99 protein-coding genes, 6 tRNA genes, 2 pseudogenes and 1 riboswitch (1 of these 108 running past the window's edge) are annotated in these 115,046 nt (G+C 59.1%); of the genes and pseudogenes, 24 read left to right on the top strand and 83 right to left on the bottom strand.

Annotated features, from left to right (window positions below):
* The 32 genes and pseudogenes from rplN to BUE15_RS03190 form a co-directional block, all read right to left on the bottom strand.
* Positions 1-174: the start of a 50S ribosomal protein L14 gene (gene rplN / locus BUE15_RS03340; RefSeq protein ID WP_044003245.1), read on the bottom strand. Its footprint begins 195 nt before the window's first position; only the first 174 of its 369 coding nucleotides appear in the window; the start codon lies at positions 172-174; the stop codon falls past the left edge of the window.
* Between the two features lies 1 nt (position 175).
* Entirely contained in the window at positions 176-466 is a 291-nt protein-coding gene (gene rpsQ, locus BUE15_RS03335) for a 30S ribosomal protein S17 (RefSeq protein WP_073281288.1), read from the bottom strand.
* A gap of 2 nt (positions 467-468) precedes the next feature.
* Complete coding sequence (rpmC, locus tag BUE15_RS03330) at positions 469-681, bottom strand: 50S ribosomal protein L29 (RefSeq protein WP_073281287.1); 213 nt, start codon at positions 679-681, stop codon at positions 469-471.
* Position 682: 1 nt separating this feature from the next.
* Positions 683-1,108, bottom strand: coding sequence for a 50S ribosomal protein L16 (rplP, locus tag BUE15_RS03325; protein ID WP_073281286.1), 426 nt, complete (start codon positions 1,106-1,108; stop codon positions 683-685).
* Between the two features lie 37 nt (positions 1,109-1,145).
* Positions 1,146-2,021: a 30S ribosomal protein S3 gene (rpsC, locus tag BUE15_RS03320; protein WP_073281285.1), complete on the bottom strand. Its 876-nt coding sequence runs from the start codon at positions 2,019-2,021 to the stop codon at positions 1,146-1,148.
* A 125-nt stretch (positions 2,022-2,146) separates the two neighbouring features.
* Positions 2,147-2,509 (bottom strand): annotated as a pseudogene (rplV, locus tag BUE15_RS03315) (50S ribosomal protein L22); the annotation flags it as partial.
* A 2-nt stretch (positions 2,510-2,511) separates the two neighbouring features.
* Positions 2,512-2,790: a 30S ribosomal protein S19 gene (gene rpsS / locus BUE15_RS03310; RefSeq protein WP_073281283.1), complete on the bottom strand. Its 279-nt coding sequence runs from the start codon at positions 2,788-2,790 to the stop codon at positions 2,512-2,514.
* 3 nt (positions 2,791-2,793) lie between these two features.
* Positions 2,794-3,621, bottom strand: a complete 828-nt coding sequence (rplB, locus tag BUE15_RS03305) for a 50S ribosomal protein L2 (RefSeq protein ID WP_073281282.1) — start codon at positions 3,619-3,621, stop codon at positions 2,794-2,796.
* Positions 3,622-3,663: 42 nt separating this feature from the next.
* Positions 3,664-3,951, bottom strand: a complete 288-nt coding sequence (rplW, locus tag BUE15_RS03300; RefSeq protein WP_073281281.1) for a 50S ribosomal protein L23 — start codon at positions 3,949-3,951, stop codon at positions 3,664-3,666.
* Positions 3,951-4,589 (bottom strand): 50S ribosomal protein L4, encoded by a 639-nt coding sequence (rplD, locus tag BUE15_RS03295; RefSeq protein WP_073281486.1) that lies wholly within the window; start codon positions 4,587-4,589, stop codon positions 3,951-3,953. The genes rplW and rplD overlap by 1 nt, the downstream gene beginning before the upstream one ends.
* 8 nt (positions 4,590-4,597) lie before the next feature.
* The gene (gene rplC, locus BUE15_RS03290; protein WP_073281280.1) at positions 4,598-5,218 is read right to left on the bottom strand and encodes a 50S ribosomal protein L3; all 621 of its coding nucleotides are present in this window, start codon (positions 5,216-5,218) and stop codon (positions 4,598-4,600) included.
* 273 nt (positions 5,219-5,491) lie between these two features.
* Complete coding sequence (gene rpsJ, locus BUE15_RS03285) at positions 5,492-5,797, bottom strand: 30S ribosomal protein S10 (RefSeq protein ID WP_073281279.1); 306 nt, start codon at positions 5,795-5,797, stop codon at positions 5,492-5,494.
* Between the two features lie 21 nt (positions 5,798-5,818).
* The gene (gene fusA / locus BUE15_RS03280) at positions 5,819-7,963 is read right to left on the bottom strand and encodes an elongation factor G (RefSeq protein ID WP_073281278.1); all 2,145 of its coding nucleotides are present in this window, start codon (positions 7,961-7,963) and stop codon (positions 5,819-5,821) included.
* A 103-nt stretch (positions 7,964-8,066) separates the two neighbouring features.
* Positions 8,067-8,534 carry a 30S ribosomal protein S7 gene (gene rpsG, locus BUE15_RS03275; RefSeq protein WP_073281277.1) on the bottom strand — a complete coding sequence of 156 codons (468 nt, stop codon included), beginning with the start codon at positions 8,532-8,534 and terminating at the stop codon, positions 8,067-8,069.
* 86 nt (positions 8,535-8,620) lie between these two features.
* Entirely contained in the window at positions 8,621-9,046 is a 426-nt protein-coding gene (rpsL, locus tag BUE15_RS03270; RefSeq protein ID WP_073281276.1) for a 30S ribosomal protein S12, read from the bottom strand.
* 317 nt (positions 9,047-9,363) lie between these two features.
* On the bottom strand, positions 9,364-10,248 hold the full coding sequence (locus BUE15_RS03265) for a hypothetical protein (RefSeq protein ID WP_073281275.1): 885 nt from the start codon (positions 10,246-10,248) through the stop codon (positions 9,364-9,366).
* 150 nt (positions 10,249-10,398) lie between these two features.
* Positions 10,399-10,752, bottom strand: a complete 354-nt coding sequence (locus BUE15_RS03260; protein ID WP_073281274.1) for a DUF3467 domain-containing protein — start codon at positions 10,750-10,752, stop codon at positions 10,399-10,401.
* 114 nt (positions 10,753-10,866) lie between these two features.
* Positions 10,867-15,219 (bottom strand): DNA-directed RNA polymerase subunit beta', encoded by a 4,353-nt coding sequence (rpoC, locus tag BUE15_RS03255; RefSeq protein ID WP_073281273.1) that lies wholly within the window; start codon positions 15,217-15,219, stop codon positions 10,867-10,869.
* 250 nt (positions 15,220-15,469) lie between these two features.
* Positions 15,470-15,679 (bottom strand): hypothetical protein, encoded by a 210-nt coding sequence (locus BUE15_RS21445; RefSeq protein WP_139252108.1) that lies wholly within the window; start codon positions 15,677-15,679, stop codon positions 15,470-15,472.
* Positions 15,680-15,748: 69 nt separating this feature from the next.
* Positions 15,749-19,624: a DNA-directed RNA polymerase subunit beta gene (gene rpoB, locus BUE15_RS03250; protein WP_170865186.1), complete on the bottom strand. Its 3,876-nt coding sequence runs from the start codon at positions 19,622-19,624 to the stop codon at positions 15,749-15,751.
* A 288-nt stretch (positions 19,625-19,912) separates the two neighbouring features.
* Positions 19,913-20,290: a 50S ribosomal protein L7/L12 gene (gene rplL / locus BUE15_RS03245; protein WP_073281272.1), complete on the bottom strand. Its 378-nt coding sequence runs from the start codon at positions 20,288-20,290 to the stop codon at positions 19,913-19,915.
* Between the two features lie 63 nt (positions 20,291-20,353).
* The gene (rplJ, locus tag BUE15_RS03240; protein WP_073281271.1) at positions 20,354-20,908 is read right to left on the bottom strand and encodes a 50S ribosomal protein L10; all 555 of its coding nucleotides are present in this window, start codon (positions 20,906-20,908) and stop codon (positions 20,354-20,356) included.
* A 19-nt stretch (positions 20,909-20,927) separates the two neighbouring features.
* The gene (rplA, locus tag BUE15_RS03235) at positions 20,928-21,623 is read right to left on the bottom strand and encodes a 50S ribosomal protein L1 (protein WP_073281270.1); all 696 of its coding nucleotides are present in this window, start codon (positions 21,621-21,623) and stop codon (positions 20,928-20,930) included.
* A gap of 19 nt (positions 21,624-21,642) precedes the next feature.
* On the bottom strand, positions 21,643-22,086 hold the full coding sequence (rplK, locus tag BUE15_RS03230; RefSeq protein ID WP_073281269.1) for a 50S ribosomal protein L11: 444 nt from the start codon (positions 22,084-22,086) through the stop codon (positions 21,643-21,645).
* 187 nt (positions 22,087-22,273) lie between these two features.
* Positions 22,274-22,840: a transcription termination/antitermination protein NusG gene (nusG, locus tag BUE15_RS03225; RefSeq protein ID WP_073281268.1), complete on the bottom strand. Its 567-nt coding sequence runs from the start codon at positions 22,838-22,840 to the stop codon at positions 22,274-22,276.
* Between the two features lie 11 nt (positions 22,841-22,851).
* The gene (gene secE / locus BUE15_RS03220) at positions 22,852-23,079 is read right to left on the bottom strand and encodes a preprotein translocase subunit SecE (RefSeq protein WP_396276084.1); all 228 of its coding nucleotides are present in this window, start codon (positions 23,077-23,079) and stop codon (positions 22,852-22,854) included.
* 31 nt (positions 23,080-23,110) lie between these two features.
* A tRNA-Trp gene (locus tag BUE15_RS03215) sits at positions 23,111-23,181 on the bottom strand.
* 126 nt (positions 23,182-23,307) lie between these two features.
* Positions 23,308-24,495 carry an elongation factor Tu gene (tuf, locus tag BUE15_RS03210; protein ID WP_073281267.1) on the bottom strand — a complete coding sequence of 396 codons (1,188 nt, stop codon included), beginning with the start codon at positions 24,493-24,495 and terminating at the stop codon, positions 23,308-23,310.
* 161 nt (positions 24,496-24,656) lie between these two features.
* Positions 24,657-24,728 (bottom strand) — tRNA-Thr (locus BUE15_RS03205).
* A 64-nt stretch (positions 24,729-24,792) separates the two neighbouring features.
* Positions 24,793-24,865, bottom strand: a tRNA-Gly gene (locus BUE15_RS03200).
* A 53-nt stretch (positions 24,866-24,918) separates the two neighbouring features.
* Positions 24,919-24,998, bottom strand: a tRNA-Tyr gene (locus tag BUE15_RS03195).
* A 248-nt stretch (positions 24,999-25,246) separates the two neighbouring features.
* Positions 25,247-27,838 (bottom strand): M1 family metallopeptidase, encoded by a 2,592-nt coding sequence (locus BUE15_RS03190; protein WP_073281266.1) that lies wholly within the window; start codon positions 27,836-27,838, stop codon positions 25,247-25,249.
* A gap of 97 nt (positions 27,839-27,935) precedes the next feature.
* Here BUE15_RS03190 and BUE15_RS03185 point away from each other — a divergent pair, with 97 nt between their 5' ends.
* The 3 genes from BUE15_RS03185 (at position 27,936) to frr (ending at position 29,994) form a co-directional block, all read left to right on the top strand.
* Positions 27,936-28,439, top strand: coding sequence for an acyl-CoA carboxylase biotin carboxyl carrier protein subunit (locus BUE15_RS03185; RefSeq protein ID WP_073281265.1), 504 nt, complete (start codon positions 27,936-27,938; stop codon positions 28,437-28,439).
* Between the two features lie 143 nt (positions 28,440-28,582).
* Entirely contained in the window at positions 28,583-29,305 is a 723-nt protein-coding gene (pyrH, locus tag BUE15_RS03180) for a UMP kinase (RefSeq protein ID WP_073281264.1), read from the top strand.
* Positions 29,306-29,430: 125 nt separating this feature from the next.
* The gene (gene frr / locus BUE15_RS03175) at positions 29,431-29,994 is read left to right on the top strand and encodes a ribosome recycling factor (RefSeq protein WP_073281263.1); all 564 of its coding nucleotides are present in this window, start codon (positions 29,431-29,433) and stop codon (positions 29,992-29,994) included.
* Positions 29,995-30,060: 66 nt separating this feature from the next.
* On the opposite strand, the gene nadD is transcribed toward frr, so the two are convergent.
* The 7 genes from nadD to BUE15_RS03140 form a co-directional block, all read right to left on the bottom strand.
* The gene (gene nadD / locus BUE15_RS03170; protein ID WP_073281262.1) at positions 30,061-30,651 is read right to left on the bottom strand and encodes a nicotinate (nicotinamide) nucleotide adenylyltransferase; all 591 of its coding nucleotides are present in this window, start codon (positions 30,649-30,651) and stop codon (positions 30,061-30,063) included.
* The gene (gmk, locus tag BUE15_RS03165; protein ID WP_073281261.1) at positions 30,648-31,232 is read right to left on the bottom strand and encodes a guanylate kinase; all 585 of its coding nucleotides are present in this window, start codon (positions 31,230-31,232) and stop codon (positions 30,648-30,650) included. Before gmk ends, nadD begins: the two co-directional genes overlap by 4 nt.
* A gap of 9 nt (positions 31,233-31,241) precedes the next feature.
* A complete protein-coding gene (locus BUE15_RS03160; protein ID WP_073281260.1) occupies positions 31,242-31,535 on the bottom strand; it encodes a hypothetical protein in 294 nt (97 codons plus the stop codon).
* A 23-nt stretch (positions 31,536-31,558) separates the two neighbouring features.
* Positions 31,559-32,206 (bottom strand): sigma-70 family RNA polymerase sigma factor, encoded by a 648-nt coding sequence (locus BUE15_RS03155; RefSeq protein WP_073281259.1) that lies wholly within the window; start codon positions 32,204-32,206, stop codon positions 31,559-31,561.
* A 59-nt stretch (positions 32,207-32,265) separates the two neighbouring features.
* Positions 32,266-33,573: an O-antigen ligase family protein gene (locus BUE15_RS03150; RefSeq protein ID WP_073281258.1), complete on the bottom strand. Its 1,308-nt coding sequence runs from the start codon at positions 33,571-33,573 to the stop codon at positions 32,266-32,268.
* Between the two features lie 22 nt (positions 33,574-33,595).
* Positions 33,596-34,633 (bottom strand): glycosyltransferase family 9 protein, encoded by a 1,038-nt coding sequence (locus BUE15_RS03145; RefSeq protein ID WP_073281481.1) that lies wholly within the window; start codon positions 34,631-34,633, stop codon positions 33,596-33,598.
* A 71-nt stretch (positions 34,634-34,704) separates the two neighbouring features.
* A complete protein-coding gene (locus tag BUE15_RS03140; protein WP_073281257.1) occupies positions 34,705-35,475 on the bottom strand; it encodes a glycosyltransferase family 2 protein in 771 nt (256 codons plus the stop codon).
* A gap of 381 nt (positions 35,476-35,856) precedes the next feature.
* Between BUE15_RS03140 and BUE15_RS03135 the strand changes: the two genes are divergently transcribed.
* Both BUE15_RS03135 and BUE15_RS03130 read left to right on the top strand, forming a co-directional pair.
* Complete coding sequence (locus tag BUE15_RS03135) at positions 35,857-36,900, top strand: LLM class flavin-dependent oxidoreductase (protein WP_073281256.1); 1,044 nt, start codon at positions 35,857-35,859, stop codon at positions 36,898-36,900.
* A 438-nt stretch (positions 36,901-37,338) separates the two neighbouring features.
* Positions 37,339-38,235, top strand: a complete 897-nt coding sequence (locus BUE15_RS03130; protein ID WP_139252107.1) for a hypothetical protein — start codon at positions 37,339-37,341, stop codon at positions 38,233-38,235.
* Positions 38,236-38,291: 56 nt separating this feature from the next.
* Here the strand turns inward: BUE15_RS03130 and ahcY are convergent, their stop codons facing one another.
* Both ahcY and BUE15_RS03120 read right to left on the bottom strand, forming a co-directional pair.
* On the bottom strand, positions 38,292-39,611 hold the full coding sequence (gene ahcY, locus BUE15_RS03125) for an adenosylhomocysteinase (protein ID WP_073281479.1): 1,320 nt from the start codon (positions 39,609-39,611) through the stop codon (positions 38,292-38,294).
* A 117-nt stretch (positions 39,612-39,728) separates the two neighbouring features.
* The gene (locus BUE15_RS03120; protein ID WP_073281254.1) at positions 39,729-40,508 is read right to left on the bottom strand and encodes a DUF4397 domain-containing protein; all 780 of its coding nucleotides are present in this window, start codon (positions 40,506-40,508) and stop codon (positions 39,729-39,731) included.
* Between the two features lie 219 nt (positions 40,509-40,727).
* On the opposite strand from BUE15_RS03120, the gene BUE15_RS03115 reads away from it, so the two are divergent.
* Together BUE15_RS03115 and BUE15_RS03110 are read left to right on the top strand one after the other, a co-directional pair.
* Positions 40,728-41,261, top strand: a complete 534-nt coding sequence (locus BUE15_RS03115; RefSeq protein ID WP_073281253.1) for a hypothetical protein — start codon at positions 40,728-40,730, stop codon at positions 41,259-41,261.
* Positions 41,262-41,303: 42 nt separating this feature from the next.
* Positions 41,304-42,494 (top strand): THUMP-like domain-containing protein, encoded by a 1,191-nt coding sequence (locus tag BUE15_RS03110; protein WP_073281252.1) that lies wholly within the window; start codon positions 41,304-41,306, stop codon positions 42,492-42,494.
* A 128-nt stretch (positions 42,495-42,622) separates the two neighbouring features.
* On the opposite strand, the gene BUE15_RS03105 is transcribed toward BUE15_RS03110, so the two are convergent.
* Positions 42,623-43,228 (bottom strand): DNA-3-methyladenine glycosylase, encoded by a 606-nt coding sequence (locus BUE15_RS03105; RefSeq protein WP_073281251.1) that lies wholly within the window; start codon positions 43,226-43,228, stop codon positions 42,623-42,625.
* Positions 43,229-43,321: 93 nt separating this feature from the next.
* Positions 43,322-43,547: riboswitch (cobalamin riboswitch) on the top strand.
* Between the two features lie 149 nt (positions 43,548-43,696).
* Between BUE15_RS03105 and BUE15_RS03100 the strand changes: the two genes are divergently transcribed.
* Complete coding sequence (locus BUE15_RS03100; RefSeq protein WP_170865177.1) at positions 43,697-45,658, top strand: TonB-dependent receptor; 1,962 nt, start codon at positions 43,697-43,699, stop codon at positions 45,656-45,658.
* Between the two features lie 27 nt (positions 45,659-45,685).
* Complete coding sequence (locus BUE15_RS03095) at positions 45,686-46,789, top strand: YncE family protein (RefSeq protein WP_073281249.1); 1,104 nt, start codon at positions 45,686-45,688, stop codon at positions 46,787-46,789.
* A gap of 74 nt (positions 46,790-46,863) precedes the next feature.
* Here the strand turns inward: BUE15_RS03095 and BUE15_RS03090 are convergent, their stop codons facing one another.
* On the bottom strand, positions 46,864-47,121 hold the full coding sequence (locus tag BUE15_RS03090; RefSeq protein WP_073281248.1) for a hypothetical protein: 258 nt from the start codon (positions 47,119-47,121) through the stop codon (positions 46,864-46,866).
* A 146-nt stretch (positions 47,122-47,267) separates the two neighbouring features.
* On the opposite strand from BUE15_RS03090, the gene BUE15_RS03085 reads away from it, so the two are divergent.
* From BUE15_RS03085 to BUE15_RS03075, 3 genes are all read left to right on the top strand, one after another.
* Positions 47,268-47,621 (top strand): DUF502 domain-containing protein, encoded by a 354-nt coding sequence (locus tag BUE15_RS03085; RefSeq protein ID WP_073281247.1) that lies wholly within the window; start codon positions 47,268-47,270, stop codon positions 47,619-47,621.
* 44 nt (positions 47,622-47,665) lie between these two features.
* Complete coding sequence (locus tag BUE15_RS03080) at positions 47,666-48,190, top strand: helix-turn-helix domain-containing protein (RefSeq protein WP_170865176.1); 525 nt, start codon at positions 47,666-47,668, stop codon at positions 48,188-48,190.
* Between the two features lie 161 nt (positions 48,191-48,351).
* Positions 48,352-50,712 (top strand): B12-binding domain-containing radical SAM protein, encoded by a 2,361-nt coding sequence (locus BUE15_RS03075; RefSeq protein WP_073281245.1) that lies wholly within the window; start codon positions 48,352-48,354, stop codon positions 50,710-50,712.
* Between the two features lie 59 nt (positions 50,713-50,771).
* Here BUE15_RS03075 and BUE15_RS03070 read toward each other — a convergent pair whose 3' ends face one another.
* From BUE15_RS03070 to BUE15_RS03060, 3 genes are all read right to left on the bottom strand, one after another.
* Positions 50,772-51,860 carry a dienelactone hydrolase family protein gene (locus BUE15_RS03070; RefSeq protein WP_139252106.1) on the bottom strand — a complete coding sequence of 363 codons (1,089 nt, stop codon included), beginning with the start codon at positions 51,858-51,860 and terminating at the stop codon, positions 50,772-50,774.
* 74 nt (positions 51,861-51,934) lie between these two features.
* Positions 51,935-52,471 carry a GNAT family N-acetyltransferase gene (locus BUE15_RS03065; protein ID WP_073281243.1) on the bottom strand — a complete coding sequence of 179 codons (537 nt, stop codon included), beginning with the start codon at positions 52,469-52,471 and terminating at the stop codon, positions 51,935-51,937.
* Between the two features lie 90 nt (positions 52,472-52,561).
* Positions 52,562-52,804 (bottom strand): hypothetical protein, encoded by a 243-nt coding sequence (locus tag BUE15_RS03060; protein WP_139252105.1) that lies wholly within the window; start codon positions 52,802-52,804, stop codon positions 52,562-52,564.
* A gap of 188 nt (positions 52,805-52,992) precedes the next feature.
* On the opposite strand from BUE15_RS03060, the gene BUE15_RS03055 reads away from it, so the two are divergent.
* Positions 52,993-53,065: transfer RNA gene (locus BUE15_RS03055), tRNA-Gly, on the top strand.
* 99 nt (positions 53,066-53,164) lie between these two features.
* Here the strand turns inward: BUE15_RS03055 and BUE15_RS03050 are convergent.
* The 15 genes from BUE15_RS03050 to BUE15_RS02980 all read right to left on the bottom strand — a co-directional run bounded on the left by BUE15_RS03050 (position 53,165) and on the right by BUE15_RS02980 (position 78,741).
* Positions 53,165-54,730 (bottom strand): glycoside hydrolase family 32 protein, encoded by a 1,566-nt coding sequence (locus BUE15_RS03050; protein WP_073281241.1) that lies wholly within the window; start codon positions 54,728-54,730, stop codon positions 53,165-53,167.
* Between the two features lie 46 nt (positions 54,731-54,776).
* Positions 54,777-55,667 (bottom strand): carbohydrate kinase family protein, encoded by an 891-nt coding sequence (locus BUE15_RS03045; RefSeq protein ID WP_073281240.1) that lies wholly within the window; start codon positions 55,665-55,667, stop codon positions 54,777-54,779.
* A 98-nt stretch (positions 55,668-55,765) separates the two neighbouring features.
* Positions 55,766-57,103, bottom strand: coding sequence for a sugar porter family MFS transporter (locus BUE15_RS03040; protein WP_073281239.1), 1,338 nt, complete (start codon positions 57,101-57,103; stop codon positions 55,766-55,768).
* A 136-nt stretch (positions 57,104-57,239) separates the two neighbouring features.
* Positions 57,240-58,961, bottom strand: coding sequence for a RagB/SusD family nutrient uptake outer membrane protein (locus tag BUE15_RS03035; protein WP_073281238.1), 1,722 nt, complete (start codon positions 58,959-58,961; stop codon positions 57,240-57,242).
* 101 nt (positions 58,962-59,062) lie between these two features.
* Positions 59,063-62,215 carry a SusC/RagA family TonB-linked outer membrane protein gene (locus BUE15_RS03030; protein WP_073281237.1) on the bottom strand — a complete coding sequence of 1,051 codons (3,153 nt, stop codon included), beginning with the start codon at positions 62,213-62,215 and terminating at the stop codon, positions 59,063-59,065.
* Positions 62,216-62,514: 299 nt separating this feature from the next.
* Entirely contained in the window at positions 62,515-65,298 is a 2,784-nt protein-coding gene (locus BUE15_RS03025) for a substrate-binding domain-containing protein (protein ID WP_073281236.1), read from the bottom strand.
* A gap of 181 nt (positions 65,299-65,479) precedes the next feature.
* Positions 65,480-66,988 (bottom strand): efflux transporter outer membrane subunit, encoded by a 1,509-nt coding sequence (locus BUE15_RS03020; RefSeq protein ID WP_073281235.1) that lies wholly within the window; start codon positions 66,986-66,988, stop codon positions 65,480-65,482.
* Positions 66,989-66,990: 2 nt separating this feature from the next.
* Entirely contained in the window at positions 66,991-70,218 is a 3,228-nt protein-coding gene (locus BUE15_RS03015) for an efflux RND transporter permease subunit (protein WP_073281234.1), read from the bottom strand.
* A gap of 184 nt (positions 70,219-70,402) precedes the next feature.
* Entirely contained in the window at positions 70,403-71,566 is a 1,164-nt protein-coding gene (locus BUE15_RS03010; RefSeq protein WP_073281233.1) for an efflux RND transporter periplasmic adaptor subunit, read from the bottom strand.
* Positions 71,567-71,615: 49 nt separating this feature from the next.
* A complete protein-coding gene (locus BUE15_RS03005; protein ID WP_073281232.1) occupies positions 71,616-71,882 on the bottom strand; it encodes a hypothetical protein in 267 nt (88 codons plus the stop codon).
* Between the two features lie 131 nt (positions 71,883-72,013).
* Complete coding sequence (locus tag BUE15_RS03000; RefSeq protein ID WP_073281231.1) at positions 72,014-73,390, bottom strand: sensor histidine kinase; 1,377 nt, start codon at positions 73,388-73,390, stop codon at positions 72,014-72,016.
* Positions 73,390-74,067: a response regulator transcription factor gene (locus BUE15_RS02995; RefSeq protein WP_073281230.1), complete on the bottom strand. Its 678-nt coding sequence runs from the start codon at positions 74,065-74,067 to the stop codon at positions 73,390-73,392. The genes BUE15_RS03000 and BUE15_RS02995 overlap by 1 nt, the downstream gene beginning before the upstream one ends.
* A gap of 129 nt (positions 74,068-74,196) precedes the next feature.
* Positions 74,197-76,233: an excinuclease ABC subunit UvrB gene (gene uvrB / locus BUE15_RS02990; protein ID WP_073281229.1), complete on the bottom strand. Its 2,037-nt coding sequence runs from the start codon at positions 76,231-76,233 to the stop codon at positions 74,197-74,199.
* Positions 76,234-76,454: 221 nt separating this feature from the next.
* Positions 76,455-78,107: an outer membrane beta-barrel protein gene (locus BUE15_RS02985; RefSeq protein ID WP_073281228.1), complete on the bottom strand. Its 1,653-nt coding sequence runs from the start codon at positions 78,105-78,107 to the stop codon at positions 76,455-76,457.
* Positions 78,088-78,741 (bottom strand): RNA polymerase sigma factor, encoded by a 654-nt coding sequence (locus BUE15_RS02980; RefSeq protein ID WP_170865175.1) that lies wholly within the window; start codon positions 78,739-78,741, stop codon positions 78,088-78,090. Before BUE15_RS02980 ends, BUE15_RS02985 begins: the two co-directional genes overlap by 20 nt.
* Before the next feature lie 352 nt (positions 78,742-79,093).
* On the opposite strand from BUE15_RS02980, the gene wrbA reads away from it, so the two are divergent.
* Positions 79,094-79,708, top strand: coding sequence for an NAD(P)H:quinone oxidoreductase (gene wrbA / locus BUE15_RS02975; protein WP_073281227.1), 615 nt, complete (start codon positions 79,094-79,096; stop codon positions 79,706-79,708).
* Between the two features lie 326 nt (positions 79,709-80,034).
* Positions 80,035-82,611: a TonB-dependent receptor gene (locus tag BUE15_RS02970; protein ID WP_073281226.1), complete on the top strand. Its 2,577-nt coding sequence runs from the start codon at positions 80,035-80,037 to the stop codon at positions 82,609-82,611.
* Positions 82,612-82,638: 27 nt separating this feature from the next.
* On the opposite strand, the gene BUE15_RS02965 is transcribed toward BUE15_RS02970, so the two are convergent.
* The 10 genes from BUE15_RS02965 to BUE15_RS02920 all read right to left on the bottom strand — a co-directional run bounded on the left by BUE15_RS02965 (position 82,639) and on the right by BUE15_RS02920 (position 94,549).
* Entirely contained in the window at positions 82,639-83,388 is a 750-nt protein-coding gene (locus tag BUE15_RS02965; RefSeq protein ID WP_073281225.1) for a shikimate dehydrogenase family protein, read from the bottom strand.
* A 112-nt stretch (positions 83,389-83,500) separates the two neighbouring features.
* The gene (locus tag BUE15_RS02960) at positions 83,501-84,157 is read right to left on the bottom strand and encodes a DedA family protein (RefSeq protein ID WP_073281224.1); all 657 of its coding nucleotides are present in this window, start codon (positions 84,155-84,157) and stop codon (positions 83,501-83,503) included.
* Positions 84,158-84,277: 120 nt separating this feature from the next.
* Positions 84,278-84,934, bottom strand: coding sequence for a spermidine synthase (locus BUE15_RS02955; protein WP_073281223.1), 657 nt, complete (start codon positions 84,932-84,934; stop codon positions 84,278-84,280).
* Positions 84,935-84,994: 60 nt separating this feature from the next.
* Positions 84,995-86,362 carry a PQQ-dependent sugar dehydrogenase gene (locus BUE15_RS02950; RefSeq protein ID WP_073281222.1) on the bottom strand — a complete coding sequence of 456 codons (1,368 nt, stop codon included), beginning with the start codon at positions 86,360-86,362 and terminating at the stop codon, positions 84,995-84,997.
* 335 nt (positions 86,363-86,697) lie between these two features.
* Positions 86,698-87,531, bottom strand: coding sequence for a phosphosulfolactate synthase (locus tag BUE15_RS02945; protein WP_073281221.1), 834 nt, complete (start codon positions 87,529-87,531; stop codon positions 86,698-86,700).
* A gap of 147 nt (positions 87,532-87,678) precedes the next feature.
* Entirely contained in the window at positions 87,679-89,076 is a 1,398-nt protein-coding gene (locus BUE15_RS02940; RefSeq protein WP_073281220.1) for a tetratricopeptide repeat protein, read from the bottom strand.
* Between the two features lie 210 nt (positions 89,077-89,286).
* Positions 89,287-90,279: an NAD-dependent epimerase/dehydratase family protein gene (locus BUE15_RS02935; RefSeq protein WP_073281219.1), complete on the bottom strand. Its 993-nt coding sequence runs from the start codon at positions 90,277-90,279 to the stop codon at positions 89,287-89,289.
* Positions 90,280-90,339: 60 nt separating this feature from the next.
* Entirely contained in the window at positions 90,340-91,110 is a 771-nt protein-coding gene (locus tag BUE15_RS02930; protein WP_073281218.1) for a tyrosine-protein phosphatase, read from the bottom strand.
* A 20-nt stretch (positions 91,111-91,130) separates the two neighbouring features.
* Positions 91,131-93,608, bottom strand: coding sequence for a polysaccharide biosynthesis tyrosine autokinase (locus BUE15_RS02925; protein WP_073281217.1), 2,478 nt, complete (start codon positions 93,606-93,608; stop codon positions 91,131-91,133).
* Between the two features lie 53 nt (positions 93,609-93,661).
* Positions 93,662-94,549, bottom strand: coding sequence for a polysaccharide biosynthesis/export family protein (locus BUE15_RS02920; protein WP_211617575.1), 888 nt, complete (start codon positions 94,547-94,549; stop codon positions 93,662-93,664).
* Between the two features lie 278 nt (positions 94,550-94,827).
* Here BUE15_RS02920 and BUE15_RS02915 point away from each other — a divergent pair, with 278 nt between their 5' ends.
* The 4 genes from BUE15_RS02915 (at position 94,828) to hpf (ending at position 97,651) form a co-directional block, all read left to right on the top strand.
* Positions 94,828-95,967, top strand: coding sequence for an acyl-CoA dehydrogenase (locus tag BUE15_RS02915; RefSeq protein WP_073281215.1), 1,140 nt, complete (start codon positions 94,828-94,830; stop codon positions 95,965-95,967).
* A gap of 115 nt (positions 95,968-96,082) precedes the next feature.
* The gene (rpsU, locus tag BUE15_RS02910) at positions 96,083-96,280 is read left to right on the top strand and encodes a 30S ribosomal protein S21 (RefSeq protein WP_073281214.1); all 198 of its coding nucleotides are present in this window, start codon (positions 96,083-96,085) and stop codon (positions 96,278-96,280) included.
* 146 nt (positions 96,281-96,426) lie between these two features.
* The gene (locus tag BUE15_RS02905) at positions 96,427-97,314 is read left to right on the top strand and encodes a tyrosine-type recombinase/integrase (protein ID WP_073281213.1); all 888 of its coding nucleotides are present in this window, start codon (positions 96,427-96,429) and stop codon (positions 97,312-97,314) included.
* A gap of 37 nt (positions 97,315-97,351) precedes the next feature.
* Positions 97,352-97,651, top strand: coding sequence for a ribosome hibernation-promoting factor, HPF/YfiA family (gene hpf / locus BUE15_RS02900; protein WP_073281212.1), 300 nt, complete (start codon positions 97,352-97,354; stop codon positions 97,649-97,651).
* 85 nt (positions 97,652-97,736) lie between these two features.
* On the opposite strand, the gene metK is transcribed toward hpf, so the two are convergent.
* Positions 97,737-98,999, bottom strand: coding sequence for a methionine adenosyltransferase (gene metK / locus BUE15_RS02895; RefSeq protein WP_073281211.1), 1,263 nt, complete (start codon positions 98,997-98,999; stop codon positions 97,737-97,739).
* A gap of 206 nt (positions 99,000-99,205) precedes the next feature.
* On the opposite strand from metK, the gene BUE15_RS02890 reads away from it, so the two are divergent.
* Positions 99,206-100,042, top strand: coding sequence for a phosphatase PAP2 family protein (locus BUE15_RS02890; RefSeq protein ID WP_073281210.1), 837 nt, complete (start codon positions 99,206-99,208; stop codon positions 100,040-100,042).
* Positions 100,043-100,130: 88 nt separating this feature from the next.
* Here the strand turns inward: BUE15_RS02890 and BUE15_RS02885 are convergent, their stop codons facing one another.
* The 8 genes from BUE15_RS02885 to rpmH all read right to left on the bottom strand — a co-directional run bounded on the left by BUE15_RS02885 (position 100,131) and on the right by rpmH (position 108,700).
* Positions 100,131-102,614, bottom strand: a complete 2,484-nt coding sequence (locus BUE15_RS02885) for a prolyl oligopeptidase family serine peptidase (RefSeq protein ID WP_073281209.1) — start codon at positions 102,612-102,614, stop codon at positions 100,131-100,133.
* A 171-nt stretch (positions 102,615-102,785) separates the two neighbouring features.
* Positions 102,786-103,418, bottom strand: coding sequence for an HD domain-containing protein (locus BUE15_RS02880; RefSeq protein WP_073281208.1), 633 nt, complete (start codon positions 103,416-103,418; stop codon positions 102,786-102,788).
* Positions 103,419-103,449: 31 nt separating this feature from the next.
* Positions 103,450-104,751, bottom strand: a complete 1,302-nt coding sequence (locus tag BUE15_RS02875) for an APC family permease (protein WP_073281207.1) — start codon at positions 104,749-104,751, stop codon at positions 103,450-103,452.
* Between the two features lie 150 nt (positions 104,752-104,901).
* Positions 104,902-105,423 (bottom strand): DUF2480 family protein, encoded by a 522-nt coding sequence (locus tag BUE15_RS02870; protein ID WP_073281206.1) that lies wholly within the window; start codon positions 105,421-105,423, stop codon positions 104,902-104,904.
* A gap of 30 nt (positions 105,424-105,453) precedes the next feature.
* The gene (gene tsaB, locus BUE15_RS02865; RefSeq protein WP_073281205.1) at positions 105,454-106,152 is read right to left on the bottom strand and encodes a tRNA (adenosine(37)-N6)-threonylcarbamoyltransferase complex dimerization subunit type 1 TsaB; all 699 of its coding nucleotides are present in this window, start codon (positions 106,150-106,152) and stop codon (positions 105,454-105,456) included.
* Between the two features lie 209 nt (positions 106,153-106,361).
* Positions 106,362-108,053, bottom strand: coding sequence for a S41 family peptidase (locus BUE15_RS02860; protein WP_073281204.1), 1,692 nt, complete (start codon positions 108,051-108,053; stop codon positions 106,362-106,364).
* Between the two features lie 28 nt (positions 108,054-108,081).
* Complete coding sequence (locus BUE15_RS02855) at positions 108,082-108,492, bottom strand: ribonuclease P protein component (protein ID WP_244535859.1); 411 nt, start codon at positions 108,490-108,492, stop codon at positions 108,082-108,084.
* Between the two features lie 49 nt (positions 108,493-108,541).
* Positions 108,542-108,700, bottom strand: coding sequence for a 50S ribosomal protein L34 (gene rpmH, locus BUE15_RS02850; protein WP_073281202.1), 159 nt, complete (start codon positions 108,698-108,700; stop codon positions 108,542-108,544).
* 242 nt (positions 108,701-108,942) lie between these two features.
* On the opposite strand from rpmH, the gene BUE15_RS02845 reads away from it, so the two are divergent.
* Both BUE15_RS02845 and BUE15_RS02840 read left to right on the top strand, forming a co-directional pair.
* Positions 108,943-110,679 (top strand): M61 family metallopeptidase, encoded by a 1,737-nt coding sequence (locus BUE15_RS02845; protein ID WP_073281201.1) that lies wholly within the window; start codon positions 108,943-108,945, stop codon positions 110,677-110,679.
* Positions 110,680-110,754: 75 nt separating this feature from the next.
* Positions 110,755-111,519 carry a hypothetical protein gene (locus tag BUE15_RS02840; protein WP_139252104.1) on the top strand — a complete coding sequence of 255 codons (765 nt, stop codon included), beginning with the start codon at positions 110,755-110,757 and terminating at the stop codon, positions 111,517-111,519.
* A gap of 110 nt (positions 111,520-111,629) precedes the next feature.
* Here BUE15_RS02840 and BUE15_RS02835 read toward each other — a convergent pair whose 3' ends face one another.
* The 3 genes from BUE15_RS02835 to BUE15_RS02825 all read right to left on the bottom strand — a co-directional run bounded on the left by BUE15_RS02835 (position 111,630) and on the right by BUE15_RS02825 (position 113,205).
* Positions 111,630-111,872, bottom strand: coding sequence for a hypothetical protein (locus tag BUE15_RS02835; RefSeq protein ID WP_139252103.1), 243 nt, complete (start codon positions 111,870-111,872; stop codon positions 111,630-111,632).
* Positions 111,873-112,008: 136 nt separating this feature from the next.
* Positions 112,009-112,941 carry a PfkB family carbohydrate kinase gene (locus tag BUE15_RS02830; protein WP_073281198.1) on the bottom strand — a complete coding sequence of 311 codons (933 nt, stop codon included), beginning with the start codon at positions 112,939-112,941 and terminating at the stop codon, positions 112,009-112,011.
* 190 nt (positions 112,942-113,131) lie between these two features.
* Positions 113,132-113,205: transfer RNA gene (locus tag BUE15_RS02825), tRNA-His, on the bottom strand.
* Positions 113,206-113,347: 142 nt separating this feature from the next.
* Between BUE15_RS02825 and BUE15_RS02820 the strand changes: the two genes are divergently transcribed.
* Both BUE15_RS02820 and BUE15_RS22680 read left to right on the top strand, forming a co-directional pair.
* Complete coding sequence (locus BUE15_RS02820; protein ID WP_073281197.1) at positions 113,348-114,775, top strand: DEAD/DEAH box helicase; 1,428 nt, start codon at positions 113,348-113,350, stop codon at positions 114,773-114,775.
* 112 nt (positions 114,776-114,887) lie between these two features.
* Positions 114,888-115,046 (top strand): annotated as a pseudogene (locus tag BUE15_RS22680) (IS982 family transposase); the annotation flags it as partial.

Genomic DNA, 115,046 nt, shown 5'->3' with positions numbered 1-115,046 from the left:
CGATACAGTGCCTTTTTTAGCGTTGCCGGAAGGAATAGCCGATTTGATGGCTACTACAATCTTGTCGCCAACGCTGGCGTATTTCTTGCCCGTGCCACCGAGGACACGAATGCAGAGAACTTCTTTGGCGCCGCTGTTATCAGCGACGGTCAGACGGGATTCTTGCTGTATCATCTTACTTGGCGCGTTCTACGATTTCTACCAATCTCCACCGCTTGTTCTTGCTCAGCGGACGGGTCGACATAATGCGAACCGTATCGCCTTCGCCACATTCGTTGTTCTCGTCGTGGGCCATGAACTTGGTCGACTTGGTAACGAATTTGCCGTAGATCGGGTGTTTCATTTTGCTTTCCACAACCACCGTGATGGACTTGTCCATTTTGGAGGAGGAAACGCGCCCGATGATTTCTTTGCGCAGGTTCCGCTCAACGGCGGAAGTAGCCTGCTGTTCTTCGTTGCTTGCCATCGTTAGTTAGCAGTGTTATTAGCCTGCTCGTTCTCGCGACGGGTCAGCTCGGTCAACAGACGGGCGACGTTCTTGCGGCTTTGCTTCAGGCGAATCGGGTTTTCCAGAGGCGAGATGGCATGCGCGAAGCGCAGCGACTGGCCAGAGGCTTGTTCGGTCTTGATCTGGGTTTTCAGGTCCTCAATAGAGAGGGCACGGATATCGGCGTTCTTCATCTTACTTGCTTTCTACGTAGTCGCGACGAACAACAAACTGAGTACGAACCGGCAGCTTCTGAGCCGCCAGACGCAGCGACTCTTGAGCTACTTCCAGCGTTACGCCGTCCGACTCGAACATGATAGTGCCGGGTTTCACGCAGGCTACCCAATACTCGGGCGAGCCTTTACCTTTACCCATCCGCACCTCAGCAGGCTTCTTGGTGATTGGCTTGTCGGGGAAAATGCGGATCCAAACTTGCCCTTCGCGTTTCATGGCGCGGGTCATGGCGATACGAGCTGCCTCAATCTGGCGAGCCGTAATCCAAGCCACTTCCAACGACTTAATAGCGAAAGAACCGAAGTCAATGGAGCTGCCGCGGTAGGCAAGGCCTGTTACGCGACCCTTTTGCATCTTGCGATACTTGGTCCTTTTCGGTTGTAACATGAGTTATTGAAATTGAATTTCTGAAGAAAAGAAACGACTAGCGACGCGGAGCGCCACCGCCCTGGCCGCCACGGTTGGCACCACCTGGGCCACCACCGCTACGACGCTGGCCGCCGCCTTGGCCGCCACGGTTATCACCACCTCGGCCTTCGCCGCCACGGTCGTTCCGGTCACGACGCGGGCCACGGTCGCCGCCACGGTCACCACGCTCACCGCGCGGGCCACGGTCGCCACCACGGCTGTCGTTGCCTTGGTTAGCAGGAACCTGGTTAGGCGACAGGTCGGGCTTGCCGAACACTTCACCACGCATGATCCATACTTTGATGCCGATTTTGCCATACACCGTCTGAGCTTCCGACAAAGCGTAGTCGATATCAGCGCGCAGCGTGTGCAGCGGCGTACGACCTTCTTTGTACTGCTCGGAGCGGGCAATTTCAGCGCCGCCCAGACGGCCACCGCACTGAATCTTGATGCCTTCGGCACCAACGCGGATAGCAGCCTGGATAGACATCTTCATCGCACGGCGGAACGAGATACGAGCCTGCAGCTGCTGAGCAATGCTCTCACCTACCAGCTTGGCGTCGAGTTCCGGACGCTTGATTTCGAAGATGTTGATCTGAACGTCTTTGCTGGTGATCTGCTTCAGTTCGTCCTTGATCTTATCAACTTCAGCGCCACCCTTACCGATTACCACACCCGGACGAGCCGTGTTGATGGTAATGGTGATACGCTTCAGTGTACGCTCAATCACGATGCGGCTGATGCCACCTTTCGGGATACGAGCCATGATGTACTTGCGGATTTTTTCGTCCTCCACCAGTTTGTCGGCGAAGTCCTTGCCGCCGTACCAGTTCGAGTCCCATCCTTTAATGACGCCCAGACGGAAGCCAACCGGATTTACTTTCTGTCCCATAGTGCTTATGCGGTGGCTTCTGCCGTGGTTTCAGTGGATTTCTTAGCCGAGCTGCGACGGGCAGCTTTTGGCTTGGCTTCAACAGCAGCGTCGGTGGTTTTGGTTTCAGCAGCCTGCTTAGCAGCAGCTTTGCTGCCCAGCGGTTCTACTTTCGTATCAATCACCAGCGTCACGTGGTTGCTGCGCTTGCGGATGCGGTGGCCACGGCCCTGGGGGGCGGGGCGCAGACGCTTCAGCTGGCGGCCTTCATCCACGAAGATAGCCTTGATGTAGAGGTTAGCGTCTTCGATACGCTCTTCCTCGTTGTGCTGCTGCCAGTTGGCCAGAGCCGAGAGGAGAAGCTTTTCAACGCGTGCAGCACCCGAGTTAGCCTCGAATTTCAGCAGACCAAGCGCACGGGTCACTTTCTGACCACGGATCATGTCGGCCACCAGGCGCATCTTGCGCGGCGAGGTGGGGACGTTGCGGAGTTTAGCGGTTGCTTCCATGATTAGCGCTTGCCTTTATCTTTCTTGGCAATGTGGCCACGGAAGTTGCGGGTCGGGGCAAACTCACCGAGTTTGTGTCCTACCATGTTCTCCGTCACATATACCGGGATGAACTTATTGCCGTTGTGAACGGCGAAGGTGTGGCCAACGAAATCCGGAGAAATCATCGAGCGGCGCGACCAGGTCTTCACCACTGATTTCTTGCCGGCCTCATCCATTGCCGTTACTTTCTTCTCGAGCCGGAAGTCAATGTACGGCCCTTTTTTTAGTGAACGTGCCATTGCTTACTTCTTGCCTTTGCGGTTAACGATGAGCTGCTCCGAGTACTTATTCTTGTTGCGGGTCTTCTGACCTTTCGAGAAGATACCGTTACGGCTACGTGGGTGACCACCCGACGATTTGCCTTCGCCACCACCCATGGGGTGATCGACAGGGTTCATAGCAACACCACGAACGCGCGGACGACGACCCAACCAACGGTTACGACCGGCTTTGCCGAGACGTACGTTCATGTGGTCACCGTTCGAAACGGTGCCTACCGTAGCCATGCAGGTAACGAGTACCATGCGCATCTCACCGGAAGGCAGTTTCAGGGTGGCATATTTGTCTTCGCGCGCAACCAGTTGAGCGTACGTGCCAGCCGAACGAGCCATAGCGGCACCGTTACCGGGCATCAGCTCGATGTTGTGAACGATGGTACCGAGCGGAATCTCGCGCAGCGGCAGGGCGTTGCCTACTTCCGGGGCTACACCCGAACCTGACACGACCGTAGCACCTACCTCAACGCCAGCGGGGGCGATGATGTAACGCTTCTCGCCATCGGCGTACTGAAGCAGGGCGATACGGGCCGTACGGTTCGGATCGTACTCAATCGTCTTCACCGTGGCAGGCACCGAAGCCTTGTCACGCTTGAAGTCGATGATACGATACTTGGCTTTGTGGCCACCGCCGATGTAGCGGTTGGACATTTTGCCCGAGTTGTTGCGGCCACCGGAGTTTTTCATGGGTGCCAACAGCGACTTCTCCGGCGTCGACGTGGTAATCTCGTCGAAGGCCGGTGCAATGCGGAAGCGCTGACCCGGTGATGTTGGTCTTAGTTTTTTGAGTGCCATTACTCTTGCTTAGGAAATGCTCTTATGCAGAAAAGGCGCAGCTTAGATGCCGCTGTAGAAGTCGATAACCTCGCCTTCCTTCACGGTTACAATGGCTTTCTTGCCATGTGCGCGACGGCCCGATACCGAACCACCTTTCGTGAACTTGGACTTCACTTTGCCGTTGGTGCGGATCGTGCTGATGCCCGTAACCGTTACACCATAGAACTGCTCGATGTCCTTCTTGATCTGAACCTTGTTGGCGGTACGCTCTACTTCGAAAACGTACTGGCCTTTTTCGTTCAGGCCCGTGGCCTTCTCGGTCACGATGGGTTTTTTCAGCGTGCTCATTATTCAGCAGTGGTATAGAGTTGTTCCAATGCCGTCAGGCCCGCTTCCGACAGCAGCAGCGTGTCGGTGTTCAACAGGTCGTGCGTGTTCAGAGCAACGGGCGTAGCCACGGTGATTTTCTGAATGTTGCGCGCCGACAGCACCACGTTCTTGTCTACTTCGCCGGTTACCAGCAGGGTCTTTTTGCCGTTGTTCAGCTTCAGACCGTTCAGGATGTTGAGGAAGTCTTTGGTTTTGGGGGCCGACAGAGTGATGTTCTCTACCAGAGCCACCTTACCGTCTTTGGCCAGCGTCGAGAGAGCCGACAGACGAGCAAGACGCTTCGTTTTCTTGTTCAGCTTGAAGCCATAGTCGCGGGGCTCAGGACCGAAAATCCGGCCGCCACCTACGAACACACCCGATTTCATCGAGCCAGCACGAGCACCGCCCGTACCTTTTTGCTTCTTCAGCTTCTTGGTGGTGCCGTGCACTTCATTGCGCTGCTTCGACTTGTGCGTGCCCTGGCGCTGGTTGGCCAAGTACTGCTTCACGTCGAGATACATCACGTGCTCGTTCGGCTCCAGACCGAAGATGGCGTCAGACAGCGTAACCTTGCGGCCGGTGTCTTCGCCTTTGATGTTATATACTGACAGTTCCATCTTCAAGGTTATTTTTCCAGGACCACGAATGAATTCTTGGCACCGGGAATCGAGCCGCTCACCACGATGAGGTTCTTGTCGGCTACAATGCGCATAACCTTCAGGTTCTGCACTTTCACACGGTCATTGCCCATACGACCACCCATGCGCATTCCTTTGAATACGCGCGAAGGCCACGAGCAGGCACCAATAGAACCGGGGTGACGACCACGGTTGTGCTGGCCGTGCGTCTGCCCGCCTACACCGGCGAAGTTGTAGCGTTTCACAACGCCCTGGAAGCCTTTACCTTTTGAGGTGCCTACTACGTCAACGAATTCACCTTCCTCGAAGAGGGACGTGTTTACTTCGCTGCCGGCAGTAAAGCTGGCTGCCTCGTCGGTGCGGAACTCAACGAGTTTTCTTTTGGGAGTAGTTCCGGCTTTCGCGAAATGACCTGCCAATGCTTTGGTGGTATTTTTCGCCTTCTTCTCGCCGTAACCGAGCTGGATGGCCGTGTAGCCGTCCGTTTCGATAGTCTTAACCTGCGTCACTACACACGGGCCCGCTTCGATGAGCGTGCAAGGAATGTTCTTCCCGTCCGGAGTGAAGAGGCTTGTCATACCGATTTTTTTACCGATGATGCCAGGCATTCTGTTGGGGTTTAGTAAAAGACGCACACGAAAACGCCCGAGTGGCGTTTTCAGAATGGGAGTGCAAAGCTAGGAAATTGTTATGTTATATTCTAGCTGCCCTTTGAAATATTTTCAGTGTCACGACTTTAGCTCCGACCAGCCTCGGTTGCTGACCTTGCTTGAATGCAGCTAATTGAACTTTGCTTATTCTGCCAAGTAGCAAATGAAAACGCCCCACCAACTCCGCAGAGCCAGTGGGGCGTTTTGCTAGCTATTCGCTAAAACCGGTCCTCAGACTTTGATTTCAACGTCAACACCGCTGGGCAGTTCCAGCTTCATCAGCGCGTCTACCGTCTTCGACGAAGTAGAGTAGATATCTACGAGGCGCTTGTAGGTGCAGAGCTGGAATTGCTCACGCGACTTCTTGTTCACGTGGGGCGAACGGAGTACGGTGAATTTTTCCTTGACGGTCGGCAAGGGAATAGGACCGCTAACGATAGCGCCCGTAGCCTTCACCGCCTTCACAATCTTCTCCGACGATTTGTCCACCAAGTTGTGGTCGTAGGATTTGAGTTTGATGCGAATCTTCTGGTTCATGTCTGTTGAATGAAAGCGGTATTAGCGAATAGCGTTACCCTTTTGCTTGGCGATGATGGCCTCAGCAAGGTTGTTGGGCACCTGGTCGTAGTGCGAGAAGGTCAGCGAGGCTGATGCACGACCCGAAGAGATGGTACGCAGCGACGTTACGTAGCCGAACAGCTCCGACAGCGGAACGTCAGCTTTGATAACGTTGGCACCACCTTTCGTGTCCATGCCCTTCATGATACCACGACGACGGTTCAGGTCACCCGTTACCGAGCCGGTGTACTCGTCCGGTGAAACTACTTCTACAGCCATAATCGGCTCGAGCAGTTTCGGACCAGCTTGCTTGCCAGCTTCGCGGAAACCACCACGGGCCGCGAGTTCGAACGACAGGGCGTCCGAGTCAACGTCGTGGTAGGAACCGAAGAACAGGCGTACACGCATGCCTTCGATGGGGAAGCCCGCCAGCGGACCGTTCTTCATGGCTTCTTCGAAACCTTTCTGAACCGGCGCAATGAATTCGCGGGGGATAACACCACCCGTGATGTCGTTCACGAACTCCAAACCGGGTTTCTCTGGATCAACCAGTTTCGGACCGAGTTCGAATACGATGTCACCGAATTTACCGCGGCCACCCGTCTGCTTCTTGTAGGTCTCGCGGTGTTCAACCGTTTTGGTGAGAACCTCTTTGTAGGCAACCTGAGGAGCACCCTGGTTGATTTCCACTTTGAACTCACGACGCATCCGGTCGATGATGATTTCAAGGTGAAGCTCACCCATGCCTTTCAGTACGGTCTGGCCCGTCTCGGGGTCAGTCTGCACTACCAGCGTAGGATCTTCTTCCACGAGCTTGGCAATAGCCATACCCATCTTATCCACGTCGGCCTGAGTTTTGGGCTCAATAGCGTAGCCGATAACGGGCTCGGGGAACGACATCGACTCCAGGATGATGCGCGACTTCTCGTCGGTCAGCGTGTCACCGGTTTTGATGTCTTTGAAACCCACACCAGCGGCAATGTCACCAGCCTGGATTTTGTCGATGGGGTTCTGCTTGTTGGAGTGCATCTGCATCAGGCGCGAGATACGCTCCTTCTTGTTCGTGCGGTTGTTGTGCACGTACGAGCCAGCGTCCAGCACGCCGCTGTAGCAGCGGAAGAAGCACAGACGACCAACGAAGGGGTCGGTAGCAATTTTGAACGCCAGGGCCGTGAAGGGCTCCGCGTTGTCCGGGTGACGCTCGATTTCCTCGCCGGTGTCGGGGTTGGTACCGATGATGGCGGGCATGTCCAGCGGCGACGGCAGGTAGGCCATTACGCCGTCCAGCATCGACTGTACACCCTTGTTTTTGAAGGCCGAACCGCACATTACGGGCGAGAACTTCATGTCGATAACCGCTTTGCGGATTACCACCATCATTTCTTCGCGGGTGATGCTCTCCGGATCTTCGAAGAACTTCTCCATCAGCGTGTCGTCGTACTCGGCTACGCTTTCGATGAGTTTCTCGCGCCACTCAGCTACCGTTTCCACCAGATCCTCGGGAACCGGGATTTCGTGGTATGATTTGCCTTGCGTAGCGTCGTCCCATACGATGGCTTTGCCAGTCAGCAGGTCAACTACACCTTTGAAGGTATCTTCAGCGCCAATCGGGATTTGCAGCGGCACGGGGTTAGCGCCCAGCTTTTCCTTGATTTCGTTGACGGCTTTGAAGAAGTCAGCGCCGGCACGGTCCATCTTGTTGACGAAGCAGATGCGGGGCACTTTGTACTTGTCAGCCTGGCGCCATACGGTTTCCGATTGGGGCTCCACACCCGATACAGCGCAGAACAGCGCAACAGCACCATCGAGTACGCGCAGCGAACGTTCTACTTCCACCGTGAAGTCAACGTGGCCGGGAGTATCGATGAGGTTGATTTTGTACTGCTTGGTATCCGGGGTCGGGTCGCCTTGGGCGTCGGTGGGGTAGTTCCAGAACGTAGTGGTAGCAGCCGAAGTGATGGTGATACCCCGCTCCTGCTCCTGCTCCATCCAGTCCATCGTGGCAGCACCTTCGTGCACTTCCCCGATTTTGTGGGTCTTACCGGTATAATAGAGAATGCGCTCCGAAGTCGTGGTCTTACCGGCGTCGATGTGCGCCATAATCCCGATATTCCGGAGGTATTGCAGGTCTTTGTTAACAGCCATGTCTCTTTTGAATGAGTGAATGGGCGAATGATTGAATGAGTGCTAGTGGAGCTGTGGCAGTAACCAGAATGCTCCGTCACTCATTCACTCAGTCACTCATTTTTTAGAAGCGGAAGTGCGAGAAGGCCTTGTTGGCTTCAGCCATCCGGTGCGTGTCGTCTTTTTTCTTAACGGCAGCACCTTCACCTTTAGCAGCAGCAATGATTTCGCCAGCCAGCTTGTCTTTCATGGTTTTCTCACCACGACGACGAGCGTACTGAATCAGCCACTTCGAACCTACGGCAATACGACGGTCCGGACGAACTTCGATGGGAACCTGGAAGGTAGCACCACCTACGCGGCGGCTCTTCACTTCTACGGTCGGCATTACGTTGTTGAGGGCTTTGCGCCACATCTCCACGCCGCTCTCCTTGGTGCGCTGCTCAACAAGCTCGCAGGCATCGTAGAAAATGGTGTAAGCAAGGTTTTTCTTCCCGTCGTACATCATGTAGTTGACGAAACGGGTTACCAGCGTCTCCTTGTACTTGGGGTCGGGCAGGAGGATGCGCTTCTTTGGTTTTGACTTTCTCATGGGTGTAGAAATGAGCTGAGGTAGCGGGCAAGTGGGATAAGAACCATGTGCTATCCAGCACTTCGCACTACCTCACTCGGTTTCAATTACTTTTTCTTGCCGGGAGCGGGTTTGCCACCTTTGCCTGCAGGGGCCTGGCCTGGCTTCGGACGCTTGGCGCCGTACTTCGAGCGGCGCTGCAGACGGCCGTTTACACCGGCGGTGTCAAGAGCACCACGGATGATGTGGTAACGCACACCGGGAAGGTCTTTCACACGGCCACCACGGATCAGCACGATGCTGTGCTCCTGCAGGTTGTGGCCTTCACCCGGGATGTAGGCGTTAACTTCTTTGCCGTTGGTGAGGCGCACACGGGCCACTTTACGCATAGCCGAGTTTGGCTTCTTAGGCGTGGTGGTGTACACACGGGTGCAAACGCCACGGCGCTGCGGGCACGAGTCAAGAGCCGGCGACTTCGACTTCGTCGTCAGCTTCTCGCGGCCTTTTCGTACTAACTGGTTGATGGTAGGCATCTACGGTATGTTTTGTCAAGGAGGGTTCTCTCCCAAAAATTAGGCTTGCAAAGGTAGAAAAGTAGTGGTGAAATAGCAAACGAGTTGGAATAGTTTGTTTTAGGGAAACGCCTGGTGCTGTTTTCAGTGCCCTGAACGATTGAAAACGGCGCTTTGCGGAAGCCAAGTGACCTATTAGGCTCCCTGCAGTACAACCAAGCCATCATACGACCCCTAATTGCACCTAATGAAGTCAGGCCTTCTATAATCCCGGCAAAATCTCTTTCCCTTTTGGTACTACGCTAATAATTCAGCTTACTCTATTATACTGCCCTATATTATATGCCCATCTGTGGCATTTGCCATTGCTTACCCATAAGCTTACGCAGGGCCCGCTGCCAGCCGGCCAGACTATAGTATTCGAGCTTGCTCTGGGATGCAGCGGCGAAATCGAGGCGAGTCGTCAGGTTCGCCAGTTCCTTTGCGGGCCGGCCTTGGTATTTTGCGAAGAATGCTTCCAGCATCGGACGCACTTCGGCTTTGATATTCCAGTAGTGGACAACGTATGCCTCACCTTCCACCACGGTGCCCAGCTTGGGTAACTCCAGGCTGAACGCTAGCTGCTCCATTACGTGCTTAGGATAGTACCGATACAATGCCTCGGTCACTGCTATTATATCCGAAATTACCTGTGCGTCACGGCTCCGAAAGCCAGCCATGCCGGCGTTATACATCATCGTATCGGCCGGAACGGTGAACGACCGGCCGTTGGCGTTGAACTGCTGCCCCCGTAGACGACGATAGATTTTTCTGTTGAGCACGTTTCCGCCTCTCAGCGTGCCTTCGCTCACATGAAAAACGGGACGCCCTGCTTCAATCTGCGCAAAGAGCTGTGCCGAATCTTGGGTAAAGACAGTATCGGTATCCACGTACAACAAGTTACCGGGGTAATGGGCAGCGGCGTGCTCTAGCACCTTCAGTTTGGCCCGGTGCACAAAGTCGATGATTCCGCGCCACTCCTGCCACTGCGCTGCAGCAACTAGTTGATATAGTATAGGAGCATCTGGCCCCAAGACTTTCTCGATTGCCACAGGATTATCAGTATATACCAGAACCCGAATTTCATCGGTGCGGGGTGTAACCCGTAGCAAGGAAAGGATACTGAATAGGAGTTCAGTGAAGACTATAGGGCTACCGTAGGCTTGATAAATAATGTAGTTCATAAAGCGAAGGTAATAGAGCCATCCACTACATCGCCTCTAGAGCCGACTAAGCCACATCCTACTCCATAGAGTCCGCGCAGCTGTATCGGTGTTAGCAGGCAACAAGCCTAAAACGAAGCAGTGCCTGCAATATGCAGGCACTGCTTCGTTTTAGGCTTCTCCTATCTTCCCACCGAAACCCATCGGGTACAACGGGCCGTCGTTGGGTTGCTCTTTGATAGCACCGTTGGCTTGCTCAAACCGCTCGATGTTCTCGTTCAGAGCAGCTACCAGCCGCTTGGCATGTTCCGGCGTGAGAATGATGCGAGACTTGACCTTCGCCTTGGGTAAACCGGGCATCAACCGGATAAAGTCGATGACGAATTCGCTGTTGCTGTGCGCAATCATGGCCAAGTTGGCGTACTCACCTTCGGCAATGTCTTCCGACAGTTCGATGCTGATGGCGTTGGGGTCCTGAGGTTGTGGGGTAGTGGATTCTACTTCGGGTAGGTTTTGTTGGGCCATGAGGAAGATGCGAAATGAAGCGCCGCTCAGCAGCGCATAGAGTTGCGAGTACGAATAAAAGAAAAAGCCGGCCGGGTTTCCCCAGCCGGCTTCTCTTATTTATTCAACTTCGAATTACTCCGAAACAGACTCGCGGCGTGACGCACGAGCGGGACGCTTAGCGGGAGCCGTAGCTTCTTCAGTCTTGGCAGCCTGTTGGGCTTCCAGTTCCTCTTTCGAGCCCACGATCTGACGAGTGTACTCGCGCAGACCGGTACCGGCCGGAATAAGGTGACCTACGATTACGTTCTCCTTCAGGCCCAGCAGTTCGTCGGCCTTGCCACGGATGGCAGCTTCCGACAGCACCTTGGTCGTTTCCTGGAAGGATGCGGCCGAGATGAACGACTGAGTACCCAGCGAAGCCTGCGTGATACCCTGTAGCGTGGGACGGGATACGGACGGCTGTGCGTCGCGTACTTCCACCAGTTGCAGGTCGCGGCGGCGCAGGCTGCTGTTCTCGTCGCGCAGGCGACGAGCCGTTACAATCTGGCCAGGCTTCAGGTTCGTCGAGTCGCCGGCATTCGTTACCACCTTCATGTCGATGATGGTATCGTTTTCTTCCATAAACACGATTTTGTCGATAACCTGGTGCTCCAGGAAAGTCGTGTCGCCGGCGTCGAGGATGACCACTTTCTGCATCATCTGACGAACTACCACCTCGATGTGCTTATCGTTGATCTTCACACCCTGCAGGCGGTATACTTCCTGAATCTCGTTCACGAGGTATTCCTGCACGGCGCCGGGGCCCTGAATGCTCAGGATGTCGGACGGCGTGATGGCACCATCGGAAAGCGGCGAGCCAGCGCGGATGAAGTCGTTGTCCTGCACCAGAATGTGCTTGGACAGCGGCACCATGTATTTCTTCTTGACGCCGTCTTTCGACTCCACGAAGATTTCACGGTTACCACGCTTCACCGTACCGTAGGTTACCACACCGTCGATTTCCGACACAACAGCCGGGTTCGAGGGGTTACGGGCTTCGAAGAGCTCCGTAACGCGGGGCAGACCACCGGTGATGTCGCGGGTTTTGCCCACGGCACGCGGAATCTTGGCCAGAATCTGACCAGCCTTGATTTTCTCGCCGTTCTCGACGTTGATGTGCGAGCCTACCGGGATAGAGTAGCCTTTCGAACCTTCCATGTCGCCCTTTTTGCCGGGGCGCACGATGATGGCGGGGTTTTGGTCCTTCGCCTTCGATTCGATGATTACTTTCTCGCGGTGACCGGTCTGTTCGTCCGACTCCTCACGGTAGGTGATGCCTTCCGTAATAGCGTCGTACTGAATCGTACCGTCGAACTCGGCCAGAATAACGGCGTTGTAGGGGTCCCAGTTGTTCAGCTCCTCGCCCTTCTCTACTTCCTGACCTTCGTCAACGAGTAGGAACGAGCCATAAGGCACGTGGTTCGAGATAAACACTTTGCCAGTGCCTTTCTCCACGATGCGAATCTCGCCCGAACGACCCATTACTACTTTCACCGGCTCGCCATCGGCGTTGGCGGTTTCCACAGTACGGATGTCTTCGAACTCAATTACGCCAGCGAACTTGGCGCGCAGGCTGGCTTCTACGGCAATGTTCGAAGCCGTACCACCTACGTGGAACGTACGCAGTGTCAGCTGGGTGCCGGGCTCACCGATGGACTGAGCAGCAATTACGCCGACAGCCTCCCCTTTCTGCACCATGCGGCCCGACGACAGGTTACGGCCGTAGCACTTGCCGCAGATACCACGCTTCGATTCGCAGGTCAGTACCGAGCGGATTTCCACCGACTCGATGCTGGTGTTGTCGATACGACGGGTGATGTCCTCGGTGATTTCCTCGCCAGCGGCCAGGATTACCTCGTCCGTCAGCGGGTCCACTATGTCGTGCACCGCTACGCGGCCCAGGATACGCTCAGCCAGCGGCTCTACTACGTCCTCGTTGTCTTTCAACGCGAAGGTTTCGATGCCACGCAGGGTACCGCAGTCGACCTCGTTCACGATGACGTCCTGTGATACGTCTACCAGACGACGCGTCAGGTAGCCGGCGTCAGCCGTCTTCAGAGCGGTGTCAGCCAGACCTTTCCGGGCACCGTGGGTTGAGATAAAGTACTCGATTACATCGAGGCCTTCTTTGAAGTTCGACAGAATCGGGTTTTCGATAATCTCGCCTACCGAACCCTGCAGCGACTTCTGCGGCTTAGCCATCAGACCCCGCATACCGCCGAGCTGACGAATCTGCTCACGCGAGCCACGGGCACCGGAGTGCATCATCATGTAAATCGAGTTAAAGCCCTGGTTCTCCTTTTCGAGGCGACCCATGAGGGTTTCAGTGATTTGGTTGTTGATGCGGGTCCAGATGTCGATAACCTGGTTGTAACGCTCGTTGTCCGTAATCAGACCCATCTGGTAGTTCTGGGTTACGGCTTTCACGTCGGCTTGCGCCTGCGCTACCAGAGCGTCCTTCTCTTTCGGAATCTGAATGTCGCCCAGACCCATTGACAGACCACCTTTGTAAGCCGACTGGAAGCCCAGCGTCTTGATGTCGTCGAGGAACTGTGCCGTGCGGGCCATGCCGGTCCGCTTGAACACCATCGAAATGATTTGCTGCAGCTTTTTCTTGGTCAGCAGCTCATCCACGAACCCTACTTCTTCCGGCACCAGCTGGTTGAAGAGCACGCGGCCGGCCACCGTTTCGATGATCTTGGTTACGAGGTTATCTTCCTCGTCACGAACCTTCGTGCGCACCTTAATATAGGCGTGCTTCGAAAGCTGACCTTCGTTGAGGGCAATAACAACTTCCTCGTCCGAGTAGAAGATGCGGCCTTCGCCCTGGATCTGCTCGTCTTCGGTGCTGCGCTTGCCTTTGGTTACGTAGTACAGACCCAGAACCATGTCCTGCGACGGTACCGCAATGGGCGCGCCGTTGGCCGGGTTCAGGATGTTGTGCGAGGCCAGCATCAGCATAGAGGCTTCCAGAATAGCGGCCGGTCCCAGGGGAACGTGCACAGCCATCTGGTCACCGTCAAAGTCAGCGTTGAAGGCCGTACAAACGAGCGGGTGCAGCTGGATAGCCTTGCCCTCGATGAGGCGGGGCTGGAACGCCTGGATACCCAAGCGGTGAAGCGTAGGAGCCCGGTTCAGGAGCACCGGGTGGCCTTTCAGCACATTCTCCAGGATGTCCCATACCACAGCATCCTTGCGGTCCACGATTTTCTTGGCCGACTTCACCGTCTTCACGATGCCGCGCTCAATGAGCTTACGGATGATGAACGGCTTGAACAGCTCGGCGGCCATGTTTTTGGGCAGACCGCACTCGTGCAGTTTCAGCTCAGGACCCACGACGATAACCGAACGACCCGAATAGTCGACACGCTTACCGAGCAGGTTCTGACGGAAGCGGCCCTGCTTGCCTTTCAGCATATCAGACAGCGACTTCAGCGCGCGGTTACCCTCAGCACGCACGGCGTTAACCTTACGCGAGTTGTCGAACAGCGAATCCACGGCTTCCTGCAGCATGCGCTTCTCGTTCCGCAGAATCACTTCAGGCGCTTTGATTTCGATCAGGCGCTTGAGGCGGTTGTTGCGGATGATTACGCGACGGTACAGGTCGTTCAGGTCGGACGTAGCAAAACGGCCACCGTCCAACGGAACGAGCGGACGCAGTTCCGGCGGAATTACGGGCACCATGCGGATTACCATCCACTCAGGCTTGTTCTCCACGCGGGTTGCGGCGTCACGGAAAGCTTCCACTACGCGCAGACGCTTCAGGGCTTCCGCCTTACGCTGCTGCGAGGTTTCGTGGGCAGCCGAGTCACGCAGGCTATAGGAAAGCTCATCCAGGTTGATGCGCTCCAGCAGCATGTTCAACGCATCAGCACCCATGCGGGCAATGAATTTGTTGGGGTCCTCGTTCGGCAGCATCTGGTTCTCGCGGGGGAGCTTGTCGATGATGTCGAGATATTCGTCTTCAGTGAGGAAGTCGAGCTGCTGCACGCCTTCTTCACCCAGTACGCCCGGCTGTACTACTACATACCGCTCGTAATAGATGATCTGGTCGAGCTTCTTGGTGGGCAAACCCAGCAGGTAGCCGATTTTATTGGGCAGGGACTTGAAGTACCAGATGTGCGCAACGGGCACCACCAGTTCGATGTGGCCCATCCGCTCCCGGCGTACTTTCTTCTCGGTCACCTCCACGCCGCAACGGTCGCAGATGATGCCTTTGTAGCGAATCCGCTTGTATTTGCCGCAGTGGCATTCCCAGTCCTTTACGGGACCGAAAATCCGCTCGCAAAACAGGCCGCCCATCTCGGGCTTGTACGTCCGGTAGTTGATCGTCTCGGGCTTTACTACTTCACCGTTCGACCGCTCCAGAATGGATTCGGGCGAGGCCAGCGAAATGGTGACTTTCGAGAAGTCCTGTACCAGTTTCTTGTTTTTTGCAAACGCCATGTAGGGTAGCTGTTATTAGCTGGTGGCTTGTTTTCTGTCCGTTGGTTCCGCCAGTCTTAAGAATGGTCGGAAAGAACGTAACAGTTCGACTCTGCGAAAAGTGCTCTGCGGGTCGGACAGGTACGCCGCGCAGTAGTTTTCCGCCAGGTCTGGTATTAAATCAAACTTGTGAGAATTCCTTAAAACTCGTTTGAACTCTGACCGTGTCTCGGAGCCCTATCTAAGGATTTACTCATAAGCTCGTCAAATGCTATACACGATATGTGTCGGCTGTGGAGAAAAACAAAGTATAGAGTCCTGAAAGAAGCAGGAAAGCTCCTAGAGCTATTGCAATTCCTTTATTTTTTCCGAAGAAGCTGTCTGCTTTAAATTGCTTACCAAATAGCCCGATAGCATTTACAAGGATTGCAACGCCAAGCAACAGCCGTACCCCACCAAACACATAAGGAAGAAAGCTCATTGTATAACAAGTGAAAACATGAAAAGTGGCTGCTGATCCTTGTGTACCAGCAGCCACCACTTTCAAACCTTAGTCAAGCGTGATTTCCAGGGCCAGACCACGTAACTCATGGATGAGTACGTTGAATGACTCGGGGATATTCGGCTTGGGCAGCACGTCGCCTTTTACAATGGCTTCGTACGCTTTAGCACGGCCTACCACGTCATCCGACTTCACCGTCAGGATTTCCTGCAGCACGTTGGAAGCACCGAAGGCTTCCAGCGCCCACACTTCCATCTCGCCGAAGCGCTGACCACCGAACTGCGCTTTACCACCCAGCGGCTGCTGCGTGATGAGCGAGTACGGACCTATAGAACGGGCGTGCATCTTGTCGTCAACCAAGTGACCGAGTTTGAGCATGTAAATCACGCCCACGGTTACCGGCTGGTCGAAGCGCTGACCCGTCAGACCGTCGTGCAGGTACGCCCGGCCAAAGGTTGGCAGACCAGCTTCCGTCAATTCAGCTGATACTTCCGCTTCGGTAGCACCGTCGAAAATCGGGGTAGCGTAGGTGCGGCCCAGCTTCAGGCCGGCCCAGCCCAGTACAGTCTCGTAAATCTGACCGATGTTCATCCGGCTTGGTACACCCAGCGGGTTGAGCACGATGTCCATCGGGGTGCCGTCGGGCAGGAAAGGCATGTCCTCATCGCGCACGATGCGGGCTACTACCCCTTTGTTACCGTGACGACCAGCCATCTTGTCACCAACCTTCAGCTTACGCTTCTTGGCGATGTACACTTTGGCCAGCTGCACGATGCCAGCAGGAAGTTCGTCGCCTACTTCCAGCGTGAACCGGTCGCGCTTGAAGCGGGCCGTGATGGTGTTACGCTTCTTGGCGTAGTTTTTCACCAGCTCCAGCACCATGCTATTCACACGAGCGTCAGCGGTCCAGCCTTCCAGCACGAGGTCTTTGAACATGTTCACCTCTTCGGGAACAGCGTAGTTGCTCTCGTCCTTGTAGGGGTTTTTCTCGGGGAAAAGGTTTTCAGCAATGTTCTTCTTGCCGAATTTCACACCCTTCGTGATGATTTCGTCGCCGAACTTGTGCTTCACCCCCTGGGAGGTTTTGCCTTCCAGCAGCTGCACCAGCTTCTCAATCATCACGGCTTTGATGCCGCGCAGCTCACGAGCGTACGACTCCTTCAGCTCCTCTACTTCCTTCTTCGACTTGGCCCGCAGGTTTTTGTCTTTCTTCGGACGGGAGAACAGCTTGGTGCCGATAACTACACCCTGCAGGGACGGTGGCGCCTTAAGGGAGGCATCCTTCACGTCGCCGGCTTTGTCGCCGAAGATGGCGCGAAGCAGCTTCTCTTCCGGGGTCGGGTCGGTTTCGCCTTTCGGCGTAATCTTACCGATGAGGATGTCGCCTTCACGAACCTCCGCACCCAGACGGATGATACCGTTGTCGTCGAGGTTACGCACGGCTTCTTCGCTCACGTTCGGAATTTCCGACGTCAGCTCTTCTTCGCCACGCTTGGTCTCACGCACCTCCAGCTCAAACTCTTCGATGTGAATCGAAGTGAAGATGTCGTCGCGTACTACCTTCTCCGAAATAACAATAGCATCCTCGAAGTTATAGCCCTGCCATGGCATAAAGGCCACCTGCATGTTGCGGCCCAGAGCCAGCTCTCCTTTGTTCGTGCCGTAGCCTTCGCAGAGGGGCTGTCCTTTGGTCACCCGTTCGCCTTTCTTCACGAGCGGCGTCAGGTTGATGCAGGTATCTTGGTTGGTGCGACGGAACTTGATCAGGTCGTACGAAATCTTCTCAGCGTCGAAGCTTACGAGGATGTCGTCTTCCGTCAGGTCGTACTTCACCACAATCTTGTTGGCGTCCACGTAGTCGATGTAGCCGTCGCCCTCAGCTACCACCAGGGTGCGGGAGTCAATAGCTACGCGACCTTCCAGACCAGTGCCCACGATGGGAGCTTCAGCCTTGAGCAGCGGAACTGCCTGGCGCTGCATGTTCGAGCCCATCAGTGCGCGGTTGGCGTCATCGTGCTCCAGGAACGGAATCAGCGAAGCGGCCACCGATACAATCTGGTTCGGGGCAACGTCCATGTAGCTGTACTCGCCAGGACCTACCACGGGGAAGTCACCTTCAAAACGACCTTTTACCAAGTCATTGATGAAGTTACCCTCCTCATCGATACGGGCGTTGGCCTGCGCAATGTGGTGGGTGTCTTCTTCCTCGGCGGTCAGGTATTTCACGTTCTCCGTGGTATCTACCTTGCCGTTCTCAACGGTGCGGTACGGAGTTTCGATGAAGCCCATCGAATTGACGCGGGCGTGCACACACAGCGACGAAATCAGACCAATGTTCGGTCCTTCCGGCGTTTCGATGGTGCAGAGGCGGCCGTAGTGCGTGTAGTGAACGTCACGTACTTCGAAACCAGCCCGCTCGCGCGACAGACCTCCCGGCCCCAGTGCCGATACGCGACGCTTGTGCGTCACCTCGGCCAGCGGGTTGGTCTGGTCCATGAACTGCGACAACTGGTTGGTGCCGAAGAACGAGTTGATTACCGACGACAGTGTACGGGCGTTGATCAGGTCAACCGGCTTGAAGTCCTCGTTGTCGCGCACGTTCATGCGCTCCTTGATGGTACGCGCCATGCGGGCCAGACCCACGCCGAACTGGGCGTAGAGCTGCTCGCCCACGGTACGTACCCGACGGTTGCTCAAGTGGTCAATGTCATCGACAATGGCCTTCGAGTTGATCAGACCAATCAGGTATTTCACGATAAGGACGATGTCCTCATTGGTCAGCACGCGGGCGTCCCAACCGGTGTCAATACCCAGCTTCTTATTGATACGGTAGCGGCCTACGTCCCCGAGGTCGTAGCGCTTGTCCGAGAAGAATAGCTTTTGGATGATGTCGCGGGCAGTTTCTTCGTCAGGTGCTTCCGTGTTCCGGAGCTGACGATAGATTTGCTCCACAGCCTCTTTCTCCGAGTTGGAGTTATCCTTCTGCAGCGTGTTGTAAATAATTGCGTAGTCGGCAATGTTTACGTTCTCGCGGTGCAGAATCACCGACTTGGCCCCAGCGTTCAGGATCGTGTCGATGTCCTCCTCTTCGATGGTAGAGTCGCGCTCCAGCAGTACCTCGTTCCGGTCGATGGAAACCACTTCCCCGGTGTCCTCGTCCACGAAGTCTTCCGTCCAGGTGCGCAGCACTCGGGCGGCCAGTTTGCGGCCGACGGCTTTCTTGAGGTTCTTTTTATCGGCCTTCACTTCCTCCGACAGCCCGAACAGGTCGAGGATGTCTTTGTCGGTGCCGTAGCCGATGGCGCGCAGCAGTGTCGTAACCGGAAACTTCTTCTTCCGGTCGATGTAAGCGTACATCACGTTGTTCACGTCCGTGGCAAACTCAATCCAGGAGCCTTTGAACGGGATAATACGGGCCGAGTACAGCTTGGTACCGTTCGTATGTTTGCTCTGGGCGAAGAATACGCCTGGCGAGCGGTGCAGCTGCGATACGATAACTCGCTCAGCACCATTAATCACGAAAGAGCCTTTCTCGGTCATGTAGGGAATGTTCCCTAGGAAAACTTCCTGCTCAATCGTCTCGAAGTCCTCGTTGTCCGTATCATTGCAGACCAGGCGCAACTTGGCTTTCAGCGGCACCGAGTACGTCAGGCCCCGGTCAATGCACTCGTCAACCGAGTACTTGGGAGGGTCAACGTGGTAATCGATGAAGGTCAGCACGAAGTTTTCGCGCGAGTCCGAAATCGGAAAGTTCTCGGCGAATACTTTGAAGAGCCCCTCATCGGTACGGTTCTCGGCAGCCGTTTCCAATTGGAAGAAATCCATGAACGAGCGAACCTGCACGTCCAGGAAATCCGGGTACTCAATAACCTTCTTAATCTTGGCGAAGTTGATCCGCTCGTCAGCTGCCTGCAACTTTTGCAGGCCTGTCTGTGCTTTCGGTGTAGCCAATGTATCTGGGGTTAGGAAATGGACACTGAGAGAATCCAGTTCAGGATAGCGGCACCGCCCCTATCTTGAAAAATATCGGACGTTTTGGGCGCACGAAAGCGCAAAGCAAAACTTTGCGCTTCTGGCGTCCGTAGGCACGAAAAGCCGCAAAGCGGCGTGCAAACGAACTTCCGATTAGTTTGTTGCCTACAAACAGGAAAAGACCTGGCTTAGTTGCCAGGCCTCTCCATATTTGCTGGTTTTAAGAGCAGGCAGCAGAAACTACTTGATTTCTACTTCAGCGCCGGCTTCTTCCAGTTGCTTCTTCAGGCCTTCAGCCTCGTCTTTGGCAACACCTTCTTTCAGGGCTTTAGGAGCACCGTCAACCAGTTCTTTGGCTTCTTTCAGGCCCAGACCAGTCAGGTCTTTCACCAGTTTCACCACAGCCAGTTTGCCAGCACCAGCCGACTTCAGGATTACGTCGAACGAAGTCTTCTCCTCGGGAGCCTCAGCAGCGGCAGCGCCACCACCGGCCATCATTACGGGAGCAGCAGCAGCGGGCTCGATGCCGTACTCGTCCTTCAGGATGGTAGCCAGTTCGTTTACTTCTTTTACCGTCAGGCTAACGAGCTGCTCGGCGAATGCTTTCAAATCTGCCATTTCTGTAGATTGTTAAAAAGGGGGTTGTTGAAGGAAATTGAATTTGAAAAAGATGAGCAGCGGTTAGCCTGCAACCTCTTCTTTTTCGGAAAGCGTTTTGAGGATACCAGCCAGCTTGCTGCCGCCGCTCGACAGAGCAGAGATAACATTCTTGGCAGGCGACTGGAGCAGACCGATAACTTCACCGATAAGCTCGTTTTTGCCTTTCAGCGTGCTCAGGCCAACCAGCTGGTTAGCGCCAATGTAGATGCCAGCATCTACGTAAGCACCTTTCAGGGCAGGCTTAGGCTCTACGTTCTTGCCATAGTTCTGCGACTTGTAGAAGTCTTGCAGCAGTTTGGCAGGAGCGTTGCCCGACTCTTTCGAGAACAGGATGCCCGATTGGCCTTTCAGCGCCGCGTCCATCTCAGCCGTGTCAGCACCGAGGGTGTCGAGAGCTTTGCGGATGAACGTGTTCTTGTATACTTTGAACTCCATGCCGCGCGTGAAGCACAGGCGACGGAACTCATTGATTTTCGCCACCGACATTCCCGAAGCGTCGGCAATGTAGAACGCGTTGTGCGATTGAAACTTCTCGCTCAACTCGTCGACGAGGGCTTGTTTGTCTTCCCGGATCATATCGTCGTGTTGATTAAAATTAGGCGGAAGTTACCGTGGTGTCAACCGGAACGGCGGGAGACATCGTGCTCGAAAGCGTGATGCTCTTGATGTAGGTGCCTTTAGCAGACGAAGGCTTCAGACGGATCAGGGTCTGGATAACCTCAATGGCGTTTTCAGCCAGCTTCTGGTCATCGAACGACACTTTACCAACCGAGCAGTGGATGATACCGGTTTTGTCAACCTTGAAGTCGATTTTACCAGCTTTCACTTCCTGTACAGCCTTGGCTACGTCCGTGGTTACGGTGCCCGACTTAGGGTTCGGCATCAGGCCACGAGGACCCAGTACGCGACCCAGACGGCCAACCTTAGCCATTACCGACGGCATCGTGATGATAACGTCGATATCCGTCCAGCCTTTCTCGATTTTGGCGATATAGTCGTCCAGACCAACATAGTCAGCACCAGCTGCAGTAGCTTCGGCTTCTTTGTCGGCGGTAACTAGTGCCAGAACGCGAACGGTTTTGCCAGTACCATGGGGTAGTGTGGCTACGCCACGTACCATCTGGTCAGCTTTGCGGGGGTCAACACCCAGACGAACGTCGATATCAACGGAAGCGTCAAACTTGGTATAGGTGATGTCCTTTACCACTTTGGCAGCTTCCACCAAGTTCCGAACTTCGGTCAGGTCGTGCTTGGCAAGGGCTTCCTTGCGCTTTTTGCTAATCTTTGCCATGTGTCTTCTCCGTTGTTAATTATTCAGCAAAGGGAGAAGGACCCGAGATGGTGATGCCCATGCTGCGAGCCGTACCAGCCACCTGCTTCATAGCCGACTCTACCTTGAAGGCGTTGAGGTCGGGCATTTTCGTCTCGGCGATGGTGCGCACTTGGTCCCATGATACCGACCCTACCTTGTTACGGTTAGGCTCTTTCGAGCCGCTCTGGAGCTTGGCAGCATCCATGAGCAGAACCGGAACCGGAGGAGTCTTCACCACAAAGTCAAACGACTTATCGGTGTACATGGTGATGAGTACAGGACAAACTTGGCCGGCCTTATCCTGGGTCCGCGCATTGAACTGCTTGCAGAACTCCATGATGTTAAGGCCTTTGCTACCAAGTGCAGGTCCAACCGGCGGCGCAGGGTTTGCGGCGCCTCCCTTTATCTGAAGTTTCAGATAACCTCTGATTTCTTTGGCCATTTGGTTTAAAAGGCTTCGGATTGTGCGACGTAACCCGCAACATCCTCAGTTTAATTTATTGCTCCGTGTGGAAGCCCCGCCGGTCCGGAGCCGATAACCGGCGACGTTGCTTGCGCAGTTTGTAGATGAGAGCTTACTACTTAGAGGTCATTCAACCCCAAGTCGCAAGCTCTCCGTTCAATTCTGCTTATGACTCTTTTTCAACCTGCGTGTAGCTGAGCTCCATGGGAGTGCTACGGCCGAATATTTTGACGATGACGTTGAGCTTCTTCCGCTCTTCGAAAACTTCGGAAACTGTACCCAGCATGCCGGCAAAACCTCCGTCTACAATCTTCACCAACTCGCCAGCTACGAAAGGGGTTTCCAGCGTAGCGGTTTGCTCTTCTGCTTCGTCAACGATACCGAGAATATTATTCACCTCGGACAGACGCAACGGAATGGGTTTCGTATTCTGGTTGGCTGCTTTTCCTTCTTTGTCGCTCAGGAAACCAAGAACCCCAGGCGTGCTGGTAATAATATGGTCTACTTCGCCGTGGGTCAGATCAGCGTGAATGATGATGTAACCAGGATACAAGTTCCGCTCACGTACGCGCTTCTTGCCGTTGCGCATCTCGTACACCTTCTCGGCCGGAATCAGTACCTGCGGAACCAAGTCCGACAAGCCATGACGGCCAATTTCAGTTTCGAGATAAGTCTTTGCTTTTTTCTCCTGCCCGCTCACCGAGCGAACCACGTACCACTTCAGCTCTCCCATCTTCGCTAGAATTAATGGAATGAGTTGTAGAACGCCTCCAGACCAGTTTTAAACACAACGTCCATTAGGCCAACAACGGCAGCGAATACCAGCGAGCCAATGAGCACCAGGCCGGCGCTCTTCTGGAGTTCCTCGAAAGAAGGCCACGTCACTTTGTAGCGCATCTCCTCGACGGTGTCGCGGAAGTAATTCGGTTTCTTGTCCATTGTCGTCGCCTGATAAGGGGCTTCTGATTTCATTCAAGCTGCGGGGTCAGCAACTTGCATTTTGCACGGGCGGAGAGATTCGAACTCCCATCAAAGGTTTTGGAGACCTCTATTCTACCCTTGAACTACGCCCGTGTATGCGCTTCAAACCAGCGAGGTGCTGTATTGGGACTGCAAATGTATGGAACTCTATTTACAAAACAAATCCGCCCCCGAAAAAATCGAGGGCGGATTGTATTGATTACCTAGAAACTAGGAAAACTATTCGGTGATTTCAGTTACCTGACCTGCACCTACGGTACGGCCACCTTCGCGGATAGCGAAGCGCAGACCTTTCTCCATAGCTACCGAGTTGATCAGCTCAACCGAGATGGTTACGTTGTCACCGGGCATTACCATTTCCACGCCTTCGCCCAGCGAGATGATGCCGGTTACGTCGGTGGTGCGGAAATAGAACTGAGGGCGGTAGTTGTTGAAGAACGGAGTGTGGCGGCCACCTTCCTCTTTTGACAGTACGTACACCTCAGCTTTGAACTTCTGGTGAGGCTTAACCGAACCGGGCTTGCAGATAACCATACCACGACGGATGGCTTCTTTTTCAATACCACGGAGCAGCAGACCTACGTTGTCACCAGCTTCACCACGGTCGAGGATTTTGCGGAACATCTCAACGCCCGTTACGGTCGACTTGAGGTTTTCAGCACCCATACCGAGGATTTCAACCGGCTCACCCGAGTTGATGATACCACGCTCGATACGGCCGGTAGCTACCGTACCACGACCCGTGATAGAGAATACGTCCTCTACGGGCATCAGGAAGGGCAGGTCGGTCAGACGAGCAGGGATTGGAATGTAGCTGTCAACAGCAGCCATCAACTCTTCGATCTTGGGAACCCAAGTAGCGTCGCCGTTCAGGCCGCCCAGAGCCGAGCCCTGAATAACCGGAATGTTGTCGCCGTCGAAGTCGTAGAACGACAGTAGTTCGCGGATTTCCATTTCCACGAGCTCGAGCAGCTCGGGGTCATCCACCATGTCCACTTTGTTCATGAACACTACCAGTTGAGGAACACCTACCTGGCGAGCGAGCAGGATGTGCTCACGCGTCTGGGGCATTGGGCCGTCGGTAGCAGCTACTACGAGGATAGCGCCGTCCATCTGGGCAGCGCCCGTTACCATGTTCTTCACATAGTCAGCGTGACCAGGGCAGTCAACGTGAGCGTAGTGACGGTTTTCGGTAGCGTACTCTACGTGCGACGTGTTGATCGTGATACCACGCTCTTTTTCTTCGGGAGCGTTGTCGATCGACGAGAAGTCACGCTTGGCGGCCAAACCTTTGTTCGCCAGTACCATCGTGATAGCAGCGGTCAGGGTGGTTTTGCCGTGGTCGACGTGCCCGATCGTACCGATGTTCACGTGCGGCTTGGAACGATCAAAATTTTCTTTGGCCATTGTAAAGGAGATTAAAGGAACTTTGTTGTGAAGAGGAAAACGCGACGTGCTTATACTGAAAGAAAGCGAAACGCAGCTCCGCTTAGTGGGGACTGCACGTCGCTTTTATTTTCAGACTGTTCCAAACAGAGCAGCCGCGCTGCACCGCCGGGTATAATGTGAGCCATTTATGGGATTTGAACCCATGACCTCTTCCTTACCAAGGAAGTGCTCTACCACTGAGCTAAAACGGCTGATTTGGTTTGGCAAAGTTACGAGGAATAGCGGACAGTTCATTATCCGGTCTTCACTGAACTGAGCGGGAGACGAGGTTCGAACCCGCGACCTGCAGCTTGGAAGGCTGCCGCTCTACCAACTGAGCTACTCCCGCGTGTGCGAACACGGAAGGCGACGACTATTTCGCTGCTTTCAGTATTCGTAGTGTGGGGGCGAAAGGACTCGAACCTTTGAACCCGAAGGAGGTGAGTTACAGTCACCCGCAATTGCCGCTATGCGACGCCCCCAGTTATACTTCCCTGCCATCTGCAAAGAATTTTCTCTTCAAAACCGGCCTGCTTAGCAAGCCCTGTGTCGAATTGAGTTGCAAAATTAGGGGCTTTCTGATGCAAGTCAAGCGCTGCAAGAAAAAACGCTCAATATTTTTTGGTGCAGAACATGCTGCCTGCCCCTATAGCAGAGGTAACCCACTGACTGTTTAGCAGAAGGGCAAGCAACGAGCGTAACAGATATTTATTAAAAATTTCTCCCTCCTTTACTGCATCAGCGCGTAATAGGCCTTCACCTGCTCATCCTTCTCCTTACTGCGGATGTCTTGCATAACGGTTTTGAGCGTGGGCATACCCGTAGCCAAGATGCTCAAGCCACGGTAGGCGCCCAACCGAACGATGCTGTTGTGCGCGGTACGGGCTAGGCTCTCCAACTTCTGTACGCCTTTTTCCCGCTCGATGGGAGGAATACGCAGCATGAACGTAGCGAAGTTCGGCAGATAGGTACGGTAAAGGTCTGCTTCGCTCACTTCGGGCAGGCGGCGCAGAAACCACTGATACTGTTCGGTGCTGCTGCCATTCAGCGAGAAGTAAGTGGAAATGGCGCTCAGCACCTCCTGGTTTTTGGTTTCCTGGAATGCCGTAATCCGGTCCTGAGAATCGGCGGTGGGAGTTTTGGCCAGTGCCCGGATGGCGGCGCTGACTACTTTGTAAGAACTGTCGTTGAGGGCGGCGAGGTAGAGGCCGGAGTAGTTTTCGTTGTTGAAAGCCGATAGAGTTGCCAGCGCAGTGGCCCGAACCTGGCTCTTCTTGTCGGAGGCGGCTACTCGCTGCAGGTCTTTGCGCACTGCTTCGCCTTCGGGGCCTTTGTAGCGCCGCAGGGCTTCTACTGCGGCCTGGCGCACCGCCCAGAAGTTGTCGTTGAGGGCCGCGCGCAGCATTCCGCTTACCGCTAGGTCGGCGCTTTTCGTGCGGAGGCGGCTGATGGCTTCGTACTTCTGCAGGTAGTTGCGGGCGTGGCTGAACTGATACAACAGCTCTTCCTGGCTTCTCTCCTCGTCTATTTCGGCCAGCAGCTGCGACTCACTATCGAACTTCACGAGGGCCGGCCGCTGGGAAGAAGGCAGCCGGAACGTCTGGTCGGCTTTGGTAATGAGGACGCGGTGCTCGGTGGGCTGGTTGTTGGCCCACACCGTCACGCCTACCGGGAGCCGGTAGATGGGCGTGAACGTGGAATCCTGCAGCTGCTGCACGCGCAGACTTACCTGCCCATTGACAAAGCTATGGGTGACTTTCAGCTCGGGATGCCCACGCTTCATAAACCACTGGTCAAAGAACCACATCAGGTCTTCGCCGGTCGTTTCCTCGAAGGCAATGCGCAGCTTGGCTATTTCAGAGGCCGAAAATTTGTTCTGCGTCAGGTAGCGGTTCAGGGACGTGAAGAAAGCGTCGTCGCCGACGTACTTGCGCAGCATGTGCAGCACGCGGCCACCCTTGTCGTAGGAGTGCCGGTCGAACATATCCTCGTGGTGAGCATACTGGTAGCGGATCAGCGGCTCCCGCTTGCTCTGGGCTTCGTCGAGGTAGCGGCCCATCTTCTCCTGCTGCACCAGCGCCGCAGCGTCGGCACCGTACTTGTGCTCCGCCCACAGTAGTTCCGAGTAGTCGGCAAAGGACTCGTTCAGGGGCAGGTTGGCCCACGATTCGCTCGTCACATAGTCGCCGAACCAGTGGTGGAACAGCTCGTGCGCAACTGTGGCTTCCGGATCGTACCCGATATCGGGCAGCTCCCGGGCCGTGAACTGCACCAGGCTTTGCTCGAAGGTGACGGCTGTGGTGTTTTCCATAGCGCCGGACACAAAATCGTGCACGGCAATCTGTGAGTATTTCTCCCACGGAAACTCGACTCCTAGTTTCTGCGAGAAGAAGTCGAGCATTTCCGGCGTATTCCCGAAAACGGCCTTTGCGGTAGCGCTGTACTGTGGATCGACGTAGTAGTCTACCGCTTTGCCGCGCCACGTGTCGCTCACCACCGCGAAGTTGCCGACAGCCAGCATGGTCAGGTACGGGGCATGGGGCAGAGTTTGCTTCCACGTATCGGTGCGGGTACCGTCGTTGTTTTTGCGGGAGGCCGTCAGCAGGCCATTTGACAGCGTTTTGAGGCTTGCTTCTACCGTCAGGCTGATTTCCTGCGTCATGCGCTGGTTGGGCCGGTCGATGGTCGGAAACCAGCAGGAGCTGCCCTCCGTTTCGCCCTGTGTCCAGATCTGGCGCGGTTTGGTTTTATCGGTTCCCAGCGGATTCACGAAGTACAGGCCCTTGTCCTGGGTGATGGCCGCACTGCCACCCGCTTCCAGCTCGTTGGGCTTGGCTACGTACTGAATGCGCACCTGACAGGGCTCGGTGCGCGTGTAGGCCCGGTCCAGACTGATAGTGAGCTTCTTTTTGTCGTAGGTGTAGCTGAGGTTCTTTTCCTTGCTGCCGCTGAGCAGCTTCACACTCTTCACCTCAAAGCCTTTGGCATCGAGCACCAGCTGATTTTGCGGATAGAAATGCGGGCGGACGGTAAGCACAGCTGTCCCCAGCACCCACTGCTTGTTCCAGTCGAAGCGCACATCGAGCTTGGTATCCAGCAAGTCGTGGAGAATGGTAGCAGCCGGTTGTACCGGGCTGGTGGGCGGCAGCCAGGAGGGAACTACTACAGTAGCCGGTGCCGGCGCAGGGGCCGCCGGCGGCTCGGTTTTGCGGTGCGTGGCGGCTTTGTTGCCCGTGGGTTTGCCCGACTTAACCGCCTGAGCTGGTGCTTCGAACTGGCAGGTAAGAACAAGGGCCAGAATACCGAAAATCGGGTATTTCATGCACAATTACTAGAGGGATACGAGTCCTCAAGTTCCGAAATTATTTGAGAATTGGCCTATCTTTAAGCCCATTTCCGCTCACTCCTCCCCTCTCCATATGCTACAGGTTAGCACCAGCCCCACTCAAATCTGGCAAGTAGACTATCGTGCCGACGGCGCCATTTCTGTCAATGACCAGCCGTTTGCGTGGGATTTGATGGTAGTGGGGCCCGGGCGGTTTCACATTTTGCACGAAGGCCGCTCGTTTGCCGCCGAGGTAGTAGCCACCGACTTTGTGGCCAAAACCTTCCAGATTAAGCTCAACGGCCAACTGCTGGACCTGCAGGCCAAGGACCGGTTCGATTTGCTGCTGGATAAGCTGGGCATGAGCAATGCCGCGGCAGCCAAAGTAAACGAGCTGAAAGCGCCTATGCCGGGCCTGATCGTGGATATTCGGGTAGAGCCCGGCCAGACCGTTCAGAAGGGCGACCCGCTGCTGGTACTGGAAGCCATGAAGATGGAAAACATCCTCAAATCGCCCGGCGACGCCACCATTGGCAGCATCAAAATCGGGCTCCGCGACAATGTAACCAAAGGCCAGGTCCTGATTCAGTTCACGTAGCCGTTGCCGCAATGGCCTGCCATTAGTCTGGGAGGCCATTTTTATGCCGCAGGCCGTGCCCATCGGTCCTACCCGGTTTCACGTACAGCCCAGCATTGCGCCCGTTAGCGCCTTCCTGATATTCTCACCTAATTCCTCCGATTTTGAAGTACAAACGAATCCTGCTCAAACTCAGTGGCGAGGCTCTGATGGGCCAGCAGCAATACGGCATTGATGCCATCCGGCTGATGCAGTATGCCGAGGAAATCAAGAAAGTAGCCGCTACGGGCACCCAAGTGGCCGTGGTGATAGGAGGAGGAAATATTTTCCGGGGTGTGCAGGCCGAAGCATTCGGCCTCGACCGGGTGCAAGGCGACTACATGGGTATGCTCGCCACCGTCATCAACTCAATGGCTCTGCAAAGCGCCCTGGAGAAGCTGGAGGTGAACACCCGGCTGCTGTCGGGCGTGGCTATTCAGCAGGTATGCGAGCCTTATATCCGGCGCCGTGCCCTTCGCCACCTCGAAAAAGGCCGGGTGGTTATCTTCGGGGCCGGTATCGGCTCGCCCTACTTCACTACCGATTCGGCCGCTTCACTCCGTGCCATCGAAATTGAGGCTGATGTGGTGCTGAAAGGCACCCGCGTCGACGGCATCTATACCTCCGACCCGGAGAAAGACCCCACGGCGGTGCGCTACCCCAGCATCACGTTTGATGAGGTGATGGAAAAGAACCTGAACGTAATGGACATGACGGCCTTCACGCTGTGCAAGGAAAACAACCTGCCCATCATCGTTTTTGACATGAACAAGGAAGGCAACCTGCAACGCCTTATCGAAGGCGAAACGGTGGGCACCCTCGTTACCATGAGCGGCGAACAGTCGTAGAGCCCGAAGCACCTCACCGCCCCCCCCCCTACCACCCGGGGTTGTCCGGAAGCCCGCCATTTTATAGGCGGCCAGGCAAACAGTCCCGCGTTCTGACTTTCAATATTTATAATTCACTCACACACATGGACGAAGAAATTCAGTTTTACCTGAGCGAGGCCGAAGAATCGATGGGCAAGTCGCTGCAGCACACGGGTCTGGAGTTGAGCCGCATCCGGGCCGGCAAGGCTACACCGGCCATGCTCGACTCGCTACGGGTTGACTACTACGGCACCCCCACGCCTATTTCGCAGGTAGCCAACGTTTCCACGCCCGATGCCCGCACGCTGTTTATCAAGCCCTGGGAAAAGAACATCATTGCAGAGGTGGTAAAAGCCATCAAGAACAGTGACCTGGGCCTGAACCCGCAGTCAGATGCCGAAGGTGTGCGCCTGAACATCCCGCCCATGACTGAGGAGCGCCGCCGCGAGCTGGTGAAGCAGGTAAAAAATGAGTCGGAAGCCGGCAAAGTACGCATCCGCAGCATCCGCAAAGACGTCAACGACTCGTTGCGCAAGCTGCTGAAAGACGGCGCCTCGGAAGACGCCATCAAAGACGCCGAAGCCAAAGTGCAGAAAGCTACCGACAGCTACATCACCCAGATTGATGGCCTGATGAGCAAGAAAGAATCTGAAATCATGACCATCTGATTTCAGCTAACAGCAAAGAAAAAGCCCTGCCGGACGAATCCGGCAGGGCTTTTTCTTTGCTGTTATTCAGCGCCAATACTGCTTGGCAATAATCTGCTGCTCTACTTCGGCGGGTACCAGATACCGGATGGACTTGCCCGTGCGGATAGTATGCCGGATGAAGGTGGCGGAAATATCAAGCAGCGGCGCCTCCACGACGCGCACCCTTGTACCGGGGGCCTGCACCACCGGGTGGCCCGGCCGCGGGTACACATACAGGTCAAACTCCTGCCGGATACGGTCAGCTTCTTTCCACCCGTCAAGGCCTTCCAGATTGTCGCTGCCCATGAGCAGCACGAAGTCTGTAGCGGGGTGCTGCTGGCGGAGTTTATCCAGCGTAGCCACCGTATAGCTGGGCCGGGGCAGATGAAACTCTACATCCGAAACCTGCAACCGGTGGTTGCCGGCAATGGCAGCCTGCACCAAGGCCAGTCGGTCCGGCTCGGGCAGCAGCTCCTGCCCCACTTTATACGGGCTTTGCGGCGACACTACAAACCAGACTTCTGTCAGGTCGGTGTGCGTGGCCATGTGCTCAGCCAGAATGAGGTGGCCGATATGAATCGGATTGAAGGAGCCAAACAGCAGCCCTACCCGGCCAGCAGCTTCCGGCGTACTCACAGAATAGCGGGCTCCGCCGTGATAAAGTCACGCACCAGCTTCTCGGCTTCGGCAGTGGCTTCGTCCAGGTCGTCGTTGATGACGGTCACATCGAACCGATCCTCGAAGGTGAGCTCGAAATTGGCTTTGTAGAGGCGGGCCGAGATACTGGAAGCCGAATCCGTAGCGCGGTTGCGCAGGCGGCTTTCCAGCACCTCCAGGGAGGGAGGCTTCACGAAGATAGCCAGCGCCCGGTCCTTATAGAACTCCTTGATGCTCAGGCCACCTTTCACGTCCACATCCAGTACGGCATGCTTGCCGCTTTCCCAGATGCGCTCAATTTCAGACTTAAGCGTACCATAGAAGGCACCCTCGTACACTTCCTCCCATTCCACGAACTCGTCGTGGCGGATTTTCTCCTGAAACTCCTGAACGGAAATGAAGTGATAGTCTTTTCCGTTGGTTTCGGTGCGGCCGCGCCTGTCGCGGGTACAGGCCGAGATGGAAAAGCTCAGGTCCGGGATGGCCGCCATCAGGCGGTGGACGATGGTGGTTTTGCCGGCACCGGAAGGGGCCGAAAATGCTATAATTTTACCCTGCATCAGGCAAAATTAGGCCATTTCCGTTTGCAACCGCGACAAAATAGTTTGGGGAAGAGAATTGGGGGCACCTTTCCGGCCCACATGGGTCATCAGGAAACCGATGAAAGCCCGCTGCTTGTCGATATTATCGAAGCACGGAGAGCAGTCATCTGCATGGCCGACGATATATTCTTCGTCTTCCACGGTGGGTTGCTGCCCCACTACAAGCTGGTCGAGTATTGTATTCACGCGTTCACAGTCGGCGGCAGGCGGCGAGGCCTGCTGCGTGGGAGATGGAATCTGGGTGGTAGAGGTCTTTTCCATGATGTAGTGAAACGCGTGGCTGTTTAGTCGTTTTCGTCTTCTTCCAGCTCGGCACCTGCGGCACCGGCTTCTGATCCGTAGCCCATCGACTGGGCGTATTTTTCTAGTTTTTCTTTCAAAAAATTGCGGGCCCGGTGCAAACGAGAGCGGACGGTACCGATAGGAATGTCCAGCACTTTGGCCATTTCCTCGTACGTGAACCCTTCCAGGTCGCAGAGGATAATGACGGTGCGGAAATCCACGGGCAGCGAGTTGAGTGCGCTGGCCACTTCGTCGCCGATGAGGTCACGCACGGCTTGCTGCCGCATATCAGACGAGGTTCCACCCGCGTCGCTGTCGGACTCGACGTCCTCCGAATTGTAGTACCCCTCAATTTCGCTGTAGTCGACCTTGGCGGGTTGCTTGCTCTTTTTCCGGAAGTCGTTGATGAACGAGTTTTTCAGGATGCGAAACAGCCATGCTTTGGCGTTGGTTCCCTGCTCGAAGTACTCGAAGAAGCGGTAGGCCTTCAAATAAGTCTCCTGCACAAGGTCATTCGCGTCATCCTCATCGAGAGTGAGACGGAAAGCGAAATTGTACAGAGAGTCGATTACAGGCATTAATTCGGCCTGAAACCGGCGGTCTTTTTCTTCTTTACTAAGCTTCGGAACCCGTTCGGGAGAGTCGCTCATAGGGGGCGCAGCAAAAGGACAGCGGGGTGAAAAAAAGGCTGTGTAAACAAATGTACTGATTATCCTATCGGCCTCAAGCGAGGTGGCAGGCTAGCCGACAGGCGGGCCTGCCGTTCGGCAGCGACGACCAGGAAGCCGTACAGAAACACGAACATGTTGAAGCCAATCTGCATTTGCAACAGCGAATCGACCAAATTGGCGATGGCCATCATGAGCAGGAAATGTACCACGTACGGATTTTGCCGCAGGGCAGGTTGCACTAATGGCCCAAACAACACCAAAAGCCAAAGTGTGAGCCCTACAATTCCGCCTCCAACCAGAGCTTCCAGGTATTGATTGTGGGTCATCACCCAGTTGCGGGGCTGCAGGCCAAAATCCTGGTACTCATACTGGTTTATCATAGCAGCATCTACGTCGGCGGGGCCTACTCCCAGCAGTGGATGCTCGCGGGCAATAATGATGGCCGTTTCCCAGGCAGCAAAACGCTTGGCCATGGAGTAATCGTTGATGTCGCGCCCGGACTTGTACTGATTCAGGTCGTCGAGGGAAACACTGACGCGGTGCTGAATCGGCGCGAGCGTGAAGTAGGCCACCGGGGGCAGCACCGTGAGAACCACCAGCAGAATGGAGCCCAGGACGAAGCGCCGTTGCAGCAGAATAAGCAAAACAGCATCAATCAGCAGCATGCCGTAGAGCACCAGCAAGCCGGTGCGGTAGGCCAGCACGTGCATGATCAGGCACAGCGCCACTGCACAGGCCAGCAACCCCCAGCGGATAGCAGCTGTTGCCAGCGGGCTGCGCCGCATCAGCAGCGCGAAGAAAAAAGCCAGGGCCAGCATGATGCTGAAATGGATGTGAAAGATGCCGGTAATTGCCGGCACATTATGGCCAATGCTTATCTCATAGTTGGCTTCGGCCGGATTGAGCAGGTAGCGTCCCAACGTGCCCAGGGCCAGCGCAGTAGCCAGCCCCACATACAGCAGCCCCACACCGTAGCGCTGCCTTGCTGACAACGGAACGGCCACCGCAAAAGCCAGCGGCACCGCCAGCAACGGCAGCTTGCGGTATACTTCGTGGCGCCAGATAGCCAGTTCGGAGGTATATACCAGGCTCAGAAGCCAGAACAGATAGAGCAGGCCCATAATCAGCACCGTACGCAGCCGCGCGCAGCCGCGCAGCCGGCTGGCCAGCTCGGGTTGGGCAGCGGCAGCCAGAAACCCCACAATAGGGCTCAGGGCCACCAATGCCCGCGACGCAAACAGCCCTACTACAGCCGCTACGCATGCCAGCAGCAACAGGTACTGCGAGAGGCGGCCGGTATGGTAGAGTTGGCGCAGAGAAAGAGAAAAGGCAACGAATTGAGTCATAAATCGGGAAAGGGATACTGGCTCAGCTGGTCAAGTTAGCCGGATTCCAGGCAAGTATCCGTTGCAAAGCCTGTACCGGAACCAGCGCTTTGATGCAGGAGCAGGTAGCCGGCTGCTGACGGCAGTCCTCACATGCAGGCTTGTCCAGCACCAGATAGTCGGCATGGGGACCAAGGGGCGCCCACCGGCCCGGGTGCATAGGGCGGATAGGCGGATACAAACCCAGCGCGTAGCGCCCGAGGGCAGCAGCCAGGTGCAACGGGCCGGTACTGCCGGCCACCAGCCCATCGGCAGCACCGATAAAGGCCAGTAGCTGAGGCAGGGTCAGCTGTCCGGTTAGTTGAGCCGTCAGGTACGGCGCATATTCAGCAAGCCACGGTTGTAGCTCCTGCCCTTCTGCCTCCGTTCCGGTCACGAAGACCCGGTGCCCGGCGTTGTGAAGCAGGCGGGCCAGCGTGCCAAAATGCGGCAGTCCCCACTCGCGGGCACTGCCGCGGCTACGCGGGTGCAACACCACATTCAGCTGGCCCGGCTGCCGGTCAGCCAGCAACCGGTGTAATGCCGGCGCCAGCGGCTCGGCCGGCGTCAGCTTCACGAGTTCTGCCACCGCAGGCAAGGGCAGCTCAACGGACGGCACCAACGGCTGCAGCAAGGCCAGATTCAGCTGAGCCTCGTGCAAGGGCGAATGGCGACGGCTCAGGGCGACCCGCCGGTTGCAGGTGAGCCAGTGAAACCACCGGTTACGGGTACCAATACGGACAGGAATACCAGCCTGTTGGGCCAGCCGGGCAATGGTTTTGTTGGGGAAGACGTGCACAATAGCCTCGGCCTGCAACTCGCGCAGCGCTGCCACTTGCCCGGCCGCAGGCAGCCTGAGTAGGTCGTCGTAGTTCAGAAAAGCATCAAGCCAGGGGCAGGCATCGGCAATGGGCTGCGTATACGTGCGGCCCAGCAGCACTACCCGGCAGCCGGGAAAGTGGCGCTTGAGCAGGCCCGCTACCGGAAGTGTCAGCACTACGTCGCCAATAGCATCGGTACGGCTTATCAAAAATGTCTTCATGCAGTATGCCGCGCTCAACCTACTGTGTGGCCTCAGCCCAGAGTAAGCCGGTTGGTTGTCGACGCCGGTTGTTAATACTCAACAGTAGCAGAACGGGTTTTGAGCTTGGCAAATTTCAGAAATACTCCCACAGCCGAAATCAACGCAATGCTCAGGCCGGCGAAACCATCCAGAAACCCCAGCCGCAGAAAGTAGCCATGTACGAATTTCCAGAAAGGCTTGAGCAGCAGATGAAACAGCGTAACGCGCCGCTTGCCGCGCAGCCACAGCTCGTCGGCCGCAATACTGGTGAAACGGTTGAGCTGACTGACGTGCTGGGCTATGGAGTGGTAGGAATAGTGCAGGGCGTCGCCCTGAAGAGCCCCAACGGCCTGCCCGGGTTGCATTTCATACCGCTCGTGCAGCAATAATCCTTCCCACTGCCCAAGACGCCGGTCGTAGAGGCGCAGTTTTCGGTCGGGGTACCAGCCGCCGTGGCGCACCCAGGAGCCGCAGTAGTTGGTGAGGCGGGCCAGCGTATAGCCCCCACCCTGCCAGTTGTGCTTTGCGGCCAGAATGCTCTGGCGCAGCTCCGGCGTCAGCACTTCGTCGGCGTCGAGCTGCAGCACATGGTCGTAGTGGGCCTGCGTGGTGGCAAAGTTCTTCTGCTGCACGTAGCCCTCAAAAGCGTGTTGGATTACCCGGGCACCCATTTCCTCACAGATTTCCACCGTCCGGTCAGTGGAGAATGAATCCACCACCACCACGTCATCGGCCACACCGCGCACGGCCTCCAGGCAGCGGGCAATATTGGCTTCTTCGTTGAAGGTGATGACGACGACGGATAAGGGAACGACGGGCATAGGTAGGGCAAATATCTGGATTTTGGCGGCGAAGCAAGCCTCTCCAAACATCTACTGGCACTAATATTTAGATAACCTCCGCTACATAGCAGCTTCAGGGGTTCGTATGCTGGCAATGTGTATACTTACCGCATGCCACCGAATACTCGGAAACCAATGCTGGCCAGCCACTGGATTTTTGCGGGATCAAACAGCAACCAACGAGCCCGCAGTTACTCACTCAGCGCGCACCCCTGCCTATGTAGCAGAACGCTAACGGGCCAAGCAGTAGACAAGTAGAATAGGCTTCTTCAATAAGGCTCATCTTCAGTGGTGCTCAAACTATTTGCCGGGCCGCGGCGTTATCGAAGCAATTCATGTACCTACCTCAATTGACTTTTCATGGAACTTGGCATCAGCTCATTTGGTGAAGTAGCTCCCGCTCACGTAGCGGGCGGCGATACAGCGGCAGCTCAACGCACGCAGGAACTGGTGGCGCTGGGCCGCCGCGCCGACGAGGCCGGGTTGGATATAGTAGCCATCGGCGAGCATCACCGGGCCGATTATGTAGTGTCGTCGCCGGAGATGGTGCTGGCCGCTATAGCAGCCGTAACCAGCCGCGTACGGCTTAGCAGCGCCGTTACGGTGCTCAGCTCCACGGACCCCGTGCGCACCTTCCAGAACTTCGCCACGCTGGATTTGCTCTCCAATGGGCGGGCCGAAATTATTGCGGGCCGTGGCTCCTTCATTGAGTCGTTTCCGCTGTTTGGGCAGGATTTGAGCGACTATGATGCGTTGTTCACGGAGAAGCTGGGCTTGTTGCTGCAGCTCAACGAGCAGGAAGTAGTTACCTGGCAGGGCAAGCTCCGGCCCAGCATTGTGGGCCGAGGCGTCTATCCGCGCCCTCTGCAGCCCAAGCTGCCCATCTGGATTGGCGTAGGCGGCACGCCCGCTTCGGCGGCGCGGGCCGGCTCTTTGGGGCTGGGGCTGACCATTGCTATTCTGGGCGGAGCACCCGCGCAGTATGTGTCGTTTGCTGATCTGCACCGCCGGGCCGCGCAGCAGGCGGGCCACACCGCCGCTTTGCCGCTAAGCCTGAATTGTCATTTCCATATTGCTGAAAACTCCCAGCAGGCCGCCGACGAATTTTTTCCGGCGTACTCTTCGGTCATGAACCGGATTGGCCGTGAACGAGGCTGGTCCCCGATGACACGGCAGCAGTTCGACTACCTGCGCGGACCACAAGGGCCGCTGTTTGTTGGAACCCCGCAGGAAATCACTGATAAGCTGGTGTACCTGCATGGGCTTTTCCAGAACACCCGCTTTATTGGCCAGCTGATGCTGGAGGGTATGCCGCACGAAGCAGTGCTCCGCTCCACCGAGCTATTTGGGCAGGTAGTTGCTCCGGCTGTGCGCGCCAAGCTGGGCGTGGCAGTGCCAGTGTAGTATCGTGGCAACGAAGTACAGAAAAAAGGCCCTGCTGAATCCGGCAGGGCCTTTTTTGCTATGCAGGCACCGGTATAGAGTTGGGCATTTAGGTGAGGGGCCGTAGCTTTAGGATTCAACCATCAACTCTAAAGTCCTGTCAGCTTGAGCATTTCTACATCTACTACTGCCGTTCATAGCTATGGCACTGCCAAAGGATGGCGCATTTTCATTTACGTACTGGGGCCACTGCTTGTCCTGCTATTTCTAGGCTCACCGTTACTGTTCGCAGACAAAGGCTGGAATATGGGCCTGTTTGCATTGGCGGCCGGCTTCTGGGCCATGGGGCTGTTTTTCATGTACTGCATCTATGAAACCCATAAGGCCCGTCACATTTTCAGCGAGCAAAGCATTCGGTACCAAGGCGCGATACGCAGTAAAGAACTCCCGCTGGAGGCTGTGCGCGGGTACCGCACGGACAACCAGTACACCCACATCGTCCCGGTTTCCAAAGCCTATCCTGGCATCAGGATAGGCTATACCAGCGAAGGCTACGAGGACATACAGCAATGGCTGGCCGACCGGTTTCCGGACCTAGATGTGCAGCAACAGGAACAGGAAGCCCAGGAAATTTTGCAGGACGATGCCCTGGGCCGCACCGAAGCGGAGCGGGAGGAGAAGCTGCTGCAGGCGCAGCGGCTATGCCGTGTCCTCAACATAGCGGCCTGGGCGGTGGCGGCGTGGCTGTTTTTCTACCCGCAGCCCTACAGCCTAGCTACGCAGGCCGCCCTGGCGCTGCCACCGGTAGCGTTGCTGGCTATGTTCTGGCACCGAGGCCTCATCCGGGCCGACGAGCGCAAGGACAGCGCGTATCCTTCTCTTGCCTCAGCCCTGTTTATGCCTTCATTGGCTTTGCTGCTACGGGTCCTGTTCGACTTTGAGCTGCTGGAGCATACGCTGGTGTGGCCCCTGGCGGCGGCGGTTGCTGCCGTGTTTGGTGGTCTGCTGGCCTATGGTAGCTGGCGCTTCATCAGCAACTCTGCCAGTCGTTGGAGTGCGTTAGCGATGCTTCTGTTTTGTGCGCTGGCATATGGCTATGCCGCCCCGGCCGCCTACAACTGCGCCTTCGACAAGGCCATTCCGCAGGTGCACCAGGCAGCCGTGCACGGCAAGCACTCTTCCTCCGGCAAAACCACCACCTACTACCTGGCGGTGGGCCCCTGGGGCCCTCGTACCACTCCTGAAGATGTCACGGTAACGAAAGAGCTGTATGAGCAGACGCAGGCCGGTGACACAGTGCATGCCTACCTTTTTCCAGGCCGGCTGGGTATTCCGTGGTTCTCGGTGGAGGAATAAAAAACCCCACCTGGCGCTGAGCCAGGTGGGGTTTTCTTTGCCAGAAGCGGCAACGCCTAGTAGCGGTACAGATCCGACTTGAACGGGCCTTCTACCGGCACTTTGATGTAGTCGGCTTGCTTAGTCGTCAGCTCGTCCAGCTCCACCCCGATTTTGGCGAGGTGCAGGCGGGCTACTTTCTCGTCGAGGTGCTTGGGCAGGGTATACACTTTGTTTTCATAGGAAGCCGCGTTCTGCCACAGCTCCAGCTGCGCCAGCGTCTGGTTCGTGAACGAGTTCGACATCACAAACGAAGGGTGGCCGGTGGCGCAGCCCAGGTTCACGAGGCGGCCTTCAGCGAGGATAATCACCTCTCTGCCTTCGATGTTGTAGAGGTCAACCTGCGGCTTCACGGTGTCTTTGGTGTGGCCGTAGTTTTTGTTCAGCCACGCCATATCAATTTCATCGTCGAAGTGGCCGATGTTGCAGACAATGGCTTTGTCCTTGAGGGCACGGAAATGCTCTTCACGGATGATGTCGCAGTTGCCGGTGGTGGTAATGACGATGTCGGCGCGCGGAATGGCGTTTTCCATCTTCTTCACCTCGAAGCCATCCATAGCAGCCTGCAGCGCGCAGATGGGGTCGATTTCGGTAACGATAACGCGGGCACCGGCGCCGCTCAGCGAAGCAGCCGTGCCTTTTCCTACGTCGCCGTAGCCTGCTACTACCGCCACTTTGCCGGCCATCATCACGTCGGTGGCACGGCGAATAGCATCTACTGCCGACTCTTTGCAGCCGTATTTGTTGTCAAACTTCGACTTCGTAACCGAGTCGTTGACGTTGAACGCGGGCATGGGCAGCGTGCCGGCTTTGGCGCGCTCCAGCAGGCGCAGTACGCCGGTGGTCGTCTCTTCCGAAATGCCTTTGATGTCGGCAGCCAGCTCGGGGTAGCGGTCCAGCACCATGTTGGTCAGGTCGCCGCCATCGTCGAGAATCATGTTCAGCGGCTGACGCTCCTCACCGAAGAACAGCGTCTGCTCGATGCACCAGTCGAACTCCGACTCGGTCATTTCCTTCCAGGCATATACCGGAATGCCGGCCGCAGCAATGGCAGCGGCAGCGTGGTCCTGCGTGGAGAAAATGTTGCAGGACGACCAAGTAACCTCGGCACCCAGCTCCTTCAGCGTCTCGATGAGCACCGCCGTCTGAATGGTCATGTGCAGGCAGCCGGCAATACGCGCGCCTTTGAGCGGCTTGCTGGCGCCAAACTCTTCACGCAGGGCCATCAGGCCGGGCATTTCAGCCTCCGCCAGACGGATTTCCTTACGGCCCCACTCCGCGAGGCTCATGTCTTTTACTTTATACGGAACATAAGCCGTAGTCTTGGTCTCAACCATGGTGTTGGATTTTTTGGAATCAACTACAAAGATAGCCAAAATGTTAGTCGGGCTATACAACAAAACCGGCTGCCCCACAGGAGCAGCCGGTTGCAATGTGTACCGAAAAAACGCAGCTTAGTTGTGCTGAATGACAACGGCTCTGGGCTGCAGGGCCGGGTCGATGCTGCCGAGAATGCCGCGTACGAGCACCGTGTAAATCTTGCCGGCTTCGTAGGTTTTGGTGGCCGTGGCCGTAGCAGTACCATTCAGGCCGGTGCCGGTGCCATCTCCGACAGCCACTACTGTTGCGGATGTTGCGCCGGTGGTGACGAGCAGGTTGTAAGGGCCACTAGGCACCGAAGCAAAGCCAGATGCCCACGTGGTAGCCGTAGCCGACGCCGGGAACGTAGCCGATATGTTTGGAATGTCTACGGGGCCGGCTATTGTCTGCTGGGAAAGTTTCACGGCAGGCGCACCCTGGGCCAGATGCACTACGCGCACTTTGGCCTGGCCGGAAGCTGGAGCAGCCAAGTCATCAGTAACCTGCAGCAGTCCTACTGTAGTAGCAGTGGGGGCGTAAGCAAAGGCCGAGTAGCTCTGGTCTTTAGCTACAGTGATGGTCTGTGAGGCAGCCGTCTGGTTGGCGCTGTTGTTGATCTTCAACGTTGGCGTTCCGGCATTCACGTTGAGATAACCACTGCTTTGGCCGTAATTCAACTGGCCTACTTCCGTGTCGTTAATCAGCGCTTTAACCTGGATATTAGCAGAAGCCGCGGCATGCGACAGCAGCACCCGCCCTTGCTCTACCACCGGCGCGGGGTCCGGATCATCGTCGCTGCAGGCGGAAAAGGCAAATGCTGCGGGCAGTGCAACGGCCAATAATGCATGGCGGAAGGGCGTGATGAAGGTTTTCATAGGGTCAGGGGATGAAAAGAAGACACAATGGAATGCCGACAGAACGTAACCACCCAAACTTTTGTTGGGTTGGCTTCGGAATCTTCTGCTGGAGAAGCAGTTGATCCGCCTTGCAAGCAGTTCACTATATTTGCTTTTATGCATCATTCAGCCTTGCCTCTGGCGCGGGTAATCCGGCCTTCTTTTGTTGTACTGCTAGGTCTCTGGGCGGGTAGCGCCATGGGGCAGGTAACTTCTCCCATTCAGCTCAGCCCCGAAGACAAGGAACGTGGCCTGAATGGAGTGCAAAAAAATTTCTTCTTCGCTACCAAAGCCGTTCCCACCGAAAACGACTACCAGAGTGCCGGCTATTTCGGGCAGAAGCTGCGCCCTTATCTGGCCGGCAACCAGGAGGCCGTGAAAAACCTGAACCGTTACCGCCGGCAGAAATGGCTGTTTCTGGCCGAGCGCCTGACCTTCGTCGGCTCAGTGGCCGTCTACGGCGCCCAGACCTTCAGTGGTGGCGACGAAAAACATTACTTTGAGGGCGGGCAGCGCGTGACGCTGGGGCTGGCTGCCGCCAGTCTGCTGTCCAACATCTTTATTACGCGCCACACCAACGAGTATTTCCAGCGGGCAGTGGATGCGCACAACGCGGGCCTTTCGTCGGCGCACGACACTGGCGCGCTGCAGCGCCTGATGCCGACGGGTGTGGGCGTGACGATGGCGCGCACGGGGCAGCCACAGCTGGCGCTTAGCTGGCAGCTGCGCTAGGGCCGGGCAAACCGCCCGTTTTTTTGTTCGTAGGAGTAGTTCATGGAATTTCCGCTTCCCGCGGCGTCGCGGCAGTACGTCTCCGACCATCTGCACGACGACCCCGCTCAATTGGCTTTGCAGGCCCGGCGCTATCCGGGCCTGCCCGTGCCCGAGTTGGTGCGCCAGATTCAGGCCCGCCAGAAGGCCCGCCCCAAAGTGCCCGCCTGGGCCGACAACCCCGACCTGATTTTTCCGCCTGCTCTATCCGTAGAGCAGGCTTCGTCGGCGCGTACGGCGGCGTTTAAGGCGTCGCTGGTCAGCGGGCAGCGGCTGGTAGATCTTACCGGCGGCTTCGGGGTGGATGTGTCGTGCTTCGCGGAGCAGGTGGCCGAAGTACATTACGTGGAGCGCAATGCAGCCCTGGCCGACGTCGTACGCTTCAATCTGACCCAGCTGGGTATTGGGAACGTGCAGTACCACGCCATGGATGCCGTGAACTTCCTGCGCAATACGCCCGACACGTTCGACTGGATTTACCTCGACCCAGCCCGCCGCGACACGGCCTCGCGGAAGATTTTCCGGCTGCAGGACTGTGAGCCGGACGTGCTGCGCCTGCTGCCGCTGCTGCTGCACAAAGGCCGCCGCGTGCTGCTCAAAACCTCCCCGATGCTGGACATCGAGCAGGCCATTCTGGAGCTGCGGCAGGTGCGGCGCCTGTGGGTAGTGGCCGTAGACAACGAGTGTAAGGAAGTGCTGTATGAGTTGGGTCCCGAGCCGGCCATCGACCCGGAGCGCCACACCGTGAACCTGCGCCGCGACGGTACGCAGCAGGAATTTCGGCTGAACCGGGCCCGTGAGGCCCGCGCCATTCCGCGTTACGCCGAGCCCCAGCAGTATTTGTACGAGCCCAACGTGGCCGTGCTGAAAGCCGGCGGATTCCGCAGTATCGGGACGGCCTTTGAACTGCTGAAACTGCACCAGCACAGCCACCTGTATACGTCCGATGTGCTCCGCGCCGACTTTCCGGGCCGCATCTTCCGCATCCGGGCCGTTGAGAAGTACGATGGCGCGGCCCTGAAAGCCCACCTCGGCCCCGACGCCCGCGCCCACGTCACGACCCGCAACTTCCCCGACACTGTAGCCGACTTCCGGCAGCGCACCGGCATTCGGGAGGGTGGCGAAATCTATCTGTTTGCCACCACCAATCTGGAAGGCAAGCTGATGGTGCTGGTGTGCGAGAAAAACACCTGAAGAGTAGCGGAGTAGCTGAACAAAGCGAAGGACCTTATTACGCCAGAACGATTCAGTTCAACGTGATAAGGTCCTTCGCTTTGCTCAGGATGACCAGTTTTTACTCCGTTACTCCGCTACTCAGTTACTCACTTCGCCGGGCTTACCCACTTGCTGCCCGCCAGCCGGAACCGCCAGGGCAGCGCCGCATCAGCCCCGGCATAGTCGATACCGACGCGGGGGCTGGCTATTATCCGGTCTGTGGGCACGACTTCCCGGTGGTCTTCCAGCCAGATAGTGTCGCCCGTAAGGTCGGTGCCGTAGTGCTTGGTGGTGATGCCCAGCGCCTGCGTAAGCAGGCCCGGCCCGGCCGTGAGGTTGCGCTGCACGGCCGGCAGCCCGCGCCGCAGCAGCATTTCCGGAATGCCTTCTATCGGCTCCAGCCCCCGAATCAGCACGGCATCGGCTTTCCCGGCTTCGTTAGTGATGATGTTGAATAGCGCGTACCGGCCATAAATCAGGTACACGTAGGCCACACCGCCCGGCTCATACATGATTTTGGTGCGGGCCGTGTAGCGGCCCAGGTGCGAGTGGCAGGCCTGGTCGTTGAGGTGGGCGTAGGCCTCGGTTTCCACGATGCGGCCGCCGGTCAGGACGCCATCAATCCGGGTGTAGAGGTGCTTGCCCAGCAGCTCGCGCGCAATCTGCACGGGGTCGGGGCGCTGGTAGAAGGCAAGAGGCAGGATGTTGCTCAAGGCAAGAGAGAGTTGGAGAAGGAGAAGTACGGCAGACGGGCCACGGCGGCTATTTGGCGAGGCTGGTTTTTGACTGCGTCCGATTTATTGGCGTATCTTTGTGGCTGTAGAGGTGGCCGGACCCCAAGTGCGGGGCGAGGCTGAAAAGGGAATCCGGTTCAATTCCGGAGCTGTCCCCGCAACTGTACGCTTCATGAGTTGGCGCGCCTCAGCTGCCACTGTTTCAGAGAAGGTTTCGCAAGCAGCTTGCGGGCCGGAGAAATGGGAAGGCGGCGCGCCCGGAGCAAGCCAGGAGACCTGCCTTTGCAATTCCTATGTTCAGCGCCTTCGGTGGAAGGGCGGAGAATGAATGCAGTGGCCGCTCTGGCAGCGGCCGGATTTCCTGTTTTCGGCCTCGGCTGCGGCTTGGTTTCCTGCCAGGGAAGCTCAGACCGGAGTTTTGAACTGAATTTTCCCAGCCCGGAAATTTTGGTTCGGTTACTAGCCACTTACGCGCCTACCCCACTTCGCCTGCTCCTGTATGGGGTGCTGGGCGGCGCCGGTTTGCCTGTAGGGGCATGGGCGCAGCAGAGCACTCCACAGAGCATCGACTCGGTACAGGCACTGCCAGCAGTACGCGTGCAGGCTACGCCTACCGCAAGCTTTGCGACCGGCAGCCGCATGCTCACGCTGGACTCGGCGGCGCTAGCCCCGTTCCGGACAGCCATGCTGGCAGAAGCATTGGCAGCTCGCACGCCACTGTACCTTAAAAATTACGGTCCCGGCCAGCTCAGCAGCATTACCGTCCGGGGCACTTCGGCCCAGCACACGGCCGTGCTATGGAATGGCTTCAATATTATGCTGCCCACACTTGGGCAAAATGACTTTTCTCTGCTGCCGGTGAGCGGCAATACTGCTGTCAGCATACAGCCTGGCCCGGCTGGGGGCCTGTACGGTTCCGGGGCGGTGGGCGGCACCGTGCTGCTGTCGTCGCGGGTGCGGTGGGGAGCGGGGCTACAGGCTGCCGCACAGGCCGATGCTGGTAGCTTTGGGCTGCGAGCCGGCAGCGTGGAAGGCAGCTTCAGCAACCAGAAAGTAGCCCTGCGCACCAGCCTCACTTACCGGCAGGCCCAGAACGATTTTCACTATGATGTGCCGGGCGGAGGACGCCAGCGGCAGACAAATGCAGCGTTGTGGCAGGGCAGCATAGCCCAAGACTTTCGGTGGCGCGTAGGCCAGGCCGGCCAGTTGCAGGCTGCTATGTGGCTCACCGATTCTGACCGGCAGATTCAGCCTTCCATTGGTACCGCCAACGACCACGCCCGGCAGCGCGACCAAAGCCGGCGGCTGCTGCTTGGGTACGAGCACAGCACGGCCCGCCATGAGTCGGCGGTGCGGGTAGCGTGGTTTGAAGACATCCTCAACTACAGCACAGACCAGTTTCGCAACGACTCCCGAGTGCGAACCAGCCAGATACAGGGTAGCCATACGCTGCATTTCTCGCCCACTACCAGCCTGCGTATCGGAGCCGAAGCCCAGCACTTTGGGGTACGCATGAACGACTATGGCGGCCGGGTTTCGGAGGAGCGGTTTGCGGGCTTTGCTTTGCTGAACTACGCCCCATGGCCCCGGTTACGCCTTTCCGGCACTCTGCGCCAGGCGCTGCTACCGGGCCGCCGTTCCCCACTCAAACCGGTGCTGGGAGCTGAGTGGCAGGCAGTAGCGGCTGCTACGCACACAGTGCTGCTGAAAGCCAATGCCGCCCGCGGCTACCGGGCCCCTACCCTCAACGAACGATACTACCAGCCCGGCGGCGACCCAAACCTACTGCCCGAATCCAGCTTTGGGCAGGAACTGGGCGTGCAGCATACCTGGAGCCCGGCAGCCAAACCTGCGCTGTCTGTGCAGACAGAGGTTACCGGCTACCATCAGCTGGTAGACAACTGGGTGATGTGGTGGCCGAAACCAGGGCAGTCGTTTGTGAGCCCGCGCAACCTGCGGCAGGTGCGCACGCAAGGACTCGAGGCCTCGTCGGAGCTAAGCTGGAGCACAACGGCTTACTCTCTGAAAGCCCGAGCTTCCTACGCCTACACCCGCGCCTACAAAACCCGTGACGATGCCGACGGCATGCCCCTGAGCCGACGGCAGCTGTTTTACCTGCCACAGCACACGGCCAATACGACGCTGGAAGGCAGTTGGCGGCAGTGGCAGGGCACTACAGCGTTGTCGTTTACCAGCTTCCGTTACACGCAGGAGGAAGGGCCGCAGTATCTGCCTGGCTTCGGACTGCTGTCGGCTTCTGTGGGCTACACGCTGCGCTTGCCTGGCTCAGTGCGGGCTACGCTGCTGGCTCAGGGCTACAACCTGACTAACCGCTCCTACCAAAACTACCTCTACCGGGCCATGCCGGGCCGGTCGGGGCAACTGAGCTTACGCGTAGCGTGGCGCTGATTCTGTTTTCACTTACTCTTTTTCCATATGCTGTCCACTTCTTCTTTGTTTGCGCGCTGGTACCGTGCCGCACTGCTGCCCGCTAGTGCCTTGCTCCTTCTGTCTTCCTGTGACCCTGACGATGACGACAATCCAGTGGTGCCGCCTGTGGCAGCCACCAATAGTGTATTTGTGGTAAATGAAGGGAGCTATGGCACCCCTAATGGCAGCATCAGCCTGTTCGACGTAGCCAGCAAAACCATAACCGCGCCCGACATTTTCCAGGCAGCTAACAACCGCCCGCTGCTGGCCGATGTGGCCCAGAACATGGTAGTGCGTGGCAACCGTGGCTACATTGTGGCCAACCAGAACGGCCGCCTTATTACAGTCTCCTTGCCCGACTTCCGGGAGGTGAGCACGCTCTCGTCGCCGCTGGCGCAGCCGCGCTACATTGCCGTAGCCTCCGACGACAAAGCGTATGTGAGTGAGTGGATTCAGGCACCTTTCCCTGCCCCGGTAGTAGGGCGGGTAGCCATCATCAACCTGCGCACCAATACAGTGACGGGGACTATTCCGGTAGGCAAAGCCCCGGAAGAAATGCTGCTGGCCAACGGCAAGCTGTTTGTAGCCAACAGCGAAGACAATACCGTGACGGTTATCAATACCAACACCGATGTTGTAGAAACCACCCTGACAGTCGGCGCCAACCCGGCCAATCTGGTGCAGGATGCTAATGGCCGCATCTGGGTGCTGTGCGCAGGCTCGACGGACTACTCCAACCCAGCGTTGTCGAAGCTTGGCAGCCTCAGCGACTTCACGGCTACAGCCCCGTACACGGTGCGCAAGCGTGACCTGACCTACACTCCCGGCTATGGCTCGCGCGTTCGGCGCAATAGCACCGGCGACCAGCTTTACCTCAAAACCGGCTCGGGCGTGTTTCGGGTAGGCATTGCGGATGCTACCATTCCTACCACGCCTTTCCTGAAGCGCAGCTTCTACGGCCTCGATATTGACCCCAACAACAATACCATTTATGCGGGCGTGGCTGTGTCATACAGCGGCCCCGGCCGCATTGTGCGCTACAATGCCAGCGGCACTCCCCTGGACTCTGCCACGGTAGGTATCCTGCCAAATGGCTTCGCGTTCTATTAGCAGACGCTTACAGTAACAGAAAAGGCCGGACGCTTCCACAGCGTTCGGCCTTTTCTGTTACTGAGCAATGAGCACTAGTCCGCAATACCGTCGCGGTTGCGGTCCTTGGACTGGGCGGCATTTTCGTAGAGCTGGCGGCCTGTGGGAGTTCCGCTGGTGTCGCGCTGCAGGCCAGCCGTGGCCGAGTCAGACGCAATGGACTGGCCGGGGTCGGGGTCTTTCTTTTTGTAGTCACCGGATTCTACGTTGGTGTCGCCGGTGGCCGTGCCGGTGTCGCAGGCCGAGAAGAGCACCGTGGCAGCCAGCAGGCTGAAGAGCAGAGGGCGTTTCATAAGCGAAAAGGTGGAGAGTGTAGCGGTTGGGATGCAAGATAACCGAATGGTGGTACGGCGCAGAACGGCGCTACGTTGCTGGCACACGCCGGCAGGCCGGCGGCCCAAAAGCCGGAACCGGTATATTTGTTTTCCCTTTGCTGCCTATGAAACGTCCTGCCCTCACTTCCTTCAACTACCCTCTGCTGCTACGCCGCGCCGGCATCATAGCGGCCGTGAGCCTGGGGCTGGCACTGGCGCTGGTAGCCTACCTGTTCGGAGTGAGCGACGGATTCTTCGGCCGGTTATTCGGCGCTTTTTTCGTATTTTTCTGGCTGCTGTCGATAACTTTTCTGGGAGTCGTGCCTTTTGTAAGTTGGGCTACGGCCAACTGGTTCGGCAAAGACTGGGCGGAAACTGCGCCCGAGCCTAACCGCAAGCCCCGGCCTTCCGTAGCTACGACAACCGTTCGTAAACCTACGCGTACAGTAACGCGGTCCGAAAAAAATCATAACCCGTGAAAACAACGCTGCTTCATATTAAGAACATGGTTTGCCCGCGTTGCGTGGAAGCCGTCCGTACCGTACTTGAGAAAGCCGGCTACCGCCCCACGCAGGTCACGCTGGGCGAGGCTCACCTCGATGAGCACACCCCGGTAGACCCGGCCGCCGTAGCGCCCCTGCTGCGTGAGGCTGGTTTTGACGTGCTGATGGGCCGCGCCGAGCAAATGACCGAACAGATCAAAGGCGCGTTGGTCGAGTATCTAGAGCACCTGCGTACTGCCCGCATGCCGCTCACTACCTCGGCTTTCCTCACCGACCGGTTTGCGGCTACCTACTCGCACCTGAGCAAGGTATTTTCCCGGACGGCCAACCTGACTATCGAGAAATACCTGATCCGGCTGAAGATTGAGCGGGTAAAGGAAATGCTCAGCTACAACGAAATGACCCTCAGCGAAATAGCAGACCATATGCGCTACAGCTCCGGCCAGCACCTGAGCAACCAGTTCCGCCAGGTGACGGGCCGCTCCGTCAGCGAATTCCGCCGGGAGCTGCTTCCCAAGCGCCTTTCGCTGGACCAGCTGGCGTAGCTACACAGGCTCATAAAACGAAGCGTCCCGGTTTCCACTCAGGAAGCCGGGACGCTTCGTTTTATGGACGCAGCAACGGGTATGGCATCTGCTACGTGCGTTCCGGCCGGGAAAGGCTGTTTTTAAAATCAGCCACAGACACTGTGCGGCCTGCCGTACCTTTGCGGCACCTTTACCGCGCCAGTGCGGTTGTTGCTCCCGTGCCTACTCCTTCGCTCCGCATCCTGCTCATTACGCCGCCGCTCACGCAGCTGAACACGCCCTATCCGGCCACGGCCTACATCAAAGGCTTTCTGCAGGGCCGCGGCTACCACGTGACGCAGGCCGACCTGGGGCTGGAGCTGGTGCTGAAGCTGTTTTCCCAGGCAGGGCTGGCCCGGGTGTTCGAAGAAATCGAGGCCGGCAGTTTCTCGCTGAGCGACAACGCCTGCCGGATGCTGCGCCTCAAGAACAGCTACCTCAGCACCATCGGGCCCGTGGTGCGCTTCCTGCAGAACAAGGACAATACGCTGGCCCCGCGCATCTGCCACAGCCGCTTCCTGCCCGAAGCCAGCCGCTTCGACAACATTGCCGACCTGGAAGCCGCTTTCGGCACTATGGGCCTCACCGACCAGGCCCGCCACCTCGCCACACTCTACCTCGAAGACCTGGGCGACCTGCTCAAGGAAACCGTGGGGCCGCAGTTTGGCTTTTCGCGCTACGCCGAGAAGCTGGCTATGTCGGCCACCACATTTGATGAGCTGCACGAGGCGCTGCAGGCCGCCCCCAACCTGCTGGACCGAATGCTGCAGGAGCTGCTCGACGAGCTGATGGCCCGCGTGCAGCCCGATGTGGTTGGCTTCACGGTGCCGTTTCCGGGCAACCTCTACGGCGCGCTACGGCTGGCCGGCCGCATCAGGCAAATCAGTCCGGCGACGTATACGCTCATGGGCGGCGGCTACCCCAATACCGAGCTGCGCCAGATTCGGGAGCCGCGTTTCTTCGACTACATCGACTTTCTGACCCTGGACGACGGCGAAGGCCCCTGGCTGCGCTTGCTGGAGTATTTGAATGGAAAAGAAGAACGTCATGCTGAGCTTGCCGAAGCATCTCTACCGCTAGCTAATCTATCGTTTGGCAACGAAGCAGTAGAGATGCTTCGGCAAGCTCAGCATGACAGTCCGAGAGAGCAGACGGACGTTCAGGAGTTGCAGCCCCTACCCTTGCAGCGCACGTTTCTGCGCAATTCGGCCGGCGAAGTCGAGTACGTCAACCAGCCGTTTCCCGACATTCCGCACCCTGAGGTGGGCACGCCGGACTATTCGGACTTGCCGCTGAGCGAGTATCTGTCGGTGATTGAGGTGCTGAACCCCATGCACCGCCTCTGGAGCGACGGGCGCTGGAACAAGCTGACGGTAGCGCACGGCTGCTACTGGAAACGCTGCTCCTTCTGCGACGTGACGCTGGACTATATTTCGCGCTACGAAACAGCGCCATCGGCCCTGCTGGCTGACCGCATTGAGCAGATAATTGCCCAGACCGGCCAGACCGGCTTCCACTTCGTGGATGAGGCCGCTCCGCCCCTGGCTTTGCGCGACCTGGCCATTGAGCTGCTGAAACGGCGCGTAAGCATTACGTGGTGGGGCAATATTCGCTTCGAAAAAACCTTCTCGCCTGACTTGTGCCGGCTGCTGGCTGCCTCGGGCTGCATTGCGGTGAGCGGCGGGCTGGAAGTGGCTTCCGACCGGCTGCTGGCCCTTATGGAAAAGGGCGTTACGATTGCGCAGGTGGCCCGCGTAACGGACGGCTTCACGCAGGCCGGCATCATGGTGCACGCTTACCTGATGTACGGTTTCCCGACCCAAACTACCCAGGAAACCGTGGATTCGCTGGAAGTGGTGCGGCAGCTGTTTGCGGCCGGCATCGTGCAGAGCGGCTACTGGCACCGGTTCTCGATGACGGCGCACTCGCCCGTGGGCAAGAACCCCGCAAAATACCAGGTGGCCGCCGTTGGCCCCGAGCCCGGCCCGTTTGCCTGGAACGACCTGTGGCATGACGACCCCACCGGCACCGACCACGAGCAGTTCGGGGCAGGCCTGGCCAAGGCCCTCTACAACTACCTGCACGGCGTGGCGCTGCACGAGCCGCTCAGCTTCTGGTTTGATTTCCGGGTGCCCAAAACCACCGTGCCGCGCCAGTTGATCCAACAGGCCCTGCAGGAACCCACCAAGCCTGACTTCGCCAAGCAGAACCAACGCCTGTTCTGGCTGGGCAATGCCCCGGAGCTGCGGCAGGAAAACGGCAAAAAGGGCCTTCGCGCGGTGCTGACGTTCTACGAGCAGGCCGAAGACTTCGAAGTAGCCGTGCCGGCCGCTCTGGGCCCCTGGCTGCACCAGCTTCTCACCGGCCTCACGGCTGACTATGACACGAAAGTGCTGCTCAAAGACGTAGCCCGCAGCTTCCCGGCCGGCCATTCCTTCGAGCGGTTTCTGGAGTCGGGGGCGTGGCTGCTGCTACGCGAAAAAGGCCTGCTGATTCTGTAGAACCCAAGCCAGCCGCCACAAGGCCATGTAGCCGCCGCGCTATTACTGGACGCAGCGTACTATTTCAGCCACTCTGAAATAGCCTGCACATAGCCCGGTGCCGAAGCAGGCCAGGTCCACTTACCATCGGGGCTGATCTGGCCGGGCAGCAGGAAGCGCGCATCGGCCTGCGGAAAAATCCGCACCTGGGTGCTACGTTGGCGGCCAGCTGCATTGCGCAGGCGCCGGGCGCTGTCTTTCACGTTCAGGGAAGTGTCGGCGGCGTACAGGCCCAGCACCGGTATTCTCTGGCGGCCCAGCATCTGAAACGGCCGCGCTTCTTCCATAGAGGAAACCGACACGTTTTCCAGCACCACAAACGCGGCTTTGGGGCGCGCCAGCACGGCTGCCGGCACCACAGAGGCGGCATTTCCGCCGGCCCACATTCCTACCCGCATAGTATCGACGGTGGCCTCCCGGCGCAATGCCTGCAGCACCTGTGCCGCCATCTGCAACATAGCCGAGTCGGCAGGCAGTGCCACCTGCGGCAGCGCAACCACCGTCGTGACGAAGCCCTGACCGGCCAGTTGAGCCGCCCGCCGCCGGGCTGCCGGCTGCGTAGCGGGCCCCGCGAACAGCGCCACGGCCGGATGACGCCCCAGTGTGTCCTGCGGAATGAGGAGTGTCAGAGCAGGCAGCGCAGTTCCGGCTGGTGCCGGGAGCGGCTTGCTTTGGTAGGCGCGGGGCTGCGCCTTGCCACGGCGCACCCACACAAAATCGGCCTTGATGCTGTCCAGCGTGAATACGCCACGCAGAAAGTCACCTTCCCGGATAGCGGAGACGCTGATGCCGCCATCCGGGCCGCTAAGCAGCAGCTGCGGCTCGGAGTAGCGCGGGTTTTCTGCCGCAAAGCTCAGTCCCTCTTCCTGCGGAAAGCGCATATCGGCTTCCAGGCGGCCCGGGCTCACTTCACGCAGATCCAGCGAGGCGGTCAGCTCCGTGCCCTGATACGCCACAGTTCCCTCATAATGCCCGGTAGGAAGCGCCACTGTGGCCTGCTGCCCGGAGTCGGGTGAGCAGCCCAGCAGGCCGGCCAGCACCGGCAGCAACAATTGCCAGGCACACGGCTGATTCCGATGGGAAAGAATGGCAGGTCGGGTTGGTGTCACGCGGGCAAATGAATGGCGAATGGGCGAAGGTACGGCAAGACGCTTAGGCAGAGCAGCCTGACTAGCGGCGCAGGCTAGAGCCCTTTGCGCAGAATCAGGTCGTTCTGGATGTCGGAGCCGAGAGCAAATGCGTGCTCCCCAATTACCTTGAAGCCGAAGCGGCGGTAGAATTCCAGGGCCCGCACGTTCTTTTCCCACACGCCCAGCACCACAGCGCGACAGTTGCTTTGCCGGGCTTCCTCAATAGCGCGGCGCATCATGGCGGCGCCCAGCCCAGTCCCGGTCCAGTCTTCCAGCACATAGAGCCGCTCTATTTCCAGCCGCTCTTCGGGCGTTTTATCGGGGCTGAGTCCCAGTTGGGAGTGCAGCCGCAGCTTGGCATAGCCCACCAACTGCTGTTGCATCCGGGCCAGCAAAAACACCGTGTTGGCATCGTGCAGCTCGGCCAGTTGCTTTTCGGGCGTGAAGTTGGCCTCGATGTAGGCCGCCATATCGGTGGGCTGATTGTCGGCGGCAAAGGTGTCGTGGAAGGTCTGGCGGCCCAGAGCGGCCAGTTGTGCCGCCGTTTCGGCAGTGCGTTTGGCAATAGTGATGGTGAGCGGAGACGACATAACGCAGAATTCGGAAGAGGCGCAAAGGTAAGCGGCGCGCTACGGTAATGCCCGTGCCGCCCGACCAGCAGTCCGCCGGGCCTTGTTACTTCAGTCGATAAGGTTGTTTTTGCGCCGGAGCATTCGCCAGCCGAAGCGCAACAGCAGCATTGCCCCCACCAGCAACAGCATACTGACGAAAAACTGCCGGTTGTAGAGGGCTGCCATGCCGGCCTGCTGGTAAGCCAGATACGTTACTCCCATACGCAAAGCCAGTGCCCCCAGCAGCATAAAACCCGCCAGCATGTTCATCATACCAACGATACGGCGTGTAAAAGGGGGAAGCTGAGCCATAGAAAATCAAGCAGTGATGCGCACGACAGTGGTTCTGTAATTGCCTGCCAGCAGGTTGCCGATGTATCGTGGGCCTTGGGTAGGATAGATGCTAATGGTAGCGCAAACCAGCGCCCGGCTCCATCCGATACGGGCGGAAGTTGCAAATTGATTTCCAGGATGTACTTTTGCCATACCAGCATGCATCAGCGAGAGTAGCTCAGTTGGTAGAGCATCAGCTTCCCAAGCTGAGGGTCGCGAGTTCGAACCTCGTTTCTCGCTCACATAAAAACAGCCACTCACCTTTCGGGGCGAGTGGCTGTTTTTATGTATCCTCACTTCCACGTAAGTCCCTATCGGGGCCTGGCTTCCGTGGAAAGGCTATTTCGCGGTCGGCTTGAGTGGAGTGTACGTCAGCGCATCCACTGAGAGGCCGCTGGACGATTTCAGCTTTAGCGTGGTGTAGGGCTGCGTGGGGAAGCACAGCTCAGTCATGGTAGTCAGGCCACCGTCGGCGAATACTTCTACCGAGGCAGCATCGAAGAGCAGGGTGAGGTCGGCGGCAGGGCCGGTGGCCACGCGCGGCCCCGGGTGGCGGCCCGCAAATTTGTCGCTGAAGGCCATCTGGCCGGCTTTGCTCCGGTCGATGTAGTAGTGGTTGGCCTGCTTGTCGTAGCCGATAACCAGTTCCTCGCCTTTGGCATTGCCGAGCACCAGCGCGAAATCCTGGAGTTGCCTGGTGTTCATCTTCAATTGAAACTGCTGGGCCAGATTTGGGATTTTGTCAGTTAAGCTCAGTTCCGATTTCACCGCCAAGTTGCTTAAGGTCTGGCCTGCTTGCGCCAGCTTGGCTACTTCCTTCACCGGTGTGGAGGTCAGGTAGATTTCTGAACCCACTTGCTTAAGAGCGAGGTCGCGCGGAACGGTCGTAGCGTTGCGCCAGGGCGAGGTGGGCACCTGGTTGGCGTACTCCCAGTTGCTCATCCAGCCGAGAAAGATTTTGCGGGCCCCGGTGCCGGCCCAGGTTACGCCGGCGTAGTTATCCTTGCCCCAGTCTACCCATTTCTGCGTGGTGGTAGCGGGGGTGAACGTTTTGCCATCGAACTGTCCCACAAAATACTGCGTGGCCGAGCCACCGTTGGGCCCGCCGGGGTTGATGCTCACCAGCAACACCCAGTGGGTTTTGCCGTTCAGCGTCATCGGAAACAAATCGGGACACTCCCACACGCCGCCGTGAGCCCCCAGCTTCTCGCCAAACTCACTCAGCTTGGTCCAGTCCTTCAGGTTAGCCGACGAGTAGAACGTAATCCGGTCTTTGGTGGCCAGGGTCATCACCCATTTCTTGGCTACCTCGTTCCAGCTCACTTTCGGGTCGCGGAAGTCCTGAATGCCGGGGTTGGGCAGCACCGGATTGCCGTCGTATTTCTTCCAGGTTTTGCCTTCATCAAGGCTGTAGGCCAGGCTTTGGTACTGGTGCTTGTTGGTTTTCTTCTTCTCCTCGGGAGAGCTGTGGTGAGTGAAGATGGCCACCATGGCGTTCTGGCCGAAGCCGGCCGTGTTGTCCTTGTCGATAACGGCGCTTCCCGAGAAAATCCAGCCCAGCGAGTCGGGATACAGCGCAATAGGCTGCTCCTGCCACGTTACCAGGTCCTTGCTGGTGGCATGGCCCCAGTGCATCGGGCCCCATTCCATACCGTCGGGGTGGTGCTGGAAGAACAGGTGGTAGGTGCCGTTGAGGTACACCATACCGTTGGGGTCGTTCATCCACATCTTGGCCGGGCTGAAATGATATGCCGGGCGGTACTGCGGCGTGGCGGGCGGCAAAGAATCAGCCGAGGCATTTGCCGTAGTAGCGGGGGCCGTGGTAGCCGTGTCGGTGGTTTTGGCGTCAGGATTGCACGCGGCAAGGCTGGCCGCGGCCAGCGCCAGGAGAAGCGGGTATTTCATAGGGGACGGGGAGTGAGAAATGAATGTCCTGGAATCAACCAGGAAGCTACACTGCCTGCGCAGCCAGCAGTTCCTGCACATCAGTTTCGGTGAAGGCAGGAGTAGCACCCTGGTGGGTGGCGACCAACGCGCCGGTGGCGCAGGCGAAGCGCAGCATGTCGCCGGGTTCCTGGCCAGCCAGCCAGCCCTTGAGCAGCGCCGCCAGAAACGAGTCGCCGCTGCCTATAGTGTCCTTTACTTCCACCGATACGCCGGGGGAGCGGTACAGCTGGCCGTTGGCCCAGAGCAGGGCGCCATCGGCGCCGCAGGTTACGCACACGGCCTGCAAATCGAAGCGGTTGGCGAGCCACTGCATAGCGGCGGGCTGGTCGGTTTCCTCGCCAAACCACGCCATAATTTCGGCCAGCTCGTGGTGGTTCATCTTCACCAGATTGGCTTTTTCGAGCAGGTATTTTACCACCTCTTTGCTGTAGTGCGGTGGACGCATGTTCACGTCGAATACCTTGAACTTGGCGTGTTCCAGCAGGCGGTACAGCGTTTCGCGGGTGCCGGACTGCCGGGCGGCGAGGCTGCCAAACACGAATACCTCGGCCTGCTCCACCAGCGTTTCCAGCGCGGCATCGTACTGAATGTAGTCCCAGGCCACGGGCTGCACAATCTTGTACGTCACCTCGTTGGCATCGTCCACGTTGGCCTTCACCACGCCGGTAAGGTGCGTTTTGCCGTGCTGCACGTAGTCGGTGCGCAGGCCTTTGGATGCTACAAAATCGAGCAGCTCCGAGCCCAGGTCGTCGTCGCCGACGCGGCTGATGAGGTCCACGGACTGGCCGAGCTGGTGCAGGTGCACGGCCACGTTGAAGGGCGCGCCGCCGGGCTGCTTGCCGGTCGGCAGCACATCCCACAGAATTTCGCCGAAGCAGACTAGCTTATCAAACATGAGATATTTAGAAGTTAGAAAACGCAAGGGCAGAAAGGAGCATTCAGAGCCTAGTATCGACGATATCCAAGCTCTTGATTCTCACTTCCAGGCTCCCCTCAATGGATGACGAGTGTTTTTTCCAGCTGTTCGAGGCTGGTGCCTTTGGTTTCGGGCATCATGCGCCACACGAAAAGCAGTTGGAGCACCATCATACCGCAGAAAAAGGCGAAGGTGTGGCCGCCGCCCAGCTTTTCGGCCAGCGGCGGGAAGGCGAAGGCAATAATGGCCGCCATCACCCAGTGCGTGCTGGAGCCCAGCGCCTGCCCTTTGGCGCGCACCGTGTTGGGGAAGATTTCCGAGATGAACACCCAGATAACCGCGCCCTGCGAGAAGGCGAAAAAGGCAATATAAACGAACAGCAGCACCGGCACCAGCATCCCGCCCATAGCACTGAAGTTCTGCGAGTAGAATGCCCACGACACCAGCCCCAGCGTGGCAATCAGCCCAAACGAGCCAATCAGCATCAGCTTGCGGCGCCCAAATTGGTCGATGACCTGCCGGGCCAGCAGCGTGAAGGCGAAATTCACCAGCCCAATGCCCGCCGATGAGAGCAGCGCCGCCCCCTGGCCCAGGCCCGTCATTTCGAAGATGCGCGGGGCGAAGTAAATAATGGCGTTGATGCCCGACACCTGGTTGAACACCGCAAACAGCACGGCCAGTATAACCGGGGTGCGGTACTGCGGGGCAAACAACGATTTGCTACCTACCATGGCGTCATCGGAAGCGTTGGAAGTCAGCACGCTGGTTACTTCCTGGTCGGCGGTGGCGGGGTTGATGCGCTGGAACACGTGGCGGCCTTCCTCCACGCGGCCCTGGCCCAGCAGCCAGCGCGGGCTTTCGGGCACCCGGAACAGCAGCAGGAAAAACGCCAGCGCCGGCACGGCCTGCACGCCCAGCATCCAGCGCCAGTCGTTTTCGCCCACGCCGGTCAGCAGGTAGTTGGAGAGGTAAGCGGCCAGGATGCCGAACACGATGTTGAACTGAAACATGGCCACCATCTGCCCCCGCTTCTCGGCCGGCGACACCTCGGAAATATAAAGCGGCGCCGTCACCGACGACGCGCCCACGCCCAACCCGCCCAGGAACCGGAACACCATAAAAGCTATCCAGTTGGACGTAACGGCCGCCCCGATGGCCGACACAAAGTAGAGCACCGCAATCCAGATCAGAGTATGGCGGCGGCCCAGCTTATCGGACGGAATACCACCGAAGATGGCCCCGAACACGGTGCCAATCAGAGCCACCGCAATAGTGAAGCCATGCTCCACGGAACTCAGCCCCCAGAGCTGCTGAATGGCTTTCTCGGCCCCGGAAATAACGGCGGTGTCGAAGCCGAACAGGAAGCCGCCCAGCGCCACCACCAGGGACCAAAAGAATACATTGTTGTTTTTCACAGCGTGATTTTAGAGAGGTAGTCGTACTGAAGACCCCGGGTTAAACCTGGTAATTGAAGGCTGCGCCGAGCAGGCACCGGGGCAGTGCAGAGCAGCCGCTGTGGCGTGTTGCAGCACGCCACAGCCGGCGCTGTACTTACCACCCCGGGTTCTGCTTGTACAGGCCTTTGCTGAAGTTGATCTGGTTGATAGGAATTGGCAGATACTCGTCGCGGCCTTGCGTGAAGCGGGCCGTTTGCAGGTACAGACGCTTGGTTTTTTCCCGGTCGAAATAGGTGTTCAGGGTACCGGCCGCAACGCCCCAGCGCGTGAGGTCGAAGAAGCGGAAACCTTCCATAGCAAACTCCAGGCGCCGTTCGAAGCGCAGGGCCTCGCGGGCGTACTGCTGGCTCCAGCCGGCAGAGGAATATTGGCCGATGCGGTAATTGGACGTGTTGCCACCGCCGGCGTTTTTCAGACGGGTGGTGCTGGCGGCGGCGCGCTGCCGGATCTGGTTGATGATGGGCAGCGCCTCCGACTGCCGGCCCAGTTCAATCAGGGCTTCGGCTTTCCACAGCAGTACATCGGCGTAGCGAATGATGGCCCAGTTCTTCGACGACGACATGAACGGCGGCGTTTTCTGGAAGCTCGGGTCCGAGGGCAGCACATTCTCCTTCATCGACATATACACACCGTAGGTGTTTGGGTCGCGCAGCCAGGAAGTCTCAAATACGAACGTCGGGAGGTACTTGTAGGGGTGGCTCGGAATGGCTACCGTGTGGTCGAGGCGCGGGTCTACGGTGTTGTTCTGGAAGTCGGCCGGGGTGCTCAGGTCCGAGTTGTTGAACGTGGTGAACAGCGGCAGACCCTGGGCGTCGGTTTTGTAGGCATTCACCAGGTTCTGGCTGGGCTGGTGAAATCCGCAGCAGCCGTAGTCGGGGTTCATGGGGTAGTTCAGGCTGTTGCCCCGGTCGGTGCGGCCTTTGGGAGTGCCGTCGTTGCGCGAAAACTGGATGGCAAACACCGACTCTGTGCCGTTGTCGCCGGCGGTCAGGAAGTTGGTGGCATAGTCGGCGTGCAGCCCGTATTTGCCGGAGGCGGCTACCTGGTTGGTCAGGGTTACTACTTCGTTCAGCTTGGCCTGGTCGATGCTCGTTACGGCGTGGTTGTCGCCCTGCACGTAGGCCTGGTAGAGCAGCGTTTTGGCCAGGTAGGCCTGCGCCGCCGACTTATTAGCCCGCCCGATTTCGGGTTGGGTGTCGGGCAGGTTGGCTACCGCAAACCGGAAGTCGTCAGCAATTTTGGTCCACAGCTCGTCGTTGGTCAGAGCCACGTTTGAGATGGTACCGTACTGGTCGGCCGGAACGGTCTGGTCGATGTAGGGCACCCGCTTGAACAGCTCTTTCAGCAGGAAGTAGTAGTGCCCGCGCAGGAACCGTACTTCGCCCTGGCGCACCGCTTTGGTAGGCATGGCGGCAGCATCCACGGCATCGAGGCGGCGCAGGGCATCGTTGCAGCGCGACACCCCGATGTAAATCAGGAACCACAGCTCGTCGGTGTTGCCCACATCGACGCGGTTGAAAGTGAAGGTTTCGTAGAAGTGGAACGCGTCAACGTCGGCAGTGCCATTGCCGCCCTTGTAGGCGTCGCCGCCGCGCACGTTGCCGTAGGGCCACATGCTGGTGTAAGGCGCCCGGTACACATCATTGCCCAGCGAGGAATAGGCGGCAATAACCTGCTTTTCAATGTTGGCGGGCGTGTTCAGCTGCTCGTCGCTCAGGGCCCCGATGGGCTGCACGTCGAGGAAGTCTTTGTCGTTGCAGCCGGAAACAAAAGCCAGCAGCGCCAGGGAAAGTATGGTAGGCTTGAGGAATTTCATGAGGAGTTAGATTAGAGCTTAGAACCAAGATGTTAGAGCTTAGAGGCAGGTTTTCAAGGATTGGAATCTTGATTCTAGGCTCTTATTTCTAAGTTCTGATCTTAGAAAGAAACGTTGAGGCCGGTGGAGAAAATGCGGGGCACCGGATACTGGTAGTTGGTCACCTCCGGGTCGGCGCCGGTATACTCCTTGCTTTTCACCGTGAACAGGTTCTGGCCTTGCACATACACCCGCACGCCCTGCAGTTTGAGGCGGCTCACGAAACCGGCCGGCAGCGAGTAGCCCACCTGCAGGTTGCGCAGCTTCATGTAGGAAGCGTTTTCGATGAAGTAGGTGGAGGCGCGGCCCTCGTTGTTGGTGTTGATGAGCGTAAGGGCCGGAATGCTGGAGCCGGTGTTGGTCGGCGTCCAGGCGTCGAGCAGCCGCTCACCCCAGTTTTCGCCCGAGGCCAGCGAGGCAAAGTCGGTGCGGAATTTAGCGTTGTTGAAGGCGTAGATGCCCTGTACGCCCTGGAAAAACAGCTGCACATCGAAGCCCTTGTAGCCCGCGCCCAGGTTCAGGCCGTAGCTGAAATCGGGCACACCTTCCGTAATCCATGTCTGGTCGAAGTTGTCGACTTTGCCGTCGCCGTTCAGGTCTTTGTAGCGGAGGCGGCCGGGGGCGGCGCCCACCTGCGTGGCGTGGTTGGTTACTTCTCCTTCATTCTGAAACAAACCGTCGGCCACGTAGCCGTACACGGCGTTGATGGAGTGGCCCAGGCGCGTCACGTCCTGGCCGTTGCCGCCGTAGGCGTTGATTACTTCCGCCGGCAGGAATGTCAGTTCGTTGCGGTAGGTGGAAAGGTTGCCGGAGATGTTGTAGGTCAGGCCGTTGCTCAGCTCGTTCTGGTAGCCCAGCACGAATTCCCAGCCCCGGTTTTCAATGGAAGCACCGTTCACGAACTGGTCACCGCCCTCCCCTACTACCGCCAGATACGGCAGGTTCACGAGGATGTCTTCGCTCTTTTTCACGAAGTAGTCGACGGTACCCGACAGTCGGTTATCGAGGAAGCCGAAGTCCAGCCCCACGTTGGTTTGGGTGGTGGTTTCCCACTTCAGGGCCGGGTTGGGGCGCTGGAAGCGGCGGTAGCCCGAGGGCAGGTTGGTGTCGTTGCCGTAGATGTCGTAGGCCGTGCCCCGGTCGTACTCGAAGTTGGGGTCGAGGGTGCCCAGCAGCGACTGGTAGAGGCCGCGCGAGGCGAAGTTGGCAATGTCCTGGTTGCCGGTCTGGCCCCAGCCGGCGCGCAGCTTCAGGTCGGAAAAGATTGGCGCGCTGTCTTTCACAAACAACTCCTCACTCATGCGCCAGCCTGCCGACACGGCCGGGAAAATGCCGAAACGGTTGTCGGCCCCGAAGCGCGAGGAACCGTCGCGGCGCAACGTTCCCGACACCAGATACTTGTCGGCAAACGAATAGTTGATTTTTCCGAACGTGGAGGCCAGCCGGTAGACCGTGGCGCCGCCGCCGTTGTCTTTGTTGGCGGCCCCGGCATCGAGGTAGGCGTAGGTAAGGTCTTCGCTGGCGAAGTTGGTGCGCGAGGCGTACGAGCTTTCGTCGTAGTAGCTGATGCGCTCCGTGCCGGCCACAAAGCCCAGCTGGTGCTTGCCGCCCAGCAGCATATCGTAGTTCAGGGTATTCTGCCACACCCAGTTGCCCCAGAACCGGTCGTTCACCGTCACGCGGTTGTTCTGCTCCGACAGGAAGCCCGCCTGGTAGGTTTTGTAGATCTGGCGAAACTTGTAGATGCTGTAGTCGATGCCGAAGCTGGTGCGCAGGTGCAGCCCCTTCAGGATTTCGGCGTCGGCAAACAGGTTGCCAAAGGCGCGGCCGGTGTTGGAGCGGTTCTGCTCGTTGTCTTTCAGCAGACGCAGTGGGTTGTCCCGGTCGCTCATACCCGCCACGGGGCCGCCCCAGCCTACCCCGTCCGCGGTGCGCACCGGCACAATGGAGGGCAGCTGTGTGGTTCGGTCGCGCACCAGATTCAGGTCAAACTCAGCACGCTGCGACTTCACGATGGTCAGGTTTTCGCCGATTTTCAGCTTGCCATTCAGGAAGTTGTAGTCGGAGTTCAGGCGCGCCGTGTACCGGTCGAAGCCGGAATATTTCAGCGTGCCGTTGTTGTCGTAGTAGTTCAGCGAGAACAACGCCCCACCCCGCTCACTGCCGCTGCTCACACTCAGGTTATAGCTCTGAATCAGGGCATTCTGCTGCGTTTCCTTGAACCAGTCGGTATCGGAGGCGCGCTGGGTCCGCTCGGCGTCGATGAACTCCGGCACCGTCACCCCGTTCAGCACGCGGCGGCCGCTGCCATCCACGCTCGTCTGGAAGTTGTAGTAGGGCAGGCTGGGGTTGGTGCCGTCGTTGATGGCGGCCTGGCCATACACGCGGCCGTAGTCCAGCGTGTTGAGCAGCTTGATATTCGGGCCTGGCGTCTGGAGCGTGAAGAAGGTCGAGAAGTCTACTTTGGTGGCGCCCTTCTTGGCCTTTTTTGTCGTGATGATGATAACGCCGTTGCCGGCCCGCGAGCCGTAGATGCTGGCCGCCGAAGCGTCTTTCAGCACCTGAATGTTCTCGATATCGTTCTGGTTGATCTGGTTGATGCCTTCCTTGGTCGGGATGCCGTCGATAACGTAGAGCGGGTCGTTGTTGCCGAGCGTGCCGAAGCCCCGGATGCGTACTGTGGCCGAGCTACCCGGCGCCCCGTCGGTCGAAATCTGCACGCCCGCCACGCGGCCCTGCAGGTTGCGGGTCACATCGTTGGAGGCCATGTCCCGGATTTCTTCGGTTTTCACCACCGCCACCGCGCCGGTCAGGTCGGCTTTGCGCTGGGTCTGGTAGCCGGTCACCACCACTTCATCGAGGGCAGCCGCGTCCGGGGCCAGCGTGATGCTGAACGACGTGCGGCCCGCCACCGCCACCTCCTGCGACTTGTAGCCGATAAAGGAAAACTGCAGGGCCGTGGCATTGTCGGGCACCGAGAGGGAGAAGTTCCCGTCGGCATCGGTAGACGTGCCAAGCGAAGTACCCTTCACGACCACTGTTACGCCCGGCATTCCGGCGCCTTTCTCGTCAACTATGCGGCCTGTAACGGGCACGTTGGCCAGCATGCCCACAGGGAAGTCGGCGGCCGCCAGGGCCGGAGTAGCGGCCAGCGGCAGGACCGAAAGCAACGTCAGGCCCAGGGCCTGGCGCAGCAGGGGTACAGTGTGTTTCATGGGAATTTTTTGGAAAAGGGGAAGACTAGAGAACTGATGCCCGGCCACCGGCGGAGTGCCTCAGCAGGGCCGCCGCACAGCGGCCGGAGCAAGTGCGAGTAGCTTTTGCAGCGCAGAATTGATGCTCAAATCTCCTGCAAAAGCGCCCGACTACCTTTCTCTAATCACTCAAACTCTTTCAAAAAACGCCCATCCTACAAAACACCCCTACTTGCCTTTATATCAATATATTAACAAACCAACCACAACTATTTTCACAGGTGTATTTTCACTTTTGATACCTGATTTTCAAAATTGATTCAGGCACTGGGCGTGGTATGCAGCGCCCGGAACTCGGAGGGCGACACCTGGTAGCGGGCCTTGAAGCTGGTGGAGAAGTACGACGGTGAAGAGAAGCCCAGTTGATAGGCTACTTCGGCAATGGTTTGCTCGTCGTCGAGCAGGAGTTGGCGTGCCTTGGTGAGCCGGATGCCCTGGATGAAATCGGTGACGCCGGTGCCGAGCACGGCTTTCACTTTGCGGTACAGCTGCACCCGCGAGATGCCCAGGCTGCGGGCCACATCTTCTACGGTCAGGTCGGAGCGGCCGAGGTTGGCTTCCACAATGGCGGTGAGGTCGGCCAGGAATTTCTGGTCGACGCGCTGGGGCGCCACCGTCACGGTATCCACGCTCAGCTCGCGCCGAAAATGCTCCCGCATTTTGTCGCGGTTGGCCAGCAAAGTGCGCAGGCTCTCGAGCAGGAAAGTGGGGTTGAATGGCTTGGTGAGGTAGAGGTCGGCGCCGGCCTGTACGCCTTCCACCTGCTGCTCGGGCGCGTTGCGGGCCGTGAGCAGCACCACCGGAATGTGCGAGGTGCGCCAGTCGCCCTTGAGTTGGGCCACCACTTCCAGCCCGCTGAGTTCGGGCAGCATCACGTCGCACACTATCAGGTCCGGAATGGACTCGGCGGCCAGGCGCAAGCCCGTGGCTCCGTCGAAGGCAGAACTTACCTGGAAGTGCGGCTGCAGCTTCTGGGTAAGGAAGGCATTAACGTCAGGGTTGTCTTCAATCACCAGTACCAGCGCCTCGCTACCGGCCATAGCCGGCAACTCGCCAGTAGTGGCGGGCGCGGCAATTCCTTCTTCCAGCGCCAGGGCAGGCATAGCCTGCGGGGCCGCACTGTCCGTGGGCAGCTTCAGGGCCGGCGGCAGCTCCAGCGGCAGCGTCACGACGAACGTGCTGCCCTTCCCCGGCTGGCTCGTGAACGTGAGCTGCCCCAGGTGCAGGCGCGTGAGGCCCAGCGCCAGCGCCAGCCCCATGCCCGAGCCGCGCGCCGCCGACTGCTGCCCCTGATAAAACCACTCGAAAATGTGCGCCCGGTCCTGCTCCGAGATACCGCGGCCGGTATCCTCCACGCTCAGCCGTACGCTGTTTTCGGCAGGCACCAGCTGCAGACTCACCGTAATTTGGCCCCGGTCGGGCGTGAATTTCAGGGCGTTGCTGAGCAGGTTGAAGAACACTTTGTCCAGAATGTTCACATCAAACCAGAGGCGGATAGCCGGCTCCGAAGGCAGAAACCGGAGGCTGATGCCGCGCTGCCGGGCAGGCTTCTCAAACACGTCCATGATTTCGCGCACGAAACCCACCAAATTGCCTTCAGTGGCGCGCACCGGCATCTTGCCCACGTCAATCTTGCGGAAATCCATCAGTTGATTGACGAGCTGCAGCAGCCGCTGGGCATTGCGCCGGATGAGGCTCAGGTCGTGGCGGTGGGCAGCGGGCAGGTCGGTGGGGCTGGCGGTCAGCATTTCCTCCACGGGCCCCAGAATGAGGGTGAGTGGGGTCCGTAGCTCGTGCGAGAAGTTGGTGAAGAAGCGCAGCTTGGCTTCGGTTTCCACCTTAGCCCGCTCAGCGAATTCCTGAATCTGGTTGCGCTGGGACCTGATTTCCTCGTTCTGCTGGCCCAGGGTCTGGTTGATGCGGCGGTTGACGCGGAACGCTCGGAAGGCCAGCAGCCCCAGCACCGCCGCCCCCAGCAGTGCGGCCGCCAACACGTAGAGCACCGTCTGCTGGCTGGCGTAGGTAGCGCGCTGCTGCAGTAGCAGCTGCTGCTGCCGCTGAATATCCTGCTGCTGGCTGGCGAGCTTCTCGGTTTGCATCTTCATCGTCAGCACGTTGGTCGAGTCAATAACCATGGTGCTGAGGATGTTTTCCTTGTCGTAGGGCTGCTTACTCAGGATGCGCATGGCCGTGCGGATGGCTTCTTCGCCGCCGGGCGAGTACAGCAGCGTGGCAGTCAGGATACCGTCCTGCACCAGCTGAATGCCGCCCCGGCTGCCCGGCAGCCCGTCTACGCCCACAATTTTCACGCGGCGCTGCATACCCAGTTGCTTACATACCTGATAGGCTCCCAGCGCCAGCCGGTCGTTGTGCGCAAAAATCAAGTCTACATTGGGCTGGGCGCGCAGCACGGCGGGCAGCCGCTCCAGCACCGAGGGCCGCTCCCAGTTGCTGTTGATTTGCGCCACCTTCTGAATGCCGGGGTAGGCAGCCAATGCCTGCTCGAAACCCAGATGCCGGTCTACGGCCGGCGACGAACCGGGCGCGCCCAGAACCTCCACCACCCGGCCCTTCTGTTTCAGCAGGTTGGCCACGTAGTTGCCGGCAGTATGGCCCACTTCCTCATTGTTGCCACCCACATAGGCGGTGTAGAGCTTGGATGTGGTGCGCCGGTCAAGAATAACCACCGGAATACCCCGGTTGTACACTTCCTCGATGATGGGTGTCACCGGCTCGGCTTCGTTGGCCGATACAATCAGCAGGTCGATGCCTTCCTCCAGAAATTCCTTGATTTGCTCCTGCTGCAGGGTGCTGCTGTACTTGGCGTCCTTCATGTGGAAATCCACTTCCGGGTAGAAGCTCAGCTCCTTCTTCATACCCGCCAGCATGGCCTGCCGCCAGGCGTCGCCGTTGGTGCACTGCGAGAAGCCGATGGTATAGCGTGGCTTGGCGGCGGGCTGTGCACAACTCCCTATACCCAGCAGTAGGCCCAGGAAGAAGGCACATCGTACCAGAAAAGAAAATCGGGGTCCGAAGTGAGGCATAAGGCAGACAGGCGAGGCGGCTGAACTAGGTACCGCTGCTTACCAGCCCCCAAGTTTCATATTTCTGCTCAATAACCACCGGCCTGCCCTTCTCTGCCTATGCGCGGGCACTGACCAGCCAAAGCACAAAAAAATGGCCGTGCTTAGTAGCACGGCCATTCCAGGAAGGGCAGCAGAAAAACTATGGCTGTTGCCAGCCGCCGCCCAGGGCGCGGTAGAGATTCACACTTTGCAGTAGCTGGGCCTGCCGGGCTTCGGCCAGACTCAGCTCGGCCTCCAGCACACTGCGCTGGGCCGTAATAACTTCCAGATAAGAAGCATAGCCGGCCACGTACAAGTCGTTGGCCGTAGCCACGCCTTTGGTGAGCAGGTCTACTTCCTGCTGGCGGAGTGCGGCGGCGGAGCGGTAGTTTTCCAGGCCCTTCAGCCCGGTCACGACTTCGCGAAAGCCGGTTTGCAGGGTTTTCTGGTAGAGGTAGTAGGTTTCGAGGTTGGCCGCAACGGCAGTGCGCTGGTCGGCTTTGAGCTGGCTCCGGTTGAGAATGGGCCCGGCCAGCCCGGCTATTGCCCCGAATGCCAACGACGACGGATCGAACAGCATATTGCTGCGGAAAGCATTGAACCCGACGTAGGGCGTGAGCGTGAGTGAGGGCAGGAAAGCGGCGCGGGCTGCATCTACGTCGGCGCGGGCGGCCTGCAGGTCCAGCTCGGCCTGGCGCACATCGGGGCGGCGGAGCAGGGAGGCCGAGGGCAGGCCCGCTCCGAGGCGAGCGGGTAGCGTCTGCTGGGGCAGGGCCGCGCCGCGAGCAATAGGTTGCGGGTAGCGGCCGAGCAGCTGGTTGATGGCGGCTTCGGTTTCGGTGATGCGCTGGCGGGTTTCGTAGGACAGGCTTTCGGTGCGCAAGGCCTGGGCCTCAAACTGCTGCACGGCCAGCTCGGTGGCGCGGCCGGCCTGCTTCTGAATTCGCATAACCCCCAAAGCCTTCTGCTGCAGGCCTACGTTGCGCTGCAGCACGGCCAGCTGGTTGTCGTAGGTGAGCAGCTCGTAGTAGAGCCGCGCTACTTCGGCCACCACGTTGGTCGTCACAAAGTTGCGCCCCTGCTCCGACGACAGAACCCGCAGATACGCAGCTTTGCGGCGGCTCTTGAGCTTGCCCCACACATCTATTTCCCAGGAGCTGCGCAGCCCCACGAAGAAATCCGGCGTGAGCGGGCCCGGAATCCGCTGCCCGCCTTCAATATTCGGCGACAGGTTGGTGTCGAAGTTGCCTACGCCGTTGAGCGTGTAGCGGCCGTACCGGTCGGCGCCGGCCGAGCCCACGGCCGACACGGTGGGCAGTAGCGCCCCGCGCCGGGCCAGGTAGTTGGCCCGAGCCATTTCGACGCGCTGCACGGCAATGCGCAGATCCAGGTTTTGCTGCAGCGCGGTGTCAATCAGGGCCGCCAGCGCGGGGTCGGCGAAGAATTGCCGCCACGGCAGGGCGCCGGCACTCAGCGTATCGGCGGGCGGGGTGGTGGGCAGCGCACCGCCCGCCGTAGTTGCAGCCACGGCAGACGGCCCCTGCGGGGTGGTGGCAAAAGCAGCAGGCAGCGCCACACTGGCTTTGGGCTCCGTGGGAGCCGCCACGCGGCAGCCGGAGGCCAAAGCCAGTACAGTAAGACCGGAAACTATAGCAGAATGCAGACGCATACTTATTTGATGAAATGAACAGGTTCGCCGGCGGGCACGGCCGCACCGTTGAGACGATGCTGGGCCGTGGGCAGTGCCGGCGTTTCGTCGGCTTCTTCGGGGTCAGCATCGGGGTTTTTCGGCTTTTCGAGGCTGGCGAACAGCACGTACAGGCCCGGAATCAGGACCATGCCGAACAGCGTGCCGATGAGCATGCCGCCCGCCGCCGCCGTCCCGATGGAGCGGTTGCCAAGGGCACCGGCCCCACTGGCAATTACCAGCGGAATCAGGCCCGCAATGAAGGCGAAAGACGTCATCAGGATGGGCCGCAGACGCGACACGGCACCTTCGATGGCCGCATCGAGCACGGAGGCTCCCTGGCGGCGGCGCTGCTCGGCAAACTCGATGATGAGAATGGCGTTTTTGCCCAGCAGACCAATCAGCATAACCAGTGCCACCTGGGCGTAGATGTTGTTTTCCAGCCCCAGTAGCTTCAGGCTCAGGAAAGCCCCGAATACGCCGGTGGGCAGGCTCAGCAGCACCGGCAGCGGCAGCAGCAGGCTCTCATATTGGGCGGCCAGCAGCAGATACACGAAGATGAGTACCACGCCGAACACGTACAGGGCCTGGTCGCCGCTCAGGATTTGCTCCCGCGTCATGCCACTCCATTCGTAGTCGTAGCCGCGGGGCAGTTCCTTGGCCGCTACCCGCTCGATGGCGCTGATGGCGTCGCCGGACGAGAAGCCGGGGGCCGCATCACCATTGACCATGGCCGAGGTGTACATGTTGTAGCGCGTGAGCTGGTCGGGGCCGAAAACACGCTCCAGCTTCACGAAAGTGGAGAAAGGCACCATTTCGCCCCGGTCGTTTTTCACGTGCAGGGCCAGCACGTCCTCGGGGCGGCCGCGGTACTCGGGCGAGGCCTGCACCATCACCTTATACATCTGCCCGAACCGGATGAAGTTGGAGGCGTAGTAGCTGCCCATCAGGGTTTGCAGCGTGCTCATGGCCTTATCGATGGTGACGCCCTTCTTGGCGGCCATGTCCTGGTCGACGTGGATGAGGTACTGCGGGAAGTTGGGGTCGAAGCCGGTGAAAGCTCCGTTGATGGCGCCCTCCTTGTTGAGCGCCGTGAGAAAAGTCTGGGCTACGTCGGCGGTTTTCTGCAGGTCGCCGGTGCCGGATTTGTCGAGCAGGCGCAGCTCGAAGCCGCTGGAGTTACCGAAGCCGGGCACGGTGGGCGGCGGCAGAAACTGGATGCTGGCGTCGCTGATGCCTTTGGTTTTCTCTTCCAGCTGCGCAATCATATCCTGCACCGACTCTTCGCGCTGGTCCCAGGGCTTGAGGTTAATCATGCCCATGCCGTAGCTGGAGCCCGCCACTTCGTTCACGAGGCTGTAGCCGGCCAGCGTCGAAACGGATTCAACTGGTCCGAGGTCCTGGGCAATTTTCTGCACCTGGGCCAGCACCTGCTCGGTGCGTTCCACGGTGGCGCCGGCGGGCGTGGTCACGTTCACGTAAATCATGCCCTGGTCTTCGGTCGGGATGAAGCCGGAGGGCAGCACGCGGCTCACGCCCCAGGTAGCCCCGAAAAACAGCAGGAGCATGCCCAGCGTGACGACGCGGCGGCCCGCCACGCCGCGCAGCAGGCCCTGGTAGCGGCCGGCCATGGCTTCGTAGCGGCGGTTGAAGCCGGCGAAGAAGCGGCCCATCATGCTTTTCGGCTTTTCACCTTCAGCCAGCGGCGTGTGCCGCAGCATAATGGCGCACAGGGCCGGCGTGAGGGTCACGGCATTGACGCCGGAAATGACAATGGCAATGGCCAGCGTGAGCGAAAACTGGCGGTAGAACACGCCCACCGGGCCATCCATGAACGATACGGGGATAAATACCGCCGACATCACCAGCGTAATGGCCACCAGCGAGGAGCTGATTTCGCGCATGGCCTCAAAGGTGGCAGCCCGCGCCGGCAGGTGCTTTTCCTGCATTTTGGCGTGCACGGCCTCCACCACCACAATGGCGTTATCGACCACAATACCGATGGCCAATACCAGCGCGAACAGCGTGAGCAGGTTGATGGAGAAGCCCAGCACCTGCATGAAAAACAGCGTACCAATCAGGGCCACGGGCACGGCCAGCGCCGGAATCAGGGTGGAGCGGAAGTCCTGCAGGAAGATGTACACAATCAGGAACACCAGCAGGAAGGCCTCGACCAGCGTGCGGAGCACCTCGTGAATGGAGGCGTCAAGGAAGCGCGACACGTCGTAGGAGATGCTGTAGGTCATGCCGGGCGGGAAGCTGGTGCCTTTCAGCTCGGCCATGCGGTTTTTCACGCCGTCGATTACCTCGGAGGCGTTGGAGCCGGGGCGCTGCTTGAGCATGATGGCCGCCGAGGGCCGCCCGTCAATCTTGGAAGACATGCCGTAGGTGAGCGAGCCGAATTCTACTTCCGCCACGTCGCGCAGGCGCAGAATGGAGCCATCGGCGCCGGAGCGCACCACAATGTTGCGGTACTGCTCGGGCTCGAACAGCTTGCCGGTGTAGCGCAGCACGTATTGCAGCACCTGCGCCTGGCGGCCCGAGCTTTCCCCCGACTTGCCGGGCGCGGCCTCCACGTTCTGGGCCCGGATGGCTTCCACCACTTCGTCGGTGCCCACGTTGTAGGCGGCCATGCGGTCCGGCTTCAGCCACACGCGCATCGAGTATTCGCGCGAGCCCATGATTTCGGCAAAGCCCACGCCATCGATGCGCTTGAGCTCCTGCAGCACGTTGATGTCGGCGAAGTTGTAGATGAACTTCTCGTTGGCCTTGGGGTCGTCGCTCATGATGTTGAGGTAGAGCAGCATGCTGTTCACCTCTTTCTCCGTCGTCACGCCCGCCTTGATTACTTCTTCCGGCAGCTCGTCGATGATGGTCGTGACGCGGTTCTGCACGCTCACGGCGGCCAGGTCGGGGTCGGTGCCTACTTTAAAGAACACCGTGATGAGCGTCACGCCGTTGTTGGAGCTCACCGACGACATATAGGTCATGCCGGGCACGCCGTTGATGGCGCGCTCCAGCGGCGTGGCCACGGCCTTGGCGCATACCTCGGCGTTGGCGCCCGTGTACTTGGCCGTCACCGTCACGGAGGGCGGCACGATGTCGGGGAACTGCGTGATGGGCAGCGTGAACAATGCCAGCACCCCGAGCAGCAGCAGAAACACGGAAATAACCAGCGAGAGAATCGGCCGGCGTATGAAAATATCAAACATAGGTAGGTGTGGCAAGGCAGCCGGAGTCCCTTCCTCAGCTCTCTGAGGAAGGGACGGCGTGATAAAAAAGCCAGGACCGGAAGCTGCTGCCGGCCGGTGTCATCCTGCACCGGACGGCTTGTCCCCCCTTTTCCACGGAGCAGGAAGCCCCGGCCCTGACTTTAGGCGGTTGAAGTCGTTGTCGTTAGTGCGCGACGGCCAGCACCGAGTCGGGCTGCACGAAGCGGGGCCGGATCTTCTGGCCGTTTTTCAGGCCCGTCGTGCCTTCGTACACGATTTTCTCACCCGGTTTCAGCCCGTCCTTCACCACGTAGAAGAGGCCGGTGCGGGTCTGGGGCTTGAAGTTGCGCATGTGCACCTGGTTGGCGCTGTCCACCACGTACACGTAGTTTTTGTCCTGGATTTCGAACACTGCCTTCTGGGGCACCAGCAGGGCCTCGGGCAGCTTGTTGGTGAGGCGAATCCGGCCCGAGGCGCCGTGCTTGAGCAGCTGCTTGGGGTTGTCGAAGCGGGCCCGGAAAGCCAGGGAGCCGGTGCTGGCGTTGAACTCGCTTTCGGTGGTTTCGATGTGGCCGGCCAGCGGGTAGAGCGAGCCATCGGCCAGCGTCAGCGACACCGAATCGGTGTGGCGCTCGGGATGGCGCTGGCGTGCTTTCACGTACTCCAGGTATTCGCCTTCGGCCACGTTGAAGTACGCAAACACCGAGCGCAGGTCGGATACGGTCGTCAGCAGCGTGCCTTCTTCCACCATGCTGCCCACTTTCAGCGGAATCCGGTCGATGATACCATCAAACGGCGCTTTTACCAGCGTGAAACCGAGCTTGAGGCGGGCGGCGGCTTCCTGGGTACGGGCATCGGCCACGCGGGCGTCGGCATCCTTCACCTTGGTCTGGGAAAGGGCCAGCTCGGTTTTGGCAATGACGTTTTTATCGACGAGCAGCTTCACGCGCTCCATTTCCAGGCGGGCGGCGCGGGCCTGAGCCTCTGCCCCCGAAACTGTCGCGCGGGCCTGGTTGAGCTGGTTCTGGTAGGCGCTGGCATTGATGCGGAACAGCGGCTGGCCCTTCTTCACGGTCCGGCCTTCGTCTACATAAATGTGCTCCAGAAAACCGCCCACCTGGGCGCGCACTTCCACGTTGCGCACGGCCTGCACATCGGCTACATACTCATGGAACAGCTCCTGCTCCGAGAATTTGAGCGTGGTAACCGGCAGTACCGGCGCGGCCTCAGCCGCCGCCGACTGGTCTTTGCCGTCGGCGGTGCAGCCGGCCAGCAGCGCGGCTCCCAGTAGTACAGGCAAGCCCTGACGCAAGGTGGCGGTAAGCGCAGGGAAAAGAGAAGAGGTCATGGATTGGGTAAATGGATGACAGAGAAGCAAGGGGGCGCCAGCGGCGGGCTCAGGGCTCGACGAGGGCCGAAGTGGTAGTGACGGCCGTAGATTGCAGCGTCAGCAGGAGGCTGTCCTGGCGCTGGTGCGAGGACTGGCAGCGGGCCAGCAGGCGCTGGGTCATGTGTAGCTCAGCCTCCGTTTCCGACAGGTCTTCCTGCACGTCTTCGGCTTCCGGAGTGCGGTACAGCAGAAACGCGTTCAGCCCCACCGACAGCACAACGGCCAGGGTGAGGAGGTACAGCAGGAAATTGATGGGCCGGGGCTCAGAGGTCATCGTCGGGTGACTGATTTACCTCACAAAGGACCTGCCCCGACATTAAAACGAGATGAGAAGCAGATTAGAAGATATTAAATCCTGCTTCCGGCGCTGATTTAGCCGATTGGCCGCCGACTTTGCCTACGTGCCTACTGCGCCGACGCCGGCAGCCACACGGTAGCGGTAGTACCCTCCCCTACTACCGACGCGAGTTCCAGCCGGCCGCCGTGGCGCTGCACTATCTTCTGGGTGAGCGGCAGGCCCAGCCCGTAGCCGGGGCGGCTAACGGCGCCGGAAGCCCGGTACAGCGGCTCATAAATGCGCTTTAGCTCCTCGGGCGAGAGGCCAGGGCCGGTATCGATAATGCGGACGCGCAACGTATGGGCATCGGCATAGGCCAGCTCGGCCCGCACCGGCCCTGCCGAGTATTTGCAGGCATTGTCGAGCAGATTGAGCAGGGCCGTGGTCAGCAGCTGCGCATTGCCGGGCACCATAAACACGTCCGATTCGTCTGCCTCAGGCAATTCCCCGAACACCAGCCGCAGCTCCCGGCCCGGGTAGTTGACGCGGACGTAGTCCAACGCCTGGCTCAGGCACTCATCGAGGCGCACGGGCACCGGGGCCGGCAGCGCGCCATCTATCTTGACCAGCGCCAGCAGGCTGTTGGTGAGGCCGTGGAGGTGACGGGCGGCTTCCAGACTTTCGCTCATGCTTTGCCGGGCTTCTTCCAGCGTCTGGTCGTAGGTGAGGGCGGTTTCCAGCGTGCCCATGAGCGTGGTGAGCGGTGTGCGCAACTCGTGCGAGGCGTGCGACAGGAAGCTTTTCTGCGACTCAAACGCCTGCTCCAGCCCGGCCAGCATGACGTTGAAGGTCATGGCCAGCTGGGCCATTTCGTCGCGGCGGTTGCCTTCGTGGAGGCGGCGGCCCAGGTTGGAGGCCGAAATACGCTCGGCCTGCCGGATGATGCGCGCCACCGGCCGCAGCGCCGAGCCGGAGAAATACCAGCCCGCCAGAATGGTGAGAGCCAGCGCGCCCACGTTGCCTACCAGCAGCAGCAGCCGCACGCGGTCCAGCTGCGCCCAGCCCATCCGGTCCACGGCCGAAACAAAGATGTAGTAGAAGCTGCCCTGGTGCTCATAGGCCAGCCCGATGGCTTCGCGCTTGAGCCCAATCGTAAACAGCAGCGGCTTGCCCGGCTTCAGGCGCTTCAGCCGGAGCAGATTGGGCGCCTGGTTGATGGCATCGGCACTGCTGTAGCGCAAATCCCCCGATGGGCCATAAATACTGATTTCCTCTCCGGCAATTGTGAGCAGGTCGCCGCGCCGGATGCTGCCCAGGTTGCCGGTGGCCAGCTTGCCGGTGCGCACCAGCAGCCGCCCCGACAGCGTCGCGGCATTTTCCAGGCGGTGCTCGAAGCGCTGCCGGCGCGTGGTGGCGTAGAAGTAGTAGATAAACGCCGAAAAGCTGACCTGAATGGCCAGCACCAGCAGCGTAAACCGCAGCATCAGCTTGTTGCGGATCAGCATCAGCCCTCGCGCATTACGTAGCCCATGCCCACCACCGTATGTATCAGCTTGGGCGAAAAGTCACGGTCCAGCTTTTTGCGCAGGTAGCTCACGTACACGTCGATGACGTTGGTGCTGGTATCGAAATCCAGCTCCCAGACCCGCTCGGCAATATCCACCCGGCTCACGATTTTGCCCCGGTTCAGCAGCAGATGCTCCAGCAGCGCGTATTCCCGCGTGGTCAGGTCGATGCGCTGGCCGTTGCGGGTCACTATTTTGGAGTCGAGGTTGAGCTCCAGGTCGGCCATGCGCAGCACCTGGCGGTTGGGCTCGTTGGCGGAAGCGCGCTTGGTGAGGGCACGGGCCCGCAGCAGCAGCTCCTTGAAGGCAAACGGCTTGGCCAGATAGTCGTCGGCGCCGGCTTCAAAGCCCGTCACCTTATCATCGAGCGAGTCGAGGGCCGTGAGCAGCAGAATGGGCACCTGCCGGTCGGTTTCCCGGATGCGGCGGCACAGCTCGAAACCGTTCAGATACGGCAGGTTCACGTCCAGAATCACCAGGTCGTAGGGCTGCTGCTGAAACAGCGAGTCGCCCATGCGGCCATCGTAGCCGATGGTCAGCTCGTAGCCTTCGTGCTCAAACCCTTTTTTCACGAACGAAGCCAGCTTGGGCTCGTCTTCAACCAGCAGTATTTTCATAGAAGCCGCAGCCTAATAGCTCCACCAAAGTACGCCAACCGGCTGGTAACGGCTGTACTGCCTGGGCCCAGAACGCAAAAAGCCCCGGCGGGGCGGCCGGGGCTTTGCGTAGCGAAAGGAAACAAGCTGTTACTCCCGCTTCGTTTTCAGTACCTGCTTCAGGGCGGCCAGCTCGTCGCGGAGCTTGGCGGCCGTCAGGAAGTCGAGGTCCTTGGCGGCAGCTTCCATCTGCTTTTCGGTCTGCTTGATGAGCTTCTCCAGATCCGGCCGGTTCATCATCGACACCACCGGCTCGGCGGCAATGGCCAGCGCCCCATCCGTATCGGGGCCAGCGTAAGCAGCGCCCTCCTGGATGCGGTAATCCGACAGCGACGTTTGCTCCATGATGGCCTCCCGGCTCTTGCGCACGGTGCGCGGCGTGATGCCGTGCTCCTGGTTGTAGGCCAGCTGGGTGGCGCGGCGGCGGTTCGTCTCATCAATGGCGCGCTGCATGGAGCCCGTCATCCGGTCGGCGTACATGATGACTTTGCCCCGGTCGTTTCGGGCGGCGCGGCCCATGGTCTGAATCAGGCTGCGCTGGTCGCGCAGGAAGCCTTCCTTGTCAGCATCCAGAATGGCGACGAGGCTTACTTCCGGCAAGTCGAGGCCTTCGCGGAGCAGGTTCACGCCAATCAGCACGTCGATTTCGCCGAGGCGCAGCTGCCGCAGTATCTCTACCCGGTCCAGGGTTTTCACGTCGGAGTGCACGTAGCTGGACTTGATGCCGAGGCGCTCCATGTACTTCTGCAGCTCTTCGGCCATGCGCTTGGTGAGCGTAGTCACGAGCACCCGGTCGCCCATTTTCACGCGGTTATCTACCTCGTCCAGCAGGTCGTCAATCTGGTTGGCGCTGGGGCGCAGGTCAATTTCGGGGTCGAGCAGGCCCGTAGGCCGGATAATCTGCTCCACAATGATGCCGTTGGACTGCGTCAGCTCGTAGTCAGCCGGCGTCGCCGACACGTACACGGCCTGCTGAAACATGCTTTCAAACTCGTTGAAAGTCAGCGGACGGTTATCGAAGGCCGAGGGCAGGCGGAAACCATACTCGATTAGGGCCGTTTTGCGGCTCCGGTCGCCGCCCCACATGGCCCGGATCTGGGGCATGGTGGCGTGGCTTTCGTCTACTACCAGCAGGTAGTCTTTGGGGAAATAGTCGAGCAGGCAGAACGGGCGGCTGCCGGGCTGGCGGCCATCGAAGTAGCGCGAGTAGTTCTCAATGCCGGAGCAGTAGCCCAGCTCCCGAATCATTTCCAGGTCGAACTCGGTGCGCTCCATGATGCGCTTGGCCTCGGAGTCGCGCCCCTCCTTCTCGAAGTAGGCATGCTGCTGCACCAGATCAAACTGAATTTCCTTGATGGCCTGGTTGAGCGTGTCCTTGCCGGTCACGAACAGGTTGGCCGGGTACAGCGTCACCGATTTTTCGTCGGACAGCTTCTTGCCGCTCTGCGGGTCAATCTTGTGGATGGCCTCGATTTCGTCGCCGTAGAAGAAGATGCGGTAGGCGTAGTCGGCGTAGGCCGGAAACACGTCCACGGTGTCGCCTTTCACGCGGAAGCTGCCGCGCGTAAACTCCATTTCGGTGCGCGAATACAGAATCTGGACAAACTGGTAGAGCAGGTTGTTGCGCGAGTACCGCAGCCCGGGAGCCATGTAAATCACGTTTTTGCTGAACTCCTCGGGGTTGCCGATGCCGTAGATGCACGACACGGACGCCACCACAATGACGTCGCGGCGGCCCGAGAGCAGCGTGGAGGTGCAGTGCAGCCGCAGCTTCTCGATTTCCTGGTTGATGGCCAGGTCTTTCTCGATGAACACGTCGGTGCTGGCAATGTAGGCCTCGGGCTGGTAGTAGTCGTAGTAGCTGATGTAGTACTCGACGGCGTTGTTGGGGAAGAACTGCTTGAACTCGCCGTAGAGCTGGGCGGCCAGCGTTTTGTTGTGGCAGAGTACCAGGGCCGGCTTGCCGGTTTCGGCAATAACGTTGGCCATGGTGAAGGTTTTGCCCGTGCCCGTAGCGCCCAGCAGCACCTGCGCCGGCTCGCCGTTGTTGATGCCTTCCACCAGCTGAGCAATGGCTTTGGGCTGGTCGCCGGTAGGCTTGAATTCCGAGGTGAGTTGATACTTCATGCAGCAGGAAAAAGGATAGCCGGCAGGGCCGGCGGCCGGCAGAAAAGCCAGCCTAGCATAACTGTGTTAGCAAAGTGTAGGTTTCCCGGGAAACAAAAAAACCTGTCCGGCGAGCGGACAGGTTTTCGGAATCATTACTGGGCGTTTGCGGGCGAGAAGCTACGCGCAGGCCAGCAGGGCAGTCGGAGAGGAAACGTGCGTCGATATCGTTCGGGCTGAGGTTACCGGCGGGCTACCGGCGCGGCTTTCACGTTGCCGAACTCCACGCTGGCTTCCATGCCAATGGCGTAGGGGCGGCCCTGGCGCAGCAAACTCTGCGTCGGGTTGGCGTTGAGAGTGGTCAGGCCGGCTTCCAGATCGGGGCCGAGGGCCAAGCTCCAGGAGGCCGCCGCCGGCCGGAACCGGACCCCGGCTCCACCGTGCAGCGAGGCCAGCACCTTGCGGTAAGGCGAGTCGGCGGAGGCCAGCGAGTAGACGCGGGTGGCTTCGGGCACGCCTTCGAGCTCCGTGCGGGAGCCCAGCAGCACGTTTACGGCCGCGCCCAGCTTGGCATAAATCGACCAGCCCTGTTTGGCGTCGGTGGTGTAGCGCACGCTCACGGGCAGGCTGGCGGTGCGGTAGCGGTAGTTCACGTTGCGCAGCGGCATGTTGTAGCGCGGCGGTATGTTGTTGCCCACCGAAGCCGGGGGCGAGTAGAACGCCGCCGCCGTCGATTTGCCATCCAGGAAATACCAGGAAGTGGCGGAGCTGGCTTCCTGCTGTGCCACGGCCAGACCAGCCGCCAGCGCCCAGTTGTCGTTCAGCGAGTAGTCGGCGGTGAGCGAAACGCGCTGCCCCAGGCCCGCCTGCAGGTTGTCGCGGTACTCGGCGGCGGCCGCGTCGTACGCGTCGCCGGAAGTTTTTATCGACGATAAGTCCGCGTAGCTGACCGACGGGGAAGTAGCGGTGCCTTTGGCAAAATTGGCGTTGGGGTTGAAAGCCGAGGCCGCATAAGCAGCGTTCAACTTCCAGCGCCGCGGCTTCGTGGTTTGCGGCTCGTTTTCTTCGGCCAGCACTTCTTCCTCGGGCTCAGCGGCCGCCAGCAGGCTGGCAGACTGCGCCACCGGCTGCAGCATTTCGGGACGGCCGAAGCCGGCCAGGCCACCCGGCAGCTTCGCGGTACGCGTCAGTAGTCCATCGGCAAGGCTGCTACCGCCCACTGCCATACCGGAAGTGCCGGCCGTGGCGGTGGCACCCGTGGAGGACGAAGTAAGGCTGTAGCCGTCCTGCAGCAACTCCGAGCCAAGGGCGCTGACGCCGCGCTGGCCGCTATTCAACCCCAGGCTGTGCTCGGCGCTGCCAGCCGTGTTGCGGCGGCGCCCCAGGCTCAGCAGGTCCTGCACCCGGCTGCCCAGGTCACTGGCAGCCGTTTCGCCCGAGACGGAGCGCGCGGCACGGGCCGCACCGAATTGATGGCCGCCGTTGCCGGAGGCTGCTAAGGCTCCCTGCTGGCTGTAGGCCGAAGCAGCGCGGCGAGTGGCCGAGCCGGGTACGACCTCCCCTCCTACCGACGAGCCGGATGAGGCTTCGCGGTAGGCTGGCGTAGTAGTGGTAGCCACGCCCGTTTGAGCACCTGGGGCAGTGGCAGTGGGCTGGAAGCTGAGCCAGGTGCCGCCGCCGGCCAGCAGCAGCAGTGAAGCCGCCGCCGCCCAGCGGTAGCCCAGCAGCCGCCGACGGTAAGTTTCGTTTTGCTGCACCAGCAGCTCATGGTCGAGCTGCTCCCAGAGGCTGGCGCGTGGTGCTACCTCTGCCTCCGCGAACTTCTGCCGGAACAGGTGTTCCAGGTCGCCGGTAGGCCGGGGGTCGGGGGTATTGTTAGGAGCGGAAGTGGCCATGCTTGGATTGCGCGTCGAGACGCTCGACTTTAGACTTCAAAATTGCCCGTGCCCGGGAGTACTGTGATTTGCTGGTGCCTTCGGAAATACCCAGCATTTCGCCGATTTCCTTGTGTCCGTAGCCTTCGATGGCAAACAGGTTGAACACCATGCGGTAGCGCGGGGCCAGCTCCTGCACCATAGCCAGCAGGTCTTCGAACCCGTAGTTGGACAGCGTGAACTCCTCGCCGGCCAGCTCTTCCGGGTATTCGCCTTCGCTGACGGCCACCAGGGGGGCATTGCGGCGGTGCTGGCGCAGGGCCGCATTCACCATGATACGGCGAATCCAGAATTCGAGCGGACACTCGCGGCGGAAGCTGCCCAGGTTGCGAAACACCGTGACAAAGCCTTCCTGCAGCACGTCTTCGGCCTCGAACGTGGTCTGGGCGTAGCGCAGGCACACGGCCATCATCCGGCCCGCAAACCGCTCGTAGAGGTATTTCTGCATCAGGCGGCTGCCGGCTAAGCAGCCGTCTATCAGCTCGGCCTCGCTTAACTGGGAAGGCGGAATGAGGGGGCGCACGGCGGGAGGTGGCGGGGTGAGAGCCTCGGACGAAGCCGGCGCACCGGCCAGCAGACCCCGCAACCCGCTCATGGGTTGCAGTGCCGATGAAAGCGCCCTCACTGCCTTGCCCGGCCTGCGGCGCCGGAGCCGTGCGTAGGGGCGGACATACCCTGGGGAAGGGGCTGCGCGCGCACAATAGAGCTAGGATACATAAGCAGAAACGAGGACAGGAAAGATAACACGTGCGCCGGCAAACCGACGACATCCCCAAGAGCCCGCCGCCGCCGCCAACGGTTGCATGCGCCCATCCCGATTTTTAAAATATAGCCTCCCGGGCTTTTTTCTGCACCACACATCTGGCGTGGAGACGGGGCACGCACCTTATAGTGCCGAGCTACCGTATGCCTCGCACTGGCTTTCTGTTTCCTTAACCCACATTCCCATGAAAACCCTGGTTCTGTTTTACTCCACCTACGGCCACGTCTACAAGATGGCGGAAGCTGTAGCCGAAGGCGCCCGCGAAGTAGAAGGCAATGAAGTAACCATCAAACGAGTACCCGAAACCCTGCCTCAGGAGCTGCTGGACCAGATTGGTGCCACGGAAGCTCAGAAAGCCTTTGCCCACATTCCGGTGGCTACGCCCGAGGAGCTGACCGACTACGACGCCATTCTGGTGGGAGTGCCTACGCGCTACGGCAACATGTGCGGTCAGATGCAGGCGTTCTGGGATGCCACGGGCGGCCTATGGGCCAAAGGGGCGCTGGTGGGCAAAGTAGCCGGGGCTTTCGTGAGCACCGCCACCCAGCACGGCGGCCAGGAAACCACCATCCGGGCGGTGCATACCATGCAGCTGCACCATGGCTTTATACTGGTGGGCCTGCCCTACGCGTGGCAGGGCCAGATGGGCCACCACGAAATGACGGGCGGCACGCCGTATGGCGCCAGCACCGTGGCCGGCGGCCAGGGCGAGCGGCAACCCAGCGGCAACGAGCTGGAAGGGGCCCGCTACCAGGGCCGACACACCGCCGAAATAGCCCGCAAGCTGGCCGCCAAATAGGCTATATAGCACATTATGCTTTGGTTTTCGCGGGTTTTTAGTAGGTTTGCTGCCAGAAAAAAAGCTTTTATCCCGCACACCTCTGCAACATTACTCAGCCACCCCATCCAGGGTGGCTGTTTTTTTTGTCCCTGTCCTGCCCCAGTGATGTGCAACCCTGGCCTTGCCTGCTGTGACCCTGGCTCAACCAGCTGCTCTTACCGTTCGGGTGGCTCCTACAACGCTTCGTCCCGGCTCTCCAACGGTTCGGCACATTTTGCTTTCAGCTTTGCCGGAAAGCCGGTCTATTTGCACCACTCCAGCGCCCTTTTCCACCTTACTACATCATGAAAAACCTGTATCTGCCGCTATACTTATCCGGGCTGCTGACACTGCCCGCCCTGGCCCAGACCCCGGCCGCACCTGCCGGCCAACGCCCGCCGGCAGCGCCCGGCTCCGCCCCGGCTCCTCGCCTGAGTTTGCCGGAAGCGCCGAAGGGCAACGGCCGCCTTACCGGTGCGGTACTGGATGCAGCCACCAAAAAGCCGGTAGAGTTTGCCACCGTGGCCCTGCTCCCAGCCGACAGTGAGCGGCCTATTGATGGCACGGCTGCCGATGAGCGGGGCCGGTTTGTGCTGAAAGGGCTGGCCGCCGGGGCCTACCGCCTGCAGGTAACCTTCGTGGGCTATGGCGCGCAGGTGCAGAACGTAACCGTGACGGACGGCACCGTGGACGTGGGCAGCGTGCTGCTGACTTCGACCGCGCAAAAGCTGGGCGAAGTAACCGTGACCGGGGAGCGGGACATGGTGGAAACCAAGCCGGACCGCATCGTCTACAACGCCGACCGGGACCTGACCAATACGGGCGGTACCGCCGCCGATGTGCTGCGCAAAGTGCCTCTCGTGAACGTAGACCCCGATGGCAACGTGGAGCTGCGCGGCACTTCCAACGTGCGCGTGCTCATCAACAACAAGCCCTCCGGCATTGTGGCCTCTTCCGTGGCTGATGCCATGAAGCAGATTCCGGCCGACCAGATTAAGACCGTGGAGGTGATTACGACGCCTTCGGCCAAGTATGACGCGGAAGGAACGGGCGGCATCATCAACATCACGCTCAAGAAAAACAACCTGGAAGGCACCAACGGCAGCCTGGGCGTGGCGGGCGGTACGCGCAGCTCCAATGCCAACGCCTCGCTGAACGTGCGGCGCGGCAAAATCGGCATCAACAGCTCGGCCAGCGGCTTCATGTTCTACAGCCCCAACCGCAACGACCTGACCCGGAGCGTGCGCGACGAGCAGGGCCTGTTCGAGCAGTCGCTCCGGCAGGAGGGCGACGGGTTTACGCTGGGCGGCGGCGGCTTCGGGCGGCTGGGTTTCGACTTCGACCCCAACAAGTACAACAACCTTAATCTGAGCGTGCAGGGCAGCCTGTTCCGCAATAAGGGCGACTACGATCAGTTCAACCAGCTGGCCAACATTCCGGCCTTTACGCGCGCCACCGACCGCAACTTCCGCACCCAGAGCTACGATGTGAGCGGCTCCTACACGCGCACCTTCGAGGGCAAGCCCAAGCGCGAATGGAGCCTGCTGGGCCAGCACACCCGCAACCGCAACACCCAGCGCTACGACCTGGACCAGTTTCCGGGCCGCGCCACGGAGGGCGAACGAAGCTACCGCGAAGGCAGCGACAACCTCAGCCGCAACCTCGAAACCACGCTCCAGACCGATTACACGCATCCGCTGTCGGAAACCGCGACGCTGGAAGCCGGCGCCAAAGGCATTCTGCGCCGCGTGAGCAGCGACTACGACGTACAGACCGACCCCACCGGCAACAGCCAGCTGGTGCGCAGCGCCGAGCGGTCCAATACCTTCGACTACGACCAGAACGTGCTGGCGGCTTACGCCACTTACGGGTTCAGCCTGAGCAAAAAGGTAAGCACGCGGCTGGGCGCCCGCCTCGAGCACACCGACATCGAAGGGCGCTTTCAGCAGGGTGAAGCCAGCACGTTCACGCAGAACTACACCAACCTGCTGCCCAACGTGAGCCTGAGCTACCAGCCCGGCAAACCCGGCCAGACGGTGCGCCTGGCGTACTCCCGCCGCATTCAGCGCCCCCAGATTTTCTACCTGAACCCGTTCGTCAACGCTTCCGACTCGCTCAACATCAGCTACGGCAACCCGCGCCTGAACCCGGAGTTTACGGACAGCTACGAGCTGAACTATACCACCTTCATCAAAGGCACCGTGCTCAACGGCTCGGCCTATGTGCGGCGCACCGGCAACGCTATTGAAACGGTGCGGTTTGTGGATGAGAATGGCGTGCAAAACCAGACGTTCCGCAATATCGGGCGCAACGCTACGTACGGCGTAAGCTTGTTCGGCTCGGTGAAGCCGGTGCCGAAGTGGGACCTGAGCGGCAACCTCAACTTCTACTACGTGACGCTGCGCAGCCCCGCCCTCGACCTGACCGGCGCGGCCCTCGACAACAGCGGCCTGATGTACAACCTCAACCTCAACTCCAGCTACAAATTCGCCAAGTTCGATGATGCGGAAGCGGCCAGCTGGCAGCGCGGTCTGGCGCTGCAGTTCTTCGGGGGCCTGAACTCGCCGCGCATTCAGCTGCAGGGCCGGCAGGCCGCCTGGACGTTCTACTCGGTGGGCCTGCGCAAGAGCCTGCTCCAGGACAAAGCCGACCTGACACTCAGCGCCGACAACTTCCTGCGGGCTACGCGCAACCTGAACACCATCCTGGAAACGCCCCAGTTCACGCAGGAAAGCAACAACTATATCTACATGCGCGGCGTGCGGCTGGCCTTCAACTACCGCTTCGGCAAGATGTCGGCGCAGCCCCAGAAGCGCCGCAAAGGCATCCAGAACGATGACACCAAGCAGGGTGAAAGCGGCCAGGGCCAGCAGGGCAACTAAACAGTAAGCGGGCAGTGCGCTGCCCGCTTACTGCTGCCCGTTCCAGATTTTCCAGGCTTCCTCGGCCTGCAGGCACAGCATCTCGAACCCGTTTTTGGTTTGGGCGCCGGCCGCCTGCCCGCGCTTCATGAATTCGGTTTCGCTGGGGTTATAAATCAGGTCGTAGAGATAGTGCTGGCTGCTGAGCACTTCATAGGGCAGCGGCGGGCACTGGTCCAGGTCGGGGTAGGTGCCCAGCGGCGTGGCGTTGATGATGAGAGCGTGCCCGGCAAGAATGCGCGGCGTCAGCTCGTCGTAAGTCAGGCCGTTGCTCATGCTGTTCCGCGACACCACCCAATAGCCGATTCCCAACTCCCGTAGGGCCGTTTCCACGGCTTTGGAAGCACCACCGCTGCCCAGCACCAATGCCCGCAGCTCCGCCGGAACAGGCCGGGGCAGAAAGTCGCGCAGCGAGTTGCGGAACCCCACATAGTCGGTGTTGTGCCCGATAAGGCGCCCATCAGCCGCAAACTCAATAACATTCACGGCCCCAACCCGGGCGGCGGAAGGTGCCACCTCGTTCAGAAACGGCCAGACCTGCTCCTTATACGGAATAGTCACGTTGAGGCCCCGCAAGCCGGGGCGCTGGGCCAGCAGTTGCGGCAGCTCATGGATGGTGGGCAGCTCAAACAACTCGTACTGATGATCGAGCAGGTCGAGGTTCTGGAATTTCTGGGTGAAGTACGTCTGCGAGAAGGAATGCTTCAGGGTGCGGCCGATAAGCCCGAATTCAGACATGGGATAGAAGGATAAAATGGGACATGAAGCAACAAAAAAAACCGCCCCGGCCAAAGCGGCCGGAGCGGTTTCTCGAAATGTTAGCATTGGTTCTGCTTAGGGCGCAGTGCCGCTAGGCTACGGGTGCTTTTGGAGCACGGCGGGACTTCACGAACTCAACCACGGCCGGCAGCACCGACAGGCCAATGATGGCCAGCACGACCAGCGAAAAGTTTTTCTGTACCACTTCCAACTGCCCGAAGTAGTAGCCGGCCAGCGTCAGGGACGTTACCCACAGCACCGCGCCTATCACGTTATACGACAGAAACTTGCTGTAGCTCATGGTGCCCACACCAGCCACGAAGGGCGCAAACGTGCGAATGATGGGAATGAAGCGGGCCAGAATAATGGTTTTGGCGCCGTGCTTCTGATAGAAAGCCTGCGTTTTTTCGAGGTGCTCCCGCTTCAGGAACCGCGAGTTTTCGCGGAACACGCGCGGCCCCAGATAGTCGCCGATGTGGTAGTTGAGCGTGTCGCCGAGGATGGCGGCCACAATCAGCAGGCCCATCATGGCCCACACATTCAGGGGGGAGCCGGGCAGCGCAGCCAGTGAGCCGGCCGCAAACAGCAGCGAGTCGCCGGGTAGGAAAGGCAGCACCACCACGCCGGTTTCCACAAAAATGATCAGAAACAGGATGACGTAGGTCCAGGCACCATAGTCCTGGATAATCTCAGCCAAGTGCTTGTCGAGGTGGAGAATGAAGTCGAGCAGATGCTGCAGAATTTCCATGCGGAAGAGTAAGAGTGGCTTATAGAACTACAAAGAAAGCAGAAAGCCGGTGGAGTAGCGCCAGCGCCCGGCGCATTGAGAGGCAAACTCTCTGAAACCGGAGCTGCGGCTTATGTCGGCTCAGGGCTTACGCAGCACCAGCAGCCGGTTGAGCGCCTCCACTTCTATTTCCCTCACCGCAAAGCCCAGTTGGGCCAGATATTCTGTGAGCTCCTGCTCCTCTACGGCCAGCGGCGCGGAGGTAAGCGTATTGAACAACACCTGCCCGCCCGGCTTCAGCGCCCGCCAGACGTGCTGCCAGCACTCGGCCTGCTGCAGGCCCGCCGGCAGTTCCAGATCCACGAACAAGTCGATAATAATCAGCCCGAACTCGGCCGTAGGCGCAGTGCGAAGCCAGACGAAGGCATCGGCGCACACAATATGCAGATTAGCAGCGGGGCGGATTCTGAACTCTTTATCAGCCAGCGCAATGATGGTAGGGTCCAGTTCCAGCGCCGTGATGGGCACGGCCAACTGCTTTTCCTGCCGCAGCGTCTGCACCACCGAGCCGCCACCCAGGCCCAGCAACAGAATGTGGCCGGCCTGCTCCGGCTCCACGAACAGCAACCCGTAGCGCAACACCTGCTGCAGTGTGCCATAAGAGTAGTTGGCGTGGCGCGTATCCAGCACCTTGCGGCCCCGATGCCACCGTACTTCCAGCGGCCCGCTTATCGGCGAGTGCACAATGCGGGTGAGCGGGAACAGGTAGCTGAGGTAGCGGCGCAGATGGTGAAGCATGATGCCGCAAGGTACAGCCGGTAGCTAAACCCTGCGGCATCATGCTTCACCATCTGCCGGCTATGCTCCGCGCCCCGGCTGCGCGGCTACCCGCCATACTTTGTTGCCGGCGTCATCCAGCACCAGCAAAGAGCCGTCGGGCATGGCCGTGACGCCCACAGGGCGGCCGTACACTTCTTTTTCGGCCGGATTGGCAACGAAGCCAGTTACGAAATCTTCCATGCCGCCCGTAGGCTTGCCATTGCTGAACGGCACAAACACCACTTTATAGCCCGAAAACTCCGAGCGGTTCCAGGAACCATGCTGCCCGATGAAGGCCCCGTTCTGGTACTTCGCAGGAAAGTTTTTACCCGAGTAAAAAGCCAGCCCCAGCGAGGCCGTATGAGAGCCAAGCGCCACATCGGGCACTACCGTTTTCTGCACCAGATCCGGCCGCTCACCCTTGCGTCGCGGGTCCTCTTTCGGGCCGAAATACGCGTAGGGCCAGCCGTAGAACGCGCCCGGCTGCACGCTGGTCATATAATCCGGCACCAGGTCGTCGCCGAGCTCATCCCGCTCGTTTACGGCCGTCCAGAGGGTTTTGGTACCGGGGGCCCAGTCCATGCCCACGGGGTTGCGCAGGCCGCTGGCGTAGATTTTCTCGCCGGTTCCATCGGGGTTTATTTCCAGGATGTTGGCCCGGCGCTGCTCGTTTTCCATGCCGTGTTCAGCCACATTAGAGCCCGAGCCTACGCTCACATAAATCTTGGAGCCATCGGCGCTGGCCAGCAGGTTGCGGGTCCAGTGGTTGTTGTAGCCGCCGGCGGGCAGGTCCAGTATTTTCTGGCCGGGACCCGTGATTTTAGTCTGGCCCGGCTTGTAGGCGTAGCGCACCACGCCATCGGTATTGGCCACGTAGAAGTAGTTGCCGAGCACGAGCATTCCCAAAGGCTGATTAAGCCCGCTCAGGAAGGTTTCGCGCACGTCGGGCTTGCCATCCTGATTGGTGTCGCGGAGCAGCGTGATGCGGTTGGCGCTGGTTTCCTTCAGCGACTTAGAGGGGTCGAGGTCCAGCTTGGCGGCTATCTTCTTTTTAGTCGTCGTCGGAATGGTGTTAGACTCGGCCACCAGTACGTCGCCGTTGGGCGTCACGTAGGCCCAGCGCGGGCTGTTGAAGTTGCCGGCATACTCGGTAACAACGAATCCGGCCGGCACTGTCGGCGTTTTGCCCGCCGGCCACCCGATTACGTGGCTGCGCTTGGTCACGGATTTGGTGGCAAACGGCTCCGGCAGCTGGGGCGCGGCGGCGCTGGAAGGCGCCACCGAATCAGGAGATTCTACCGCTTGGGCGGGTGTATTGGTCGGGGTATCGGTTTTGGGCTGGCCCTGATTGCAGCCAGCCAGCAGAAGCAGCGCCGCGGCCGGGCCCCACGAAAAAAGGTGTTTCATATCAGAGAAAGACAAATTCAGAATTATCTTCCTACTCTATCAGGCTGATATGGTTACACCGGCATTATAGTGTTGTTCGGTTCGCGCAGCGGGGTTTGGAGCGAGTACACAGCCACGTTGGGAAGTGGCCCACCGGAGAGACGGTCCTTGCGGGAATGAGCCTCCTGCACAAAACCGTTTCTTTCCAGCAGCATTATAAAAGCGGCCGCATTGAGCGCAATTGCCAAGTCGCTGCCTTCTCCGAAGTGCCTTCCAGGCAAAAACGGTCGGCTCCATCAGGAACCGACCGTTTTGCTTAGGTCGTCAAAAACGTTCAGCGCGACACCGCAGTGCGTTTAGCCGCGCGGCATAGACGTGCCGGGCTTGCCGGGCGTCTTCACTTCGGGCTTGAACATCTCATCCACGTTGTCCATGTCGAGGAAGTGCGTGAATGTGTCGCCGCGCAGACCCAGGCGGATGGTTTCGAGGCTCACAATTTCGTTGGGCGCAATGTTGCCCAGGTTCACGTTGGCTCCCAGCAGCTTGATAAACCACACCTGCTGGGCTTTCTGGGGTGCTTCCCACAGAATCTTTTCAAACGGAATCTGGGTCAGGATTTCTTCTACCAGTCCCGAGCGCACTTCGCCGGTGCTGCGGAACAAGCCTACGTTGCCGGCCTCGCGGGCTTCACCGATTACCTTCAGGGCGCCGGCTTCCAGCTCGGTTTTCATCTGCGAAATCCACTTGTAGGGCGGGATAATCTTCTCCGCGTCCTTCGAGCCCACTTCGCTCAGCACCTTCACATCTTTGGCCAGCATGCTGATGTATTCGAGCTTTTTGTCGTGCACCAGGTCAATGGAGCCATCGGATACTTCGGCGTATTCCATGCCGTATTCTTCCAGCAGGCGGCGGTAGTCATCGAACTGGTTGCGGATGATGAACGCCTCAAACAGCGTGCCCCCGAAGTACACCGGAATGCCGGCCTCTTTGTAGGCGGCCAGCTTGCGCTTGAGGTTGGGCGTCACGAAGGACGTGGCCCAGCCCAGCTTCACAATGTCGGTGTAGGGTGCTCCTACTTCCAGGAAATCTTCCACTTCGCGCACGCTCAGGCCTTTGTCCATTACCATGGTAAAGCCTTGCTCGCGGGGTTTTTCGGTGCGCTCGGGTAGCTGCGTGAGGTTGTAATTCATTCTGTAGAGTCTTGAGAGGCGGAAAGCAAGCCAGCGCGGCTGGCAGTTCCCGCAAAAAACAACGGGCGTAAAAGTACGCCTGAAATCCAGAAAGCCCACCCCCGAAAAGAAGCGGGCCGAACCAGTGACTGGTTCGGCCCGCTGCCTCTATTTGCGGTACTGGTCTATCAACCGGGCCAGCGCCTTCTGCGACTCCAGCTCCGGGAAATACTCGAATAGCAGCCGGTGCTTGTCGAAATCCAGGGTCAGAGCATTTTCCAGCGTTTCGTAGGCTTCGCGGTAGCGCCCGGCCGCCAGCAAGTAGGCGCATAGGCGGTAGTGTAGCTCGGCTTCGGCGGGCTGCACTTCAATGGCGTTGCGCATCAGGTCGATGGCACCCTGGAAATTGCCCTGCTCATAGAGCAGAATGCTCCAGTTCAGCCACACGTCTTTGCTGTCAGGAGCTACCTCGGAGGCTTTTTCGTAGGCTTCCAGCGCACTCACAATGTTGCCGACCTGATACTCGGCCGCGGCCAGCGCCAGCCAGTATTCCACGCTCTCAGCGTAGATAGTCACCGCTTTGCGGAAGAAGTGAATCGCCTCGAAATAGCGCTGCTGCTCGTTGAGAATAATACCAATCCCGAACCACGCCTCGTCCATTTCCGGCTCCAGGTCGATGGCTTTCTGGTAGAAGCGGCGCGAGGCATCCCACTCCCGCAGCTTCTCGTGGCACTCGCCAATGTTGCACAGCGCTTCCGGCGTGGGCTGGCCTTCGGGGTAGCTCTGCTCGAACTCTGCAATGGCGTCGCGGTAGCGCTCCTGGCTGACATACGTGCTGGCCAGGTAAGCATGCGCCTCATAAAATTTGGCATCGATGAGCAGGGCATAGTCGAAGGCCGCAATGGCTTTTTCCACTTGGTTTAAGCGGAAATGCGCCTGCCCCAGGTTGTACCACGCCACCGCCGAGTACGGGTCATCGTCGATGAAGCGCTGGAAAAACGGCAGGTGCTCTTCCAGCCGGCTGGTCACCTCCAAGCAATACAGCAGCTCCTGAATGGCCACGTCGTTGTCGGAGTTCAGGCGCAGGCTCTTCTTATAGTATTTGGCCGCACTCTTGAACTTCTGCCAGCTCTGATAAGCCAGACCTAAGTTGAAGTAGATATCGTCGCGGTCTGGAGCCCGCTCAGAAGCCTGCAGGAAAAAGGCCACGGCTTCCGCAAACTCGCCCTTCTGCGTCGCAATAATGCCGCGTGTTACGGCCACGTCGGGGTTGTCGGGGTCGAGCTGGGCTACGTTTTCAATCTGGGTGCTGGCGGCCGTATACTCGCCTTTCATGGCCAGCACCTGCGAGCGGTCAATCAGGAGCTCGGTGCTGAACGGGTATTGGGCAATGGCAGCTTCGCAGGCCTGCAGGGCCTGGTCGTATTGGGTGTTGGAAGTATAGTGGTCGATGATATTCTCGAAGTCGGCCAGGTCGAAAAAGACAGGTTCGTTCTGAGCCACCATCCGCTCAAACCGGCGTACGGTGTCCAATACTTCGTCCCGGTCCTCAAAATTTTCATTCATTCTCATGCAGCTACAATCAAGTGCCGGTACACCGTCAAAACGGCAGCCCCGGTAGGCCTATTGATGACCAAACCCCTTTTAGCAGGGTCTAGTGTCTAAGATACAACAACCGCACCGGAGCCACGCGGGTTCAGGCGGTGGCAGAAGGCGGAGCCGGCTACCAGCAATGACGCTTTTTAGCTGCTTATTCCCAATGCCGGGCGCATTTATTTACAGCTTCCGGCGCAGTTCGTGGCAGCACCACCCTATGGTTTCCGGCACCGGCCGAAACGCCAGCCCGGTGGCCTGCTGCACCTTTTCGGCGTGGTAGCGCACTGGTCGGCGGCCGGCGCGGGCCGTGTCTTTGGTGATGAGCGGCCGGGCCCCGGTCAGCATGGCGCGCAGGTGCTCCAGCCGCCAGATACCTTCGGCGGCCCAGTCGGGCACGGCCACCGTGGGTGGCTTTTTGCCAAAACATGCGGCGGCCTGGCTCAGAAACTCGCCCAAAGGCAGGCTGCCGCCACTCAGCACATACCGCTCGGCCGAAACGGGCAGTTCCAGCGTGAGCCGCAGCATCATGTCCACCACGTCGCGCACGTCTACCACGTTGATGCTGCCCGGCGTGTAGAAGCGGTGCTGTTGCCAGGCATACCGAAACAGGCGGGTGCTGCTCCGCTCCCAGTCGGCGGGGCCCAGTATCACGGAGGGGCACACCATCACGGCCTGCAACCCTTCTGAAATGCCGCGCCACACTTCCAGTTCAGCCAGGTATTTGGAGGTGGCGTAGGCCCCGTGCTCGGCGCCCAGGTCCCATTTGGTGTTTTCGTCGAGTACCTGCACTGCGTCGGCGGGCTGTCCTTCGGCCTCTGAAGCGCCGCCCAGCGCCGCCACCGACGATACCTGACACAGCCGAATGCCGGGCCGGTGCAGACAGGCATCCACGATGGCCGCCGTGCCTTCCACGTTCACCTGCAACAGGGCTTCTTCGTCCTGCGGGGCATACGACACCAGCCCGGCGCAGTGAAAAACGTGCGTCACGCCTTCCAAAGCAACCTGCAACAGCAGTGTGTCGCGCACGTCGCCTTCCACCCATTCTACGCCATCGGCTCCTGCCAGCACGGGTATCTGGCGGCGGTAGAGAGCCCGCACTGCCAGGCCGCGTGCTACCAGCGCCGGAATCAGGAAACTTCCCACAAGCCCGCTCCCACCGGTCACGAAGATCATATGACAACTATTGATTGTAAGGAGAGGCCAGCGCTGTACGGTTTGCGTTGATGGGTACGCCTACAGCGTATTATTCAATAAAGGCAGCGCCAGCAGTTTATGCATGTAGTCTGCTGGCAGCGCTTTGTCGCGTAGCGTGGTGGTGTGCTTGATGTTGTGCGCGTCGGTACCCACTAAGTCAACCAGGCCGGCATCGATAAGCTTTTCGGCCACTTTTTTGGCGCCCGAGGAGTAGTAGCCCGCCAGCGAATTCAGGTTGAGCTGCAACAGCGCGCCGTTTTCGCGCACCTTCACCAGATCCTCGAAGCGCCCATAGAAATAGGTGTACCGCTCCGGATGCGCCAGCACCGGCTGGTAGCCCATACTCTGTAGCCGGAATATCGTTTCGGCCAGGTTGAAAGGCTCATTGATATAGCTGGTTTCGAACAGCACATACCGTTTGTCACCGCCAAAAGTCAGCAACTCGTCGCCCCGGTCGAGGCGCGGGCCAAACCACTCATCCAAGTAGTACTCTGCGGCACATTCGAGCTGCATATCGGTTAGGCCTGCTTCGGTGGCAGCCTGCCGGACCACCGCCAGCGCCGCCCGGATGCCATCGGGAGTGTTCTTGTAGAAGTCCCCCATCACGTGCGGCGTCATGATCAGCTTGCGGTAGCCCAGCGCCCGCAACTCGCGCAGCAGGTCCAGCGACTGTTCCACGACTTCCGCTCCGTCATCTAGCCCGGGCAGCACGTGCGAGTGCATGTCGGTCCCGAGTACGGCCAGCGCGTCGGGCGCAAGGGCGGCGGGGCTTGCCTTCCGGCCGAAGAGTTTCTGGAATAATGAGGCCATGGTCTGCTCCGGGGTTCCGATCAGGAAAACCGCTTGCGCAGCCGCTTCACCATTCCTTCTTCCGGCTTGGTGTCTTCATAATATCCCTGCCCATAGCCGTAGCCGTAGCCGTAACCATAGCCGTAGCCATAAAGCCCGCTGGCCGTAGAGTCGTTGAGGATAGTGCTGAGGCGGGTGAAGCCGTTGGCCCGCATCACCTTGTTGATGTTTTTCAGGAAGGCTTTTTTGGAGTAGTTGGCCCGCACGATATAGATTGGAATGTCGGCCTTCCGCATGATCAGAATACCGTCCGTGACAAGGCCAACCGGCGGTGTATCAATCAGAATGACATCGTAGATCTGATGCAGTTCGGCCAGCATATCATCGAACTTGGTGCTCAGAATCAGCTCCGACGGGTTGGGCGGGGTAGGTCCGGCTGAAATAAAGTCGAGCGTCGGAATGGAGGTGTGTTGGATACACTCCTGAATCGTGTGCTTCTCAATCAGGATGGTGCTCACGCCCTTCACGTTCTCCGCCCCGAAGGCCAGGTTGACCTTTGGCTTGCGCATATCCAGGTCCAGAATCACCACCCGCTGCTCCGAAAGCGCAATAATGCCGCCCAGGTTTACCGAAACAAATGTTTTCCCTTCACCTGATATGGTGGACGTTACGGAAATCAGCCGCTTTTTCTTGGCCGAGCTGATAAAGTCCAGGTTGGTCCGAATCGAGCGGATGGATTCAGAAATAGCCGATTTGGGATTTTTGTCGACCACCAGCTTCGACACGGACATCTTCTCCTTGTCGTAAGTCGGGATTACGCCCAAAACGGAGGCGCTGGTAGCCCGCTCTAGCTCGCGCACGTTGGTTACGGTGTTGTGCATGAAGTAGCGCACCGCCATCAGCGCCAGGCCCAGCACAATTCCGCTGGCCAGCCCAATGGCGTAGACCATCAATTTCACGGGCGAAATAGGCTCGCCCGGCATGCTGGCCGGCGACAGAATCTGGAAGTCGGGCGTAGTACCGGCTTTGGCGATATTGAACTCCACCATCTTGTCCATCAGCATCAGATACGATTTCTCGTAGAGCTCCAGAGGACGCGTGAGCCGAGCCAGTTCGGTAGCTTTCTGGGGCAGCGTCTGCAGTTCTGAGGTAATGGAATTACGCTGCCGGTCGAGTGCGGCCAGCTGGCCCGCGAGTAAGTCCCGGCTCTGCTTGAGCGTCCGGCGCAGATTGCCTCTCACGTAGCTCAGCGCTTCCCGCTGCTGCTGCACGGCCTCCGTAGTTTCCTTGTAGGAGCGGGACAAGCGGCGCAGATTCCATTGCAGGCTGTTTACCTCGGTGAGTTGCTGGGAGAGTTGCGGATTCTCGATAGTGGCCAGAGCCGGAATGCTTTCCTCCACCGTCAGGTCTTCGCGGGCAGTGATGGTGCCTTGCTCAGCCAATGCGGCCACTTCATTCAGCAGCCTGATTTTCTCGACCAGCCTCAGCCGCTCTTCTTCCTGCTTTTCCAGTCGCCCGGTCAGGTCACCGATGGTGGCTTTTACGTCGTAGGTCTTATTCTGGCGGGCGAAGCTCTGCAGATTTTCTTCCGCTACAGCCAGGTTTTGCCGGTTTTCGGCCAGCTGCTGCTGCAGAAACTGAAGGGTTTGCGCAGTAGCAGCCTGCTTCTGCGCAATCTTTTCCTGCAGGTATACCGTGTCTATTTTATTGACAATGGCGCGGGCTTTGGCTGGCGTAAAGTCCTGAAAGGAAATCTGGATGGTATTGGCATCCGGATTTACTATCTCCACCAGCAGGTTGCGGTCGAGGTAGCTGTTGATGGTCCCTTCGTCATTAATCGTAAAGTGATAGTTGTTGTCGAGCGTAGTAGCGCCCATGTACGCAGTAGGCCGCAGGCGCAGCGTCATACCGCCTATCCTGAACGGCTGATTGACGGTATGCTCGCTAGTTTGTTCCTGACCGCCCTGCAGATAGGAAATCCGGAACTTCTGCGGGCTGGTGAAAACGACGCTGAACTTGGTATTATAAAGGATGTCTCCTTCGTAGTCGACCCGAAAAGGAGAAACGCCATACAGCTCTGTTTCCAGCACAGTCCCCTCGGCGTAGTAGTTCACATCCAGATCCAGCGAATCCTTCAGCCGGCGGTAGATAATATTAGACTTGATAAGCTCAACTTCACCCGAGAGCTTGCTGATGCTCTGGCGGCCTGCCACACCTTCACCCAATGCGCCACCCAAACCGAGGGCGCCGGCTTCGGTTTTCTCGTCAATCTTCAGCAAGGAAGATGATTTATAGACGGGCTTGGTATAGCGCAGGAACAGCCAGGAACCCGTAATTCCGAGCCCAATAAGCAGCAGCAGCCAGATCAGGCTGCGCCGCACCACCATCAGCAGGGTATCAAAATCCAGTCCGCCTCCCTCTTCCACTACTTCCGACTCGGCAGACACAGTGCTTGCTCCACCGGAACCAGTAGCATTACGGATCAACTCTTCCAGTTCGGCGTTTTCGTTAACGGCCATTGAATGATATCAGGAGTTCAGCTCAGAAAGGAAAGGGTGCCTACAGCTACACGCTAACGTGTCAGAGTAATAATAAGACTGATGCTGGTCAGGAAAAGTCCTGCCAGACCCAGTAACGGGGCGGCGTCATTCAATGCATCAATAAACGGCCGCCGGATGGGCTCGATGTAGACAATGTCGTTGGGCTCCATCTGTAGGTTGGCCCGCCGCATACCATTGATTGTGGTTAGATCTACTTGTTCAATCTGTGGGTTTTTCAAATCTCCACGAATAATACGGATGTTGGATACTTTGCCACCCGAACGGTACAAGCCGGTGGCGCCACCTGCGGCCCCATCTACACCACCAGATGCGGCCAGCACTTCCAGCAGGTTCATATTATCGTTGGTGAGCGGAACGACGCGCCCCCCGGGTGAGCCCAACACGATTACGCGGTTGTTCGTTACCCGGGTCGTGACGAAAACTCCTTTGTAGAACTCGCTGTATTTGATCTGCAGCAAGCTGTCGGCCTGCAGCAGCGTGTAGCCGCTTAGCTTTACCCGGTTGATGAGGGGAAGCGTAACGTAGCCATCGGTCTGCACCAGAAACTCAGAGAAGTTGGCGGTTTGCCCGGCCCCCTGCCCGGCCCCTGCTGCAGGCGAGCTACTGCCTTGGGTGCTTCCGCCGCCACGGCTTCCGGCGCTGGGTAGCGAGATACCGCCGGGAGGAGTACCAAACTGCAATTCCCCGTTAGGATCAATTATCCGTTCGCCATTATTGGTGTAGACCCGCACCGCCAGAAAATCATTCGGCTGGATTGCGTAATTTCGATTTACGCGGTTTACTACCCGCCGCAGCTTGGTGGTATCTACGCCCTTGCCTTCTTCATCCAGCCGGAACATTACGCGCTGCTTGTACACCTCATTGGAGCAGGAAAACAGTCCGAGAAATGGTATACACAACAGCCAAAGGAAAGCAAGGCGGCGGAATGCGGATGGATACATGCAGGCTGAAGGAGCCGAAAAGTTAGGGAACGGGCCCTGGCAAGGCGACGTCCAGTTACGGAAGATTCTCTAAAAAACCTTCAAAGGTAACCGAATTGGCGGCCTGTTTCAAATTTAGACCCACCTACCGGAATTCTGCACGCGGCTGGCCGCCACCAAAATCGTACTTTCGCGGACCCTAAACCGGCCCTTACCGGTTATGCCTCTACTTCCCACCAACTTTATTGCTCTTGCCCATGGAACTGGTAGCTACCGAAAACCAGACAATGATTGCCCAGATGGTGCGCGACTTTGGCGCGCAGCACATCAAACCCCACATGATGAAGTGGGACGAAAGCCAGGAATTCCCGGCAGAAGTATTCCACAAGCTTGGTGAACTGGGCCTGATGGGTGTGCTGGTGCCCCAGGAGTACGGAGGCGCTGGTTTCGGCTACACTGAATACGTAACGGCTATTGCCGAGCTGTCGAAGATTGACGGCAGCATCGGGCTAAGCATGGCGGCGCACAACTCACTCTGCACCGGCCATATTCTGCAGCACGCTTCCGAGGAGCAGAAGCGCAAGTACCTGCCCAAGCTGGCCTCCGGCGAATGGATTGGAGCCTGGGGCCTGACCGAACCCAATACGGGCTCGGATGCCGGCAACATGCGCACAGTGGCCGTAGAAGACGGTGACCATTACGTACTGAACGGCGCCAAAAACTTCATCACGCACGGCAAAACCGGCAACGTAGCCGTTGTTATTGCCCGCACCGGCGAAGTCGGCGACTCACACGCCATGACGGCCTTCATCATTGAGCGGGGCACGCCCGGCTTCGAGGCTGGCCGCAAAGAAGACAAGCTGGGCATGCGCGCTTCCGAAACCACTGAGCTGATTTTCACTGACTGCCGCGTGCCGAAGGAAAACGTTATCGGTAAGGTAGGCGACGGATTTGTGCAGGCATTGAAGGTGCTGGACGGTGGCCGCATCAGCATTGCGGCGCTCAGCCTGGGCATTGCGCAGGGCGCCTACGAGGCAGCTTTGCAATACTCTAAGGAGCGTCATCAGTTCAACCAGCCTATCAGCAATTTCCAGGGCATCGGCTTCAAGCTGGCGGACATGGCTACCGAAATCGAGGCGGCCTCGCTGCTCACCTACCGCGCCGCCGATATGAAGGACCGCGGCCTCAACGTGAACCGTGAGTCGGCCATGGCCAAGCTGTATGCATCCGAAGTATCGGTGCGCGTGGCCAATGAGGGCGTGCAAATCTTCGGCGGCTACGGCTACACCAAAGATTATCCGGCCGAGAAGTACTACCGCGACGCCAAGCTCTGCACCATCGGCGAAGGCACTTCCGAGATTCAGAAGCTGGTTATTGCCCGCACACTGCTCAAGTAGCGTATCGGGCAGGCAGGGCAGCTCAGACAAAAATCCGGAGAATCCGTTTTTAATCTTCCAACTCTCTGATTATCTTTGCGGCCCTTCATAGAAGAGTTTTCAACCCCACTGACATATGATCATCGTACAAATCAAGGAAAACGAGTCGGTTGACCGCGCACTGAAGCGTTTCAAGAAGAAATTCGAGCGCACGGGCGTCCTGAAAGAACTGCGTCGCCGCACCTTCTTCCAGAAGCCGTCCATCACCAACCGTAAGCAGAAGCAGAAGGCCATCTACAAGCAGGTGACCTACGGCAACGACAACAACGCGTAGCGTTCTGCTCTTTCCCGATTAAAAACCGGCTGATGCCCATTTTTGGCGCGCCAGCCGGTTTTTTCGCGTACATACCGCAGCAGTTTTTTTCTTCCGCTGAAATCCATACATTGGTTATCCGGCCCTAGCGGTCGGGTCTTCGATGTATGGATTTATTTTTCAATTACCTGCGGTCTGAGCGGCGCTACAGTGCCCACACGCTGCTGTCGTACCAGACGGATCTGCGGCAGTTTGCGGCGTATCTGCTGGCCACTTACGAGCTACCGGACCCGGCTCAGGCCGACCACACGCTGATCCGCTCCTGGGTTGTGACGCTGATGCAGCAGGACCTGGATCCGCGCACCGTCAACCGCAAAATTGCCTGTCTGCGCTCCTACTTCAAGTTTCTGCTGACGACGGGCGTCATCAGCCGCAACCCCATGCTGCGCATCAAGGCCCCCAAAATGGCCAAGAAGCTGCCCGATTTCGTGCCCGAGGACAGCCTGAACGGGTTGCTTAACTCCTTTGAGTTTCCGGATACTTTCGCCGGCATCCGCGACCAATTGGTGCTGGAGCTGCTCTACGGCACGGGCATCCGCCTTTCCGAGCTTATTGGAATTCGGCCGGATGATGTGAGCCTGCCCGGCCAGACGGTGCGCGTGACCGGCAAAGGCAACAAGCAGCGCATTGTGCCGCTCAACCCGACGCTGGTAGCTGTGCTGACCAACTATATAGCGTTTCGCAAACGCGAGTTTGGTCCGGAAGGCAACGCCCAGGCGACGCTGCTCGTTACGGATAAAGGTGAACCGCTGTACGAAAAGCTGGTGTATCGGACTGTGAAGCACTATTTGAGTCAGATAACCACCGCTTCGTCGCAACAGCACCCGCACGTGCTGCGGCACTCATTTGCTACCCATCTGCTCAATAAAGGCGCCGACCTGAACGCCATTAAGGAGTTGCTGGGCCACGCAAATCTGGCCGCCACGCAAGTCTACACGCACCTGTCTATCGACAAGCTGAAATCTGTTTTTGAACAGGCCCACCCAAAGGCCTGAGTTGTTTCTTTCTCTTACCTCCCAAACCCTACGCACGATGAAAGTACAGATGCATTCGGTGCACTTTGACGCCGACCAAAAACTGCTCGATTTCATCCAGAAACGCCTCGACAAGCTCGAAACCTTCTATGACCGTGTCACGGAAGGTGAAGTGATTCTGAAGTTGAATAATAAAGATGGTATTGCGAACAAAACGGTGGAAGTAAAGCTGTTTGTCCCTGGGGCAACGCTGTTTTCGCAGGAAGACGCGCCTTCTTTTGAAGCCGCCGCCGATGCCGCCGCCGACAGCCTGAAACGCCAGATTACTAAATACAAAGAGAAGCTGCTGGCCCACTAGAATCCAGCAGACTTAATTACATAAAAAGCCCCGCCTGATTTCAGGCGGGGCTTTTTATGTGGTATTCTACGTGAATTCCGGCGGCTTACAGGCCGAATTCAGCTTTAATCCTGTCGACGTAGTCCAGCTTTTCCCACGTGAAGGTTTCCACCGTGCGGGTAGTGCCATCGGCGTTCTGCACCTGCTTGGTACCAGGCTGGCGGCCCATGTGCCCATAGGCGGCCGACTCGGCAAAAATGGGGTTTTGCAGGCCCAGGCGCTGCACAATGGCGTACGGGCGCAGGTCGAACAGCTTCTGCACTCGCTCGGCAATTTCGCCGTCGGTGAGTTGCTGGCCGAATGAACCGGTGGCTTTGGTGGTGCCATACGTCGTGACAAACACGCCTACCGGCTCGGCTACGCCAATGGCGTAGGCGACCTGCACCAGCACCTGGTCGGCTACCCCGGCTGCGGCCAGATTCTTGGCAATGTGGCGCGCTGCGTAGGCTGCCGACCGGTCAACTTTCGAGGAATCCTTGCCGGAAAAGGCGCCGCCGCCGTGGGCACCTTTGCCGCCGTACGTATCCACGATGATTTTGCGGCCCGTGAGGCCGGAGTCGCCGTGCGGGCCTCCGATGACGAACTTACCGGTCGGGTTGATGTGGTAGGTGATGTCGTCGGTGAACAGGGCCTGTACTTCTTCGCCCAGCTGCGCTTTCACGCGCGGCACCAGAATCGTTTTGATGTCTTGCTCGATCTGCTTGAGCATGGTTTGCTCGTCCTGGTCGAACTCGTCGTGCTGCGTGCTTACTACAATGGTTTCGATGGCAACCGGCGTGTTGTCGTCGTTGTAGCGGATGGTCACCTGGCTTTTGGCGTCGGGCCGCAGGTAGGTCATTTCCTGGCCGGCTTTCCGGATGGCCGACAGCTCGCGCAGCAACCGATGCGACAGGTCGAGGGCCAGCGGCATGTAGTTTTCGGTTTCGCGGGTAGCGTAGCCGAACATCATGCCCTGGTCGCCGGCGCCCTGCTCCTCGGGCTTGGCGCGTTCCACACCCTGGTTGATATCGGCTGACTGCTCGTGCAGGCGGTTCATCACCTCACAGGTGTCGGCGTTGAACAGGTATTCGGGCTTGTCGTAGCCAATTCGGCGGATAACGTCCCGGATGATGGGCTCCGCCTCTACGTGGGCTTTCGATTTAATCTCGCCGGCTACCAGCGCAAAATCCGTTGTTACGAGGGTTTCGCAGGCTACTTTGGAAGCAGGGTCCTGGCGAAGATACTCATCGAGAATAGCGTCAGAAATCTGGTCGGCTACTTTATCGGGGTGGCCTTCCGAAACAGATTCGGAGGTGAACAGGTACGGCATCAGCTTGTAGGGTAGAGTACGCGAGGGGCCGGCAGCCCCTGCCCTGCTGGTAATGCAGGGCTGCAAAGCTACTATTTAGTTAGGAGTTGCGAGCCATGAGTCGCTATGAGGAAAGCTCATGCTTTAGCAAACTGCTCGTTGCGCATAGCTTAACCTCAAGCATAAAATTGCCGTTGAAACGCTACTCTCCCCTTTTATTCCTACCAATGAAGCACCTTTCAACCCTGACCCTGGCCGTCGGTTTGCCGGCGGCCGGCGCTCCTGCGGCCACACAGGCCCAGCAGGCCTCTTCTCCCTACCGCACTCGTTTCGCCGTTGACGGGCCCATTACGCTGGGTCTGGCGGGCACCAATGTGCTGGGCCTGTACCTGATTCAGCAGAAAACCGGCCTCACGGATGCTGAAGTGGCCAACCTGCGCGTGGAGGACGTACCGAAGTTCGACCGGTTTGTAGCCGGCAACTACGACGAAAATTCCCGCACCAGGAGCGACTACCTGTTTTATGGCTCACTGGCGGCGGCACCGGCGTTTCTGGCGCTGAACCCGGCCACCCGAGGACGCTACGGGCAGGTGGTAGGCCTGTATGTGCAGTCGGTGGCGGTAACGGGGGCCCTGTTTACTATAACGGCCGGCACGGTGTACCGGTACAGGCCGCTCACGTACAGCAATGAGGCTTCCAGCGCCCAGCGCACCCGTAAAAACGCCACTAATTCGTTCTTTGCCGGCCACACTGCCACTACGGCTACAGCTACGTTCTTCGCCGCCAAAGTCTTCCACGATTTCAACCCCGACTCGCGGGCCCGGCCCTATGTATGGGGAGCCGCGGCGCTCATTCCGGCGGCCGTAGGCTACTACCGCCTGGACGCCGGCAAGCACTTCCTTTCCGATAACCTGCTGGGCTACACCATTGGAGCGGCGGCCGGTATTTTGGTGCCCCAGCTGCACAAAACGGCAGGCCGCAACGGCTTCTCCGTGTCGCCGATGCAGGGCATCAACGCCAACGGCTACAGCTACGGCGGTTTTGCTTTCACCAAGCCGCTCTAACCCTACCCTACCGAAAACACGCCGGGCCCACCCTTGCTGCTCCCAGGAGTAGTGAGGGTGGGCCCGGCGTGTTTTCGGTAGGGTAGGGTTAGCGGGCGCCGGTTCCGGCGCCGCTACCGCCTGAAGCAGGCTCGGCAGGCTTCAAATTGGTTTCGAAGAGTTTGAGGATGCGCTTGTACTCGTCGGTCCAGGAGGAAGGCTCTACGAAGCCGTGGTCTTCCACCGGGTATACGGCCAGCTCCCAGTTTTCCTTTTTCAGCTCGATGAGGCGCTGCGAGAGGCGCACAATGTCCTGGAAGTGCACGTTGGTATCGACCATGCCGTGGCACATGAGCAACGCCCCTTTCAGGCCGCTGGCGTAGTTGATGGGCGAGGAGCGGGCGTAGGCCAGGGAGTCGTTGTAGGGCTCGTTGAGGATGTTGTCGGTGTAGCCGTGGTTGTAGTGTGCCCAGTCCGTGACGGAGCGCAGGGCCGCGCCGGCCCGGAATACGTCGGGCTGCGTGAACATGGCCATCAGCGTGATAAAGCCGCCGTAGCTGCCGCCATAAATACCGATACGCTGCGCGCTGACCCCGTATTTTTCGGTGAGCAGTTTGGCGCCGTCCACGTGGTCGGTGAGGTCTTTGCCGCCCATGTAGCGGTAGATGCCGGTGCGCACGTCGCGGCCGTAGCCAGCCGAGCCCCGGTAGTCGATATCGAGCACCGTGTAGCCTTTGTCGACCAGCAGGTTGTGGAACATGTACTCGCGGAAATACTGGCTCCACCACTTGTGCGCGTTCTGCAGGTAGCCGGCGCCGTGCACGAAAACAACGGCCGGGCCCTGTGCTACGGCATTGGCAGGACGGTACAGACGAGCATATACATCGGCTCCGTCGCGGGCTTTGATGGTCACGATTTCCGGGTCGCGCCAGGGGTAGCTTTCAAATTCCGGTGTAGTGCTGTGCGTCAGCTGCCGCATTTTGGCGCCCGCCTTGTTGTCCATCACAAACAGCTCCCAGGGCTTGGTGGCGTAGCTGTAGCGCACGGCCAGCGTTTTGCCGTCCGGCGACACCGTGACTTCATTGGCGCCGGTGCGGGTGGTAATCTGCTGGAGCGGGCCGCCATCCAGCCGCATATGGTAGAAGTGCTGCTCGCCGGGATGCGTGGCGTTGGCGCTCAGGTACCACGTCTTTTGGTCGCGGCTGAGCTGGGCTTTCTGAATTTCGAACTTACCGCTGGTCAGGGCTTTTTTCTGGCCGTTGGTTACGTCCACGGTGTAGAGGTGGGAGTAGCCGGTTTCCTCGCTCTGGAACCAGACGCGGCGGTTGTCGGGCAGCCAGCCCACGTTGCCGGCGCCGTAGCCAATACCCGGCCCGTTGATCCAGGCTTCGTCGCGCTGGCGGTCCAGCAGCGTGATTTTCTGGGCGGCCGGGTCCAGGGCCACAATCCATCGGTCCTTGTTGTCGGTGGAGCGCACCACCAGAAACGCGCGCTGCCCGTCTTCCGACCAGAACGGCCCGAACGGCTGCACGCGGCGCAGCTCGTTGGCGGGTTTTTCCTTTTTGGCGGTAGCCGCGGCCTTAGCCGAATCGGCGGGCATGGGGGCCTTAGCGGGCAGCTGGTATTCCTTGCGGTAGGCCGGCTGCTCATCCAGTCCTTTCAACTCCCGGTAGCCCAGCACGAAGGTCGTGTCGCGGGCTACATCGTACATCCCCAGCTCGTAGGCAGTCTGCGGAGCGCCTACTTTGGTGCGGGTCGAAATGTCCTCGGTGAAGCCCGAGGCCGTCACGAAGCTGGGCACCAGCGCTACTTTCTCGCTGGAGGGCTCCTGCATGAGCGTGTAGGTCACGTAGCGGCCATCGGGGCTGAGCTGCAGATTGCTCACTTGCTGCTGCCCGATGTAGATGGCCTTAGGACGCAGCTTGGCCAGCGCTTTCTGCTGCCGCTCCCGCGCCTGCCGGTCCTGGTCTTTCTGCCGAATCACCTCAAACAAGGCCAGTTGCTGGGCCCGTAGGTAGCGCTCCGACTTGTCGTTGGGCTGGCCGTTGGATGGCTTGCTGCCTTTGCGGAAATCGGAACGCTGGGTGGTTTCGCCGGTGGCGGGGTCCCAGGTATAAAGGTTCTGGCTGCGCACGTAGCTCACCAGCTTGCCCCGTAGCGCAAAGTTTGGCTCGGTTTCGCGCTCGGCGGTATTTGTAATGCGGCGCGTTTTCTGGGTTTTCAGGTCCAGTAGATAGATGTCACCGTCTTTCTCGTAGACTTTCCGGGTGTAGGAGGCATCGTACTCGCCGGTGCTGGCGGGCAGGGTGCGCTGCTCGCGCCAGCTTACTTTGCGCGGCGTTGCGCTGCCGGTCGGGGCCACCTGGTAGAGCGAGTCGCGGCGGTTTTTATCGGGGTTCCAGTTGAAGAGGATGCGGCGGCCATCTTCGCTCCAGTATACACTGGAAGGGGCCGTGCCCAGCCACTGCGCCGGGTCGCGCATGATTTTATCGACCGTGAGCGGGCCCAGAGCGGCCGGAGCGGCGGGAGTCTGGGCCAGGGCCGGCGCCGACACGGCCAGCAGCAGGCCTAAAAGGCGTAGTTGGTGCATCATCAAAGCTACAATTCGAATTGAAAGATTGCCGTAGAGACGCGGTTTGCCCCTACGCGTTGCCGGAAGCCAGACAGCAGACCAGTCAATAGTGCATCTGTTGCTACGGCTTAGGTGGCCTCGGGCGGATGGTGTGCATGACGACCAGTCGGACGCCTCAGCGTCGGACCGGGCTTACAAGTCCCGCAACTCCTGTTGCAGGTTGCGGCGGGCGGCGGCTTCCAGGCGGGCGTGGTAGTCGGCGGTGCGGTAAAGGGCCGGGGCAGCCAGCATCTTCTCCAGCACTTTGCGGCGGCCCCGGCGGTACAAAATGCCCGGCACCATGCGGTATTCCTGCCGCACCTGCCGCGCGTATTCCTGGTAGCGCGCCTCCGGAGCGCCCAAAATACCCAGGTCGGCATCCAGGAAGAACAGCAGGTCAGCATCGTCGGGCGGCTGGGGCAGGGTGTGGTCTTTGGTGCGCTCAATCAGGAAGGCAACCCGCTCCTGCTGCACGGCGGAGAGAGATGTGGCAGCCAGAAACTCGCAGGCCAGCTCGGCGCTTTTCTCTTCATTATCGGAGCGCAGCGGCTCATACACGGCATCATGAAACCACACGGCCAGCTCTACCACCACCGCGTCCTGCAGCTGGTCGGCGGCAGTATCGGTGGCTTCCAGCAGCGCCTGAATGTGCGTGAGCGTGTGGTAGTGCCGGCCGGGAGCCTGATAGGCGGCCACCAACTGCTCCAGCATGGCGGTACGACGGCCTTCATCCGGGAGCAGCGGAGCCGTGAGACGGTGCCAGCGGGCAGCGAGGGAAGCAAGCATAGCAGAACAGCAACAAGAGGGACAGAATGCTTTACGCCCGACGGCGGCTCAGCGCATACGGCACCAGGCCGGCCAGCACCGTCAGCAGGCCGTAGAGGGACTCGGTGGGCTTGTCGTGGATGATGAACCAGAGCGTCCAGGCGCTGAGGGCCAGAAACAGCAGCGGCGTAACGGGGTAGCCCCAGGCGCGGTAAGGCCTCGGCAGATTCGGCTGGCGCCAGCGCAGCACAAACAGCCCCAGCACCGTCAGGAACGTGAACAGGTTGAGCACGAAGCCCGCGTAGAGTAGCACCTGCTCGAAGGTAGCCGTGACGATAAACAGCAGCGTGAGGCCGGTTTGCAGCAGCATGGCCCGCACCGGAATGCCCGCCGGACTCAGATGGGCCAGCGGCCGGAGCGGCGGCAAATCTTCGCCCATTACCTGCACAATGCGCGGCCCGGCAAAAATCATGGCGCTGATAGTGGACACCAGCAGGGCCGCAATCAGGCCGCCCATGAGCAGGCCGCCTGCTACGCCGAAAAGCTGGGTACCCGCAATAAAGCCTACTTCGGCCTGCCCTTCCAGCTGACTAAGCGGCGTTGAGTACAGAAAAACGAAGTTGAGCGCCACGTACAGCGCCATGACCAGCGCCGTGCCCGTGAGCAGGATGCGCGGCAGGGTGCGCTGCGGCTCCTCCACTTCGCCGGTGGCATACACCGCCGCGTTCCAGCCCGAATAAGCATACGACACATACACCAGCGACACCGCAAACGCCGGACTCAACAGCTCCTGCCCGGCCAGCGCCGTGGGCGCAAACGACAGGCCCTGTGGCACCGCCACCACCAGCCCCACCCCGATAAACGCCACCAGCACCAGCACCTTCACGGCCGTCACGAGTACCTGCAGGCGGCTGCCGGCCTGCCGGCTGGTTGCGTGCACCGCCGTGAGGGCCAGCACCACGGCCACCGGCAACAGCAGCGGCGGCAGCCCCGGCCATACGCTGCCCGCGTATTTGCCCAGCGCCATAGCCGCCAGCGCCGTGGGCGCCGCAAACCCCACCGTAGCCGATACCCAGCCCGATAAGAACCCCACGGCCGGGTGGTAGATGCGCGACAGATAGTGGTACTCGCCGCCCGAGCGGGGCAGCGCCGCCGCCAGCTCGCCATAGCTGAGTGCTCCGCACAGCGCCACCAGTCCGCCCACGGCCCACAGCATCAGCAGCGCAAACCCGGACTTGATGTCCACCACCTGAAACCCCAGGCTCGTGAATACGCCTGTGCCCACCATATTGGCCACTACAATGGATATACCGGTCAGGACACTGATTTTATAGACGGGGGCAGCTTGAGGCATGGACTAGAGGTTTTCGCGGCCAAAGATGCACAAACGCGCTACGCCAAGCGGCGTATGCGCAACGATACGCACTTTCCAAGGCCACCCAGACGCACGAAGGCCCGGCAGGTACACTGCCGGGCCTTCAAATAGTTGGGCAAGGAATGGGGGCTACGCCGCGCTGGTTTTGGGGCGCTTGTAGAGCGGCACCGTGCTGCACGGCTCACCATACATCACGCTGCTCACTACGGGCAGCAGCTTCTGCATGATGGCCACGTAGGCGTAAGTCGGCACTTCTTTCTCGCCGCAGCCTTTCACCACCACTTTCGCGTCGCGGTACTGCTCGGCGTCGATGCTGGCAATGGCTTCCTGAAACAGCTCCTGCTCCAGCGCTGCCAAATCACCGAACACGTAGCGGTGGGCGTGCCCCTGCAGCTTGGAAGCCAGCAGCATATAAGCCCAGGTAGGCACAATGGCATCGGCGGAGCAGATGATGGCCACGTTCTTGCCGTCGTACTGGCTCCAGTCGTGGGTTTTCACGAACTCGCGGAGGTCTTTTTCGCGCAGCATCAGGCCGTGAAACAGGTTGTCCTTGATGTCGTACACGACCCGCTCGCCGGGGTGCAGCAACTCCTCCAGATTCAGCGACGTGAGGGCGCTGGTAGCGACGCGGTTGATGAGGGTATCTTCCATGATCTATAGGTGCAGTAGGCCTGTTCGGCTTTACTTCGCTTTCGGGGTGGTGGTATACACTTCTTTCAGGTAAAACGGCTCGTAGTAGGCCACGTCCCGGAAATCAGCCCGCTTGTAGGCTTCTACCGCCAGCGCCCCCACAGCTACTGCCGAGGGCTCGATGCCGGCCAGAAACCCTACGGAAGGCTGGTCCTGAACGAGCGGCTGGAACTTAGCCGCGCCGTTTCCAAAGCATAACAAGCGGTGGTGGGCCATTTGTTCGGTCAGTGCGGCTTCGTCCAGAATCAGGGGCGTGGGAGCCAGCACTTCCGTGCCATCAGGACGGTACAGCGCGGTGTAGACTTCCATGCGGCGCGCGTCCAGCATGGGGCACAGCAGCAGGTCGGTGGTGGGCACCGTCACAGCGGCTACCTGCCGGGCCAGCGCCGCCAGCGTACTCACGGCCACCAGCGGAATGTCCAGCGCGTAGCACAGGCCCTTGGCCGCCGCCGCCCCAATCCGCAACCCCGTGTAGGAGCCCGGGCCGTCGCTCACGGCCACGGCCGCCACATCCGGCAGCGTGTGCAGCGTGTTTTCCAGCAGCTGGCTGATGAGCACACTCAGGTGCGAGGAGTGCGACTTTTCCAGCCGCAGCTCCGACTGCCCCACCAGCCGGCCATCATCTGCGCGGTGCAGCGATACGGAGCAAACAGGCGAGGAAGTTTCGAGGGAAAGGATGAGGCTAGGCATAGGGCAAAGGTAATAACTACCTCATCTGCTATGAATGTACTAATCCGTCTTCCACAGTCCGGAAAGAGGTGCAGGTCACAAACAGGCTCCAGTAAATCTGCCAGGGCTGCGTACAGGGACTAAAACCGCCCATCTAAATAAAAAACACGGCAGCTTCAATGTGAAGCTGCCGTGCTCATAGAGCGGTGCATACCGCCGGATTTCAATTTCTACTTCGCCGTGCCGGCGCCCTTGGTGCTGCTGGCGGCGTGGCCGCCGGGTTTGAGCAAGGCGGCGTAGCGGTTGGGGTCGTTGAGCACGTTCATGGCCATCAGGATGTTGGGGTCATCGTCGAAGGTGGCTTCAATCTGGCCCTTCTGGAAGTAGTACCGCGACACGATTTCCTGCTCCAGCAAATCCTTGATTTCGGGCTTGAAGCGGGTCAGGTCGTTGCTTTTGTTGGTGCTCACCTTGCGGCGCATGGCTTCCAGCTCGGTTTTCACGTCGTCGTAGTGCTTCTCGTCTTTCACCTTTTTGGTGAGGTCGGTGAGGGCTTTTTCGGCGTTGGTGCTGTAGCTGATGTCCTTGCCCTTCAGGTAGTCGGTGAACTTCGCGTACTCGGCATCCGTGAGCTTAAACTGTCGGGCCGGCGCAATACTGGCATGCTCGGAGCGGTAGCGGGTGGCGTAGTCGAAGAGGTAGCTTTTCTGGATGAGCACCCGCGTGATGTCCGCAATTTCGCGCTCCTGCACTTCCACGTCGGGCGCCACGCCGCCGCCATCATACACGGTGCGGCCAGCCTGCGTTTTGAACGCCGTGCGCAACGAGTCCGGCACTTTGCCCAGCGTGCCGTCGTCAGCGCGGTGCGCGTAGTCGATTTCCTGAATGCAGCGGCCGCTCGGAATGTAATATTTGGCTGTCGTCACCTTCAGTTGCGAGTTGTAGCTCAGCGGCCGCGTCGCCTGCACAAGGCCCTTGCCAAACGTCCGCTCCCCCACCACTACGGCCCGGTCGTAGTCCTGCAGCACCCCCGATACGATTTCCGAGGCCGAGGCCGAGCGGTTGCTCGTGATGATAACCACCGGAATCTGAGTGTCGAGCGGTACGTCCAGGGCCTTGTAGGTCTTGTTCCAGTCCGACACCTTGCCTTTGGTGCTCACGATGTCGAGGCCTTTGTCCAGGAACAGGTTGGCAATATTCACCGACTCGTTGAGCAGGCCGCCCGGATTGTCCCGAATATCGAACACGATTTTCTTGGCCCCCTGCTCCTTCAGCTTCGTTACGGCCATGCGCACCTCCTTGCCGGCCTCTACCGTGAAGCCGGAAAGCTGGAAGTAGCCGATGTCGTTGGTGAGCATACCGTAGTACGGCACGTTCTCCACCTGAATCTTGTCGCGCGTAATGTCGATGGCTACCGGCGCATCCTGGCCGTAGCGCGTCACCATCAGCTTCACCTGGGAGTTGGCCTGCCCCTTCAGCAGCTTGCTGATATCGGCGTTGTTCTTCTTCTCAACATTGACGCCGTTGATGGTCAGAATCTCGTCGCCGGGCAGCAGGCCGGCTTTCTGCGCCGGATAGCCTTCGTAAGCAGCCTGCACCACGGTCTTGCCGTTGCGCTTCACCACTACCGCCCCGATACCGCCGTACTGGCCCGTCGTGAGCGTCCGGAAATCCTCGATATCATCTTCCGGAATGTAGTTGGTATACGGATCCAGCGACTTGAGCATGGCGTCGATGCCGGTTTTTACCAGCTTGGCTGGCGGCACCTCGTCCACGTAGTAGGTATTCACCTCCTTGAAAAGAGTGGCGAAAATGTCCAGGTTTTTGGCGATTTCGAAGTACCGCTCATTATCGGAGCGGAAGGAAACCAGAAGCGCAGCCCCACCAAGGAGGGTACCGGCCAGTATAGACTTGTTGCGCATAGACAGGGAAAGGAGCAGATAAACGACCCTACGAAGCAGACGCCTCCCCTGCTTGCGGGGTTGCGTCGGTCAGCAAACGCTCCAGCCCTGAAATTAATTTTTTTTCAACCAGCGTGAAAGGCTTTTTTTCCTTGCCGGTATAGATAATTGCCAAAAGCCCGACAGCATGGCCTCCTTCGGCTTCTGTCAGGCGGTACTTGTTGAGGCGGTATGCTTCGCGCAGCAGGCGCTTCAAATAATTGCGGTCTACGGCGCGCTTGAAGCTGCGCTTGCTCACGCTCACCAGCACCTGCGGGGGCGCAGCAGTGCGCGCTTCGACGGGCAGCCAGATCAGCCGCAACGGGTATAAACCAAAAGAAGAACCCCGGCCGAAAAGCTGCTCAATGAGCTTCTTTCGACACAAGTGTTCTTCTTTCGGAAACGAGTAGGAGCGTGCCACCGGCATCGGAGATGAGTCGGTGGGCACGGCCACAGCCGTCGACAGCGGCTTAGCGCTTATGACGTCCTTCGTCGGATACGGTCAGGCGCTTGCGGCCTTTGGCACGACGACGGGCCAGCACGTTGCGGCCGTTAGCGGATTCCATACGGGTGCGGAACCCGTGCTTGTTGCGGCGCTTGCGCTGCGAAGGCTGAAAAGTACGTTTCATGATATGTCTGGTGACTCAATTACAGGTAGGGCCGGCAAAGGTAAGAGCTTGAGTTGGAAAAGCCAAAGTCTCCGGTTGCTTTTTCCGTGGCACCCACCGGTCATCTACTGAAAATTCAGGGCGTTGACGTCAGCAGCAGAGGCTGTTTTACCGTATCAAAGGCGGCGTACTATCCGCTTTTTTCGGCCGGATAGGCGTACCTTCGCGGCAGGTTTGCCGCCGCTCCGCCCCTACTTCCGGCTATGATTCACTACTACGTTTCGTTCGAGAACCCGCTTACTTTTTACGTGCAGCTGCACATGACCTTCGAGGTGCCCGCCGCCGGCCCCGAAACCGTGGAGCTGCAGCTGCCTGCGTGGCGCCCAGGACGCTACGAGCTGCAGAACTTCGCCCAGAAGCTGCAGCACGTGGAAGTAGTGGATGCCGCTTCGCAGGAAGTGCTGGGCGTGCGCAAGCTCACGAAGGACCGGTGGGAAGTGAGCGGAGTGCAGGGCCGAACGGTGCAGGTACGCTACAATTTCTACGCGCACCAGATGGATGCCGGCGGCTCCTGGCTCGATGAGACCCAGCTCTACCTGAACCCGGTGCAGGGCTTTATGTACGTGGAAGGCCGCCAGCACGAGCCCTGCCAGGTGCAGCTCCAACTGCCCGACGGCTGGCAGCTGGCCTGCGGCCTGCCCCAGAGCGGCCCCAACGTGCTGCAGGCCCAGAGCTTCGACCACCTGGCCGATTCGCCGCTCATTGCCAGCCCCACGCTGCAATACCGCAACTACGAGGTGCAGGGCCTGCCGTTCTACATCTGGATTCAGGGCGAGTGCGCCCCGGACTGGCAGCGGCTGGTAACGGACTTCCGGGCCTTCAGCGCGGAACAGCTGGCATTATTCGGCTCATTTCCGGCGCAGGATTACCACTTCCTCAACCAGATTCTGCCCTATAAGCACTACCACGGCGTCGAGCACCTCAACTCCACGGTGATTACGCTGGGCCCGGCTGAGCTGCTGATGACCGAGGGCCTGTACAAGGAGCTGCTGGGCGTCAGCTGCCACGAGCTGTTCCACGCCTGGAACATCAAGAGCATCCGGCCCGCCGAGATGCAGCCCTACGACTACTCCAAGGAAAATTACTTCCGCACCTGCTTTATAGCGGAGGGCATCACGACGTACTACGGCGAGTACCTGCTGGCCCGGGCCCAGGTGCGCACCGCCGGGCAGTATTTCGCGGAGCTGAACACCGTGCTACGCAAGCACTACGACGACTACGGCTGCTACCACCTGTCCCTGGCCGATGCCAGCATGGATCTGTGGCTGGACGGCTACAAGCCCGGCATTCCGGACCGCAAAGTATCGGTCTACCACAAAGGCGCGCTGGTGGCGTTGCTGCTCGATCTTACGCTGCGCCGCCTCTCCCAGCACCAGCGCAGCCTCGATGACGTAATGCGCCGCCTGTGGGAGGAATTCGGCAAAACCGGCATTGGTTATACTGAGGACGACTACGGCCGCATTGTAATGGACGTGGCCGGGCGCGACATGACGGCCTATTTCGACAAGTTCATTTATGGCACGGCGCCGCTGGAAGAGCCGCTGGACAAGGCCCTGAGCTTTGTGGGTTGCACGCTGCGCATCGAAGAGAATATGTCGGTTTCCGAAGGCCTGTTCGGGTTCCGGACGGTGGTGAAAAACGAGCGGACGGAAGTCACGGACATTCTGCCCGGCTCCCCGGCCGCCGCCGCCTTCACCGTAGACGACGAAATAGTGGCCGTGAACGGGCGCCGCGTGGACATGAATCTGCAGAGCCTGCTCTCTACCAGCCCCGAGCAGCACTACGAAGTGAGCGTGTTCCGGCAGAACCGGCTGCTGACCGTGCCACTGACCGCGCAGGAAGGCCAGCGGTTCTGGCAGAAGATTACGATTGAAAAGCTCCCGGAAGCTACTGCGGAGCAGCAGGCCAGCTTCAAAAATTGGTTGAAGCAGGAATTCTAAGCGCGGCGTTTTATCTCTACTCCCATGTTCCGGCTTCGCGCACTAGTAGTGGTTTTGCCACTGGCAGTGCTTTTGTTGAGTTGTTCTTTCCGCGGGCCCACCGAACGGAGCCAGCCCGGCGTTCCGATGGTGGCGCCCACGCCCCGGCTGCCCCGGCCGCTGCCGCCACGCATCTATCGCCTCGGCCACCTCGATACACTGGTGCAGGTACCGGGCCGGGTCCTGCCCATTCATCAGGCGTCGCGCGGAGTGTATGAGCGGCTACCGAAGCCGCTGGTGCTGCCCGCTACGCCGGCCTCCGCTGAAGAGGAAGAGACGTTCGACTTTGCGGCCGAAGAGCGGCAGCGCCTGCGGACGGCGGGCAAAACCGTGCGCCGCAGTGGCAATACCCTCTGGCTGTATCCCAGCAAAGCCAAGCCGCTGCAGCTACGCAACAACCCCGCGGAAAACCCCGATACCAACGTCGGCTATGAATACCTGTCCAGCCTGCCTGCCATTCATCAATGGCTGGTGGCGGTGCACCTGTACGAAGGCGGCTATTTTATGCTGGTTGATCAGCGGACCGGGCGCCGCACCCGCGTCTGGAGCCCGCCGGCCATTGCGCCCGACGGCCGGCATTTCGTGTGCGGCAACTCCGATGTGCTGGCCCGCTACGAGCCCAGCGGCCTGCAGCTGTGGTCGGTAGAAGGCAGCACGCTGCGGCTGCTGTGGGAGCGGCAGACGGAATGGGGCTGCACCCAGCCGCGCTGGCTCGACAACAAAACCATCCTCTTCGAACAGGACTTCTTCGACAACGGCGACGTGGACACCCGCGTGGTGCGCCTGACCGTAGTGCCCTGAGCTTGGAAGTGAGACTGTAAGAAGTGAGAGGTGAGACTTCCGTTCAACTGGCGTATTGCCAGAACGAAGGTCTCACCTCTCACTTCTTACAGTCTCACTTCTAAAAAAACCTAGTCGCCTTTGCGGCCAGGGCCTTTCTGGCTGCCGTCTACCGACATGGGCTTGTTGCCCTGTGGGTTGTTGCGGATGGGCGGAATGTTGTTTTCGCCCGATGAATTGCCGTCCGTGGTGTTGCCGCGGATGGATACGTTATTCACGTTCGGGTTCTGCACCTGCGTGCTTTTCTTTTTGGTATTGGCAGCCGGGTTGACAGAAGTCTGGTCGTTCGTCAGGTCGGTTTCTTTTTTGCTCATGCTCATGGCCGTGGGGATTTACGGGTAGATGAATATTCCTTTTACCCGCCAGCAGGCCGTGGGGTTGCGCAAAATCCGGGCAAGAAAAAGCCCCGAACCTGATGGCCGGGGCTTTCCTGTGCAAATGCGGTAGCGGCTACGAGGCGGCCACAGTAGCCGGCATCACGGCTACCAGGTCGGCAAACTGCTGCTCGCGCGCTTCAATTTCTTCCTGGCTCAGGTTCAGCAGGCGCTCCGTCCCGAACTTCTCTACGCAGAACGAAGCCATGGCCGAGCCGTGCACTACGGCCCGCTTCATGTTCTCGAAGCTGATGTCGTCGGTGGCGGCGAGGTAGCCGATGAAGCCGCCCGCGAAGGTGTCGCCGGCACCGGTCGGGTCGAATACTTCTTCCAGCGGCAGGGCCGGCGCGAAGAACACCTGCTTCTTATCAAACAGCAGCGCGCCATGCTCGCCCTTCTTGATAATGAGATACTTCGGCCCCATTTCCAGAATAATCTTGGCCGCTTTCACCAACGAGTGCTGGCCCGAAAGCTGGCGGGCTTCCTCATCGTTGATGCTGAGCACGTCCACCATTTCGATGGTCGTTTTGAGGTCTTCCAGTGCAATATCCATCCAGAAGTTCATCGTGTCCATCACGATAAGCTTGGGGCGGTTGACGAGGCGCTGAATAACGAGGCGCTGGGTCTGGGGAGTGAGGTTGCCCAGCATCAGGTACTTGCAGTCCTGGTAGGAGTCGGGCAGAATGGGGTCGAAATCGGCCAGCACGTTGAGCTCCGTTACCAGCGTTTCGCGCGAGTTGAGGTCGGTGGCGTACTTGCCCGACCAGAAGAACGACTTCTCGCCCTGCTTGATCTGCAGGCCTTCGGTATCGGCGCCGTGCTGCTGCAGCAGGGCAATATCCGACTGCGGAAAATCGTCGCCGACTACGGCCACCAGTTTCACCGGCTTCACGGAATAGCTCGCCGACAGCGAAATGTAGGTGGCAGCGCCCCCAATGATTTTGTCGGTTTTGCCAAAAGGCGTTTCCAGCGCGTCGAACGCCACGGACCCGATAACGACCAAACTCATACTCAAGAGAGAAAAAAGGTGATTCCTATACTATGTTGTTGCCTTGCAACGCCGCAAATATCCAAATCCTCCCGTAGTCGGGTAGATTTTCTTGGTACCACGGGCCCAAACCCTGCTTTTCAGAGCGCTCAAAACCTACTGCGTTGGCAAAGAAAAAGCCTCAGACACAATGCCTGAGGCTTTTAAAGAGGGTAAATAATGGGGCTCGAACCCACGACCTTCGGAATCACAATCCGACGCTCTAACCAGCTGAGCTATATCTACCGTGTGTGCTATTGAGCAACAAAAGTAGCGCCTGACAGCATATTTACAAATTCTGCCGGGTATTTTTTTCTGGCAAGATGGCCGTGGCTGCATGGCCCGCCGGCATTAGCCGTACCTTTGCCTCTCGTAATACCCTTTTGCCATGTCTGATACGCCGCAGCCGCTCGCCTTTTCCGATTTCAAACTTAACAAGCAACTGCTGACGGCCGTAGCCGAAGCCGGCTTCACGGAGCCCACTCCCGTGCAGCAGCAAACCATTCCGCTGCTGCTGGCCGGCCACGATGTGCTGGGCATCGCCCAGACGGGCACGGGCAAAACCGCCGCCTTCGGGCTGCCGCTGCTCATGAAGGTCAAGTACGCGCAAGGCACCCATCCGCGCGCCCTCGTGCTGGCTCCCACCCGCGAGCTGGCCATGCAGCTGGAAAGCCACCTCAAGAAGCTGGCCGCCAACACCGACCTGCGCATTTTTGCCATCTACGGCGGGTTGGGGCCCAAAACCCAGATCGAAACCATTGCGCAGGGCGTCGATATTCTGATTGCCACACCCGGCCGCCTGCTGGAGCTGTACCTGCGTGGCGACCTGATGCTGAAGGAGCTGAAGACGCTGGTGATGGATGAGGCCGACAAGATGATGGATATGGGCTTCATGCCCCAGATCCGGCGCATTCTGGAAGTTATTCCGAGCAAGCGGCAGAACGTGCTGTTCTCGGCGACCATGCCCGATAAGGTGACGGTGCTGAGCGAGGAGTTTCTGGAGTTTCCGGTGCGCGTGGAAGTCACGCCGGCCGCTACTTCGGCCCAAACCGTTACGCAGGAGTTGTATCAGGTGCCCAACCTGCTCACCAAAATCAACCTGCTGGAGTACCTGCTCCTGGACTGGGATACGTTCCATCGGGTGCTGATTTTTACGCGTACCAAAGAGCACGCCGACAATGTGGCCAGCTTCCTGCACCGCAAAGCCCACGGCGAGGTGCGCGTTATTCACGGCAACAAAGGCCAGAACGTGCGCATCAACGCCATGGAAGCCTTTAAGGCCGGCGAAATCCGGTTTCTGGTGGCTACCGACGTGGCTGCCCGCGGTATCGACGTGCCGCAGGTGAGCCACGTCATTAACTTCGATGTGCCGCTGGTCTACGACGACTACGTGCACCGCATCGGGCGGACGGGGCGGGCCCAGCACACCGGCGCGGCCATCACCTTCGCTAACGAAGCCGAAATGCACCACATGGAGCGCATTGCGGAACTGATCCGGCAGGAAATTCCGCTGGTGCCGCTGCCGCCCGAAGTGACCGTAATGCCGACCATGTTTGAGGAGCAGCAGGACATGGACCGCGAGAAAGACGAACGGCGCAAGCGCGAGGACCCCACGTTCAAAGGGGCTTTCCACGAGCGCAAGGAGTGGATCAAGCCCGGCGTGACCATAGACAAGCGCACCGGCCGACCCTTCGTGGCAGGCCCTAGCCGAAGCAAAAAAGGCAGCAAGGCCAACTCCACAAAAGGCAGCGACTCGCGCCCTGGCGCCAAAGCCGTGAAAGCTGCCCGCGCCAAAGCCCGTACCCGGCGTAAATGAGTGAGTGAATGGTAAAAAACCCAAGTTGCGGAGTAGGTTGGCGCTAAAAAAAGTCTGTTCCGCACGGGAAAGACGAGGTTTGAAGTATTCGACCCCTTCAAGCCCCCTTCCTATGACAGAACAGACCGTGGCAATGTACTGCTTCATCGACGATTTTCTGCGCGCCACGCGTCCCCAGGCTCCGCACAAGCGCCACCTCTCCGACGCTGAACTGCTGACCACAGCGCTACTGGCGGCCCGCTTTTTCGGCGGCAATCTGGCCGCCGCCCGC

Source organism: Hymenobacter psychrotolerans DSM 18569 (assembly GCF_900142395.1).
GTDB classification, from domain to species: domain Bacteria; phylum Bacteroidota; class Bacteroidia; order Cytophagales; family Hymenobacteraceae; genus Hymenobacter; species Hymenobacter psychrotolerans.
This window is presented reverse-complemented; position numbering and strand designations above follow the sequence as displayed.

What these genes read in the sequence shown, in the direction of transcription:
- hpf (WP_073281212.1), top strand. Translation starts at nt 97,352, where the DNA reads ATGAAAGTACAGATGCATTCGGTGCACTTTGACGCCGACCAAAAACTG.
- BUE15_RS02965 (WP_073281225.1), bottom strand. Translation starts at nt 83,388, where the DNA reads ATGTCTGAATTCGGGCTTATCGGCCGCACCCTGAAGCATTCCTTCTCG.
- BUE15_RS03085 (WP_073281247.1), top strand. Translation starts at nt 47,268, where the DNA reads ATGAAACGTCCTGCCCTCACTTCCTTCAACTACCCTCTGCTGCTACGC.
- rpsS (WP_073281283.1), bottom strand. Translation starts at nt 2,790, where the DNA reads ATGGCACGTTCACTAAAAAAAGGGCCGTACATTGACTTCCGGCTCGAG.
- rpsL (WP_073281276.1), bottom strand. Translation starts at nt 9,046, where the DNA reads ATGCCTACCATCAACCAGTTAGTACGAAAAGGCCGCGAGAAGCTGACG.
- fusA (WP_073281278.1), bottom strand. Translation starts at nt 7,963, where the DNA reads ATGGCTGTTAACAAAGACCTGCAATACCTCCGGAATATCGGGATTATG.
- BUE15_RS03060 (WP_139252105.1), bottom strand. Translation starts at nt 52,804, where the DNA reads ATGGCTCAGCTTCCCCCTTTTACACGCCGTATCGTTGGTATGATGAAC.
- rplA (WP_073281270.1), bottom strand. Translation starts at nt 21,623, where the DNA reads ATGGCAAAGATTAGCAAAAAGCGCAAGGAAGCCCTTGCCAAGCACGAC.
- BUE15_RS02985 (WP_073281228.1), bottom strand. Translation starts at nt 78,107, where the DNA reads ATGGCCACTTCCGCTCCTAACAATACCCCCGACCCCCGGCCTACCGGC.
- rplK (WP_073281269.1), bottom strand. Translation starts at nt 22,086, where the DNA reads ATGGCCAAAGAAATCAGAGGTTATCTGAAACTTCAGATAAAGGGAGGC.
- rpoC (WP_073281273.1), bottom strand. Translation starts at nt 15,219, where the DNA reads ATGGCGTTTGCAAAAAACAAGAAACTGGTACAGGACTTCTCGAAAGTC.
- BUE15_RS03110 (WP_073281252.1), top strand. Translation starts at nt 41,304, where the DNA reads ATGGAATTTCCGCTTCCCGCGGCGTCGCGGCAGTACGTCTCCGACCAT.
- BUE15_RS02935 (WP_073281219.1), bottom strand. Translation starts at nt 90,279, where the DNA reads ATGATCTTCGTGACCGGTGGGAGCGGGCTTGTGGGAAGTTTCCTGATT.
- uvrB (WP_073281229.1), bottom strand. Translation starts at nt 76,233, where the DNA reads ATGAAGTATCAACTCACCTCGGAATTCAAGCCTACCGGCGACCAGCCC.
- BUE15_RS03050 (WP_073281241.1), bottom strand. Translation starts at nt 54,730, where the DNA reads ATGAAATACCCGCTTCTCCTGGCGCTGGCCGCGGCCAGCCTTGCCGCG.
- BUE15_RS02880 (WP_073281208.1), bottom strand. Translation starts at nt 103,418, where the DNA reads ATGCTTGCTTCCCTCGCTGCCCGCTGGCACCGTCTCACGGCTCCGCTG.
- BUE15_RS02940 (WP_073281220.1), bottom strand. Translation starts at nt 89,076, where the DNA reads ATGAATGAAAATTTTGAGGACCGGGACGAAGTATTGGACACCGTACGC.
- tuf (WP_073281267.1), bottom strand. Translation starts at nt 24,495, where the DNA reads ATGGCCAAAGAAAATTTTGATCGTTCCAAGCCGCACGTGAACATCGGT.
- BUE15_RS21445 (WP_139252108.1), bottom strand. Translation starts at nt 15,679, where the DNA reads ATGAGCTTTCTTCCTTATGTGTTTGGTGGGGTACGGCTGTTGCTTGGC.
- rplL (WP_073281272.1), bottom strand. Translation starts at nt 20,290, where the DNA reads ATGGCAGATTTGAAAGCATTCGCCGAGCAGCTCGTTAGCCTGACGGTA.
- frr (WP_073281263.1), top strand. Translation starts at nt 29,431, where the DNA reads ATGGACGAAGAAATTCAGTTTTACCTGAGCGAGGCCGAAGAATCGATG.
- rplW (WP_073281281.1), bottom strand. Translation starts at nt 3,951, where the DNA reads ATGAGCACGCTGAAAAAACCCATCGTGACCGAGAAGGCCACGGGCCTG.
- BUE15_RS03150 (WP_073281258.1), bottom strand. Translation starts at nt 33,573, where the DNA reads ATGACTCAATTCGTTGCCTTTTCTCTTTCTCTGCGCCAACTCTACCAT.
- rpsG (WP_073281277.1), bottom strand. Translation starts at nt 8,534, where the DNA reads ATGAGAAAGTCAAAACCAAAGAAGCGCATCCTCCTGCCCGACCCCAAG.
- BUE15_RS02955 (WP_073281223.1), bottom strand. Translation starts at nt 84,934, where the DNA reads ATGCTTCACCATCTGCGCCGCTACCTCAGCTACCTGTTCCCGCTCACC.
- BUE15_RS02915 (WP_073281215.1), top strand. Translation starts at nt 94,828, where the DNA reads ATGGAACTGGTAGCTACCGAAAACCAGACAATGATTGCCCAGATGGTG.
- BUE15_RS03045 (WP_073281240.1), bottom strand. Translation starts at nt 55,667, where the DNA reads ATGTTTGATAAGCTAGTCTGCTTCGGCGAAATTCTGTGGGATGTGCTG.
- BUE15_RS03120 (WP_073281254.1), bottom strand. Translation starts at nt 40,508, where the DNA reads ATGAAAACCTTCATCACGCCCTTCCGCCATGCATTATTGGCCGTTGCA.
- nusG (WP_073281268.1), bottom strand. Translation starts at nt 22,840, where the DNA reads ATGGGAGAGCTGAAGTGGTACGTGGTTCGCTCGGTGAGCGGGCAGGAG.
- rplP (WP_073281286.1), bottom strand. Translation starts at nt 1,108, where the DNA reads ATGTTACAACCGAAAAGGACCAAGTATCGCAAGATGCAAAAGGGTCGC.
- rpsJ (WP_073281279.1), bottom strand. Translation starts at nt 5,797, where the DNA reads ATGAACCAGAAGATTCGCATCAAACTCAAATCCTACGACCACAACTTG.
- BUE15_RS02830 (WP_073281198.1), bottom strand. Translation starts at nt 112,941, where the DNA reads ATGAGTTTGGTCGTTATCGGGTCCGTGGCGTTCGACGCGCTGGAAACG.
- metK (WP_073281211.1), bottom strand. Translation starts at nt 98,999, where the DNA reads ATGCCGTACCTGTTCACCTCCGAATCTGTTTCGGAAGGCCACCCCGAT.
- BUE15_RS03260 (WP_073281274.1), bottom strand. Translation starts at nt 10,752, where the DNA reads ATGGCCCAACAAAACCTACCCGAAGTAGAATCCACTACCCCACAACCT.
- BUE15_RS02995 (WP_073281230.1), bottom strand. Translation starts at nt 74,067, where the DNA reads ATGAAAATACTGCTGGTTGAAGACGAGCCCAAGCTGGCTTCGTTCGTG.
- rplJ (WP_073281271.1), bottom strand. Translation starts at nt 20,908, where the DNA reads ATGATCCGGGAAGACAAACAAGCCCTCGTCGACGAGTTGAGCGAGAAG.
- ahcY (WP_073281479.1), bottom strand. Translation starts at nt 39,611, where the DNA reads ATGGTTGAGACCAAGACTACGGCTTATGTTCCGTATAAAGTAAAAGAC.
- BUE15_RS02890 (WP_073281210.1), top strand. Translation starts at nt 99,206, where the DNA reads ATGAAGCACCTTTCAACCCTGACCCTGGCCGTCGGTTTGCCGGCGGCC.
- BUE15_RS03095 (WP_073281249.1), top strand. Translation starts at nt 45,686, where the DNA reads ATGCTGTCCACTTCTTCTTTGTTTGCGCGCTGGTACCGTGCCGCACTG.
- BUE15_RS02905 (WP_073281213.1), top strand. Translation starts at nt 96,427, where the DNA reads ATGGATTTATTTTTCAATTACCTGCGGTCTGAGCGGCGCTACAGTGCC.
- rplB (WP_073281282.1), bottom strand. Translation starts at nt 3,621, where the DNA reads ATGGCACTCAAAAAACTAAGACCAACATCACCGGGTCAGCGCTTCCGC.
- BUE15_RS03065 (WP_073281243.1), bottom strand. Translation starts at nt 52,471, where the DNA reads ATGTCGTCTCCGCTCACCATCACTATTGCCAAACGCACTGCCGAAACG.
- BUE15_RS03015 (WP_073281234.1), bottom strand. Translation starts at nt 70,218, where the DNA reads ATGTTTGATATTTTCATACGCCGGCCGATTCTCTCGCTGGTTATTTCC.
- rpsQ (WP_073281288.1), bottom strand. Translation starts at nt 466, where the DNA reads ATGGCAAGCAACGAAGAACAGCAGGCTACTTCCGCCGTTGAGCGGAAC.
- BUE15_RS03010 (WP_073281233.1), bottom strand. Translation starts at nt 71,566, where the DNA reads ATGACCTCTTCTCTTTTCCCTGCGCTTACCGCCACCTTGCGTCAGGGC.
- BUE15_RS03155 (WP_073281259.1), bottom strand. Translation starts at nt 32,206, where the DNA reads ATGAGCGACTCTCCCGAACGGGTTCCGAAGCTTAGTAAAGAAGAAAAA.
- BUE15_RS02970 (WP_073281226.1), top strand. Translation starts at nt 80,035, where the DNA reads ATGAAAAACCTGTATCTGCCGCTATACTTATCCGGGCTGCTGACACTG.
- rpmC (WP_073281287.1), bottom strand. Translation starts at nt 681, where the DNA reads ATGAAGAACGCCGATATCCGTGCCCTCTCTATTGAGGACCTGAAAACC.
- BUE15_RS03035 (WP_073281238.1), bottom strand. Translation starts at nt 58,961, where the DNA reads ATGAAATTCCTCAAGCCTACCATACTTTCCCTGGCGCTGCTGGCTTTT.
- BUE15_RS03190 (WP_073281266.1), bottom strand. Translation starts at nt 27,838, where the DNA reads ATGAAATACCCGATTTTCGGTATTCTGGCCCTTGTTCTTACCTGCCAG.
- BUE15_RS02930 (WP_073281218.1), bottom strand. Translation starts at nt 91,110, where the DNA reads ATGGCCTCATTATTCCAGAAACTCTTCGGCCGGAAGGCAAGCCCCGCC.
- BUE15_RS02960 (WP_073281224.1), bottom strand. Translation starts at nt 84,157, where the DNA reads ATGGAAATTCTGCAGCATCTGCTCGACTTCATTCTCCACCTCGACAAG.
- BUE15_RS03090 (WP_073281248.1), bottom strand. Translation starts at nt 47,121, where the DNA reads ATGAAACGCCCTCTGCTCTTCAGCCTGCTGGCTGCCACGGTGCTCTTC.
- BUE15_RS02860 (WP_073281204.1), bottom strand. Translation starts at nt 108,053, where the DNA reads ATGCGCAACAAGTCTATACTGGCCGGTACCCTCCTTGGTGGGGCTGCG.
- BUE15_RS03000 (WP_073281231.1), bottom strand. Translation starts at nt 73,390, where the DNA reads ATGCTGATCCGCAACAAGCTGATGCTGCGGTTTACGCTGCTGGTGCTG.
- gmk (WP_073281261.1), bottom strand. Translation starts at nt 31,232, where the DNA reads ATGCAGGGTAAAATTATAGCATTTTCGGCCCCTTCCGGTGCCGGCAAA.
- secE (WP_396276084.1), bottom strand. Translation starts at nt 23,079, where the DNA reads ATGAAATCAGAAGCCCCTTATCAGGCGACGACAATGGACAAGAAACCG.
- BUE15_RS02845 (WP_073281201.1), top strand. Translation starts at nt 108,943, where the DNA reads ATGATTCACTACTACGTTTCGTTCGAGAACCCGCTTACTTTTTACGTG.
- BUE15_RS02950 (WP_073281222.1), bottom strand. Translation starts at nt 86,362, where the DNA reads ATGAAACACCTTTTTTCGTGGGGCCCGGCCGCGGCGCTGCTTCTGCTG.
- BUE15_RS02980 (WP_170865175.1), bottom strand. Translation starts at nt 78,741, where the DNA reads ATGAGCGGGTTGCGGGGTCTGCTGGCCGGTGCGCCGGCTTCGTCCGAG.
- BUE15_RS02945 (WP_073281221.1), bottom strand. Translation starts at nt 87,531, where the DNA reads ATGAATTACAACCTCACGCAGCTACCCGAGCGCACCGAAAAACCCCGC.
- BUE15_RS03145 (WP_073281481.1), bottom strand. Translation starts at nt 34,633, where the DNA reads ATGAAGACATTTTTGATAAGCCGTACCGATGCTATTGGCGACGTAGTG.
- BUE15_RS03185 (WP_073281265.1), top strand. Translation starts at nt 27,936, where the DNA reads ATGCTACAGGTTAGCACCAGCCCCACTCAAATCTGGCAAGTAGACTAT.
- BUE15_RS03160 (WP_073281260.1), bottom strand. Translation starts at nt 31,535, where the DNA reads ATGGAAAAGACCTCTACCACCCAGATTCCATCTCCCACGCAGCAGGCC.
- rplD (WP_073281486.1), bottom strand. Translation starts at nt 4,589, where the DNA reads ATGGAACTGTCAGTATATAACATCAAAGGCGAAGACACCGGCCGCAAG.
- BUE15_RS02925 (WP_073281217.1), bottom strand. Translation starts at nt 93,608, where the DNA reads ATGGCCGTTAACGAAAACGCCGAACTGGAAGAGTTGATCCGTAATGCT.
- rplC (WP_073281280.1), bottom strand. Translation starts at nt 5,218, where the DNA reads ATGCCTGGCATCATCGGTAAAAAAATCGGTATGACAAGCCTCTTCACT.
- BUE15_RS03005 (WP_073281232.1), bottom strand. Translation starts at nt 71,882, where the DNA reads ATGACCTCTGAGCCCCGGCCCATCAATTTCCTGCTGTACCTCCTCACC.
- BUE15_RS03020 (WP_073281235.1), bottom strand. Translation starts at nt 66,988, where the DNA reads ATGCGTCTGCATTCTGCTATAGTTTCCGGTCTTACTGTACTGGCTTTG.
- BUE15_RS03135 (WP_073281256.1), top strand. Translation starts at nt 35,857, where the DNA reads ATGGAACTTGGCATCAGCTCATTTGGTGAAGTAGCTCCCGCTCACGTA.
- BUE15_RS02885 (WP_073281209.1), bottom strand. Translation starts at nt 102,614, where the DNA reads ATGATGCACCAACTACGCCTTTTAGGCCTGCTGCTGGCCGTGTCGGCG.
- wrbA (WP_073281227.1), top strand. Translation starts at nt 79,094, where the DNA reads ATGAAAACCCTGGTTCTGTTTTACTCCACCTACGGCCACGTCTACAAG.
- BUE15_RS03140 (WP_073281257.1), bottom strand. Translation starts at nt 35,475, where the DNA reads ATGCCCGTCGTTCCCTTATCCGTCGTCGTCATCACCTTCAACGAAGAA.
- tsaB (WP_073281205.1), bottom strand. Translation starts at nt 106,152, where the DNA reads ATGCCTAGCCTCATCCTTTCCCTCGAAACTTCCTCGCCTGTTTGCTCC.
- BUE15_RS03025 (WP_073281236.1), bottom strand. Translation starts at nt 65,298, where the DNA reads ATGCCTCACTTCGGACCCCGATTTTCTTTTCTGGTACGATGTGCCTTC.
- BUE15_RS02835 (WP_139252103.1), bottom strand. Translation starts at nt 111,872, where the DNA reads ATGAGCAAAAAAGAAACCGACCTGACGAACGACCAGACTTCTGTCAAC.
- rpsU (WP_073281214.1), top strand. Translation starts at nt 96,083, where the DNA reads ATGATCATCGTACAAATCAAGGAAAACGAGTCGGTTGACCGCGCACTG.
- BUE15_RS03265 (WP_073281275.1), bottom strand. Translation starts at nt 10,248, where the DNA reads ATGAACTACATTATTTATCAAGCCTACGGTAGCCCTATAGTCTTCACT.
- BUE15_RS03115 (WP_073281253.1), top strand. Translation starts at nt 40,728, where the DNA reads ATGGGGCAGGTAACTTCTCCCATTCAGCTCAGCCCCGAAGACAAGGAA.
- BUE15_RS02875 (WP_073281207.1), bottom strand. Translation starts at nt 104,751, where the DNA reads ATGCCTCAAGCTGCCCCCGTCTATAAAATCAGTGTCCTGACCGGTATA.
- BUE15_RS02870 (WP_073281206.1), bottom strand. Translation starts at nt 105,423, where the DNA reads ATGGAAGATACCCTCATCAACCGCGTCGCTACCAGCGCCCTCACGTCG.
- BUE15_RS03030 (WP_073281237.1), bottom strand. Translation starts at nt 62,215, where the DNA reads ATGAAACACACTGTACCCCTGCTGCGCCAGGCCCTGGGCCTGACGTTG.
- rpmH (WP_073281202.1), bottom strand. Translation starts at nt 108,700, where the DNA reads ATGAAACGTACTTTTCAGCCTTCGCAGCGCAAGCGCCGCAACAAGCAC.
- BUE15_RS02820 (WP_073281197.1), top strand. Translation starts at nt 113,348, where the DNA reads ATGTCTGATACGCCGCAGCCGCTCGCCTTTTCCGATTTCAAACTTAAC.
- rpsC (WP_073281285.1), bottom strand. Translation starts at nt 2,021, where the DNA reads ATGGGACAGAAAGTAAATCCGGTTGGCTTCCGTCTGGGCGTCATTAAA.